Source organism: Cohnella silvisoli, assembly GCF_021190915.1.
GTDB lineage: Bacteria > Bacillota > Bacilli > Paenibacillales > Paenibacillaceae > Cohnella > Cohnella silvisoli.
In genome coordinates, this window is sequence record NZ_JAIOAP010000002.1 from 288358 (window position 1) to 401851 (window position 113494).

The following is a 113494-nucleotide window of genomic DNA, read 5'->3' on the forward strand; positions in this document are numbered from 1 at the left end:
CATCCTCAAGCAGTTTCGAACCCTCGATCATCGTAATCATGCTCCAGCCGGTTCGTTCATTGTCGACCGATGCGCCGAAATACTTTTTGCCGTCCCATAATACTTGCTGCTTGGATAAAGACGCCGTGAGCTTTTGATTGCGAATCTTATACACGACTTCTTGCTCCCGAATCGGTTCATCCGTCTGGGGCATATGATACAACAATTCGCCTCGGTCGCCCCATACGAATAATTGCGATTGCTCAGTCGGGTTTAAAAATTGCAATCCTTTAAAGAAGGCATCCTTATCTATTTCCAACATAATAAATCCGAGATCGTCGTAATTGCCTCCGGTTTTTTTGAGCAGCTTGCCGACAACCATCCGCTGAGAATTAACGATTTCATTGTCATTGCCGAAAGGATCCTTGTTAATCCACAAGGTCGTATTGTTGACCGACAGTTCCTTATAATAATTGTTCGCTTTCTCGGGACTCATGATGTTTCGGGAGCCAAATGTAATCGAGTCGGTTCCACGGTAAAAATGTTTTTTATCGCTGCCGTTTTTTGCATAAATTAAATACGAAGTGATAAACGGTTTCGATTGCGTATAAACGTTCATCATTTTGGAAATTTTATCAACGTTCCGAAGATAAGCGTAATCGTCCATTTCTTTGTCGGCCAAAATGGCTTGCAGCTCTTGGTTGCCCAAAATAACGTTCATTAGATCATTGACGTCCTTAATGACTTGATCCATATAGAGATTCGCCATATTCAATGAAGATAAGGCATGGTCTTTAGCGTTTGAGCCGAATTTATCTGCCGTGATATTGTAAAATATTGTGCTTAATATGATCATCGGAATGACGACAAGCGTGGTCGTTAACCAAAAAAACTTGCCGCGGATCGTGCTGATACTAATATATTCCCTAAACTTGCGGATCACAAAAAGCACCTCCGGAACGTGTTAGCAGCTCTTCTTGTGATCTAGCATATCACGAACTTGAACGAACTAGGGTCATCCATATGATGGTAGAGAAATGCCCCAGAAGATGGATAGACCATCCGCTGGGGAATGAATGCGAGCTGGTTAAACGTGGTGCTCATGCAGCCAAACGAGCATTTCGCCCGGCTCCCGGTTTGCCCATGCATAATACGGGATTGCCTTTACACGAACATGTTTACGGGCATAAGGAAAGGTTGCGTATAAACTATCCTCGTCGTAAGAGGCTTCATCGGTGCGCCATGCACCGCCATTCAGAACAACAACGCCTTCGAGGAGCACCTCCTCGTAACTCTGCGTAAATTCGGTAGAGTCCGAAACGCGAATGTCGCGCAAGTTGTCGCCGTTATCCGCTTCTTCCAGGCAAAATACGATCGGGCCGCGCTGCAATGCCAGCTTGCCTACATTTTCGCGCACCTTTGGATTGGAACGCACCTTCTCCACCGCCATCGGCAATACGAGCTCAATCCGGTCGCCGCTCCCCCATACGCGTTTTACTTTGGCATACCCTTTGTGCGTGTTTGAGGCTAATTCGACAGCTTCGCCGTTGACCTTCAGTGTTGCGCCCTTGCACCATCCCGGCAAACGAAGGGCGATCGTAAATTCGGCCGGTTGCTCCGCATAGACCGTAAAAGCGATATTTCCATCCCATGGATAGTTGGATTGCTGAGTCAATTCAACCTGTTGTCCGCCGATTGATTGATGTGCTTTGCCGCCGATGTACAAATGGACGAACCATTCCTGTTCACGTTCGTTATACGAATAAATGTATTGTCCGAGAGACGCGATCAAGCGGGCGATGTTCGGCGGGCAGCAAGCACAGCCGAACCAGGCTTGCCGAGTTCTGGCCACCGACCGCAAATCTTCGCGAATATCGCAAGCGGATGGCCATACTTCCAGCGGGTTAACGTAAAAATAGCTTTTTCCGTCCAGCGATATGCCGCTCAATATTCCGTTGTACAGCACGCGCTCCATCACATCCGCGTATTCCCGATCCGCTTCGATTTGCAGCATACGGCTTGCCCAGAACATGAGACTGATCGATGCGCACGTTTCCGTATATGCCCGGTCGTTCGGCAAATCGTAATCAATGGTGAACGATTCCCAATATTCGTTGGAACCGACGCCGCCGGTAATGTACATTCTTTTACGGGTCACATTTTTCCAAAGCTCTTTGCATACGTCCAGCAGCTCGCGGTCGTTGTATTCCGCGGCGAGATCGGTCGCCCCGCTGAATAAATACAACGCACGGACGGAATGGCCTTCGGCCGTCTTCTGCTCTCGCACCGGCAAGTGCGCTTGAAAATAGTCCGCTTTCCTTCTGGCTACCCGATGCTCCGTCCGTCCGGATTCCTCGATATCGAAAAAGTGCGGCTCTTGGCCGCGTTCCTCGACAAAATAACGGCTCAGCTCCAAGTAGTTGTTATTGCCGGTTACATGGTACAGCCTGACGAGCGCAAGCTCGATTTCCGGATGCCCGTCATAACCGCGGATTTGCCCAGGCTTCGTTCCGAACACATCCACCATATGGTCGGCGTAACGGCTCATGATGTCGATGATTTTCCGTTTACCCGTAGCTTCATAATAAGCGACTGCTGCTTCGATCAGGTGCCCTGCGCAATACAGCTCATGATCATCACGCAGATTTGTCCACTTTTTCCCCGGTTTCGCTACCGTAAAATACGTATTCAAATAGCCGTCATCCTGCTGTGCCCGCTCCAGCAAATCGATCACGCCGTCGGCAATCGACTCGAGCTTCTCGTCGCGTTTGACGGACAAGGCATATCCGACGGCTTCCAGCCATTTGGCCAGATCACTGTCCTGGAACACCTGCCCGTAATAATCGGCCTTCAGCTCGCCGGACGCGATACGGAAATTTTCTACGGTGTGGCTCGGCTCGGCGCCGGGAATCGCGTCGTTCATTGCTTCCCATTGGTAAGGAATGACCGTTTCACGGACGAGCTTTTGCCGTTTGGCCCAAAAAGAATCGTCGATCGTTACATTTTTTATAGGTATTTCATTCATTACTTTCGTCATCTTAGGGTCCTCCTTTAGTAAAATCGCTTGGATTGTCTATTATGATAGCATCGCCTTATCTGCTTTGTCGGTAGTCCAATAACAACATTAGGTGGACAAAACTGACTTTACCGATTACTGTTGACTCGAATGATGATTATAGAGGATAAGGAGGGACATACAACATGCAATTGTTGAAAACAAACATTACCGTGCCGCTTGAATTCGTCTCGGCGGGGCAATTCATGACTGATGTGCCGTGGACGCATTCGCAACGGACGATCGACAGCTTTGAACTGATCATTGGCGTGAAAGGAACGTTGTACATGCAGCAGGAAGAAGAGAAATTCGAAGTTCGTCCCGGCGATGTTCTTCTGCTGCTCCCGAACCGCATTCATCAAGGATTTGCCGCAAGCGGCAAAGACAGCTCGTTTTATTGGCTCCACTTTTTATGCCCGGACGTTTTCCAACTTACCGACGATCAAGGAGTCCGCGAAGAAGTGCATATGCTGCAAACCAATCCGGAATCGCACCGGATCAACACGGCCATCTATATCCCTTTATTCTCAACGCCATCGGGCATCGAAAGGTTGAATATTCTATTTCATCAGTTGCTTCACATCGCGTCTTCGGATTATTCGACCCGTTTAGCAGCCGGATATATGGCAACGTCGCTACTTCTCGAGTTATCGGAACAGACGATATCAGGCCTCCGTACGACCATAGAGCAGACGCCTTCGGACAATAACTTGGCGAACATTCTGGAATGGGTGCGCATCCATGCCATAGAACCGATCGGCGTATCGGCGCTTGCAGACAGGTTTAATTACAACAAAGATTATTTGTCGAGGTTTTTCAAACGGAAAACGGGGATGAATTTACAGGAGTACATCCACGCCTTAAAGCTGTCCATTGCGAAGGATTTACTTGCGCATACTCGCCAAAGCGTTAAAGAAATCGCCTATGCGGTAGGCATCGGAGATGAGAAGTATTTTATGCGTCTTTTCAAGAAATACGAAAAAATAACGCCCACGGAATTCCGCAAGGCGTATTATATGACACATATGAACAAACAGTAGGGAGTGCTTACGCAGACTAAGCCTATCACTAGCTAACTTGCTTATCCGGTCTTAACCTCTTCGAAAATCTCAAAAATAGAAAACCGGCGCGAACGGCAACATCAATGGCAATCGATAACCAGACGCCGGCAATTCCCATGCCTAAAGCAACGGACAGAACGTATACGCCGACAACCCGAATCAACCACATGCCTACGGCAGTACTGTACATCGGACTTTTCGTATCTCCCGCACCTTGCAAAGCCCCGGCCAGAACTAATCCGATAGCCAGAAAAGGCATGGCGAATGCATCAATTCGCAATGCGGTCGTCACCATCTCGATGACCTCATTCCGATCGGTAAACCAAGCAGCTGCGAATGGTGAAAATACAAATAACAAAATCCCTACGAACGACATAAAAGCAACTGCAATTCCCGTTGTCAGCATTCCAAAGCGGTATGCGTCTTCCCGTCGATTCGCCCCTAAATATTGCCCGACTAAAGCCGTTGCGGCGATAGCCAATCCATAACCCGGCATGTAGGAAAATATCTCAATGTTGCCAGCAATCGTATGAGCGGCATAAACATCGGTGCCAAGTCGAACGATCAAGCCAAAGTATAACACTTGACCAAATCGCATGATTAATCTTTCTATTGCGGCTGGGATCGAAAGCTGCAACAAAGGGAGCGAAACCCCGACCGCTCCTCTCTTTCGGAATGAAAACGAGAGCTTCGACCTTCGAATGCAAACGTAAAGAGCAATCGTTCCGATCGCTCTCGCAATGACGGTAGCCCATGCTGCTCCGGCGATGCCAAAGCCAGGAGAAACAGACAATCCGAAAATAAGTATATAGTCCAATGCAATGTGAATGACATTAATCCACATGCCTACTTTCATCGGCGTTTTCGTATCTCCCGCCGCCCGAAGTATGCTGCCGAAGACCATCATTAAGGAAATGAATATGGAAGGAACCGCAACAATGCGAAAATAAACGACCCCATCGGCCAACACCTTTGGTTCTGCTCCCATCAGCCGCAACAACGGCTCGGCAAAGAAAAAGGTAACGACTCCGAATAAAATTCCTAATGTACCCGAAATCCAGGTCGATAGTTTGGCAATAGCCTTCGCCTTATCCAAATCGCCGGCTCCGACGCTTATAGCAATCAAGGCCGATGTTCCGGTGCCCATAGCCATAAAAATAGCAAGATAAATCGCTATAATCGCATTTGTGACGCCGACGGCGGTAACCTCCGCAAGACCGAGCTTAGAAACAAACAAAGTATCCACGAAACCGACAACTGTCTGCAAAATATTTTCGATCATGGCCGGTACGGCTAATGCAAGAATGATTTTTATTTTTTGTTTATCGGTGGTTTTCCCTTCAGTCAGTAAAGACAGGATGTCCACTTCCTCAACGAATATAATTGTCCAGAGCTTTATTAAGATCCGCGATAACCTGATCCTGATTTCCGTGGTGTACGGCGTCTACGACGCAACTTTCCAGGTGGTCTTTAAGAAGCAGCTTGGCTGCGTTATCCAGCGCTTTTTGCACGGCGGCGATTTGTAATAATACTTCGGAACAATCTCGTCCTTTGGCTGTCATTTCTTTCACCGATCGTAGATGTCCTTCAATTCGGGCCAATCGATTAACAATTTGTTTTCTATGCTTGTGATTATGATCATGAGAATGCTGATCGCTCATCGTTCTCCACCTCGTTTTTGTACTTTTCGAATATCATACAACCCCCCAGGGGGGTTATTTTTGATTTTCTTAATCATATCCCCCCGGAGGGGTTATGTAAAGGCAATAATCATGAAACGACAAAAATAGCCACACTTCCCTAACCTATCGGTCGTGGAAATGCGGCTAATCGTTAAGATTCCCTTGTAGATCACGCCGCCTGCTTAAGCAATATTTCGCGTAATTGCTTGCCCGACAACGTTTCTTCACTCACCAATATATCCAAAAGTCCACGGAAGGTTTCCAATTTGCTGCCCAGCAGTTCACGCGTCTTACCGGTCAGCTCATTCAGAATTTTCTCGTTTTCCCGCGACCATTGCTCTTGGGTCAACGCTTGCGGATGAATGATTCCAAGATCGGACATCCCGGATTCGATTAAGGTTCTCACAATACTCGTCGCTTGTTCAAAATCCCCGCGTGAGCCAGTGCTTCGCCCACCATAGTTTAACTCCTCCGCAACGGCACCGCCAAGCGCGATCATAATTTGCTCCTCAAGCACCGTCTGAGTGTACAAATAACGATCTTGCTGCGGATGATGGCGGACGTACCCAAGCGCCTGACCGCGCGGTGTCAAAGATACTTGCGCCACGCTCCCGGGACGCACATGCTCTGCGACGATGGCGTGACCGAGCTCATGGATGGCCACTCTCTCGCGTTCTTCGCGAGTCGTTTCTCGATCCATTCGCTCTCCCATCATCACCTTATCGATAGCCTGCGTCAGATGAGCGGTTTGCACTTTCTCCGATTGTTCGCGCATCGCATAGATCGCCGCTTCGTTCATGACGCTTTCCAATTGCGCACCGGAAAATCCGAAGGTTTCCTCCGCTACCTTGCCAAGAGATACCCCTTCATCGATCGGTTTATTTCGCGCATGCAGCCTAAGGATATGCTCTCTTCCCGATTTATCCGGAAGATCGACCTGAATTTGCCTGTCGAACCGACCCGGACGAAGCAACGCAGGGTCAAGCAACTCTTTACGGTTGGTCGCGGCGATCAGGAGCACCCGAACGCTCTCGTCCCCTTGCACGCCGTCCATTTCCGTCAACAGCTGGTTGAGCGTTTGATCATATTCCCTATGCTGTCCGCCGTCTCTCTTGCCGCCAATCCCGTCGATTTCATCGATGAACACGATCGCGCTATCCCGTTTAAGCTTTACTGCCTGCTGGCGAGCTTCCTTGAACAGGTCGCGGATTCTGCCAGCACCGACACCGACATACATTTCTACGAACTCGCTGCCTGAAGCCGCGATGAAAGCGGAATGCGTATGATGGGCCGCCGCTTTGGCAAGCAAAGTTTTACCGGTCCCCGGAGGGCCTGTAAGTAGGATGCCCTTAAGCGGACGAATTCCCAGCTTCAAAATTTTATCGCGGTGCACGAGAAAATCCAATGCTTCCGTTAATTCGCGTTTCGGTTGATCCTGTCCGCCGATATCCTCGAAGGTTAAATACGCTGGCTTCCTTGCAGCCGCCTTTTTTCCGGCCGTGCCCATCGCAAGTCCCCCTCTTTGACGTGCGAATAGGAACAGCGCGCCGAACATCAATAACCCCATAACCATGAATGCCGGCGGAAAACCGACGTACAACAAAAATATAAACAATACGATGGCCGCGCCAATCGCTATTTCTTTACCGAATGAACTTATTTTACGCATTAGGCCACGCCCCTAACGTTGCAGGCTGGCGAGGAAGAACGACATATTTAGCCGCATCGCCATCCCGCATTGAAATATATACGTTGTTCTCGTCCATATCCGTTGTTACCGTAACGCCGGGAAATTGCTCCGACAGTTTGCCCATCGCATCTCTGATCCCGGAATATTTACGGTTTTCCATCGCTTCGGCCACATCGAACAAAGCATAGCTCCACGCTTTCTCCAACCGCGCGCTATCTTTCGCGGTAGCCGCCAATTCCAGCTGATTGCCGCCGATCTGGCCCGAGCCATCGCGTTTAATCAAGCGATATATTTCTCCCAGATTTGCATCAGGCGCAAGCTTAACGCTTATTTTAACGTGTCCGGATGACGTCTCAACCTTCGCGGATTCAACGCCCGCTATGGAGTTTGCCACTCGGTCTAAAGGTTGTTCAACGCCGTAATGGCGATATGCGAACCATCCGCCGAACAAAATCGCGGCTGACAATGCCGCCGTTATCATTATCGGAAGTAATTTCAATTTCATGCCGCAATGCCCCCTTATATATGAATAATTTGTGTGTGTAGGAATGAACCATTCAACTCGGTACATCTATCAGTATATCAGGAATTGATAGACGATTCGTTAGATGATCGTTGGTAAAATAACAAAAAAACGCCTAAGCGGCGTTTTTTATGGTTATGTTATTTACTGGACAACACAAAGGTTCTTAGTTTCGTTCCATCTTGGAAAGAGTAGAAATCGATCGATTGATGCAGGTGATCCTTCTCGTTCCAATAGCGGATTTCCCATACGGGCTGATTTTCAAACCATCCGGGGATCGTTCTGATCGGTGCCGCCCCCCCATGCTCCAGAGCGAATTTCGCGGTTATTTGTTTCTCGGACATATTTTCGCTTACTTTTCGTTTGACGAGCTCTGTTTTGCGTTCCCAGATCATCCAGGCTTGGCCTTCGGAATCCGTGCCGGTTACAACCCACACCGTCTCATCCCATGTATGGATGACCGCATCGGTAACCTTCGCTAAACCGCCGCTGTCGAGAGCGATTCGCGTTGCCTTAGTCTCTCCATTGCGATAGTCGGAATCCGCCGAACGGACATATAAGACAAAGGAAACGATGACGAATACGATAAATCCGATCAAGACAACAAGCCATCTGACGAGCGAAAGGGACGGTAGCTTCCGTTTTCCTTCACTGCGGCTCAGATTCATCCGCGCAACCTCCGGAAACTGCGTTCCGCTTCCGCTAAAATCTTCTCTTCGTCAAGCGTGAGCAGTTGGCCGTTCCTCAGCAATTGCTTGCCATCCACCCAAACGTGAACGACGTCGGAGCCTCTTGCGGCATAGGCCAAATGCGAAATATAGTCCGTCCGCGGGACAAAATGAGGCTTATGGATCGATAGAGCGATGAAATCCGCTTTCATCCCGGCTTTTAATTGACCCGTTATTCCGTCCAGGCCGATTGAACGGGCTCCATAGACAGTGCCCATCCGCAGCGCCTCGGCTGCCGGTATGACCGTCGGATCGCCGGAAACGCCTTTATGAATCAAAGCTGCCATCGCTATTTCCTGGAACAAGTCCAAATTGTTGTTGCTTGCCGCGCTATCCGTACCTAAGGACACCGTAACTCCGGCTTTGAGCAAGTCAGGAACTCTAGCCACGCCGCTCGCAAGCTTCAGGTTGCTTACCGGGTTATGCGATACGGCGACTTTCCGTTCACCGAGCAGGGCAACTTCCTCGTCCGTTAAATGAACGGCATGCGCCAATAATGTAGGACGGCTGAACATCCCCAGACGATCGAGATGCTCAACGGGACGACACCCATAATCCCTAACGTTCTGCTCCACTTCCGCTAACGTTTCGGACATATGGGTATGCATAGGCAAGTCAAGCTCATGAGCGGCTTCCACGAATTTAACGATAAAATCCGGCGGGCAAGTATAAGGAGCATGAGGAGAAATCATGACGCTAATGCGACCGTCTGCACCCCCATGCCAATCTTTGGCGAATTGGATCGCATCGGCTAGCTTGGCCTTCTGCACGTCCTCCGGACATAATCCGATAACCCCTCTCGTCAAGCTCGCGCGCAATCCGGACTTTTCCACGACTTCGGCAACCCGGTCCATATGATCGTACATATCTACGAACGTCGTCGTACCGCTCTTGATCATCTCCGCTGCAGCCAAGGAAGAACCCCAATACACATCGTCGCCGGTGAATTTAGCTTCCGTAGGCCACATATGGTTTTGCAGCCAATCTTGCAAAGCCAGATCATCCGCCAGTCCACGGAGCAGCGACATAGCCGCGTGGCCGTGCGTATTCGTAAGCCCAGGCATGAACAGCAGGCCGGTGCCATCCATAGTTTCAGTAGCGAGAGCAACTTCTTGTTCCGGTGCGTTCCCTTCGCCTAAAGCTGCAATAAGGCTGCCTTCGATCGCCATCCAGCCTTGATATTGAGCAAGCCGTTCATCCATCGTAACGAAAGTTCCGTTCTTAATAAGCAAGCGCGTCATAGGTCCCCGTCTCCATCCTTCGATCCTTTAATGTTGTCCATGTAATAGGCCAAGCTGAGAAGCTCAGCGGTGAAATCCGCATGGTGAATGCGCACCCCGGGCGTAGCCTTAAGCACGACAGGCGCGAAATTCAATATCCCGCGAATACCCGCAGCTACGAATTGATCGGCAACGTTCTGGGCTTCCGGAGCCGGTACCGTAATAATACCGACCGTTATGCCTAATTCCCGTACCGATGCCGATAATTCCTGCATAGGGCGTACCGTCAGGTGATTGATAAGCGTCCCCTTCTTGCTCTGGTCCGCATCGAATACCGCGACGATTTTCATATTATCTTTAATGTACATGTTGTAATTGCATAAAGCGCGGCCCAAATTTCCCGTTCCTACCAGGGCTACATTCATCATCTTATCCAGCTTCAGAATTTGCCGAATTTTCTCAATGAGATAGTCTACGTTATAGCCGACGCCTTTCCGTCCGAACTCGCCGAAATAAGCTAAGTCTTTACGAATTTGCGCCGGATTCAGGTCCAGCTTCTCGCCGAGGTCCTGGGAGGATACCGTCAATATGTTGCTCAAGCTTAATTCGTTAAGAAAACGCAGGTAGATCGGCAGCCTTCTGACGACCGCTTCGGATATTTTCAGTGGCTTCATAACGTCTCTCCCTCTTCGCCGGCGATGACCGGGTTTAACCAGGAGCTCACGCGGGCAGCCATGGCCGCCGTCGGCAAATGCTCCATCTTCGGACCGGGCAACGAATATAAGAAATATTTGCCATAGTTCGTGTCGATGACTCTTGTGTCATAGAGGATGACGATTCCTTTATCCGTCGCCGTCCGTACGAGTCGGCCGAATCCTTGCTTAAACTTAATAACCGCTTGAGGAAGCGAAAGCTTCATGAACGGACTTTTGTTCTCGGCTTGAAGCTTCTCCGACTTGGCTTCCGCGACGGGATGATTCGGCGGTTGGAAGGGCAGGCGGACGATAGCCAGACAGGTAAGCACGTCTCCGGGCAAATCGATCCCTTCCCAGAAACTGCTTGTCCCGAGCAATACGGAAGCTGGCTGCTTAATGAACTGCTGGGTTAAGCGACTGCGGCTGCCGCCGTCGATTCCTTGCCCTAACACTTGAATATCGGACGACTGCAATCGCTCTTTAAGCGGTTCGTAGACGGTTTTGAGCATGCGATGGGAGGTGAACAGGACGAGCATTCGACCGCCGACCGTTTGCGCAACTTCCTGCAGCGAATGAATGAGCGCATTCAGGAAACCAGCCTCGCCATCCTTGCCCTTGATCGCGGGAAAATCCCTAGGGATGAGCACTAAAGCTTGCTCGCGATACCGGAAGGGCGATGGCAGCAGCGCCGTTTTCAACCGTCCATCCTTCTCTGCAGAGTCTAAACCAAGCTGATCGGTCACGTAACGGAAAGATTTATCGATCGTTAGAGTCGCCGAAGTCATGATTACGCTCGCTTTTCGATCAAACACGCCTTCCTTAAGCAAGCCGCTCACATCAGCGGGAACGCCGTAAACATAAACGGATCTCCCGCGGTACTGCGAGTGTCCTTCGACCCAATAGACAAATTCCGGTTTGCCAAGGGTAACGAACGATTGCGTATCCGCGCGAACGGAAGCCAAATCTTTCAGAACTCCGCTAAGATCCGTTAGCATTCCTTGCATGCTCAATTCATCGGCTTCTTCTCGGATGTCGACCGTCAACTTCTCCAAGGGCCGTATGAAATCGGATAAAAGTTGGATCACGTTGTTTCCGTCAACGGATAAGCTATCCCATTGCGTTGGCAGCTCGGAGGGTTTAATCCGCAAAGTAAAATTCCCCGTCTCATCGGTCGAAGCTTGCGAGGCAAGCAAATTAAACAGGGCTTCCATCCATCGTTCCCAGGCATCGCGAATTTCGTGGATTTTGGGAAGAAGCACTTCCAGCTTTTCGGCCCAAACCGCAGATTCCCCTGTACCCATCGAAGAAACCGAGCTAATGAGCTGCGGCAACAGTCCCGTCCTCGCATCTTTCCATACGCGCAGGAGAGGTATCGTTAATGAGGAATGTCCCGTCTTTTGTCCGAGATGCTGACTAGCCACTTCTTCAAGATGATGCGCTTCATCCACGATCAGACGATCGTAAGCCGGTAATAACCGATGGTCCGCGCGCATGTCTGTAAACACCAAAGCATGATTCGTAATGACAAGATCGGCCTTACCTGCTTCTTGTCTAGCACGGTGATAGAAACATCTGCGGAACCAAGGGCATGCCCGATTTAAGCAGGAAGCCGCATCGCTAGAAACCGCATCCCACTCTTCCTTATTACGACCCCCGATATTCAGTTCTTCCGATTCTCCCCGTTCGGTTTCCCCAAGCCATACCGTCATTCCTCCGCGGGTCACCGCGTCTTCGCGGCTTATCGCGTGCTCGGGCATTTGCTGCCTATTCTCGAACTTCCTCAAGCACAAGTAGTTGCTGCGGCCCTTGAACACCGCCGCGCGAAAAGGCATCGGAAGAACTTTGTGCAGCAAAGGCAAATCCCTCTCCCGCAGCTGTTCCTGAAGCTGTATCGTGTGGGTGGTAACGACGATTTTTTTGTCTTCTTTTAGCCCATAATATAAAGAAGGCAGCAAATAACCAAGCGATTTTCCCGTTCCTGTTCCCGCTTCCACCAGAAGATGGGAATCTTCTTGGAGCGCACCGAATACTTCCTGGAACATGATGTCCTGGCCTTCCCTAGATTCGTACGTAGGGAAAAGCTGCTTCAGGTTATCCTGCACCGTTTCCATATATTGTTCGAACGATACGTCCTTTAATATTTCCGATGCTTCCGATGCCTCGCCGTTCCGGATCGAAGCGGTTTCGTCCCCCCAATCGCCGACGTTCATGGCGAATTGACGGAAGTGATGAATTCCCTCTTCCATCATCGGGGGTTGCGTTTCCCGCCAAGCTGCGATATCGGCGATGAGCCATCCTAAGTCGTGACGGTCCGGATCGAACATGACGTTTAAGCGTTGCAGCGTGAATAGGGGCAGCGTGCGCAGCTTGTTCAGGCATAACAAGAACAGGTCGGCGGTCGCCAACGCGTCGCTATCCGCTTGATGGGGCCGGTCATGCTCGATTCCGAGCGTTTGCGTGAGCGAAGACAGCGAATAGGACGGCTGCGTAGGAAAAAGCAAACGCGTAAGTTCCACCGTATCCAGCATTCTTCCCGTAAACGGCAAATAACCGCTCCTGTCGAGGGCGGTTTGCAAGAAATGCGCATCGAAATCCACGTTGTGCCCGACCAATATAACGTCTTGGAGCAAGGGGACGATGTCGCTTAACATTTCGTCAAGCTCCGGAGCGGATCTGACATCCTCATCCGTAATCCCGGTCAATCGGGTAATTTCAGAAGGTACCGTTGCGTTCGGACGGACAAAACTGGCATACGAGGAACAAACGGTACCCGCCTCATCGATTAGCGCGAGTCCCGTTTGTATGATTTCATCTCTATCGGACGACATGCCCGTTGTTTCGAAATCGAGCACGGCAAATTTCATTGCGGACTTCCTTTCCTTCCGGCAAGCAGAACTATAGATAACGGCGATTGTTATTAAACGTGAACCATGGTTTGCAATTCCGCGCTTCCGAATTGAAGCTGCAGCTGTCCATTACCCTGTCGGATGGATTCTAAGTTGGCCTTGGCATCGCCGAAAGCAGGATCCGACTCTAATGCCTTATGGAAATAACTTTGTGCCTGCTCAAGATGCGCATAGACTGCCGAGATGCAGCCAAGTGCATTATAAGCGATAGCCTGCATTCGAGCTTCATCCGTTATTGCGGTAATGAATTGAAAATGCCGTTGGGCTTCATTCCATTGTTTCATATGCATGCGTGACATGGCAAGAAACATTCTTGCGCCAATAAAATCCGGATATACGGCGATCGCTTCCTCGAATTGCTCCGAAGAATGCTTGAACATTTGAAGCTTGAAATATCCTTGCCCTTTGACATAACAATCCAGTTGCTTCTGTTGTTCGGTTACTTGCGCCGTTTGTTGCTGGAGTTCCCGGAACAAACCCATTTTGTCTTCAAACTGAAGCCATGATTCAATAATATCATCACTTACCGTTTTGAGCATATCCCATTGTTGCTGCAGAACTTTTTTTTCTTCGCTGGCTGCTTGCGGATAACGCAATATAAGATCGTCGAGCACGTCGTTCATTGTCGCGAACCATTGCCGAATCATGTTCGTCCCCCCTTGTCGCAAGTAAAACTGTACTGCTCATTCTGCGTTCCAAGGAGGTGTTTCATACGCGTTACAAAACGGTCGAATGAGGCTCTTCCGCCAACAATTTGACAACCCGATTATGTTCGTCCATGATCGCCACCCTTGGATGATGGTTGCGCGCTTCTTCATCGGTCATAAATCCATAATTAATAATGATGACTTGATCCCCCGGCTGCACGAGCCTTGCGGCCGCACCGTTCAAGCAAATGACACCCGAGCCCCTTGGCCCGGGGATTGCGTACGTCTCGAAACGAGCGCCATTGTTATTGTTCACGATTTGAACTTTTTCATCAGGCAATATGTCGACCAGTTCCAGCAAATCTTGGTCAATCGTTACGCTGCCTACATAGTTCAAGTTTGCTTCCGTTACCGTCGCGCGATGTATTTTGGATTTCATCATTTGGCGAAACATAGTCCATCACCAACCTTCAAAGGATTAAGGATCGTATTATCGATAAGCCGCGTTTTACCGAATTTTACCGCTAATGCGATTAATAAAGTACAATCCGTTTCTATAAGAGGCTTTTGTCCATCAGGCGTACTTAAATCTGGATACGATAAAATATCTACGTAATCGATAACCGCCAGCGGTTCTTTGCGAATTTCTTCCTTCAAGCGGTTAATTAGTTGAGCAGCGTTCAGACCTTCATGAAGCCATTCCGGTACTTTCGGGAGCGACTTTGATAAAATAAGGGCTTGATCTCGCTCCGCCGGCTTTAAGTATACATTGCGCGAGCTGAGTGCCAATCCGTCCGCCTCGCGCTGGATCGGGCAAGGAACGATTTCAACCGGTATGTTAAGGTCTTGCGTCATTCGCGTAATTACGGCGATCTGTTGGGCATCCTTCATGCCGAAGTAGGCGCGATCCGGCTGTACGATGTTGAACAGCTTCGTCACAACCGTTGCGACGCCGTCGAAATGTCCGGGGCGGCTCGATCCGCATAATCGATCCGTGATTTCCGCAACCGTTACCCCTGTTAAGGTTTTCTGGGGATACATTTCGTTAACATCCGGAATAAATACGATTTGCGTGCCGGAAGCCGCGGCAACCCGAATATCCCTCTCTTCGTCCCTTGGATATTTATCCAAATCTTCGTTAGGCCCGAATTGCAAAGGGTTGACGAAGATGCTAAGGACGGTCAACCCGTTATCGGATGCGGACTTGCGCAGCAAGCTTGCATGGCCTTCATGTAAATACCCCATCGTCGGGACGAAACCGACCGTTGAATGCTCCGGATTCCGTCGTCTATAGGCTGCGATCTCTTGCCGCAATTCGGCAATCGTGCGAATAATTTTCGGCGTCATTTCCCTTCGCCTCCGTACAGCTTGGATGAAAGGCTTTGAACGGAAGATTGATCTAATGGAAAAGAATGCTTCTCCTCCGGAAAAGCTTTTGTTTTCACTTCGTCCACGTACTCCGTAATGGCGCTGCGAATCGTATCGCCGATATTCGCGTAGCTTTTCACCATTTTTTTGTCCCGAATGCCGGATCCGTAACGAAGCAAATCATGATAAACAAGAACTTGCCCATCGCATCCGCGTCCTGCTCCAATACCGATCGTCGGTATTCCAATCGAATGCGTCACAGCCGCCGCCAGCTCCTCCGTAACGAGCTCCAGCACCACGCCGAATGCTCCGGCTTGCTCCAATGCTTTCGCGTCTTGCAGAAGCTTCTCGGCCTCCTCGTTGCTTTTCCCTTGTACCCTGTATCCGCCGATCTGATGAACGGATTGCGGTGTAAGGCCGATATGTCCAAGTACGGGAATACCTGCTGACGTCAACAAACGAATCTCATCAGTCAACTCTGCGCCGCCTTCGAGCTTCACGGCATGAGCGCCGCCTTCCTGCATGATTCTGGCCGCGTTGCGCAGGGTCGCTTCCGGTCCTAACCGATAAGTCGCGAAAGGCATATCCGTCACGACCATCGTTCCCGGGGCTCCTCGTACGACCGCGCGGGTATGATAGACCATATCGTCCAACGTGACCGGAACCGTCGTATCGTAACCGAGCACTACGTTACCTAGAGAATCGCCGACAAGGATAATGTCCACGCCCGCTTCTTCCGACAGCATCGCCGAAGGATAGTCATAAGCTGTCAGCATAGCGATCGGTTTATTCTGGCTCTTCATTGCTTTAAGACGCGGAAGGGTCAAAGCTTGTTTCATGGGATATCCTCCTAATGATTACAGGATATAACAACAAAAAAACCCATTTTGCCCATGAGCAAAAAAGGTCGCCATTCAACATAGAACGTCCTTCACGTCCTTCTGTCTCGGTCCTTTCGGCTCAGAGCAGAATCCGCCGCGAATCATTGACGGTATTGGATAATTGTTGCTTCATTCATTCAATCTACTTAATCCATCTTGCTTCACAAGTGCGGTTCACTGCGACAGCGATACCACCTTGTGCGGCAATTATAACAGATTTCGTGTTCGACGTCTATGAACCGACTTCTCCCGAATAAACCGTGCGGTAACTTCCGTCGGCAAGCTCCACCTTCAGGCCGCCCATGTCATCCAAGCCGCGCGGCACTCCATGAACGGGACCTTGCGGTGTATTTAACGTCGTCTGATTATTCAATGTGACAGCATGCGCTTCCCACAAAGATCGGATAGGCGCAAACCCCTGCTCTAGGTACAACCCGTACAACCGCTCGAATTCCTCGAGAATGATCGCGATAAGATCGCTTCGGTTAACGGCTTCTCCTGAAGCCATTTTCAACGATACGGCTTTGGGCAGCAGCTCTTCGGGGTAATCCTCGGCATCCAAATTAACCGATATTCCCATTCCGACGACGACATAACGCAATCTTTCGTCTTCCGCTGCCGACTCCAGTAAAATGCCGCTGATTTTTTTGCCGTTCACGAGCAAATCATTCGGCCATTTAATCCCGATTGTTACCGGAACGACGCGGGAAATCGCGCGGCTCAAGGCGACCGCCGCAAGCAATGTCAATTGCGGCGTTAGCGGCAAAGGTACGGGCGGACGAAGCAGAAGGCTCATCCATACGCCCTTACCTGCCGGCGATACCCACGAGCGGCCCATTCGTCCGCGTCCGCTCGTCTGTTGTTCGGCGATGACGAGAGTGCCTTCGGAAGCGCCCTCTTCGGCAAGGCGGCGCAACTCGTCTTGCGTGGAAGCTACCACATCAAGCAATCGCAGATTGCGTCCGAAATTCCGCGTATTTATTTTGGGAAGCAGTTCATGCACAGATAACCGCGAAGGTTTACCCGTCAAGCGGTAACCAAGGCGCGGAACAGCCTCGATCGTATAGCCGTTTGACTCCAGCTTGCGTACCTGCTTCCAGACGGCAGTGCGGCTTACGTTAAGCTTGCGGCTGATTTCTTCGCCCGATACGTACTCCCCGGCCTCTGCTTCCAATAGACTCAGCAATGAATCCTTGCTCATCGTTATTCCCCTTTCGATAAGGACCAGAGCTACGATTCCCTATTTCCAATTGTTGATTTCGCAGTTGCTAGAAGCGATCCCTTATCGTTGGGAAGACATCCTAACGCTACCTCTTCCAGCAATCGCTCAAGCAGCTCCGCAATCCAGGGTCCCGGAGATTTGTCAAGCAAACGACTGAGCTCGTCCCCGCGTACGTCAAGCTCCGATATAGAAGCAGCCGGCATCTCTTCAAGCCAGCTGCTTTCTTCTAACCGCGTCGCTTTGCAAGATTCGTTCAGCTCCAGCCAATCTTCAGCTATCGTCCGCCCGTAAGCCAGCACGAGCCGAATCCATTGTTCTTTATACTCTAACGAATGCTCTTCGAATGCAGTCAACTGTTCGCTCATGCCTACGACACCAGCTATTCGCGTCGTACGTCTACCGCTTATGCGGAATATACCGCATATTTCCATGCTGTCCTTTTCGCTAAGTCCCATACCGGCAAATAAAGCGGCCCAGCGCAAATCGGGATCTGCAATCAAGGGAAGATACAGCAAATCGTTCTCTAACGAACCTATACCGGAAAAAGTAATATCCCATTCCCAAGGAAGCTCATTAAAGCGATATTGCTCGGCGACGGTCTGAAAACCAGCGGGCAACGGTTCTTTTAAGTTCGTAAGCAATCCGCTCTTAAGCAGATAGTGACAGGCTTGCTCCGGTCCGCTGCCCGCCATCATCTTGTCCCACTCGACGCTGACGCGTTCGATAGCGACTTGCCGGAGCTTGGAGCGATGCTTGATGATAGCTTGTTTTACTTCCGGCAGCAGCGTGAAATCGAATTCCGCGGCAAACCGAATCGCCCGAAGCATTCTCAAGGCGTCTTCACTGAAACGTTCGAACGCCTCTCCAACGCAGCGGACGACTCCTGCTTGCATGTCCTCCCTGCCCCCGAACGGATCGACGACTTCGCCGTCAAGACCGACAGCCATCGCGTTCATCGTAAAGTCCCGCCTTGCTAAATCTTCCCGCACGTCAAGCACGAACGCGACCTCATCCGGCCGCCGCGAGTCCGAATAACCAAACTCTTGCCGGAACGTTGTCACCTCGAACGATCGACCGTTTTCCAATACCGTCACCGTTCCATGCTTCACTCCGGTCGGCACAGTCCTTGCGAACAAATCCACAACTTCATCGGGTTTAGCCGATGTGGCGATATCAATATCGTTAAGTCTCCGCCCCATGAACTTGTCCCTCACGCATCCCCCGACCAAATAAGCCTGATGTCCGCTTAGCACAAGTTTGCGTATGACTTCCAACCCTTCCGCCCACAGAATCTCGTCCTGCTCATCCATAAGACGCCAATCCCCTCCAGTCGTACTCCCGTCGTGAGCCTATACGTTACAAGCCGGAACGGGAATCTTGAGCGGCATCCCCAACACGCGATAGTAAATTTCCTCATATTGCGCCGTAATTAGCTCGTTGCAGAACACATGATGAGCACGCTGCAAGCAAGCTTCGCGGAAATCGGCGTATAATTTAACATTCGTTAATAATTTCAAGGCATTTTCCGCCATATCGTCCGTATCCCCTATTGGTGACAGGTACCCGGTCGTTCCATGCTGAACGAGTTCCGGGATACCGCCGGCGACTGAGCCGATCGTCGGCACTCCGCACGCCATCGCCTCCAAAGCGACCAATCCGAAACTTTCTTTCTCCGATGGAAGCAGCATTAAATCCGCTATAGATATAACTTGAGCCACGTCGTCTTGTTTCCCCAGAAAGTGGACGCGGTGCGATAAACCCATGGCATTGATTTTCGTCTGTATTTTCGGCAAATCCGGCCCTTCTCCCACAAGCACGAGTTTGGTCGGGATTTTGGCGTTGACCTTGGCGAAAATGTCGATTACGTCGACCGTCCGTTTCACTGGCCTGAAGTTGGAAATATGCATTAATACTTTCTCGTGCGGTTCGGCATAATCCCGGCGAAGGTCGGTGCATTCACGAGGATAATAAATCCGCTTGTCCACGAAATTATAAGTTAAATCAATGGGCTCTTGAATGTCTAAGAGCTCACGCGTTTCCTTGATTAGATCGCGGCTAACCGCGGTGACGGCATCGCTCTTGCGAATGCCGAGCCGAATAATGTCCTTAAGCGTCTCATCCTGCGCAAGCACGGTAATATCCGTCCCATGCAGCGTCGTGACGACCTTCAAGTCATCCCCGGCCATCTGTTTGGCCAAAATCGCACAAATCGCATGAGGTACCGCATAATGGACGTGCAGCAGGTCCAGTTTCTGCAGCCTTGCGACTTGGTTCATTTTGCTGGCTAAAGATAAATCGTACGGAGGATATCGAAACACGTAATAATCCGAAACCTCTACTTCGTGGTAGAAAATGTTGCGGTGAAACTTGCCTAGGCGAAACGGCATGCTATGAGTAATAAAATGAATTTCGTGCCCCTTCTCCGCCAGCAGCTTGCCAAGTTCAGTCGCAACGACGCCGGAGCCTCCAAGCGATGGGTAACAAGTAATCCCGATTCTGAGCGGTCGATTCATGTCGACTCCTCCATTCCACGATACGAACCGATATTGCGTGCCTAGCACCGCATATCGATTGTCATTATCTATTGTATTCCCTCAATATTCGTCAATAGAATCGATTTAGCGCAATCGGTCCTTTGGAAATAAATCCTTCGGCGAATTCGATTTTTTTGGCTTGTCCGAGCAAGCGGTCTCTAGCTATGATCAGATCCAGATAAGCCCCCGTCAGCGGCGTTTCCACCCAATCGGCTTGATTGCCGTCCGGCAGAAACTGCGACTTGTACGCTTTCAGGGCTGTCATCTTAATATCGTGGACGTCGCTTACATCGATTAGGAGTTGCGGCGGGTGCGCGTCATTGATGAAATAAAAATACAACTGCTCTACCGTCCAAGCGGGCAATTCGGGCATATACCTTCTCAACTTCGCGTTAAACACCGCTTCTTCCGCCATTTTGCTGCAAGCAATATGATCGGGATGACGATCTACGACATAGGGTGCGAATACCAGCCGAGGACGATAACGGCGAATGGCGTCCACCATAAGATCGGTTTGCTGGGCAATCGCGGCGAGCCGGCGATCGGGCAAACCCAAATTTTCGCGCACGGTCAAGCCAAGCGCCGCGCTTGCTGCTGCCGCTTCCTTCTGACGGATTTCTACGTTACCGTTCGAAGACATTTCGGCGTAAGTCAAATCGATAATGCCGACCGATAATCCGTCTCTAATATGTTTAGCGATCGTCCCGCCCATGCCAATCTCCGCGTCATCCGGATGTGCGGCAAATACGAGCATGTCCAGCTGTTTATACGAATTAAGACTCATTCTTCTAACCCCGGCTTATATTTATGTACGAGTTCGCGCCATGCGAAATCGCCGCGCTCCAACGCTTTAATGAGCAGTTCCCCCGTTGCGACGTTCGTCGCGAGCGGAATGCCTTGAACGTCGCACAGCCGGAGCAACGCGATAATGTCCGGTTCATGCGGCTGCGCCATTAAGGGATCCCGGAAAAATAAAATGAGATCCATCGTATTTTCCGCGACTCTCGCACCGATTTGCTGATCGCCGCCGAGCGGCCCGGACATAAATCGATGCACGGACAAAGATGTATTTTCCATGATGCGGGTGCCCGTCGTTCCCGTAGCGTAAAGGCGATGATGCTTCAATACATGCTCATAAGCGATAGCGAAATTAACCATCTCTTCTTTTTTTCGGTCATGAGCGATAAGTGCGATGTCTATCATAGACGTGAATCTCCTCTTCGGCTATTCTAGAAAGTGTTCGAATCCGTAAACCATGCCGGTAACGGACATAATTCTTTTGATTGCCGTGTTGACGCCCGGCATATATCCTGCGCGATCATAGGAATCGTGACGGATTTTGAGGGTTTGTCCGAACGCGCCGAATACGACTTCCTGCTGCGCGAACACACCCGGCAAACGAACGCTATGTATGCGGAATCCGTTATAATAGCCGCCTCTTGCGCCCTCGAGAATTTCTTCTTCTTTCGGATTGCCTTGGCGCAGCTCTTGCCGGGCTTCCGATATCCATTCCGCCGTCTTGATCGACGTTCCGGACGGGGCATCTAATTTTTGGTCGCCATGGTATTCAATGATTTCCACATGGGGAAAATACTTGGCAGCCATAGCGGAAAATTTCATCATTAGAATCGCTCCGATGGAGAAGTTAGGCGCGATCAGTCCGCCGATCCCCTTGTCCCGGCACTGCTTGTCCAATTCGGCAATTTGCTCCGGCGTAAAGCCGGTAGTTCCGACAATGGGACGTACGCCGAAGGAAATGGCCGTTTCCGTATTAGGCATTGCGGATTGGGGAGTCGTAAAATCGACTAGCACGTCAGGACGACTCGATGATAACGCTTCGGCCAAATCGGAGAAAACGATGACGCCGGTATCGGGTTTCCCGACAAGCGTCCCGGCATCAACAGGGCCAGCTGAGGTAGCGATGGCAGCCGCAAGCTGCAATTCGGGATCTTCCAACACCATTTTGACAACTTCACGACCCATGCGACCGCTTGCCCCAGCTACGGCTACGGTAATTTTGTCTGACATGCTATCACCTGTTCCTTCTAGAATTGAAATGCGAATACTGTTGTTTAAGAACGCGGCGCCTTTCCGCCCGCACCTCGTGAAGCAAACGCTTGGCTTCATCGAGCCCAGGTTCAAGCTGCAGCGCATCCCGCAAATTGTCCAGCGCCATCCTGTAATCCTTCTTCATTCGGAACAGGATGCCGAGCAGCAATCGGGCTTCCGCCGACAGCGGGTCGAATTGGGCGGCTTCCTTCAGAAGCGCCATACTTTTCTCCATATCCGGAGAAGGCAGAGAAAGCAAATTTCTTGCTTCTACAATTTTTTGTCTGGCCGTTATCATCCGCAGATTCAATTGATACGTCGAATCTTCCGGATTCAGCTCAACGGCTTTCAAGGCATATGCCATGGCCAGCGTAAGCTTGCCGCTTCGCGCGCAAGTGATCGAGCCTTTGTAGTGGTAAGCCGCATTCTCGGGTTCGATCGCAATCGCCTGACCAAACCAGAAGATAGCCGATTCGAAATCACCCTGTAAGATGGCTTCATACGCCTGCCGGAGGCACGTTTCCCCGTCCATGCCGACCATCCTCCCTTCAAAGCGGGGATAGTACAGCATATGACATTCAACCGTTATCGGTGTGCTTCTTCGTCCATCGGTCCGCATCGCGGGTATTGAATTTGTCCATCACTTTCCTGTGGACTTCGGTCATATCAATACCCAAAGAATTCGCGAAGCAAGTGACGATAAATAAAATATCGCCTAGTTCCATTTCAATGGAACTATCCGCTTCATCCCTTTTTTTCGGCTTCTCGCCGAACTGGTGGTTAACTTCCCGGGCCAATTCCCCTACTTCCTCCGTCATTCGAGCAAGCATGGCCAGCGGGGAGAAATAACCTTCTTTAAACTGCGAAATGTAAGCATCGACATCTCGTTGTATGTCAGCTAGCGTGCGCTCTGTCAGCGTTAAATCGACGATACGGGATTCTCCCATCGGCCGCATCCTTTCCTGAAGGTGTCTATCTTATGTTAGCGTAAGACGTATACGAAAACAAATGCATTTTTGGAGGAACAAACCTATGAAACCTACCTTGTCTTGGAGTTCCGTCAGATCGTGGAGCTTACTTATCATCGGAACGGCGTTGTACGCATTCGGCCTGCAATACTTCATCATCCCTAATCTACTTATGGAAGGCGGAGTGACGGGAGTTGCCGTTCTTTTTAACTACGCATTGGATCTCCCTGTTTCCCTTACGTCGCTTATTATCAACTTGCCTTTATTTTTCTTAGGATGGCGCCAATTGGGCAAACATGCGATGATCTACACATTCGCCGGGACTCTGCTGCTTTCTTTATTTTTATGGATCGCGGAAGTGCTTGTTGATCGGGGATGGCTAACGCCGTTTACGTCCGAGCACGATTTTATTCTCGTCGTTCTGTATGCCGGAGTTACGCTTGGAACGGGTTTAGGCCTTGTCTTTCGAGCCGGGGGGACAACGGGCGGCGTGGACATCATAGCGCGAATTCTGCACCGGTTGCGGGGCTGGAGCATGGGTCAGATTATACTGACGATGGACGTGATGATCCTTGGCATCTCGCTCTTGTTTATTCCGAAGGAGAAGGTTCTGTACACTTTGGTTAGCGTGTTCATAGCCTCCAAAGTCATCGACTTTATCCAAGAAGGCGCTTATGCGGCCAAAGCGTTTACGATTGTATGCCAAAGTCCGGAGAAGCTCGCCAAAGACATTACGAGAGAGCTCGATCGAGGCGTGACGCTTATGCCTGCCATTGGAGCCTATTCAGGGGAAAATAAAACCGTCGTCTATTGCGTCGTCAGCCGGTTCGAAATTCGCAAATTAAAAAGCCTCGTCCGTCTTCACGACCGGAGGGCTTTTATCGTTATAAACGACGTGCACGATGTGTTAGGAGAAGGCTTTCGCGAGGAATAACGGTTCACCCCTATTTTTTCCACCGGTTGAGCAATCTTTGCGCCGCATCCTCAGGCTCTTCTTGTTTCGATGGCTTGTGCACTCCATCATATCCGTCAATTCGATATCGCTTCCAGCCTACCCATGTGAGAATCGTAACGATAAAGGAACCCATCATCGCCGACCAAACCCAAGGGGGGGAAGACACAGGAGGAACGATGGCGGAAGTTGCTTCTTTATTAGCGGGGAACAACCCGTCCATTGCCTCCTGCAAAGGCGGTATGAACCCTTTCAGCAATTCCAAGTTCGGAGGGTCCGCGTTAAAAATGCGGTTCACATAACGAACGACCGAGTCGCTTCGTTCGACTTTCCACGGCTCCGACTTCAGCAGCGCGGCCGTCCGAATCAATTGGTAATGCTCCGATAATTGCTGCAAAGCTTGCCGTGCGGATTGCGGCACTGGAGCGGCGACGGAAGATTCCTGCTGCATGGATTTGCCGATCCTAGCGATATCCTCGTTTAATACGTTCCTATATTGGTGCCAGATCGGCTTATCGGGATGGGCTAAAGCATCCGCAGCCAGCCTTAAAGCCGCGGCCCCCGATTTCCATTTCCGCTCATCGGGAGATGACGCAGCAACGGCTCGTTTCAGCTCCGTTAAAGTATGCGACAGCGCATGAATGCCGTCAGCCGTCGCGATATCCTTCATCGGCAAAGAACGGAAATTACGCTCCGTCTCCACTAAGATGCGCCTTAACTCTTCTATCTTCCCCTGGTTAACCGCCGCATATAGCGTCTCCGTCGACGACAAGAACCGTTCAGCGGCTGCATGAGAAGAGGAGACGTCCGTTGATGGAGCATCGTTGTTCATCGTTACCTGGCGGCTTGTACCATAGGGGCTCCCCCAAGCCGCCGCCGGTACGGCTATGAGCAGACCCATAAAAGCTAGAATGCCCGCCAGCGTTAACCGCAGACGATATCGCCGCCTAACCTGCTTAATAAACAAAAACACGGACATCCCCTCCTACCCTATGGATATGAGGGGATGTCCGTGTTTAGAACGACTTGTCCGGCTCTGCTCTGCCGAATGCAAATTTAGCAAGCGCAGTCGCTAATACGCTAAATGCAGTTAGCAGGAAAGTAAATAGTCCAACGTAAAACAAATCATCGTACAATTGCGTCGGCAAATAGGGAAAAATGTCATAGCGATAATCGACCGTGTCATTCAGGAAAGTCCATGCCGCAGCAGCAAGCAGCGCCATGCCGCCAAACGTGAAAAACCGGGCGTAGAGAAGCGCGGTAACCGCCATTGCCGAGTGGCCGATGATAAGCATCCAATGTTCCCATTCCAAGATGTCTCCCTGAGCCTGTCCCGCGAATATAATAGCCGTCGCCCAAACTCCGTATTTCACCGACGTAACGACGCCAAGCGCCTCCACCACGCCGCGAATCGCGTTTACCCATCCATGCCGCGACCGACGAGGCACAGCCCACAGCCATATGACCGCAATCGCGAAAAACAACGATGCCGTCGGGCTATCCGGTACGAACGGGATTTGCCAATGCGGATTCGTACTCCAGACGCTCTCTAGCTGATCCTTGTACCAATAGTATCCGTAGATCGTCCCGGGAACGTAAACAATCAACAGCATCAGCAAAGTCGTTGGATGAAGCAATACGCTTCGGGAAAGAAGCCATTTCAACCCGCTCAACCTAACTCCTCCCTTTCATTCAAAAAACCTGACCAGTTACGGTCAGGTTTGGTGCAGGAAGGAAAGTTATTTCGCTTCCGCTTTTTGCGTGGAAAGCCAAGTTGCGATTTGATCGATTTTCTCGGCGCTTAAAGTGTCCTTAAACGGAGGCATGCCATCGCCTTTCCCGTTTGTAATCGTCGCGACTAGTTCATCTTTGTTCAAGATGTCGCCAACGCCGCGAAGGGTCGGTCCGTTAGCGCCTTCAAGCTCCGCGCCGTGACAAGCGATACATTGCGCTTGTTTCATCGTTTCAAAAGCCGGATCATCCGCATTAACCATCGCGGCGATTTTCTCTCTGCCCGGGATCGGACGCGGCAAGCCTTTCTTAACGGCTTCCTCCGCTTTGATCTTGCGCTCGATATGTTCCGGCGTGACACCATTCACTTCCAGCTCGTATTGATAGTGATCCCACGAAACCCAAGTCAGATACGTAACGGCAACCAACGATACGATCATCAGGGAAGAGGCGATCGGACGGCGATAGAAGCGACGCTCCTTGCCCGTATCCAGGAATGGAGCGAGCAGAAGCGAGATGAACGGAAGACCCGAAAGACCAAGTACCCCAAGCACCAAGTAATCACCGGATGTATAAGGATATTTCAGCATCTGATACAAGAATAAGAAATACCAGTCCGGCATCGGAATGAACGAGCTGTTAAGCGGATTGGCTGGGTAACCGAGCGGAGCCGGTTCCGCGATAACCAGAACCAGGAACCCGACCAGAACGACAACGCCAACCATCCATTCCTTAAGCAGGAAGTTCGGGATGAACGCTTCCGATTTACCGGGATATGCGGAATAATCGGGCGGTGCTACATTCGAGTAGTCACGTTTGCGAACGCGCGAATCCCCAATAAATACGACTTTTTCGTTTGGATCTTGTTTATGTGCCAACGTTAGCCACTCCCCTCTCTTACAGCGGCCCGGAAATGCCCTGTTTTCGAATCATAAAGAAGTGTCCGGCAAGCAATGCAAGCAGCACACCGGGCAGGAAGAAAACGTGGATAGCGAAAAATCTGGTCAGCGTCTGCGCGCCGACGATCGTTCCGCCGTTCGCCAATTCCTTGATGTACTCTCCCAAGAAAGGTACGGCACCCGCGATTTCGAGGCCGACTTTCGTAGCGTAGTAAGCTTTATCATCCCAAGGAAGCAGGTAACCCGTAAACCCTAGGCCCAACATGACGAAGAAAATCAACATTCCGACTACCCAGTTCATCTCGCGGGGCGCTTTGTAAGAGCCCGTGAAGAAAACGCGAAGAGTATGTAGGAACATCATTACGATAACAAGACTCGCGCCCCAGTGATGCATCCCCCGCACAATCGCTCCGAAAGCGACCTGATGCTGGAGATAGTCAACGCTGTAATAAGCATTGATAATATCCGGGACGTAATACATCGTCAGGAACATCCCCGAGAGGATCTGTATGACGGTAATAAAGAACGTCAATCCGCCGAAGCAATAAACAAAAGCGGAGAAGTGATGCGCCGGGTTAACGTGCTCAGGAACCTCATGATCGGCGATATCTCTCCACATCGGCGTAATATCGAGACGTTCGTCGATCCAGTTGTACATATTTTTGAACATGGGTCGGGACGCCCTCCTTCTATACGCGACTATTCGGTTCTAGCGGTCCAAGATAAACCCAGCCGTTCTCTATCTTGACTTCGAACTCGTCTAGCGGCTTCGGCGCAACCTTCAGGTTTTTGCCGTCTTTGTTATAACGCGCTCCGTGACAAGGACAATGGTACAGGTTTGGCGCTTCCTCTCCGCTCCACCCTATCGTGCAACCCAGATGCTTGCACACAGGCGACAATGCGAAGATTTTACCGTCATCGCCTTTCGTTATCCATGCCGATAACTTCGGATCGCTTTCGTACCAACCGTCGATTTGATGGATCTTGAAATCCACCTGCTGAGGCTCCTTCGTCACTTTGCTCTCTTCGATCGCTTTGACGAAGTTACCTTTTTGTTTCTTTTGCAATATGGGATCGACGGCAAAGCGGATCATCGGTAAAATGGCCCCGCCGGCCATGAAGGCTCCTGCTCCGCCAAGCGTGTAAGACAGAAATTGACGTCTTGACATCTCTTTGCGCTTAACCGGTTTATGCGTTGTTTCTTGCTGCGTATTGTGGTCCATTCATTCTACCCCCTTTGCCACACCAATCTCGCGTCCATTACGGACTTCACATATTCTTCACAAGGACATAACTATAATAGCCCACGCGCTATGGAGCGTCAAGAATCGGGGCCGGAGTTTCCCGCCCCGGCGGGAATCGCACAACTAAAATGTTCTCAAATTGTCACATTTCCCCGTGAGGCTCGTCTGCCTATTGTTTACCCTTCATCCCCAACCTTATGCGTGGTTCCCGTTTGTTACCGCACACATACATTTTCGTTACTCCGCTGTTGTCCGCCACAAGCTCGCTACTGCCTTGCCAATGAGCTGGGAATCCGGCTGATCTTCTTCCGTGGCAGGCTGGATAATTAAATCCGCGTCAAGCTTCCCGGACCCTTCCAAAAGGTGTCCGCTTATTACAATGACGTAACGGAATCCGTTTTTCTTCCATTGGCCGATCAAATGATTAAGCTGTTCCGCATCACCATCGCCTCCGATATCATAATGGATTGCCGGCATCGTGACCGTTCGACCGCGGAAATCCTGCTCTATGGGGGCTAACCATTGTCCCGTGCGGGCAACCTTATCCGTCGCCTCCCACGGGGATTCTTTACCCGTTAATCCCGACAGGGGAATCAAGCATGTATCCAGATAGGGCTGCAGCTCCGGCCAACTATCCCCGTCGATCTCACTGAATTTCATATGTATTGTCCACTCCTTTTCTTCCTAATCGTACTCCAAAAGCGCGGACAATAAAAGCGCCTTTTCCGTTGATCAGCCGGAAAAGGCGCCCTCGTTCTATCTTAATTAAACCGTTCGATTAGTTGAGCGATAACGTCATCGGCTTTCTCGTAAGAGACCTGGCATGTTCCGGCCGCTTCGTGCCCGCCGCCGCCGAACTCCCTCATTAAGTAGCCAACAGGAACTTCGCACGTGCGATTAACGATGCTATGACCGCAAGCGATGGCGCAATTTTGTTTCTGGAAACCGTCCACGATCCATAGTGATACGTTCTGCTCGGGGTGGAGCGCATAAATAAGAAACCGGTTGCCAGGGTAAATTTGCTCCACGTTGCGCAGGTCCGTAACAATGACATTGCCTTCGATGCGCGTGTGGGCGGCCAACATTTCACGGAAAGGCACATCCAGCTCGAAATAGCGATCGACCCGCTCTTTCACGTCTTCGTCAAGCATAATTTGATCAATATTTTTATGTAAACATAATTCCACAAGCTTCTCCATGAGTTGGTAGTTGCTAATTCGGAAATCTCGGAAACGTCCTAAGCCCGTTCTGGAATCCATGACGAAGGATAATAAGTCCCAGCCTTCGGGATTTAAGATGTCGCTGTCGGAAAACTTCGCGGCATCGGCTTTGTCGACGCCTTCCATAATGTTATCGAAAAAAGGGCCGAACTTCTCTTTTCCGCCGTAATATTCATAGACAACCCTTGCAGCGCTATCGGCTATGCGCACTTCGCCTTTATAATCGAACTTCTCTTCTTGCGCACGCTTGACCTCGCTGGCATGATGGTCAAACCATAACCCGCAGCCTGCGACGAAGGGAACGTTCGTCAAAATATCATTGTTCGTTATCGCTACCGTTCCATCCTGCATGTCTTTCGGATGCACAAACTTGATTTCTTCAATCATCTCCAGCTTTTTCAACAGCACTGCCGTAACCAATCCGTCGAAATCCGAACGCGTCACGAGTCTCATCTCTAACACTCCCCTATGATATGGTGCAAATTCCCTAAATAATAGGTATATCATACCAGATATTTATTAGATTCGACACGTTTTTTCATTATCACAGAGTAAATCGTGCAGGTAAAAGACCCAACCGCTAAAGTTGGGTCTCGCTATACGAACCGTATAGATAGCTTAAACCGATCTAACGTTGAATAGCTTTTAATTCATCGGTTAAGCGCCGAAACGATTCTACGTCTCCTTGCGCAAGCGCATTATCGATCGCATTGTAGATTTTCTCCGTCCGGTAATTGCGCAGCGCTTCGTCCAGGACCATTTCTGCCGCCAATCCCAGCATCGTCTCGTAGGCGACTTTCATGTTGTCCATTCGTTGCACCTCCGAAATCCGGCGTTAGGGTTCCTATTACGGATTCCCGTATTGCTTACCTTTGCTCACGTAGCTGTCAGCCGTATTTTTCATTCGCAGCAAATCTTGCTCGGTTAATATCCGAACAACCTTTGCCGGCGACCCCAAACATAAAGTATTGGGCGGAATGACCTGATTTTCAGTTACGAGCGCACCGGCTCCCACTAAAGCATATTCACCGATGTCTGCCCCGTTCAAGACGATAGCCCCCATGCCGATCAATGTACCTTTGCCTATAGTGCAGCCGTGTATAATTGCCGCATGTCCGACAGAAACGCCATCGCCTACGATAAGCGGCTGATTCGTATTCACATGGCCGACAACTCCGTCTTGAATATTACAATGTTTTCCGATGACAATCGGTGCAAGATCTCCGCGCAGAACGGCATTAAACCAAACCGAGCTCTTGTCGCCGATCGTGACATCCCCGACGATCTTCGCTCCTTCCGCCACATAAACGTCAGCAGCGAGCCGCGGGAGCTTTCCTTCAAAAGGCAATAGCATTGTTAATCTCCTTTGTCCCGCTTTGGGCGGGAGCCCGTTTTCAGGAGATTGTAGCAACCTGGGCTAAAAACTGTCAAATCGGCGGTTTGCCAAGCATCAACGTATCCTCGAAAGCAAGCGAATTTCCCGAAATGAGCATGACCCCTTGCGGAGTTATCCGGATGACGCTGACTCCGTCGGTCATTTCACCCCAGCGGACGATACCCAGGTGCATAAGCATGACTAGCACTCGCCGCTCTAAGATGTCTCTCTGGGTGTCGTAATAATAGGAACGGACGAGCGGCTGAAGAATTTGATATAAGGAGTCTACCGTCACCCAATCAGAGGACAGGCGCATCACCCATTGGGTGAGAGTCGTCAGGTTAGGAATCGGCCCTTTGTACAGTCGGAGCCAGAATCTGTACAGTTTTGTAGGGTCGGGATTCTCCAGACCGTCCGCTAGCCTCCTGCCTTCTACCGTTAGCGTAAGCCTCTCCGGTTCTTCTACGATATAGCCTTGGTGACAAGCGAAATCGTATAGCAGCGAAAAGCGATCCGGATAGTCGCGGAAATGCCGCCCGTAACCAAACCTCCAGCCTCCTCGGTTCGGAATGGTCTCGTTAACGGAGAATAGCTCTAACGCTTGTGCGATTTGCCGCTTGTACATTACGCCATCGGCGGTTACCGCAATTTCGTTGTCGCGCACATATCGTAGAAAGTGGACAATATCGTCCATGATCAAACTTCTTTCGTCCCGATAAGCCGGCGGTTCTTCCGTGAAGACGAGCGATGAACGATATCGCTTCTCCAGCACTTCGCGCAACCGGGTTTTCACATCTTCAGGGACTTGATACAAATAACGCGTTTGTTGCGAGAAACCGTTGAATAGCCATCCGAATTTCTTGAGCCTTGAAATCGCAAGGCGTGCCGATTCGTCAGGCCCTGGCGGCGGTGGAGGCGCCGTATTTTTCCCCTTGCGAGAACGGCTTCCGGCGGTTTTAAGCGCGGGGATTTCCGCTTTGGAAATAGCCGTTTGCTCGACTTTGATCGGCTCTCCGCCAAGCGCTCTCGCCTTTAACTCTTCCAGGCTGTAAGCCGACCTGTTCTCGAACATGAGAGAATTCAAGAAACGCAAGTCGTTTCCCGTCATCTCTCCTACTCTCGATTCCATGACTTCCCGTCTTTGCACGGTCGTTAAAATCGTTTGGATCAAATCGTTCTTGGAATTGCTGCTGCATGTGCAATCGTAAGTTTCCGCGATTCTTGTCAGCTCCGCGATATCCGCGTAACAAAGCATGTCGGCCAAGTTCATCGGCATTCCCCGCTTTTTATGGAGGATTTACTTTCCAGTATCGGCGCGGAAAACCCGTCTTAAACGTTATATATACGCAAAAAATCCGGTCGAATACCCGGATTTTCAATGAGAGGACTCTATAGTCGCATCATTCAGATGGTTCGTGCAATTGTGAAGCAGCGGCTTCCAGCCTTCTTGCCGCTCTTCGAGTATGGTAAGAGACATATTCAGCAGATGCGAATCATCTAAATCCGCGCATAACGATTGAAGCATTCTCGCCAGAAAACTGCCGTGCGTGACGACTAGCCACGATTCACCGGAATGTTTCTCGGAAAGCTCGTTTACGAATTCATGACCGCGTGCCTTGATGATTTCATCGCTTTCCTGATCGGGTACCAAGCGCCGCCATCCTGCGCCCCATCTAGAAAGACGCTCCGGCTCCGTCGTTCCTTCCGCTTCCCCGAATGAGCGCTCCCGAAGACGAGTGTCCTTAATAAGCGGTATGCCTAGACGTTCGGCCAGTATTTTGCCGGTTTGCAGCGCTCTCTGTAAATCGCTGCTGTAAACCCCGTGCCAAGTTTCCCCTTCGCGCGCCAATCGCTCGGCGAGCAAATGGGCTTGCTTAATCCCTCCAAGACTAAGGGGAATATCCGTTACGCCTTGTATTTTGCCCAATTGATTCCATTCCGTGATGCCATGACGCACCCAGCCGATTCGAGTTGCTAACGTCATGTACGAACACGGGAAAACCAATTCAAGATAAGCAATGTCATGATCATACCAAGCATCGAGAGGGCAACCCAATATTCTGGCATGGCTGGCGTTACATTTAACATGATCGGATCGCTTAAGCTGGCTACCGGAACTTCGAGATGAACGCTGTCGCCCACCTGCTGGCTGGTCGCGAATACGTTTGCCGTATCCATTACTCCCGTTCCGTCACCGTTTACTCCGCGTACGTGTCCGAATGCGGTGTACAGAAATCCGCAAACGAAGAGAGCGAGCAAAGCGGCCAATATGCCGGCAACTTTTCTCCGGAACGCAAAGGAGAAAGAATAGGTGCGGCGAACCGTCGGCATATACCAGCTTTGTTCGGCATAAATTCGGCTCATTACGTTCTGATTAACCCACTCGGATGCAATGGGCTCTTCTTGCTGTTCATCGTTCATGGGCAGCTCTTGAATCAAGAGCGCGCTTTCTTCCCACATGCTGAACTCTTCCGCGCATTCGCTGCATTCCTGCACATGCAAATCGACAGCGATTCGTTCGGCGGAATCCTCCGGCAGATCTTGGTAAATTCCAAACCATTCTCCGGCTTCTTCGCATTTCATCGCAGCTTCATCTCCTCGTACTCCTTCATCATGGCCGGTTCGGCAAAGTACGATTCCAATTGCGTCTTCACACTGGCCCTAGCCCGGAATAACAACGATTTGACAGAACTGACCGTCTGACCCAAAATGTTGGCGATTTCCTGATAATCCAATCCATCATATTCCCTTAGAATCAACGCGGATCGCTGCTTCTCGGGCAAGCTATTGATGGCCTCTCTTACCATGGAAACCTTCTCGTTGCGCAGCAACCGCTGCTCAGGCGCCTCTTCTGGAGGTGCGGCTGGTATGTATGTGGAATCGTCAAGTGATAGATGCGCCGTCTTCTGCTTGCGCAATTCACTGAGAACCGTATTGCGTGCAATCGTATATAACCAAGTTGAAAAAGACGCATCTACTTCCCTGAAGGATTGCAGGCTTCGATACGCTTTGTAAAAAGTTTCCGAGCAAAGATCTTCCGCTAATAATTCTAGCTTTGCGCTTTTGAGCATGTGGTATACAAAAGATAAAATCTTCTTCTGATATCGCCCCATAAGCGATGAATACAACTCTACGTTACCGTCTTTAATTTCCCGTATTAATTGGGAATCGGTCATCATTTCCGCGACCCTCCCCCATGTCAGGGTTAACGTTCGCAGCCGGTGATTCTACATATTGTACCGGCCAAAAACGAAAAAGTTGCGCTCTATGGCGCATAGATTTTTTGTGAACCAGTATTTTACAAATTCTATATGCTATTGTAACACAGGAATAGGCACTCTGAGCTTAAAAATTTCTCAAATTTTCGAGGTAAATGTGTCCTATTATACGATTAATGTCTGATTTAATTTGGACAAAAAAAATCCACCCCGGAGGGTGGCTGCACACAGTGCTAGGATTGGATAGGAGTGGAGAGAAACCATACTGTACTTTTATTATATGTATACGGTTACATTTTGTCAATAAGCGTTTACATTTTATTTTGAAGCGTTTACAAGCGGCATTAACAGCAAAAAAGAGATTTTGCGGCTCAACCGCGAAATCCCTCTCCGCTCACATATGAACATCGTATTGCAATGATTTCAATAAGTCCGTTGCTTTGTCCAGATCGTCGGACTGTTGAAAAGACAACCGAAGAACCCCCGGCACATCTTCCCGGCTTTCGATAATTTGCAGGTTGCTCAGGTTGATCTTGGCTTGGCCGAGCTCGGTGGCGATCTTGCCGATAATGCCGGGGTGATCCGGAACATCCACGTAACATTCGTATATGGAGGTGATCATCCCTTTGCGCCGTTCGGGAAGCTGACTGCGGAATTGTCCGGCGCGGCGGAACTGCTCCGCCACCCCTTCCCCATCCCCTTCCTCCAACAAAACGGCGAACCGCTCCATCTCGCTTTGCCAGTCGCGAATCAGCTTCAACATCACTTCCCGGTTGTTGAGCAGAATATCCCGCCAGATCAACGGATCGCTGGAAGCAATACGGGTAATATCCCGGAACCCGCCTGCCGCTAACCTCCGATAAAGTTCATTGGAATCGTTGTAGCCGGCGATTTGATTCACGAGAGCTACCGCGATCATATGCGGCAAATGGCTGATTGCCCCAACGATATCATCGTGCTGGACCGCGTCCGTCTTCACGATGTGGGCGCGAGTCCATTTCAGCAACCGCTCCAGCTTGTCCACGGACTCGGGAGGCGTGTCTTCCGTAGGCGTTAAGACGTAAAATGCATTTTCAAGCAAATGAAGACTAGCGGCTTCCACACCTGAGCGCTCAGACCCTGCCATCGGATGTCCTCCGATGAATACAGCGCCACGAGCGGAAAGTTTGGCTGCATGTTTCACGACGGAGGCTTTGGTGCTCCCTACATCGGTTACGATACAACCTCGCTTTAACGGAAGCTTGGCAAGCTCGTCCACGTAGTCCTCTAAGCGGCCGACAGGAACGCACAGAAATAAGAAATCCGCATCCTTCGCCGCTTCCTCTACCGAGGTTGTTGCCGAGTCCACGACGCCGCGGGCTACGTACTTCTCCGTCGACGACGGGTTAACCGAGTGACCGACGACATGTACGCCCGGTTTCCCTTTGAAACAAAGCGCCAATGAGCCTCCGATTAGACCGACTCCGAAAATGGCGATTTTGATGCGAGAATCATTCGTTAAAGCCGTAAAATCGCTAAACTCCCCGCTCATGCCTTCACACCTTTACCGCGATTTCTTGCAGCACGGCAGTCAGTGCGGCGATAACTTTCTCGTTCTGTTCTTGGCTTCCGACGGTAATGCGGATATGAGTCGGGTACAGCTTGTGGCCCGCTCTTACGATTATCCCCTTGCGCAGCAAGGCGTCAAACACTTCCTGCCCCGATCTCTTCACGTCGACCATAATGAAATTGCCGTACGCCGGGAAAGCATCAAGGCCAAGCTCGGCAAAGGAGTTGTTAAAGTAAGCCAAGCCGATTTTATTCGCTTCGCGGCATTTCGCGATGAATTCTTCGTCATTAAGCGCGGCTAGTGCCGCTGCTTGTGCGAAACGCGACGTATTAAACGGTTCTCTAACCTGATTGATGCTGCGAATGACGTCGGGACGGCCGATCCCGTAGCCGATCCGCAGGGAGGCGAGTCCGTATATTTTCGAAAAAGTTCTCAGCAGTACAACATTCGGATACTTTTGCAGCAGCTTAATCCCATCCGGAAAGGACGTGTCATCGATATATTCGCAGTACGCTTCATCCAACACGACGAGAACATGGCCCGGCACCTTGGATAGGAACCATTCCACTTCGTCCGCGTTATTGATCGTTCCCGTCGGGTTGTTCGGATTGCACACCCAAACGACTTTGGTTTTGTCCGTAACGCGCTCCAGCATGGAAAACAGATCATGGGTACCTTCTTTGAGAGGCACCTCTAAAATAACCGCATTCTCGATCTGGGCGTTATGCTTGTATTGCGGGAATGTTTGGTCTGCCATTATCGTTTCATCCCCCGGAACGAGGAACGCGCGCGCGATCATGAGGATGATTTCGTCCGATCCCGCACCGAAAATAATCTGATCCGGATTGACCCCATGATAGGAAGACAAGGCAGAAGTTAATTCGACTGCTGCGCCATCGGGATAAATGCTAATATTCTCCACTTCGCGAGCGATCGCTTCCATCGCTTTCGGGGAGCTGCCGAACGGATTTTCGTTGGAAGCCAGCTTAATGACTTCCGTTAAACCAAGCTCTCGTTTCACGTCATCTACGGGTTTGCCGGGTTGGTATACGGGCAAGTGAACAATATTCGCTTTCGGTTGCATGAGTTTCCCTCCTGAGATACGACGAACGGAGCGTTATGAGCTCCGCCAACGGCGGAACGTATGGCGCTCCGTATGGAAATGTGTATTCTATTTTGACACAACAACGCGGCACTGTACAGATAGGTTTAATAATTTCGGTTTGCTTTGCTTGCTTATGAGACGGATGTCCTTGGCTTCAAACCCGCAATGAAATCCTGGATGGCTTGAAGGCCTTGCTTGCGTTCCGCCTCGTCCGAGGAAGTGAGAAGCGGCAACGCATCTTCAACTTGGCGCACGATGGCGCTTCCGACGATGACGCCGTCCGCTTGGCCCGCGAACCGCTCCGCGTGCTCGCGGGAAGAAATTCCGAAGCCGACGCAGATCGGAACGGACGCCGCTTTGCGTACCGTGCTGAGGAAGCTGTCGATCCCATCGTGAAAGGTAGAGCGGACGCCGGTTACGCCAAGCGAGGAGACACAATAAACGAAGCCTTTAGCTTGGGCTGCGATCCGTTCTACGCGCGCTTGGGATGTCGGCGCTACGAGCGGGATCAGATGAATGCCGCTCGACTCTGCTAGGGCGCGTGTTTCCGCATCTTCCTCAAGCGGCAAATCGGGAATGATAACCCCGCTGAAGCCATGCTCCTTTAAGAGGTCGAAGAAACGCTCCAACCCTAGCTGCAAAGCTGGATTAAAGTAAGTAAATAAGATAAAAGGCATCTTAACGCCCAAAACTTTAGCCTTGGATGCGACGGCCATGCAATCTCTCAAGTCAATCCGGTTCTTGAGCGCGCGCTCGGAAGCACGCTGAATAACGGGACCGTCGGCTAGCGGATCGGAATAAGGAACGCCGAGCTCGATCATATGAGCTCCGGCCGCCTCGGCCGCCTGTACGAGCGCAACCGACGTCTCAAGGTCGGGGTCGCCCATCGTCATGAACGGAATAAGCGCCGTTTCTCCTTTCGCTTTCAATTCAGCGAATACGGTATCGATCGCATTAGAACCTGTCGTGATACTCATGATTGCTGTCCCTCCTCTACCGCTAGATAAGACATAATAGACTCCACGTCTTTATCTCCGCGTCCGGAAAGGTTAACGACGATAATTTCGTCTTTGCTCATCGTCGGCGCTATTTTTAGCACTTGAGCGATCGCGTGAGCGGATTCAAGCGCCGGGATGATACCTTCCATGCGAGATAAAATACCCAGCGCGTCCAGTGCTTCCTTGTCCGTGATCGGAACGTATTCCGCGCGTTTGATGTCTTTCAAATACGAGTGTTCAGGTCCGATGCCCGGATAATCAAGCCCCGCGGAGATGGAATGCGCCGGCAGCACCTGTCCGCCTTCATCTTGGAGGACGTAACTCATCGAGCCTTGGAATACGCCCGGGCGGCCTTTGGTCATCGTGGCGGCATGCTCCTCCGTGTCCACACCTCGTCCTGCGGCTTCCACGCCGACAAGACGAACGTCTTTATCCTCGATGAACGGGTGGAAAATACCGATCGCATTACTGCCGCCGCCGACTGCAGCCACGACAACGTCCGGCAAGCGACCTTCGGCTTCGAGAATTTGCTCCCTCGACTCCACGCCGATAATACGTTGGAAATCACGCACCATCATCGGATAGGGGTGCGGACCGGTCACCGATCCGAGAATGTAGTAAGTATCGTCTACATGACTAACCCAGTAACGCAGCGTTTCGTTGCACGCGTCTTTCAGCGTGCGGGTTCCCGACATGACGGGGATAACTTCGGATCCGAGCAGCTTCATGCGAAACACGTTCAGTTGTTGGCGCTTCGTGTCTTCTTCGCCCATGAACACCTTGCACTCAAGCCCCATCAATGCCGCCACGGTTGCGGATGCTACGCCGTGCTGACCGGCTCCGGTTTCGGCGATTACTTTTTTCTTGCCCATTCGTTTGGCGAGAACCGCTTGTCCGATCGTATTGTTGATTTTGTGCGCGCCGGTGTGGTTAAGATCCTCGCGCTTCAGATAGATTTTAGCGCCGCCCAAATGCTCTGACAGCCTTTCCGCGTAATAAAGCGGGGTCGGACGCCCGGAATATTGCTTGAGCAGATAACGAACTTCCTCCAGGAAGTCGGGATCGTCCTTATATTTCAGGTACGCTTCCTCCAGCTCGATTAACGCGTTCATTAACGTCTCCGGCACGTATTTTCCGCCGAAAGGACCAAAGCGTCCGTGTTGATCAGGCACTTGACTCATGAGCTTCTCACCCTTTCTACGAATGCGGTGATTTTATAGTTATCCTTTACCCCGTCTGTTTCCACACCGCTGGAAATATCGACGCCGTCTGGATGGTAGGATGTGATTAACTCATCTGCATTATCGGGATTTAAACCGCCGGCGATGAACAATTGCAAGCCATTGCTGCGGGCAGCTTGTTGGTAGGATGGGATTACATCCCAGCGATAAGTTTTGCCCGTCCCGCCGCCCGCCGTATCGAGCAAAATAGCGCTGACCGCGCCCCGGTATGCTGCAAGCCGGTTTGCGCCGCCGGTTTGCGGATCCTCGAGCGACTCCGTACCTTCGGTGAAAGGCAATGCGCGCCACACCTCAACCTTAAATCGCTCTTGAACCTCACGGCAAAATTCCGGGGACTCTTCTCCGTGAAGCTGGACGATATCCAGCGGAACAACGGACAATACATCAGCCAATTGCTCGATCGTAGGATTAACGAACACGCCGACCGTTAACGGAGGTTTTCCATCAGCCATCGGAATCGTCCGGGAAACCGCATGCAGTTTTCCTGCCTGCTCCGCAGTCAATTGCCTGCGGCTCTTGGCGAACATGAATCCGATGTATTCAACCGGAAGTCCGCTCATCCCCTGCAAAGTCGCCTCTTCTTTGATTCCGCAAATTTTCACTTTGGCCGAACGATGGCTCGTCATCTTGCGGCTCCTTCTTTCGTAACGGGACCCAGCAGCTCGTTGACCGCTTCCTGAATGTTGGCCTGGCGCATGAAGTGCTCGCCTACGAGAACGGCTTGCGCGCCCGCTCCGCGAACAAACGCAACATCGTCAACGGACGATATGGCGCTTTCGCTGACCGCCACTATCCCTTTCGGCATTAGTCCGATTAGCTGCTCGGTTACATTCAAGTCCGTAAAGAACGTTTTCAAATCCCGGTTGTTAACACCGATAAGCGTCGCCTTCCCGATATCCAATACGGTCTCCAGCTCCGGACGGTTGTGGACTTCGACAAGCACGTCCATACCCAGGTCACGGGCAAGCGTATAAAACGAAGACAACTCGCTTTTGGTCAAGATCGCGGCGATGAGAAGAATTGCATCCGCGCCGATAATCCGGGCTTCGTAAATTTGCCGCTCGTCAATGGTGAAGTCTTTGCGCAAGAGCGGAACCTTCACTTGCTCGCGAATTTGCTTTAAGTACTCGTTGCTGCCTTGAAAATAATCGGTATCCGTCAGCACGGAAATGCAATCCGTTCCGGCTAGCTCATAGTCTTGCGCCAATGAAACCGGATGAAAATCCTGACGGATCAAACCTTTCGACGGGCTTGCTTTCTTTACTTCGGCTATGAGTCCAACCGGACGATTGCGCCCGATCAACGCCTGCTCGAATCCGCGGCATGGCGGGAGCTCCGATATTGTTCTTTCGACTTCGCTTATCGATAACGTTCGTTTAAGCGCCTCTACCTCTTCACGTTTGGTAGCGACGATGCGATCAAGAAACATGGCTCACTTCTCCCGTCGTAGCAATCCATTGCTGCAATTTGTTCGCGGCTTGCCCGGAATCGATCGTTTCCCCCGCTATTCTTACTCCCTCAGGCAAAGTATCTGCGCGTCCAGCCACATAGATACACGCTCCGGCATTCGCGAGGACAACGTCACGATAAGCGCTTTGCTCGCCGCCAAGTATTCTGCGGATGATCTGCGCATTTTCCTGAGCGTCCCCGCCTTGAACGGCACCTAGCGGAACCGTAGACAATCCGAGCAACTCAGGTGTGATATCGTAGGTGATGACTTCTCCGTCACGCAGCTCCGATACTTGCGTCGGCGCGGAGATGCTGATTTCGTCCAAGCCGTCGTGGCTGCCCACAACCATCGCTTTCTTTAATCCTAATCTGGACAACACTTCCGCAACCGTAGCGGTGCGCGTCCGATCATATAAACCAATCAGCTGGCGATCCGCATTGGCCGGGTTGGCTAGCGGGCCGAGCATATTAAATATTGTACGGACTCCTAGTTCGCGTCTCGGCGCGGCGGCATACTTCAACGCGGGATGGTACAGCTGTGCGAACATAAAACATATTCCGGTTCTCTCGAGGCAAATTGCGGCTTGCTCGGCCGTTAGATTAATATTGACGCCGAGAGCTTCAAGAACGTCGGCGCTGCCTGCTTTGCCGGACATCGCTCGGTTACCATGCTTGGCTACGCGAGCGCCTGCGGCGGCGGCTATAACTGCGGATATCGTCGAAATGTTGAATTTATGAATGCCGGAGCCGCCCGTTCCGCACGTGTCGAGCAAATCTTTGTTTTCCGTCGCAACGTGATTGGAGAAAGCTCTCATCGCTTCCGCAAAACCGGTAATTTCGTCGACCGTTTCGCCTTTCATACGGAGCGCGATCACGGTTCCGCCGATTTGCGCGGGCGTCGCTTCTCCCCGCATGATCGTCGTCATCGCTCCGAAAGCTTCGTCGCGCGTTAAATGATCGCCGTTCATTAGTTTAGCCAGAGCTTGAGGTAGACTTGTCGTGAGAGTTTCGCTCATATCGCCTGATTCCCCTTTCTCTTAATCATAATCCCAATTCGTACGGCGATCGCCCGCAACAACTACAGGAAATTCATTGCCGCTGCGCTTGCCTGAGCCGGAAAGAGGGAAGGCCGCTTCCGCAGATCGGATCGCTTTAAGCATTCCTTTAGCTTTATTGACCGTTTCCTCATATTCGTTTTCCGGAACGGAGTCCCATACGATTCCCGCTCCCGCTTGCACATAGGCTTTACCGTGCTTGAAAATAATCGTCCGTATCGTAATGCAAGTGTTCAGGTTCCCCGAAAATCCGAGATAGCCGATAGCTCCCGCATACGCGCCTCTAGCTTCATTTTCCAATTCGGCTATGATTTCCATCGCCCGAAGCTTCGGAGCACCCGACACCGTGCCTGCCGGAAGGCAAGACAGGAACGCATCATAGAAATCTTTGTCCGGCCGCAGCTGACCGGTGACGTTCGATACGATGTGCATGACGTGGGAATAGCGTTCGACTTCCATGTAGCTGTCGCACTTGACCGTTCCGAAAGTAGATACTCTGCCTAGATCGTTACGACCGAGATCCACGAGCATCACATGCTCCGCGCGTTCTTTCTCGTCCGCCAGCAGTTCTTTTTCAAGAGCGATGTCCTCTTCGGGAGTTTTGCCGCGCGGCCTCGTCCCCGCTATCGGCCTTGTTTCCACTTTGCCGTTGTCCACTTTCACGAGCAGCTCCGGGGATGTGCCGACGACAACCTCATCATCCATCTTCAGCACATACATGTACGGCGACGGATTCATCGTTCTAAGCACGCGGTACACATGGAGCGGATCGACTTCGGTTTCGATATGGAAACGTTGCGAGAGCACCACTTGGAAAATATCGCCCGCCCGAATGTATTCTTTCGCTTGATTGACGTTGTCAAGAAACTGTTGTTTCGTCAGATTGGAGGCAATCTCTCCAAGCTCCGGATCCATTGGCGGAGTGCCTTTGGACGGTTGTATAGGAAGCGGCTGCTGAATTCTGCGAATCGTCTCGTCGATGGCGTTACAGGTGTCTGCATAGGCTCTTTCGATTTCTAGGTCAGTAGCTCTCTCGGCGATATGGACGTTACCGATGACTAGCACTTGCTGTTTGAAGTGGTCGAATACGATGACGCGATCGCAGAACATAAATTGCATATCGTCCATGTTCAGATCATCCGTCTTGTGCGGCGGCAGTTTTTTCTCGTAATATTGCAGCAGATCGTACCCGAAAAATCCGATAGCGCCGCCCGTAAACGGAGGTAGCTCAGGCAGAGCCGGACTCCGATAGGAGCGAAGCTTCTCCCGTAGAAGCTGCAAAGGTTCCGTCGTATGGTGCGATTCCGTCTTCCCGTTCTGCTCTAGAGTAAGGTGGTTCTTCTTTAGCTTCAATACGAGGAACGGATCCGTGCCGATAAAAGAATATCGAGCCCACTTAACGCCGCCCTCCACGCTCTCTAGGAGAAAGGCGTACTTGTCCTTGCTTAAATGCTGAAACACCCGAATTGGCGTTTCCGTATCGGCCAGCAGACGGCGGACGACCGGAATGACGTTATATTGCCCTGCCATTGCTTTAATTCCCTGCAGCTCCTGCTGATCCATGATTGATCTCTCCTTTGTTCACGATCGATAGATAGCACACAAGTTGCGCCTATTCGATCAAATCTGGTTCGCCTCGCTGAGATAAGAACCGGCTTTTTCCCATTAAAAAAGCACCCCTGCTCCGCAGAGATGCGCATAATCGATAAGTTGATCGCACTTCATCGGCGCACATAGCCATGCTGCGCAAATGAAACGGCTTCTCCGCTCATCTCTTCTCATCTCTACTCGGCTCGCATCCTGCGTAAGTTGTCGTCCCTGTGGCCGACCGTTCCGCATTGCGTAATATGTATCTTAATATAGCATTCTGCTGCGATGGACGTCAACTAATAATGAACTAGATCGGTTAAAGCAGGCACTGACTCATATCCCTCCGCATTACACCTTGTCATCTAACACCACTATTCCCACTCGCAGTGACTCTTCCCTGATCTAAAGCGGATAATCCGCTCTAATCCTATCCGCGGTACCTCTTCGGCAGATTTAAAGCGGATAATCCGCTCTAATCTTACCCGCGGAGCCTCTTCCGTCGATTTAAAGCGGATAATCAGCTCTATTCCTACCCACGGAGCCTCTTTAGCCGATTTAAAGCGGATAATCCGCTCTATTCAACTGATGCTTCTTCCGGAGATTTATTACGGGTGTTTTTATTATCTACCATAAGTGTTTGCTTGCATCCTCCTCTAAAACATACTCATGGTTCCGCATCAGCCCATCATGCAGCGGCTTTAGCAGTCTTTTGTCCACCATCTCACGAAGAACGCCTCGACAAGTTTCCGGCCCCTTCTGCAAGCACTCGCGGACATCACTCATCCGTATTGGCCGGTCCAGCCACAATGCATACCTGATAACTTCGCGCTCATAGAGTGAAACTTCCCGATATGAAACCCCCATGTTACCTGAGAACCTTCCGAGTAATTCAAACACGGTTCGTCGGCACATATCCGGTTTTTTGTCCATATCGTCCCAAGAGAATGGAACATATTTAATCCCAAGTGCAACCATTGAGCGTATCTTCTGACGTTCAAAGTCAAATCGAGGACGGGTAATATTCTCCGCATGGGCAACAAATCCCTCACCTTCGAATCCAAATCTCAACGGCTCATAGTAAGCATCAATATAAGCTTTGACGCCGGTAAGAGTAATTATTTCTTTTTCAAGAACTATACCCTTAAGAGTTTTAAGCGTCGGAGTTAATATCTCCTCACATAATTTCCTCTCTCCTTCACCTTGCTTAAGCAACATTTCTAAACGCATACCGGTAGCTTGTCTCTTCTGCTCCTCCAATAACTTGGTGTATTCCGATTTATACATGGACTAACCTCCCACAAACTAATTATCTTGAAAAACAAAAAAACGCCGCCCTCTCCGAAGAGAGAAACGGCGTGTGCTTCACGCGCTGAAAAGATACTGCAACATGATTATAGAATAAATTCCAAAAATTTTCAATGATTAGTCTCGGTGTCTCGGTGTCTCGGTGTCTCGGTGTCTCGGTGTCTCCGTGACCTTACTTCCCCAGCAAATCCGGCCGAAGCGCCTGAGCGCGGTTCAGGTATACGTGACGGATGTCCTTCTGTGGGATGTCCGTGTTGACCAGCACCATGAGGCGGATACATTTCTCCAAGCTGCCCTTGACGGGTACTTCTAGGGAACACATCAGCGGCACAAGCTCCCACCCTGCCATCTGACGGATCGCGCGAGCCGGGAAGGTGGCGTCCAAGTCCTGAGTAACCGTAACGAACACGCTGGCAATATCTTCTGGATTAAAATGATTAACCTCAATGATGCCATCTAACAGCTCAATGGTTGCATCCAATATCGGGCTCTCTTCATTTAGTTCGACCGTAATGGCACCGCGGATTCCCCTAATGCTCATGGTTGCTAATTCCCCTCTCTTAATCCGTCCACAATTTCTCTTACCCACGAGGACGGCACATCGTTACGAATTTCCACGCTGCCGATAGCGGTCGGAACGACGAATACCATTTGCCCCTCGGAAAATTTTTTATCGTGCAGCATGGCGCTCATGATTGCATCGGTCTCGCAGCTAGCTGGAATCCGAACTGGAAGTCCGAATTTGCGGAAAATCCGCTCTGTCTCTGCCGCGATATGAGCGGAATACCCGAACCTCGCTGCTAATCTAGCCGAGCCAACCATCCCGATCGCAATCGCTTCTCCGTGCAGTAATTCTCCGTAGCCCGCGACTGCTTCGAGCGCATGGCCAATCGTGTGACCCAGATTGAGGATCGCGCGCAAATCGTTCTCCCGTTCATCGCGGGATACGACGATCGATTTCACTTTGCAGCCTTCATACAACGCATAGCCAAGCGCTTCCGGCTCCAAAGCCAGCAGCCCCTCCGCATTAGCATCGCACCATGCGACGAACTCTTCGTTCCAGATGAGGCCGTGTTTAATGACTTCCGAAAGCCCAGCTCGAACTTCACGAAGCGGAAGACTTGCCAGCGTATCCAAATCATACAGAACGAATTCAGGCTGATGAAAAGCTCCGATAATATTTTTCGCCAAGCGATGGTTAACCGCCACTTTGCCTCCGACGCTGCTATCATGCGCCAGGATTGTGGTCGGAATCTGTACGAACCGAACTCCCCGCATATAGGAAGCAGCGACGAACCCGGCAAGATCGCCGACAACTCCGCCGCCGAGCGCAATAATCGTTGATTTGCGGTCCAATCCCGCTTCCAAAGCCGCACCGACCAACTCATCCAGCATCTCTAAAGACTTGGAGGTTTCGCCTGAAGGTACAACAACCGTCGTCACCGCGTATCCTGCTGTAGCAAGAGCCTCTTCCACTTTAGCCGCATACAAATCAACGACCGAAGAATCCGTTACTAGCAAGATCGGCGACTTAACCGGAAATCCTCTTTCCGAGAAAATCTCTCCAGTCCGAGCAATTAAACCGGAGCCAATATAGATGGGATAGGAACGTTCCCCCAGATCAACCGTCAGTTCCCTCGTCCCGCCCGCCATCAGTACGCCTCTACCTGGCTTAAGTAGCTATCTAAGTTCGCTTGAATTTCCTCTACGGAATCTCCGCCGAATTTCTCCAAGAACGCTTTAGCCACTTCCCAAGCCACTACGTGCTCCATAACGACGCTAGCCGCCGGTACAGCGCAAGCATCGGAACGCTCAACCTGAGCCGTAAAAGGCTCCTTCGTGTCGATATCTACGCTTGCAAGCGGTTTGTACAGCGTTGGAATCGGCTTCATGACCCCGCGAACGACAATCGGCTCGCCAGTCGTCATTCCGCCTTCGAATCCGCCTGCGCGGTTGGATGCACGGTGGAAACCTTTATCAGCGGTATGCAAAATTTCATCATGTACTTTAGAACCGGGAATGCGAGCCGCTTCGAACCCGATTCCAACTTCCACGCCCTTGAAAGCGTTGATGGAAACGACCGCTTGGGCGATACGTCCATCCAGCTTGCGATCCCATTGGACATGGCTTCCAAGTCCGACAGGCAATCCGGTGACGATGCATTCAACAACTCCGCCAATCGTATCGCCTTCCGCTTTCATGCGATCGATTAGCTCTATCATTTTTTGCTCCGCATCTTTGTCGGCGACTCTGACGGGAGATTCTTCGGTTACCGCGATCAACTCGTCGATTGGAAGATTAGGCGTTGCAGCCACAACTTCGCCGATCGATACAACATGTCCCGCAACTTTGACTCCGAAATGGCCTAATAATTGACGGGCTACAGCTCCAACTGCAACGCGTGCAGCAGTTTCTCGCGCGCTGGACCGCTCAAGCACGTTGCGCAAATCTTTTAAGTTATACTTCAAGCCGCCGTTAAGGTCCGCATGTCCCGGACGCGGGCGGAATACCCGGCGTTTCGCTTCGTCATTTCCCTCAATCGGTTCAACGTTCATGACTGAGGACCAATGCTTCCAGTCTTTATTCTCGACCACAAGCGCCACCGGCGCACCGGTCGTACGGCCGTGACGAACACCGCCGACGATTTGCGCCGTATCCGTCTCGATTTGCATGCGGCGGCCGCGGCCATGACCTTTCTGGCGACGTTGCAATTGAAAATTCAAAGCTTCGAAATCAAGCTCCAGGTTGCTTGGTAAACCTTCGATAATAGCCGTAAGCTGCGGTCCATGCGTTTCCCCCGCGGTTAAATAACGTAAACTCAAGCTCGGTTCCTCCCTTTTGCCACTAAAACCGTGAACATCTTTGACCATTATAGTACAGCGTTAAAGCGTTTGACAAGAAAACAGCCCGTCAAGTGCGGACGGACTGTTTCTTATTCGCTTTAGGTCGAGGAACTCTTGAGTCCCTCATATATTCGAGCAAATCCGTGTTGTCCAACCCTAGAATTTGCGCGCATTCCTGCACGGATATTAACCCCCGCTTGTAGGCGGCTATAACTTTGCGCTTGTCCATGCATGGCTCCTTCCGCCTGGCCTGATTAGACTTATTATCGGTTGGGAGCCTATTTAACATACGTTTAAATCGTTCTTCGGTAAAAAAATGTATCCGCCGTTTCCAATCCGTATTGCGCCGGGGAAAATATTTGCTCCGTGCTGCCGACGAACAGAAGACCCCCGGGCTTGAGCGCACGGGCGAATTTGCCGTACAGCACATGCTTTGCTTCCTCGGTGAAATAGATCATGACATTACGGCAAACGATTAGATCGTATTTATCTCCGAAATTATCCAGGAGCAAATTCTGCTTCTGATATTTGACAGCCTTCTTCAAACGCTCGGATATTTTGAAAGCACCCTCCGCGCTGGTGAAATACTTGGATTTATACTCTGCCGGCACATCGCGCAAAGAACGCTCCAAGTAAACGCCTTCCTTCGCTTTCGCGAGAACGCCTTCGTCGATATCCGTTGCAATCAAAGCGGTCCGGTCCAATACGTCCAGCGAATCCAATATCATTCCAAGCGTGTAGGGTTCTTCCCCCGTAGAGCATGCAGCGCTCCAAATGTTAAGCCGGGGCGATTCTTTGATCATTTGAGGCAGAAATTTATCCTTCAGCACTTGCCAGCGGTTCGGGTTGCGCCAAAACTCCGAGACGTTGATCGTCATACGATCTAAAAATTCGTTACGTAACCTAGCTTCGCTTGTTATGGCATTGAAATACTCGGCAAATGTGGCATAGCCGTATTTCGAGCGCAACGTGGTCAAACGACGCCGCATTTGATTTTCCTTGTACTGCGACAAGTCAATGGACGTCGCGCGTTTAATATTAACGATAAACCGAGCAAAATCTTCATCCTCGGAACCATTCAAGTTGGCATTGATCATATCCACACCTGTATCGCCTTGTCATAAGAGACCAGTTCCTCTTCGGAAAAGAAGATGCCGATCTCGCGCTCGGCGTTGTCGTGGGAATCCGAGCCGTGAATCAAATTGTAGTTCGTATGTATGGCAAAGTCGCTTCGGATCGTTCCAGGTGCCGCCTCTAGAGCATTGGTTTTGCCGATTAGGGCACGGGACAATCCAACCGCTTGATCGCCTTCCCAAACCATTGCGAACACGGGGCCTGCGGTAATGAAATTCAAAAGCATCTCGTAGAAATCTTTGCCTTTGTGTTCGGCATAATGGCGCTCTGCCCGCTCCATGGAAACGTTCATTAGCTTAGCTCCGATTAGCTTAAGCCCTTTGCGCTCAAATCGGCTGACGATTTCTCCGATCAAACCGCGTTGCACGCCGTCAGGTTTAATCATTAAGTACGTTCTTTCCATAATACCGCTCCTTCCAAGTAAAACCGATAGTACCCATCATTTTACCATAAAAATGGTGTTTTAATAACTTCGTTTCGCTATAAATCGAGCAATATCGGCTAAATTCCGTTTAGCGGGGATATTGGGTAACCGATCCAGAGCTTTCAAAGCCTTCGCTATGTATCTGTCCGCCAACTCCTCGGCGATCTTAATGCCTCGACTGGAGCGCACAAGCTTCACCGCAGCCGCAGAATTAACGGGTCCCTCGTTATCGCGTATGAGACCGATCTCCTTAAGAAGTTGTTCGCGCAGGCCTTCTTCCTGAAGAGCATAAAGTACAGGCAAAGTAATGTTCCCTTGCCTCAGATCGTTGCCCGGCGGCTTGCCGATCGCTTTCTCCGTTCCGCATAAGTCTAGCAGATCATCGCCAATCTGAAACGCCATCCCCACGTTATAACCGAACCTGTAGAGTGCATGGGTTATTCTAGCAGGCGCATCCGTCGCCATCGCTCCAAGCTGACAACTGATCGCGATGAGTAAAGCCGTCTTCCGCCTGATCCTTCGCAAGTAATTGCGCACGCTCTGTTCAACGTTAAAGAAATCGCGAATCTGCTCCATTTCACCGATACACATTTGAACGATTGAACCGGACAAAATTTGATGAATACGAGGTTTGTCCAGCTCCGTTATGACCGTCAATGCTTTAGCGTAAATATAATCGCCTGTAAACATGGCAATCCGGTTGTCCCACTTCGACTTCACGGTTAACTGTCCGCGCCTTGTGTCGGCATCGTCGATCACGTCGTCATGCACCAAAGTTGCCATATGAATTAATTCGAGAGGAACGGCCACTCGTTTAAGCGTATCCATCGAATAGGTTCCGAACTTGCCGGATAAAAGCACAAATACAGGCCTGATCCGCTTGCCTCCCGCCTTCAGCAAATGCAAGGACGTTTCGCTGAGAATCGGCAAGTCTGAGGTTACGGTTTGGGCCATTTGGTCTTCGATAGCTTGTAGATCCGATTTCATTGCGGCATAAAGCTGCATTAATTTCATAAATTCACCTGCGGTTGGGTAGGTTATCGGGAAACGCGTAAGCTTGGCAATTCCGAGAGTTGCACCTCGTCGGACATTAGACCTAACTCGCGAGCGTACTGAAAGTATAGCTGTAATCCGGCCTTTTGCTCCGCACCGAAATCATGACACAAATGTTGAAAATAATTATGCCAATAAGGAGATGTGCCGCCAATTTGGTGCAAGGCTTTGGAAACGATGGGCTCGAGGTCGTCCGTAGATTTTCTCTTGCTCTCCAGCAATCCATTGTAAATACTTTGGAGCGCTTCGGGATAGCGATGAGCGGTTTCCCTATGGACTGCCCATAACGCGTAAGTCATCCATTGGCCCGTCCATAAGTTCCATACTTCTCCCAAATCCAAAACACGATACCCATGCTTCAACCAAGAAGCGCGAATCGCATGATCTCCGATAAGCAAAGCCGCATCCGCATTTTCAAGCATACTTTCCAGAGAAGGCTCGGCATCCTCATACGTCGGTTTGCCTCCGTAGAACTTCTCCATAATGATTTTCAGTAAATTCACGGACGTTGCCGACGTTGTCGTTAGAGCGATTTTGCCATGGATGACTTTCTCCAAAGGAGATTTCAAAAACAATAATATCGATTGAACGCGGCCAAAAGAGCTGACCGATAAGTTGGGAAGCAAATAATAAGATGCCGAAGATATGCCATAAGCATATGAAGAAATCGCAGCTATATCAATCTCGCCTGCTCTAAGCTTACGATTGAGAGTCGCGGGCATATCCGAATGAAGCTCCGTTTGAAAGGGAAGTTCCGCAGGATCGAAATGATGAAATACGGGCCATGCATTCGTGTATGAAATACGACCGAGTTTGATCGGCCGCGGGAGGCCATTACCCATTGGATTGTCCCCATCTTTTATATAGATTGTGTTCGATACCCATGCTGTCCATGACTTTGCCGACTAAGAAGGAAACGATATCCTCGATCGACTGGGGTCCATTATAAAAAGCGGGCATCGCCGGAATCATCCGAACGCCCAAGCGAGCCAGCTTTAGCATATTTTCCAGATGGATCGCATGAAGCGGCGTCTCTCTAGGAACCAGCAGCAAAGGCCGCCCTTCCTTAAGCATGACATCCGCCGCGCGAGTCAGTAAATTCGTTGATGCCCCATTGGCAATAGCCGATAGCGAACCCATGGAGCAGGGAATAATAACCATGCCGGCGCATCGGAAGGAGCCGCTGGCGATGCTTGCCCCGATATCGTTAAGAGGATGATAAGTCATCCGATTCTCCGATAACGCGGAATCAAATGCCGTGTTTAGACATTCAACACGACGAGCGGCATCCCAACCTAATTCTTCTTTAAGCACCCGCCAGCCTGCGTCCGTGATAACTAGATGCAGATGAAAGCCGGCAGCGAGCAGTTGCCGGCATAATGTGATTCCGTATATGGCGCCGCTCGCCCCCGTGATACCGACAACCCATCTAGCAGGTTCCGCCGACTTCGGCGCCTGTTCCGTTACCCTCGCCACGTCTTCATCACCACCAGGTCAATGAACGTGAAAATGAATATGACTGCGCTTAACACGCCGTTCATCGTGAAAAAAGCCGCATTCAGCTTGCTTAGATCATTGGGTTTAACCAATCGATGCTCGTACAGCAACAAGGCAGCGGCAACGATCATTCCGGCAAAATACCACCAGCTGAGATCCGTCATGATGAGCAATAACGCAAAGCCCGCAGCCGTTAATGCGTGAAACATCCGAGCAATTCCGAGTGCACGCGCGATCCCGAACTTTGCAGGAATGGAATGAAGACCTTCCTTACGGTCGAAATCGACGTCCTGGCAAGCATAAATAACGTCAAAGCCTGCTGTCCATAAAGCTACTGTAACGTAAAGAATGACGGATGTCCACGTCACGCTCCCCGTTACCGCAACCCATCCCCCTAGAGGGGCTAAACCAAGCGTCATGCCAAGAATAATATGACATGCCCAAGTAAATCGTTTGGTATAAGAATAGAAAACAAGGAAAAATACTGCCAGAGGCAGCAACTTCACGGATAAGCTGTTTAACTGAGAGGCTGCCCAGAATAACAAGATTAAAGAAACGACAATAAAGATGAGTACGTCTTTGGATTTCAGCAGTCCTGCAGGAATCGCTCTCATGGCCGTTCTTGGGTTGCGGGCATCGATCGCTTTATCGATAACCCGATTTAACCCCATCGCGGCTGTGCGCGCCCCAACCATTGCGAGCAGAATCCATCCGCATTCGCTCCAGTCCGGCAGCCGTTTCTCCACCGTCACCGCGCCTAGAATGGCGCCGACGAAAGCAAACGGAAGAGCGAACAGCGTATGTTCGAACTTGATCATTTCTAGAAAAACGCGAAGCTTGGAAATCATAGGACGTCATTCCCCTTCGTTCCGATGTGCAGAGCCGCTACGCCGCCCGTAAGCGGATAGGCTTTCACGTTGCGCATTCCGACGTCGCGGAACAGCTCGGCAAGCGCCTGCAAGTCAGGAAACGATTCCAATGATTCCGGCAGCCAGCGATATTGTTCAAATCTCTTGACGAACCATTTGCCCATCAAGGGCAGCAGCTTCTCGAAATAGAAATAATAAATGCCTTTGAAGGGCTGCCAATCCGGCTTCGATAGTTCCAGGCAAACGATTTTCCCGCCCGGTTTAACGACCCTTTTCATTTCCTTAAGCGTCTTGATGATATCCGGTACGTTACGAAGCCCGAACCCAATCGTGACGAAGTCAAAAGAGTTATCGGGAAACGGAAGCTCCATCGCATTGCCATGGACGATCGTAATCTGATCGCCGAGGCCGAGCTTATCGATCTTGGCTTGACCGATGTCCAGCATATTGCGGCTGAAATCAAGGCCGACCGTGCGACCGTTGCCGCTTGCCTTGGCGAGCGCGATCGTCCAATCGCACGTTCCGCAGCAGAGATCGAGCGAGGACTGGCCAGGCTTGACTTCCATCTTGCGCATCGTGAAACGTCGCCAAGCTTTGTGGCGCCTGAAGCTGAGAATGTCATTCATCATGTCGTATTTAGGCGCGATGCTTTCGAACACCGCATGAACGTGCGTTTGTTTAGAATCCGTGTCCATCATGATAGCTTATCCCAGCTCCTTCAAAGCAGTTACCCGTTGCGGACCCGTTGCTTGAAGAAACGGTTCGATCAATGGCTGTAATTCGCGCAATAACTTGTCCGATTGAAGCCGTTGGAGCAGCGTTTGGAGTTGTCCCGTGGATTGGCGAAGCAAAGCTCCAAGCTTATCCGCAACCTCGTATTTGTGCAGTAGCGATTTAATGAGGCTCAGGTCTTCTCCCCGATTTCCTAGAGCCTGACGGTCTTCTTCCGTACCTTCCTGAAGGACGTGCCACACGCCCCAGCTGCCCTCTAGCGCCGAGAGCTTCTCGACTCTCCGCAGTTCCTGGAGCAGCATCTCGCAACGGCTAAACCGTTCAACAAGCTCAGGCCAAAGACGTTCGTACAGTCCGCTCATAAAACCGGTAAACGAAAGGAACAAGCCTGATTTAAGCGCCACGCCGTAATGAAGATACTCCTCCGCGTTCAGCTTCATTTGCTTCATCTTGGCATAGAAATTCATTTTAATCCGGTTAATATCGCACACCGCTTCGCTGATATGGCGAATGGACTCAATTTGTCCGGCCTGCGATAATAAGTGATAAAATCGGCTGCTGAAGTAGTCTCCCGCGAGCACTTTCAATTGCTGCGCCCGCATGCCCAACATTCCGCCCTTCGCGGTATTTGGTTCGTTATCGACCATATCGTGCGTGTCGAGTCCCATCTGTACGAGGGATGTAACGAGCGACAGCAGTTCCTTCTGCGATGCCGCGGCAGGCTGGTGGCTTAATACGGCGTATAACAAAGAAATCCTGCCATCCGGAAATTCTGGCAACTCCGTATGCAGGCTAATCATTTCATGATTCATATACTTATTGGCCATCTGGTTAATACGCATTCTAGTCATTTCTTCGCCTCCGAACATGCTGCCAGGCACCTTTAACTTTCTCGGGTTTCATTTCGTTTATTATAGCATATCCGAGGTGGGCTAGCATAAGCCGCGGACTTTGTTCATCAATTCGCAAAATTTGCGAGCCATCTACGACCCGAAGGGGATACAGATAGCCTAATTTTGGAATTCGAGTTGACATCCACCATTAAATCCGATAGCCGCAATTCGGTCAATTCCTTGTCCGTCCATTCGTTCTTGCGGGTTTCCGCCGCCATCAACAACGTGCGTTGTTCTCCCTTATCCTTAAATACCCGAATAAGCAACTGCCTGACATTATGCATTTCCGCATACGAGAAAATAATGAGCTGCCCCATATCCTCCCACACTTCATCCGGCACCGTGCCCAGCAAGTCGATTGTCAGAATCGCATGATCCCATCCGACCTTCGTCAACTGGTCTTGCAGAGGAAGCTTAGAGAGCGCATCCACCAAATTATCATCCGTCAGCCATTTTACTTTAGCAGGCTGAAATACGGCAACCGCTTGACGGCGTTGCTGCAGCCCATGCTCCATAGCAGGCAATTGACTGAGCAAGAGTAAGACCATTATTCCGACTGCCAGCAATACGCTCCAATGTCTCCACTGGACAATGGGCATGGCGATTCCCCCTTCCTGAGAGACCCCTCCTTACCCATTGTACAAATAAAAAGGGCAGGCTATGCCTGCACTTCTTAAGGTAAATTCTGCTTACGCATCCGTTTCCAAGTTTCCGTGTTTCGTCAGCACGGTCGCTTTGCCCCTGATTTTCATCGCGGACGTATGATCGGTGAACTGGACGATTAATACTTCGCCCTTATCGAGCTTCTCCGTATGGTGAAACTTCGTATCCTGCCCCCGAGTCAATCCGATGACTTGCACGCCGTTGTCCTTGGCTTTGATTACGATATATTCTTGTTGTCCCGCATCTACCATAGTCATAGAACCTCCTTCTTTGAATTCCATGATGAAGGAAAAGGTAGAGTGCTGTCAAACAAAAACTGCTTCCCCGCTTAAAGAATGCGAGAAAGCAGTCTACTGTTATGTAATGGTCGGAACGGAGAGATTCGAACTCTCGACCTCACCCACCCCAAGGGTGCGCGCTACCGGGCTGCGCCACGTCCCGAATAATTTACGAGAGTGATTATAGCACAGCCTAATCTAGCGTTGCAACCCACTTTGCAAGATTGACCATGCAAAGCCCATTACTTATTTAATGCCTTCTTTAAGCGCTTTACCCGGCTTGAATGCGGGGATTTTCCCGGCCGGAATTTCGATTTCCACACCGGTTTGCGGGTTACGTCCTTTACGGGCGGAACGTTCGCGCACCTCAAAGTTACCAAACCCAACGAGTTGTACTTTGTCTCCGCCTTGCAAAGCTTCGGAGATAACGTCGAAGACGGCGTCAACCGCTTGCGTTGCGTCTTTCTTGGACAAGTCGGCCAGTTCGGCCACTTTGGCGATCAATTCGGTTTTGTTCATAGCATTCACCTCCCACTACGATACGATGGCATGTTATCTGTTTATCCGTTTCAACAGAAATTATACACCCCGACAGCGGGAAGTTTCAAGCGGGGCGCGAATTTCAACGTTTCGGGTCATGTTTTTCTGCGATTCAGGTGGATGAACGTGACCGCAAGCGCAAGAACCAATACGGAGCCTTTGATGATATCGGTTCTATAATAATCCACATTCATCATCGTCAATCCATTGACGAGAACCCCCATGAGCACAGCCCCGAAAAAGGTCCCGATAATATTAGGGCGGCCGGCCGCGAATACCGAATAGCCTACGAATACGGCCGCTACGGATTCCATGAGCATTGGCGCTCCAGCATCGATTTGACCCGATCCGATACGCGACGCGAACAGAATTCCGCCGATCGATGCGAATATTCCCGAAGCAACGTAAGCCAATGTCCGAACTCGTTTTACTTTTAATCCGGATAGCCTTGCAGCCTCTTCGTTGCCGCCGGTCATAATCATTTGCCGCCCCCATCTCGTATATTTAAAGAAAACGTGGGCGGCAATAACGGCGAGCAACATGAGAATGACCGGGAACGGAACGCCTAACAGCTTGCCTTGCCCTATCCACAAGAAGCCCTTGTCCATGACGCCTGGCGCGGTCGTTCCATCCGGCAAAGGCATATTGTTGTAAATCGAATACCCTTTGGTGTAGGTTTTGTGAATCCCGTTAACGATGTACATTACCGCCAAAGTCGCCAACAAGTCCGGTATTCGTATTTTCACGATCAATAAGGCATTTAATAGACCAACCACCGCTCCTACGGCAATAGGCACGATCAGAACAACGACTAACGGCATTTCGTACCAAACCATCAAGGTTGCCGTTAATACCGTGGATAACGATACGGTCGCGCCGACGGAAAGATCGAATCCATCTACCATTAAAGATATCGAGACTCCTATGGCAACGAAAGTCACAATGGAAATGGAACGAAGAATGTCGGTTAAGTTGCTATAGGTGAAAAAATACTCGTTTCTCATCGAAAAAAACAAAATAACTAACCCTATGAAGATTAAAGCTCCATATTTGAACGTAAACGGCAGCAAATGGTTTTTCAAGCTAATACCTCCCGGCCCGCGCTCGCGTAATACAATAAATCTTCTTGCGTGGCTTCTCCGCGCGCGAACGATTTTACGATAACGCCGTCGCACATAATTAGGATGCGGTCTGCCAATCCAAGCGCTTCCGCAAATTCGCAGGTTAAATATAGAATCCCTTTGCCCTGCTGCGCAAGCTTGCCAATGATTTGGAATATATCTCTTTTGGCGCCTACGTCTACGCCTTTAGTAGGCTCGTCGAATAGATACACTTCCGTATCCGTGCCAAGCCATTTGCCGATCGCCACTTTCTGTTGATTCCCCCCGCTTAAATAGGCGGTTAGCTGGGAGACGGTCGGCGTTTTGATTCCGAGGCCTACGATTTGCGTATTGGCAAAATGGCGCTCCGCCGTACCTGAGAGAAACCCAAGCCTGCTGATCGACTTTAATATCGGCAAGCTTAGGTTGTGCAGGACGGACTCTCTTACGAGTATTCCTTCCTTGCGCCGCTCTTCCGGAATAAGCGCGATGCCTGCTTGCACCGCATCCGAGGGGCTGTCCAACCGCACTGGCTGCCCTTTAATAGATATCGTTCCCCGATCGGCGGGATCGGCACCGAATAATACGCGGGACAGCTCTGTTTTCCCTGCACCGACCAAACCGACGACCGCAACGATCTCGCCGCGCCTGACCTCAAGATCGACTCCACGAACTCGGCGACCGGACTCTAGGCCTTTTACGGTCAGAACAGGCTCTCCTATTGCGGCAGGAAGCTTCGGGAACTCTTCTTCGAAGCTCCGTCCAAGCATAGCTTGTACTACGCCTGTCGCATCCATGTCCTCCGTACGTTCCGTCAGTACCCGTCCGCCGTCGCGCATAACCGTAATCCGATCGCAAATACGAAACACTTCAGGCAACCGGTGAGAGATGAAAATAACCCCGATCCCCGCTTCCTTCAAGCCCTTCATAATACCGAACAGCTTGTCCGTTTCCTCAAGGCTAAGCGGAGCGGTCGGCTCGTCGAGAATGACGAACTTGGCTTCTTCAGCAAGCAATCTGGCGATAAGCACTAATTGCTTCTCCGACAAGGTTAAATCTCTTATTAAAGCACGCGGAGAAACGGTTAATCCAATTCGGCTGAGCACCGCTTCGGCTTCTTCGTGCAGCTTCCCCCATGTGAGCCAAGCTTTTGTTTTCGAGGTTGCCAGCCTATCGAGAAAAATATTCTCGGTCACGCTTAGGTGGGGAACAAGACTCGTATCGACTTCCTGATAGACGCAATGGATACCCGCGTCTTTCGAGTCGGCCGGTGAACGGAATGAGTAAGAAGTGCCCGCCATTTCAATGATGCCTTCGTCCGCTTCGTAAGCCCCCGATAATATTTTCATTAACGTGCTCTTGCCGGCTCCGTTCGCTCCAAGCAATGCGTGGATTTCTCCGCTGCGTACGTTGAAATCGACGTTATTTAATGCCGGAACCCCCGCGAACGATTTCGAGATATTCCTCATATTCAGTTCCGTCACCGTTGTTAGCCGCGTCATTGTTAACCCGTCCCCTTTCCCAACCGCTAGCCGATGAAATCGGGTTTTGACAGCAGGAAACGGCGCGGTTAATATCCGCGCCGCGCCATGCCATGCCTGCCTTACCCTGCTTCTATCTGATTATTTCGCGCCAACCGAGGCTTCCAGCTCTTTCAAGTAATCCGTGTTGCCGAGATCGCTGCTGCCCCAGCCTTTAACATACTGGGAAAGCTCGGCGGTCGTAATCACTTTATCTTTCGGAAGAGCATCGCGGTGAACGAATACCGGTTCTAGTTGTACAACCGGGTCCGTCGTATCGCCGTGGAACTTCTGATATAAGTATCTCACTTGTACGGTGCCAATGGAAGTAGGATCAACCGCAGCCGATGCTACCCATGGGCTGGTCGGATCTTGAATGAGTTTCAGATCCTCGTCGCTCAAGTCGATGCCGTATACTTTGATCTCATCGCGTCCGGCTTGTTTGATCGCGTTAGCCGCGCCTTTGGCGAATTCATCCCATGATGCCCAGACTGCCGTGATGTCGCCTTTTTTCGGATGCTGCTTCAATACGGCTTCCAATTTATTTTGCGTATCGAGCTGCGGGTTGCTTGCATCACCGAAAGCTGCGATTTCTTTAATGTCCGGATATTTCTCGATGAAAGCTTTGTACGAAATTTGACGGCTCTCCATCGGAGGGAAACCGGCAACCCATACTTTAACGATGTTGCCTTTGCCGCCAGCCTCTTCGGCAAGCTTCTCCAGCGTGAATTCAGCAAGCTGCTGATCGTTCTGGGCAAGGTTCGTAATGCCTTCGAAAGCATTCAGCCCGGAGTCAAACGCCACGATCGGAATACCTGCCGCTTTGGCGTTATTTAGTCCATTGGTCAGAGCTGACGCGTCGCCGTGGTCAACCAGAATCCCATCGAACTTCTGATTGATCGCAGAATCGAGATTGGCAGCCAGCTTAGCCAGGTCGTTATCGGAAGACAATACGGTAACTTCTCCGCCGAATTTTGCAACTTGCTTTTTAACCCCATCCACGTACTGTGCGGAAAATGTACCTGTGTTAAAACGCATAACGAGTGCGATTTTTTTGCCTTTTAAGGAATCTACCGCCGAAGCGCTTTCCGATGGTTCCGAAGATGCGGAAGCTGTTGCGGATGTCGTCTCCGATGGCGATTCGGAAGCCGGTGCGGAGCTCTCGGCGTTATTCTTTTCTTTGTTGCCGCAAGCCGCAAGCACCAATACCAGTACCAACGTCAGTGCGAGCCATGTTCCTTTGAAACTTCTTTTTGTCATCTCTCTCTGCCTCCCAATTATTGCACGCTTAATTTGATATCGTTACTATAAGCATTTATTCCGAGTATGTCAATCGGTTTTTAATGAATTTATAGGATTTATAGAATTTACTTTGAACCGGCACCCATCAGGGTCTGGGCCATCCATCATTTTAGGGCATTTCCTGTCGAATGACAATATCCATGTCGTTTTGTTTCTTTTTTCGACATTGCGGTAATGGGGAGTTAATCGATAAAATCGAGTAATTCGTTCGTAATAGGGGCAACGGCGGGGAGTTAATCGATAAAATCGAGTAATTCGTACGAAACAGGGGCAACGGCGGGGAGTTAGTCGATAAAATCGAGTAATTCGTGTGAAATAGGGGCAACGGGGGGGAGTTAATCGATAAAATCGAGTAATTCGTGCGTAATAGGGGCAACGGCGGGGAGTTAGTCGATAAAATCGAGTAATTCGTGCGAGGCGAAGTCCACGGCGCAGCAGTGTTTACTCGTCGAAAAGTGGCTCCATTTGACGGTATTCTACGCAAAAAACACAAAGCGCTTGGAGGCTGTATCATCCACCTGAGCGCTTTGTGTTTTTATAAAACATTACAAGATAATCGCGATCAACCCGCCTGAGCCTTCGTTAATGATGCGTCCAAGCGTTTCCTGCAGTTTGTAACGGGCATTGTCGGGCATCATCGCTATTTTACCTTGGATACCTTCTCTGACGATCGAATGCAACGAGCGGCCGAAGATGTCGGACTCCCAAATTTTGATCGGATCCTTCTCGAAATCCTGCATCAGATAACGGACGAGCTCTTCGCTTTGCTTCTCCGTTCCGATGATAGGCGCGAATTCGGATTCGACGTCCACGCGAATCATATGGATAGACGGTGCCGTCGCTTTCAGCCTGACGCCGAAGCGCGACCCTTGCCGAATGAGCTCGGGCTCGTCGAGCACCATCTCGGCAAGCGAAGGAGCAGCGATTCCGTAACCGGTTGTCTTAACCATCTCAAGCGCCTCAGCGAAGCGATCGTATTCACGCTTCGCGTGCGAGAATTCCTGCATGAGTTGAAGGAGATGGTCCTTGCCGCGAATCTCGGTTCCGACCACTTCCATGAGGATTTTATCGTACAGTTCGTCTGGTGCGTACAGATCGATTTCCGCCACGCCCTGCCCCATGTTCATGCCGCTCAGTCCGGCACGCGCGACAAAGTCGTATTCCATGAACTGTGCAACGACACGCTCTACGTCCCTTAAACGGCGAATATCCTTGACCGTTTCGCGTACCGAATTCTCATAACTCGTGCGCAGCCAATGCCCTTCGCTGAGCACCATGACCCAACTCGGCAGATTGACGTTCACTTCGTGTACCGGGAACTCGTACAACACTTCCCGCAGCACGCCCATGACCTCTTCTTCCCCCATCGACGCGGCGCTAACCGCCATGACGGGGATATCGTATTTAGCGGCCAATTCATTGCGGAGATTCTGAGCTTCTTCGCTCTTTGGCCGCGTGGAATTTACGATTAATACGAACGGCTTGCCGACTTCCTTCAGTTCATTAATGACGCGCTCCTCCGCATCGATGTAAGCGCTGCGTGGAATTTCCGCGATCGTACCGTCCGTCGTAACGACGACGCCGAGAGTAGAGTGCTCTTGAATGACCTTACGCGTTCCAATCTCTGCCGCTTCCTGGAATGGAATCGGCTCTTCGAACCAAGGCGTTGTAATCATACGCGGTCCGCCTTCGTCCTCGAAGCCTTTCGCTCCCTCTACGGTGTACCCGACGCAATCCACGAGGCGGACGTTTACTTCCAAGCCTTCCGCCACTTTAAGCTGTACCGCGTTGTTCGGTACGAATTTCGGTTCGGTCGTCATGATCGTACGCCCTGCAGCGCTTTGCGGCAGCTCGTCGATCGCGCGAACCCGATCCGCTTCATGCGCAATATTAGGTAAAACGACGGTTTCCATAAACCGTTTGATAAAGGTCGATTTGCCCGTACGGACGGCACCAACGACCCCGAGGTAGATATCACCGCCGGTGCGTTCGGCGATATCTTTGAAAATGTCCACTTTTTCCACTGAGATTCCCTCCCATCGTAATCGCGAAACTTTCGTGATCCGCCAGTTGGGCGGAACTCGTACATTAACTTGGACTGGTAACATTGTATGTGCGAACGCCCCGATTATGACGCTGCCCGTACAAAATGTTTGCCATGCCGACTTACGCCCGCCGGCGCTCCTATTGTTTCCCCCATGATCATATGAAAAAAGAGAGACACGTATGTCTCCTCTCTTCAACTTTTTTATTTAACAAAGAAACCGAAATTAATTGATGAAAAAAATAGAAATATAGGTTATTGTGGGACTAAAGATACCTAATTTTTCCTACATGAAAGGATGAACCCCTTGAAGAAACGTTCTAAATCCATTTCCGCGATGCTAGCCCTAAGTTTGTTTCTAGCGTGTGCAGTACCGGTACAAGCAGCTTCAGTCACAGGCCAAGTGTACTCCGAGATCGAAATCTCCAATATTGCCGTGAAAGTAACCCCGGGCGATAAACAATTGACCGTAGCTTTCCCGAAAAAGTTTTCCGAGGACGTTGAAGCCGATTCCTTCGAAATCACGATTCAAAAAGCAAACGAGAATACACTGTCTGCTCCCGTTAAATTATCTGCAAGTGCGATAACGACTGCGACCGCATCTTACACCTTTAAGAATTTAACGAATAAAACGTCCTATTCGATTCAAGTAACTGCTTTTGCAGACGGCGATACGGTTGCTGAAGGCAGCGGTTCCGGTATTCCGGTAGGCAAACCGCCAGCACTGAATGGAGTAACGGCAAAGGCTGGGGATGGTTCGGTAACGATATCCTTTAATAAAATTAACGGAGCAGCACCTACCACATACCAGATTCATTACTGGATCAAAAAGGATGCAGCCGGAAATCCTATTTTCGAAAAACCGATCATTATCAAAGCTGCAACTGTCAAAAACGCAACTTTCACTTACGTTTTAAGCAAACTTAAAAACGGCACAACCTACCATTTTAACGTTTTCGCCGAGAAAAATAATGAAGTTGTCGCCATCACTTCCGATGTAACTGCTACGCCGAAAGCTCCGATTAAGAAGAAATAATCAAATAACGACAACGATCACGAAAAAGGCTGCTACCCCTCATTCAAGGGTGTTAGCAGCCTTTTTCCTATAGTTTATTTAGCTTTAACTGCCTGCGGTTCTCCATTCACCCAATGATAGACGGGCGAACGAACAGGAACGAAGTAGGAGGCTTCGATGAGGACGCGACGCAAGTCTGCGGTCTGCAGCGGCTTGGCATCTGCTTTCTTAACGGCAGTAGCCATATCGATTCCGTAGTCCACGAGAACTTGTCCACTATCGTTAACGAGTAAATTAAGCGACTGATGAGAATACATGCTGCGGATATCTGGAGCGCTCATGACCAGTTTATCGAAATCAACCTCACGGAAACCCGGATATATCTCATTCCCGGCCGGATTTTGATTGGAATGGTTACGGCGATACTCATCTACCTTCTTCTGCACATCGCCAACAGCCTGGAACACCGTTATGTCGAGCAGTTTCACTACCGGCTTGGTTTCTTCGTCAATAATAAGAAATTGATAAGAGCCCCCGTTCTCGAAAGCGGCCGAAGGAACTTGAGCGATGAAGCTCATTCGTTTTAACTTGCCGAAATCGACTTTATATTTCTCATAAAGAGGTACGGTCTCTTCGGAGTTCTGAATCGGAAGGAGTCCGGTTTGTTCCTTGTAGCGGTCAACCGCATCCTGTACCGTCAACACCGCTTCCCTTGCCGACACCTGACTTCCCGGCGACTGATCCTCTGGGTAAAGGCAGCCTGTCATTGACATGATTATTAGGGTTAGCAAACTTAAAGTCATAATCCTCATAAGTTTGCGTTTCTTCGAATTCATGATTCGTCCTCCTGAGGGTTTCATTTAAACCAGTCGTCGTCTTCTTGCTGTTGTTCAGCCAGCTTCTTGCGGATTGCCGCTTTAAGAGGATCCTCGGGAATGGACACGGTGACATTTCCCTTTACTCGCGCTTGGCAGGAAAGACGTACCCCTTCCTCTAGCAATGTCCCCAGCTTATGACGTTCAGCTTCCGTCGGCGGTTGCAGGAACGCCGCCTGTTCGGCAGTCACGTTCACTTTGCACATCAGACAGCCAGCCACTCCTCCGCACCGCGTACGGATATTTACCTTGGCACGCCACGAAGCATCGAGTAGCGTCGTTCCCGGTCTGACGGAAACCGAGCGATTATCCGGTTGAAAAGTGACCAAATGCTGGCTAGTCATAGCGGTTCCTCCTGCATTTTATTCGAATCTTCGGAACCCGCACGTGTCATTCTGAGCGCCTCAGCCGCCACATCCGAAGACAAATGGTTTCTCTGCAGCAGGATTTGCAATAAGGGTAAATGCTTTACCGGGTCCCGTAAAATAAGCTCGCCAACTACCGAAGCCCGGTCCATCCGTTCGCGAAGCAAATTAAATATAAGCTCGTGGCCTAGCGGAACTAATGGCACTTTGTACCCTTCTACCTGGATCATGTCGCTGTTTGGGAAAAGAAATTCGCTCACTTCCGTTGTGTATAAGGATTGCAGAGCCGATACGCGGAAATCTCCGACTAGTTCGACTACCGAGCCTGCCAGATGATAATGGGACAAAATCGAATGGTAACGTTCCGTTTCATTATTTTCCGGGCCATCCATCGCATATTGACTCAATTTGTCATGGATAATAGAAACGGATTCCTTGTCTACGTAGATGTCTAAGTCTCGTGGAGCTCGTTCTAAGCGTGCTCCTCTTAGCGCTAACGCCGTACTGCCTCCGAGAACCCAGCGCGCTTCGCAGCTTTCCAGCGTTTCCGCCAGAAGCGCAAGCGCAGAAACCGGAATATCGCTTTGCATTCGGATCACTTCCATTCCTTAATCAGAAATAAGTCCGATTAATCGCTTTAATATTCCCTGCTTTAACGACAATGGCTTGGCAGCCAAGCCGATAACCCGCATCAAGTTCTTCCTCGCCAAGCCGATCCCATTCGGCATCGCTTGATTCCGCAAGCAAGTCCGCTCCTTCGACAATGAAACACCTGCACTTGGCGCAAGTTCCTCGCGAGCAATTAAACTGCCAATCTACGGAAGCTTCCTGAGCGAGTTGCAACAAGCTTTGTCCGATTTGGGGCTCAACGGTTTTCGTGAGGGTTCGTCCGGTTAAAGTGATCAAGTTCATACCCTCCGTACTAGTTTATGTAATAGCCAGCAGCCCGCATACGAATCCATAAATGAGAAGAACAATGGCAACAATCGTAAGAATAAGGCGAATCCCGCCCTTGGTCTTTGTTCGTGCAAATGTGATAATAAGCGCGGCTATCACCATTAAGCCTATGCCTATGAAGGACACCCACATTTTGCTCATCGGGTCCAGCTTGGCGGCAGCAAAGGTTTGTAACATCGTGTACATCTATGTCTTCCTCCGTCTCGTAAACGCCTCAAATGCACAATATTATACCATTACGAGGGAAGGAAGACAAAGATCAACAACGGTTATATAATGTTAACACTACGATTATTTCGTCGAAAGGACCAATTATGACAACAATGAATACTCAATGGATGAGAGCGGCGGAACAAGGGGATTTGGAAACGATGCGCGATGTTTTGCTGGGAGGCGTCGATCTGAATATGCAAGATGCAAACGGAAGAACCGCTATGATGGCAGCAGCGTACAACAATCAAATTGCAGCGTTTGAATGGCTAGTCAACGAAGGAGCGGATGTAAATATCCGAGACAATAGATTGGACAACCCTTTTCTCTATGCGGGGGCGGAAGGTTTGATTGAAATACTGAAGCTGTCTATTAAAGCCGGCGCCGACACACGCATGACTAATCGCTTCGGCGGCACGGCGCTAATCCCCGCTGCGGACCGAGGTCACGTTGAAATCGCCAAACTATTGCTGACAACGACCGACGTTAATGTTAACCACGTTAACAATCTAGGTTGGACAGCTTTAATAGAAGCCGTAATTCTTGGAGACGGCGGCCCTAAACACCAGCAAATCGTCAAGCTCTTGCTTGAGCATGGCGCGGATCCGAATATTACTGATAATGATGGAGTAACTCCTCTTTCGCATGCGGCTTTGCGTGGATATGGGGAAATGATTGCTATGCTGTCGTAACGGCATTGATTTCTGAGAAAGTTCAGGTCGAACAAAGAAGGATATTGCCGAATGATGTAGAATACCTATTTTGGAAAGTTCTTACTAAACCGAAATGGGTGATCCTTTGGACAATCAGGCAGAGTTGGAACCATCCGCTAGCCCCGTGCAAATGCAATCGCAACAACAGCCTATTGAGCCTGTAATCGATCAACAACAGCAAATCGAGCCCGTTTCGCTCGGCAAAATCATTATCGGCGCATTAGTGTCGGCAGCAGCCGGTGCTATCGTCTGGGCTCTGATCGCTTATTACGGCGATTACGAGCTAGGCATCCTCGCCTCGGGTATCGGAGCGCTCGTTGGGATAACCGTTGCCTACTTGGCCAAGAAAAACGTCGAACAGCAGCACCAAACCATCGCCGTAATTTTTGGTTTATTAGGCGTCATTGCCGGCAAATACTTATCCTTCTACTTAATCGTCAAAAAAGCAGAAAACGAGTTAGGCCAGGATTTGTTCGGATACGTCAAGTTCACCGACACGTTCCAAGCTATCGATATTTTATGGATTGTTCTCGCTGCTGCAGCCGCGTGGTCTATTCCTAAGAAATACGCCGAACGCCAATAGAAATGAAAAAAAGCAGTCCCTTTTGCAGATCATTCCGCGAAAGGGACTGCTTTTTTTCATTTCTTAATCATCATCTTAACGAGAGACTCCAGACTGTTCAGGTTCATCCCGCTTTTCTTAACGGCATTAACGATCTCCTTCACCGTGTCCTCGGATACCGGTACGTTTGCCATCGTCGACACCTGCTTGATCAGCTGCCTAATTTGCGTTTCGCTTTGCAGCGTGCTCGGCGTTACGCCGCTCGCGATCTTCTTAATGGAACTCTCGGAAATGTTTTTTCCGGCTTTTTTGTTGACGGCACCGAGCAGATCTTTAGGAAATTTATTATCCATGCTTCCCCTCCTCCGGGTGTTTGCACTGTATCCTATGAGGAGGGGGATTAAAAAGTTCGGGTTACAAGCCCGGTTTAGGGTTTAGCCATTTATCCCGCGATGCGGAAGCGATTTCCTCGATCTCATGCGTCCGAACGCGGCCCATAAGCGCTCCTACTGCCTGTTCCGGAGAAAGCCCTTCGAACAGCACCTCGTACAATTGGTCGGTTATCGGCATCTCGACGCCATGTTTACTCGCTAACACATGAGCGGCTTTCGTCGTTCGTACGCCCTCGACGACCATTCCCATGCGCTCAAGGACCTCTTCTAGCGGAAGCCCTTGCGCGAGCATAGAACCTGCCCGCCAGTTGCGGCTGTGTTTGCTCGTGCACGTTACGATCAAATCCCCAACGCCGGCGAGCCCGGCAAATGTCAGCGGATTAGCCCCCATCGCCGCACCCAAACGGGCAATTTCCGCCAGTCCTCGCGTGATGAGCGCCGCTTTGGCATTATCGCCGAATCCTAGGCCATCGGACAATCCGGCACCGAGGGCAATGATATTTTTGATCGCACCCGCCGTCTCCACCCCTATGACATCCGGATTCGTATAGACGCGAAAATACGCATCGTTCATGAACAAATCCTGCGCGGCTTCCGCGCAAGCCATATCTTTGGAAGCGACGACAATCGTTGTCGGGTGGCGATTAATGACTTCTTCGGCATGGCTCGGGCCTGACAAAACGACGATACCGTCCTCCGGACGGCCGAGTTCCTCCGCAAGTACGGTGGACATACGCTTAAGTGTTTCAATTTCGAAGCCTTTAGTCGCATGAATAACCAATGTATTTTTATGTAAGTATGGTGCTGCTTGACGAGCGACATCCCTCATGGCAGAGGACGGCGCGACGAACAACACGGCTTCGGCATCCGAAACGGCATCGGCTATATCCGTTGTGGCTGTAATCCCTTCGGGCAATATTGCCCCGGGTAGAAACTTCTCGTTGCGACGCTCGCGATTGATTTGCTCCGCTTGTACGGGATTTCGTGTCCATAACTTCACCGAATTACCGTTGTCCGCCAATACGCGAGCCAAAGCTGTTCCCCAACTGCCTGCGACAAGAACGGCTACCTTCTTATGCGCCATGCGGTTCACCCTTTTTGCTGCCGCCAAGTTTATTCTCGGTCCCGTTCATGAGCTTCACGATATTGTTGCGGTGCCTTGCGATCGCCAATATCGCTACCGCTAATGCCCCCCAAATATAGGCTGCTTCAAGATCGAAAACATAGAATAGAATCGGCAAGCAAACAGCGAATATCATCGAGCCTAACGAAACGTATCGGGTAAATACGATAACAAGAATAGCGAGAATACCCGCGATTAACGTAGGGACAAAAGCCCAAACGACTAAAGCTCCTACCGTCGTAGCAATTCCTTTACCGCCTTTGAACCGGAAATAAACCGGCCAATTGTGGCCCGCGATGGCTGCCAATCCGCACAGAACCGGAATCCAATCCTTGCCATCTCCTAGCCATAATCCAACGAGCACGGCAACCGAGCCTTTGGCGATATCAAGCAGGAAAACCGCAATCGCGGGCCCTTTGCCCAAAACCCTTAAAGTGTTCGTAGCTCCGGCATTGCCGCTTCCGTGCTCTCGGATGTCGATTTTGCGCAACCAACGGGCAAACAAAATACTGAACGATATCGATCCTAATAAATAACTGACTGCTATCGCGATGATAGAGTTAAGCACCACGGTCTCCCCTATTCCTGATCCGACTTCTTACGCGTAAATAAACGTAGAGGAGTCCCTTCAAATTCGAACGCCGCACGAATTTTGTTCTCCAAGTAACGCTCATAAGAGAAATGCATCAATTCAGGATCGTTAACGAAAATAAGAATCGTAGGCGGTTTAACCGCGACTTGAGTAACGTAATTAATGCGCAGCCTGCGGCCTTTATCCGTCGGCGGAGGTGTGATTGCGACCGCATCGGAAATAATGTCGTTCAGCACATTCGTAGGTACCCGCAGAGCGTGCTGCTCGGCAACGCGATTGACGATCGGGAACAGCTTAGGCAAACGGGACTTCGTGAGCGCTGACAAAAATACGACGGGCGCATACGACATGAACAGGAAGTGATCGCGGATCGTATTCGTAAAATGCTGCATCGTTTTGTCGTGTTTCTCGACGACGTCCCATTTGTTCACGACGAAGATCGCGGCTTTTCCGTTCTCATGCGCATAACCCGCAATATGTTTATCCTGCTCGATAATGCCTTCTTCGCCGTTGATGACGACTAGCACGACGTCTGCGCGCTCGATGGCCTGCATCGCTCTCATGACGCTGTACTTCTCGGTCGTTTCATACACTTTGCCGCGTTTGCGCATTCCCGCCGTGTCAATGAGGACGTACTTCTGACCGTCCTTCTCGAAAGGCGTATCGATGGCATCGCGGGTCGTGCCGGCAACGCTGCTGACGATTACACGTTCCTCGCCTAGAATAGCGTTTACCAACGATGATTTGCCAACATTCGGACGTCCGATCAGAGCGACTTTAATGACATCGTCGTTATACTCTTGATCTTCCTTCTCGGGCAGCTTCTTCACCGCGGCATCGAGCAAATCGCCGATTCCCATGCCGTGCGCGCCGGAAAGAGCCACGGGATCCCCAAATCCTAGCGAATAGAACTCATAGATGTCGTCCATGCGTTGCAGATTGTCCACTTTGTTAACCGCAAGGACGATTGGCTTCTGCGAACGGAACAGCATTTGCGCGACTTCCTCGTCCGCATTCGTGACTCCGGCTTTGGCATCAACCATGAATATAATGACATCGGCCTCTTCGATGGCCAGCTCCGCTTGCATTCTTACCGAACGAAGCAAGCTGTCTTCTCCCTCGACTTCAATGCCTCCGGTATCTATTACGCTGAAAGAAATTCCAATCCATTCGCCAGTGCCGTAGATACGGTCGCGGGTAATTCCCGGCTTATCTTCGACAATAGCAAGCCGGTCGCCGATAATCCGGTTAAATATCGTGGATTTACCCACATTGGGTCTTCCGACGATGGCGATTACGGGTCGTGCCATATTTTCCACTCCTCAATTAAAAAAAACACTCGCATCTTTCATCATAACAAAAATCGCTCGGCTTGGCTAACGGTTATTGTGCCGATCAACGACGATGAATAAATCCTCATGCACTTCATGCGCCGCGCAATCCAATACTTTTTCGAGTAAATGGGCCACTTTCTGCAAGTCGTCGCGGTCTCTCGCATAGAAGATCGGAGATCCGCCGCCTACACTCCCATGATCCGTCGTAATAATGCCTACGATTTTAGCCAATCGGTTTCCCCTCCGTGCTTTTGCGGTTCGCTTCCGTCGGCTTCCTCACGGCTGCTTCCAGAAGAGGTACATTGCACACCGCCTGATACGATTTGTCCCTATCCTTTTCTCGAGGCAATACGAGCAGTCCCAGTTTCCCCGTTCGTAATCCAAGCTTAGCGATGGGTAATAACGCGGGGTCTCCATCGTCTCGGTACACGCCCAATCGGGTGGACACATCGTGCAATATCGCCTGCCGCTGTCCCATATTGGCAATCGTAACCCTTGCATCATCGTTCTTGGGCGTGAGAATAAAACCGATTCCTTGCTGCTTAATAATTTCTCTGTTTTCTTCGAGCCCCACATTCATCATATAAACGTCTCCGACATACAAATTCGGTCCCTCCAGCTTAATTTCAACCCTCTCAACGTCGGCGATATGGGTTATACTTTTCCCTCGCATGAATCGGTGAACGACGAAAAGCGATACAATGCCTACTAACAATCCGCTCCACCAGCCCACAATAATGACGAACAAGCTAGTTAAGAAAGCCGTTAAGATCGCCAAGTAATTGCGCCCTTCGAATACGACTGCTATTCCTTCAATATAAGCTGCCCCTCTAGGCACCAACTCCAAATGGTCAATCGCCGTTAGCGTGCTGCGCTCCATATTGCGAACTTCACGAAATTGCTGGGCCGCCAGCGCGAGAAAAGTAATCGCCGTATAATCCTTGTTATACAGCGCTGGAACGGCAACCGACCCCAAAGCTCCCGCAATTAGACCTAGCGCCAAATGAATAAGTTTGCCATGGGGATAGGCCGGGTATTGCCTATAGTCACTGCGGAGCATGAACAATCTGGCACCCATCCCGAATGTCGTCCCCATAACGACACCCGTCAAATCCTTATGGGCATGAAGCCAATCCAACATCATGAACTGTGCCGCCCCCTTTTCCAGCCCATTTTGAATGCCCATCTCCTTGCCTGTATGGCTGCCGACTTAACGGATATCGACCATAATCTTGAAACCAGCACCGAGATCCACCAGACCTCTAACCATTCGGACGCTTTAACGATAGGGAAAGTATCCGACGTAGACTGTACGAAGACTGTAATACCTTCACTTAAATAAAGAGCAGTCGATATGGCCAGCAGTTGCTCGGTGGAATTGCGAAGAAGCAACGCCGATAAACAACCGACCAAGATTGCCGTACCCCACGGCGCGATAAAATGGGAAAACCCTGAAGGATAATACGCAAGTCGGCATAGAAGAAGGTAAATGGAACCTAATAATACTCCCGCCGAGATCGACGTCCATCTCCGGTTCGGATTGGTTCGCCAAGCCATAGTTATGAGCGCGAATAAGGTCCATAACCATGCCCCGTTAACTTGCAGTGAAGGAGTGATTGCCACGTTCGCAAGCAGAGCCAATGGCCATATGGCCAAGAAACTCCCTACCATCCAATGAGGGAAACCTTCCCCAGCTTCTTCACGCCAACCACTCCACCAAAGAATGGTTGCCATGAGCCATAGAAACACTGCGCTAAACACCGGCGACATCCTCCCACCTCCTAAGCGTTAGTATGCGCCGGAAGGAATGGAAACCATGCCCTGAGCGTAGATAAATAAAAATCAATCGTTTAACGCGCTAAGAAAATTGAAGGCTTTGCCTCCAATAATTTTACTTTTGGCGGATATCCGTAATAATACAATCGAACCTATGAACTCCCTGTACCTCTGGGGGTCGACCGCTCCGACATTCCTGTTCATGCCTGCAGCTGTTCGCGAAAACGTACCTTTATCCCCTCGCATCAGAAGGAAAAAAGGCCCCCACAGCTCCCCCTACCTCCTTTCCGCGAAAACGTACCACTATCCCATCCGATAAGGGGGAAAACCCTTGTTCATGTTTTTGAAAATAAACCCGGAACGCTGAAATTTTACCCGATATCTCTTGAAAATAGAACGTATGTTTGGTATGATGGAGATAAGAACAAATGTTCTATTTGAGGAGGGCGTGTATGTTTCAGGATCATCTGACCTTCGAGGCATTTTGCCAGCAGTTCAACTCCGAGCAGGCTTGCGCCGAGGCGCTGTTCGAAGCCAGATGGCCGGACGGCTTCCGTTGCCCGACTTGTCGTCATCCTCACTTTTATCTCATCCAAACGCGCAGACTGCCTCTCTACGAATGCCGCTCCTGTCGCCATCAGACGTCTGTCATCGCCGGCACCATCATGGAAGGCAGCTCCACTTTGTTGACCCGCTGGTTCCAAGCGATGTTTCTCATCTCCCGGCCTTCCGGCATCAGCGCCTCCCGCCTGTCCCAAGTGATTCAGGTCACCTATAAGACCGCGTGGCTTATCGCAAGAAAAATCCGCCATGCCCTGCAACAAGCCGATGAAGGCGAACCGCTCACGGGTGTTGTGCGAGTTGACCCTATCTCTTACGGTTATACGTATTATAGCGAGGCCCAGCAGCCGCTGTTGATCGGCGGATCCCTCAATGAGCGAGACGAGCCTCAGCAGGTCAAAATCAAACAACCGGATCCCAGCCATGTGAATAACGCGTTGAGGTGGATTGAAAAACCTGGCGTCCAAGCGTTCGTAGACAATCATATAGATGGACAGGCTGTGACCGTTTTGGGGCGCGGCAAACTTCACCCCGCTTTGAACCCCATCAAGTGGAAGGTGACCGCGTGGCTGAACTTTACGTTTCAGGGCATCGGAGCCAAACATTTGCAGGCTTATTTAGACGAGTTTTGTTTCCGGTTGAACTTAAAACTCCGCCATGCCCCGGTCTTCAACCAGCTGTTCCATTGGTGCGCAGCGACGCCAACCTTGACTTACAAAGAACTGACCCGCAGCAAACCGGTTCTCACCGTTCCCTGGGTGGTCTGGGGAAGCAAGGCGAAGTGGAAAGGAAAATATCTCACCCTATGGAATACTTGATGCTTAGGATACCTGCTTTTTAAGTTGCCGATAATCCGTTCCATTCCAATTCATTAAACGGCAAATTTGTGCGTGGTATCCGGGAATCCGTGGATTGCAACTTCATCTCAAATCATGGCGTCGAGTATCCACTTATTGGCAACTCACTTCTGTTATGGCATTCGAATATCCGCTGATTTGCAACTTATTTCTGAGGAAAGGGGATAATGGTACCATTTCTCCGAAATGGCGCGGAAATTAGGCACCAGTATTTACCTGAAATTCCCATATAAATATATATCTGTAAATTTTCTGATCGTTACAAGTAAAACGTATACCATCGTCATTGGGACGACGGTATACGTTTGTATCGAGCTGTCAGATGAGTATAAGAAACCCAAAGCTTATGCTTTCTAGTTCAAAAAAACCGCCCCCAAGTCGTTAGACTTAGAAGGCGGCTCCTATCAATAATTTGAACTTATTTGAATTTGCTAAGCTTGTCGCCGAATTTCTCGCCGAGGTTAAAACTCATGCTTTCCGCTGGCGGCAAATTCGTTTCTTCCTTCGACGCACGCGGTCCGCGAGGCTCACGGTATTCGCGCTCCGGACGAGCAGGCGCTTCTTCCGTTTCCTTGATGGAAAGGGACACGCGCTTCTCGGCAGGGTTGAAGTCAAGCACTTTGGCTTGAACTTCTTGACCTTCCTTCAGCACTTCGAAAGGCGTCGCAATGTGACGATGCGCGATTTGCGAAATGTGAACGAGACCTTCGACGCCTGGAGCGATCTCAACGAAAGCTCCGAAGCTGACTAGACGTTTAACAACGCCGGTAACGATATCGCCGATGTTGAATTGTCCGTTGGCCGAATCCCAAGGACCCGGTTGCGCCGCTTTGATGCTGAGCGAGATTTTGCCAAGGGAAGGATCGATTTTCAGAACCTTCACCTTCACGCTTTGACCTTCGGCAACGACGTCCGCTGGATGGGCAACATGCTGCCAAGCCATTTCGGATACGTGTACAAGACCATCGATGCCGCCGATATCCACGAACGCGCCGAACGGCGTCAAACGTTGAATCGTGCCTTCCAGCACTTGGCCAGGCTGCAAGGTGCTCATGATTTGTTGTTTTTGGTTTTCGTATTCGGCATCAAGCACGTCTTTGGCGGAAAGAATGACCTTGTTGTTCTCACGGTCGATTTCTTTCACTTTTACCTTCAAAGTACGGCCTTTGTACGAACTGAAATCTTCAACGAAATGACGTTCGACCATAGAAGCCGGAATAAATCCGCGAACGCCCACGTCAGCTACCAGACCGCCCTTAACGACGTCGGTGATAGCCACTTCGAACGCTTCGCCGCTTTCGAACTTCGCTTGAAGCTCATCCCATGCGCGAGGGCTGTCAATCTGGCGCTTGGACAGCACGAGCGATTCCTTAGCATCGTTGATGCTGACGATCTTCGCTTCGACTTCCTGGCCGATTTGTACGGCATCCGCAGCGCTCTCCAAGTTAACAGAAGAAAGCTCGCGCAGAGGAATGACTCCGTCGTATTTATATCCAAGGCTAACGTACGCTTGGTTATCCTCGATTTTGACTACCGTACCTTTCACGGTGTCCCCTTTCTTCAAGGTCACGAGATTTTCTAGTGCATCCTGGCTAACCGTTTCAGCTGCCGGCTCATTAACGGGTTCAACCGCCGCTTCAGCTGTTGCTTCAGCAGCTTGTTCAGTTCCCGTTTCGTTAACCGGTTCGGCGGCCGCCGTTTCCTGAACGTTGATTTCTTCAGACATGAAAATTACCTCCTCAGTTCTACCCCAACTTTATTTAAACCCGCTTCAAGCGGCGCTTAAATCTCTTTTACCCAAAATCATGAGAACCAAGACACAAAATCATTACCTTTTTGAGAAGGCAATATATGTATGTGTCCAGCGATCGGATGATCGCCCAAATAATGCCTATAGTATTAGAGTATCTCAGTGGAAACATGCATCCCCTATTCAGGATGCGGGTTTACCCGTCTTGAGCATTTCCCGAATACGCGACATGATGAGCTCCGTCGCCTCTTCCATGCTTTCGGTCGTTCCTAGCTCAGCATATGGAGTTAGATCTATAGGTGCTCCATAGACGGCTAACATCTTACGAAACGGACGATAATTACCGACAAGCGCGACTGGGACGACTAACGCCTTAGAACGAATGGCCATCGTCACTGCCCCTCGTTTGCCCATCCCAACCGTTTCATTGCGGGTACCTTCCGGAAAAATCCCCATCACATGACCTTCTTGCAACAACGAGATGGCCGTTCGAATCGCTTCCTTGCTCACTCCGCCCCGTTTAACCGGAAATGCGCCGACTGCTTTAATCAGTGATCCAAAGAGAGGTATACGGAACAATTCGGCTTTCGCCATATAATGAACTTTGCGGGGTACCCATACCCCCAAAGTGATGGGATCTTGTAAACTTTTATGATTGCTGCATAAAATGAGCGGACCTTCCAGCGGAATATTGGATATTCCTCTAGCTTCCAAACGATAAAGACCCCAAAATAAAATCCGGAGAATAAGCCTACAAAAACGGTATAACATAATTTACTTCTCCTCCGCCAAAATGGTTCTTGCAGCGGCAAGTCCCCATTGTACGATTTCTTCAACCACTTCGTCCACCGTTCGACCCGTGGAGTCGATCAGACGAGCGTCGGAAGCTTGGAGGAGGGGCGCGATTTCCCGCTCTTGGTCTAATCTGTCGCGTTCGGAGATTTCTTTCTCAAGCTGACCCAGCGTGATCCCTGCTTCCGGACCGAGTTCACGAAATCTACGGCTGGCTCTTTCCCTTGGCGAAGCGGTAAGGAACACCTTGAGCTCGGCATTCGGCAACACATGGGTACCGATATCCCGGCCATCCATGACAACGCCTTTCTCGAGCGCCATGCGACGCTGAAGATCGGCCATTCTTGCGCGAACGGTTTCCAATCGGGCAACGTATGAAACGCTGCGATTGATTTCCAGCGACCTTAACCGCAAGCTGACGTCTTCTCCGTTAACGAGAACGCGCTGCGAGTCAACGCCTGGTAACAGGACGATGTCCAATTCATTAGCCAAGCGGCCTACGCGGTCGTTGTCTTCTATCGGCAATCCGGATTCCAGAGCTTTAAGCGTAACCGCTCTGTACATAGCACCCGTATCCACATAAATATATTGCAGAGCCTTGGCAACCATTCGGGCGACCGTACTTTTACCCGCGCCTGCCGGCCCGTCGATAGCGATATTAATTCGATGCAATGGGGGAACATTCATGAGAGAACAACTGGCCTCCTACATGCCAACACCAAGATGAGACTAGAAAAAATAAGGCAGGCATAGCCTGCTAGGTTGAGAAAATTATACCACACGGCACCCGGGGATGCAAAAAAAGCGACATCGGCAACTAGCGCGCAACGTAATGAAAAGGAACTCCTTCGGAGTCGTCCGTCGTCGTTAATAAATGTCTTGCTAACGGAAATTGCAACGCTAGCTGGAACAAACAGAGCAATATCGCGAGCACCATAATTCCCCTCGCCAATACCCTCTCTATCCGATCCGACCACGCGGCATACTCAGACTTTTTTCTACTTTCTTCGTCCCGATCCATCGTTTACCTCCCTTCGAGCACCCGGACATCGGATGCCGCAGAGAGTTACTCCTTGCGTTTGTCCAATTGGCGCTCAAAGCAATATCGTATGATTTTTTGTTGGTCGGAATCGGCAATTTCCTGGAACCGCATCATAATAAGATGCTTATCCGGTTCGACGGGAAGCACTCTAACGACTTCGCCTTCAAACCTTGCATGGGCGACAGAGCCGCCCTTATAGCTTAATAATAGCCAACAGGAGAGCACCGCATTCGGAACGATCGGCCATTTGCGCTCGCAGGTGAAAGAAATGCCGCCACCGCCGACATCTTCGGTGATTGCCACGAACCTGAGCTTGTCTCCGATTTTCACCGCTAATTCCAAATTGGCTTCCACCCTTAGGAAGCTTCGGCGTTGATCCTTCGTAATTTCCTCGAGCTCCGGTTTCCGGATCGATACGAGAGGTACCGAATCCTTGCGGAATCCCGTGACCGAACTCGCAAACAGATGCTTTACCCCTTCTTGGGTAAAGAAGAACAGCTGAAATTTCTCTCCGAGCTCCGAGCGGTACAATTTACGGCTTTTCTCATCGAGCGGAATTTCGATGTATATGTTTTTGTCATCTAAATCGGCTACGCGAGAGCGCAGCGTTAGAGGTGGGGTATCTGCCTCTTTATTAACGATTTCCGGGATAATCTGTATGTATAGCGTTTGATTGATTTTCGGCAGCACCCATAACCCTCCACATTAGGCATGATCGGCAAACTTTCCCTTTCGTTACGCCTCATTATAACATGGGTGAAGAAGTTTGGGGAATGAGATAAGCGCTTCGCATGCGGCCGAAGCGCTTATCTGTTTATTTATAGATCGGTTTTGCCGAATCCGGGATTTCCTCGATGCTTTCTTCCTCGCCCGTTTCCGCGCTCATAAAGATCCGATAGCGATGGTCGTTGATTTTGCCGATGAATTCGTGACACAGGACAGGCTGCCGCATGTCATTCTCGATGACGGCCAGCGAATAATCCTCTACTCTAAATTCGGGGTTAAGCCCGGTTTGCGCCTGTGCCTTGCTCAGCTTCGGCTTCCCTGGAGCGAGCAGCTTCATCGCGAAAACATGGTCCTTCGCTTGCAACCCGACGATCTCGCCGTTGTCCAGCGCCACGCGAACCGTTACTTTATCCGGATATATCCTCACGTTGTCGATCGTATGGGCAAAAGTGAATACCGCTACGTGATCATACTCGTCATAGGTGATCGGACTCATATCTTTGTAATCATGCCGAACAAGAAATTCCGATGCCTTGTTGCGTGCCGTATCGAAATTCAACTTGCGGCTTTTCACGTCCCGCGGGTTCATGAACCAGAGCAGATAACCGCCCTTCCGGGTATAATCCATTTGGATATTCACGCCGTTTGACGCTTTCAAGGAAACTGCATAAGCCGGAAGGTCCGTTTTGGCGCCGGCTTCGGATACCTTCACGTCAGTCGCATTCACATGGTGACCTAGAAAATCCATCGCCTTCTTCTTGACTTCGTCCGCCGTCACATCTTTTCCGGTTAATTGCGCCGATGATAACTTCCGGTCCGTTGACATTGCGGATGGTCCCCATTCATTCTCGGGATACGCACCCATTTGCTTGTCGACCGTTTTGAAGCCGTCGATAATCGAATTGTCGTTCGGACCGTTCTCGCTTGCGATCGCGACCTCCACGTCCATCCAGCGCAGATGATTGGCAATAACCTTATCCTGTACCTTGCCCAACTCTTGATTAACGGAAGTAGCTGTTTTGTACAAGGATTTCATCGTCTTGAGCTCTTCCGGCGTCAACGGTTTCTTAGTCAGGTCTCGAACGGATGTCCGGTAAGCAAAGCTTGAAATCCGGCTCAGGAATTGCTCTGCTTTGTTGAAGGGCAGCATAGCCAACGGCAATTGGTTAATCTCGTTCTGCGCCTGGCTGGTCAATCTCCATACGTTAACCAAGCCTTTGCGTTGCATGCCTTGCGATGCGGAAGACACCGCTAATGTCTGGCCAAGCTCGTCGTGCAGCCGCCCCATGTGATGGCTTAAATCATGGAACGCGCGTTGGTATTGGTTCTCCGCCTTGATAAGTACGGAGTTTTTCTCCTGATGCTCCTGGTACCCCCAAACGATGGCGCCAATAAACAGAATAGTGACAATCGGAAACATAATGGAACTTAATCGAGCATACATGAAAAGCCGACCCCTTTCATTCCCATACGGTATGGCGTTAGTGTGGGATGAAGGTTCCAACTTTATGCGCGCAAGTTAACCCTTTCTAAAAACAACAAAGAGGAAGGCTCCCCCCCCCCTTGTTCAGAAGAGCGCTTCCTCCTCGATTTCGAAATCGTCCGCGTTGCTGCATATGCATTGCTTGAAACCGGTAGCTACGCGGTCTCGTTCCTTGCGTCCGCGCAGTACAAACTTCTCATTGCACCGGTTACACCGTATCGTTACTTTAAGCCGATGCGATAACAGGCAAGTCCCCTCCCTTACCGATATTCCTACACCAGTATGGACGGAACGATCAGGATTTAACCTCTTCTTCGCGTTTTAACAGGCGGAAAGGGGATACCGCGTTCGCGCGATTTACTTTACGCATGCCTCTGAACCAGAGCACGAACATAAAGGGGACTACCAGCCAGAACCAGTTGGGCGATACGGTTAGCAGCATGAAATCGTATAACCCGTGCCAAGCAAGCGGCAACAATAAGGCAAGCCATAGATGAAACTTAACTTTCTTGCCGACGGAAAACTTCGCGCGGCCTAAAGAGTAACCCATGAATACGCCGAACAAGGCATGGCCCGACACGGGAAGGAGCGCCCGCATCATAAGCGAGCCGAAGGTTGCGGGCTGCAGAAAAGCGTAAAGAACATTCTCCAAAGTGGCAAACCCCAAAGACACCGCGACAGCGTAGACGATACCGTCATAAGGCTCATCGAATTCCGTGTGGTTGTATATGATGTGATAGAGGACGAACCATTTGAAAAATTCCTCGACCCCCGCCGAAATAACGAAAGAAAAAGTGAGCGGCGAATCCCCCCACAGCAACGTTAATCCCCGTTGAACGATCATTATGGGTATGACGATCAATACTCCGGTCAGGAACATCTTGAGTACCATCGGAAGCGGCTCGGCGTCGTAGCGATCTTTCCAGTAAAAATAAGCCAACAATGATATTCCAGGCACGATCGCGGCAGCCAATACCGATAACAGCATCTTCCGTTCCCTCCCCTCACTACTACCCATTATAACAGCAAAACAGTGCCCATAAAAAAAGAACATTTTGCGAAAAATGTTCTTTTTCGCAAAATGTTCTTTGGGTGAAGGAGCAAATCCGTTAATCCGCGAAATTCTCGGCCAATACTTTAACCGCATTCGAGGCTATGATCAGCTTTCCATACTCCTCCAACACGGCAGGCGTAACGGATGTGGCATCGCCATATTCGGCCAAAACCGCGATTAGAGCATGATAACCGGAGCTTTCCAACCCTGCAGGGTCAAAGCAAAGAATCCATTGATTCTGATAACGGTACATTCTTCCGTCTTCAGTCAAATGTCCAGCCAACGTCTTGGCAGCGCCGATAGCGTCTTCAATATCCCTGAATCGATATATGATGGCTTCGCTTTGTTCAAGCGTAACTTCCAATTCGTAAACTTCTTCTTCGTCTTCGGTAGCCGATTCCGCATCCCTCTCGAGCTTCCCTCTCGTGACGATGACAACCATTCCTTGCGCAGGCATGGCGAAGACTTCGACGGCTAACGGCCCGGAGGCATCGAATCCGAGCTCGTTGTAAGCTTGATCCATCATTTCGCTGAATAGCTCATGTACCTTGGGAATTTCTCGCCACATGTCTTCTTTCTGGATCCCGCGCTCAGTCAAATCATCGAACGTGAGGAAAATCCGAATTTTGTCTTGGCTAAGCCGCTCCATCCTCATGACAGGATCCTCCTTCTGTGGGTGATAACAGCTTATGATTAAGCATATAATGCGTGAATGAAACTTTCTTGAGAACATGTTATCACTTCTCCAATTGAAATGCACTAGGGAAAACCCTCGAAAAACAAAAAAACGGCACCGTTTCTCCCCTTGACAGGGAGGACGATGCCCTCTTTATTCAACAAATATGACTTAAATTCGATGTTGACCGTTTTGTTCCAAAATAGAATTGACTTCATGCGAAACATCCTCATCCTGAGCGATCAATTTCTCTACATCGCCCAACCCGACTTCATTCATGGAGGACGATTTACTCGTTTTACGTCCGATATCCGCCGATCGTCTGAAGCTGCTGGCGAACTTCATATTCAACGCCTTCTCGATGGCATCGTCTTTCATCATGTTCATTCGATGCTTTAGATTTTGTCCGACTCCAGCCGTAACCGCGGACATCATCTGATTGCGCTGAATCATCAATACGACGGCAGCGCCCGCCAATCCGCCTATCACGAAAGTCCCGATTTTCATTTGTCCACCTCCTTATTAGCTTTATTGTGACCGAGTATGCCAAGGACATGCCCCATCAAAATAAGGAAGCGCGTCTTATGTCGAATCGTTGGGGAAATATGATACAATCCAAGTGAGCAAACGCAACACAAGTTAACGGAGGGAATCCCACCATGAATCGACGGCTAATCGTTATTTGTTCCATTCTATTGTTAGCGGCCCTTGTAGGATGCAGCAAAAGCTCTCCAACAAGCAACTCAGCCACTCCAACCTCCTCGCAGGCTGAGACGACACCGGCATCGCAGGCAGCAACACCTTCCGCTACATCATCTTCCAGTCCTACTGCACCTGAAGAGACCGAGCCCAGCGCCCCGTCCGAACCTTCGGAAGCGGCGAAAACTTACCGGATGAACAAAATTTATTCTATCGTACCCATCGATAAAGAGAAGTCCGAAAGTAAGGTGGTGCTCCTTACTTTCGACGACGGTCCGAAGGATCCCGCGACATTGGACCCACTCCTAGATGCGCTGGATAAACATCATGCGAAAGCGATCTTCTTCGTTAACGGATACCGTGTGAAAGCACATCCGGAACTGCTTAAGAAAATTGACGAACGCAACCAAGTTATCGGCAACCACTCTTGGGATCACATTGAATTAAAGAAGGAAAAGGCGCCCAAAATTAAAGAACAGATCGAAAAAGTCCAAGCTATCGTCAAGGAAGTGACGGGCAAGACACCTGTATTTTTCCGTCCGCCTTTTGCGTCAGCCAATGACGACGTTCACCGAATCGCCAAGGACAACGGCTTGCTGTTCATGACTTGGTCTAACGGATCCTTGGATTGGGATATGAAGAAGGTACCGGAGGAAAAAAGACCGCAAGCTGTCATCGATAACGTACTGGAGCAACTGCACCCTGGCAGCAACATTTTGATGCACGAGCTTCCTTGGACTGCCGCTACGCTAGATAACCTGCTTACACAGTTGGAGAAGAAGGGTTATTCTTTCGTAGATCCTAATTCGATCGATACCGAGCTGTAATTTAGTCGCAACGATTAAGAAGGCTGCTTCCCATCCGCGAGGACATGGAAGCAGCCTTCTTGTTAGTTTACCGCGCTATGATGCTCCCGTCCCCACCAGACCAGCCCTACGACGAGCCCGGAGAAAATAACGACAAGAGTTAAATAAAACCAACGCGACAGCTGACTGCGCTTCACCGGATGCACGATCGAACGCGGCGGCAAACCGATTTCCGGCAATCCGGAGCTCGCTGCAGTCTGAGCTATGGCCGCTTCCAGCTGCTCCAAGGTAAGGGGCTCCTCGTCTGTTTCCGCAACGCCGGAAGCAAACTTCTTAGCCGCAACGTACCTGCTCCATACCGATGAAGATCCGCTGTCCTCTTTCATTTCTCTTCCCTCCGCAAGCGAATGATGCAGCCCATCACTAAATCCACCAAGAAATGCGCTAATATCGGAGCCCATAAGGTTCCCGTATGAATCATGATCCAGCCGAGTCCATAGCTAATCGAGAAAACAAGGCCTGTCGGTATCCAATGACGCAAGTAACGAACATGAATGGCAGCGAAGATAATACTCGTCCAATAAGGCCCGATAGCGTATTGAATGGCCCCGCGGAACAATATTTCTTCGCATAGGCTGACGACCAAGGAAATAACTGCGATATGCCAAATGGCTCTTGTGCTAAAAATTCTGTCGTTCACGCCGCCGTCATCCGACGCTTCTTCGGGAACGAACCGGGAAATCCCCAGATCGAAGAGCAATACGACAATCGCTAATCCCGCGCCCCATAGCGCAAAATCGTTGCTCTGAGGCAACTTTAGCAAACTAAACGGGTTTCTGCCCTGAAATAAAACCCACGCGATACCGATAATAAGTGTAAGCGCCTGCGTCACGTACAAATTGGCGAGCAGCATCTTATCATTCAATTGGTCCACGTTTACTTTACGAATTTTGATGTTACGAATGTCGAATTTTCTCATGTTCCCTCGGATTATGCGAATTTTTGTATGTTCAAGCGCTAGGTTTTTTTCTATACTAGGACTACCAACTAACTACTAATGACCGTTTAAAGGAGCAACCGATGGAAAAGCGTCTGAACCGATCCGATCTCATGTTTTCCCTAGCATTCCTACTCATGCTTGTCATCGCGGTAGGAGCTTTTTTTTACGGAGTCAAAGTGGGCTCATCGCGAGTCGAAGCCCAGTACGCAGCGGAACAAGTGCCGGAGTCATCCGCTTCCGCCCCGCCCAGCGCCTATCAACAGCAAGATCTGGTATCGTTCTATCATACCGTATTTTTGTCTTACCGTGAATTTCAAAACGACTGGTTCGCAGCCCAAGATAAATGGCTTTCCGATCCGACAGCCGATCGCTCCGCTTCCATGAAGGAGTTATCAAAGTCTGCCCAAAAGAAGTATGACGCGATCAAAGGCGTTTACGTGCCTCCGATTTCACCGCAGCTTAAGAACGCGCAAACGAGTTACCTAAAGAGCTTAAAGCTTTTCAAAGAAAGTTTCTCTTCCCTCGCCGATAAAGCTAACGAAGGTACCGCCGAGATCGTTATGAACAGGTTGTACGGCGATTCGTTCTTCAAGGAAGGACGCGTTCAGTCGCTTGTCGCACAAAGGGAATATTACAGTTCCATGCTGAAATGGGCGGAATCTGTTAATTCCGATGTACCTGGAGATTACGTAAGTCCGGAAATTCTGCCAATCGCGAAATGGAAAACACTGCCGCTTATCGTTAAAATAAAAGTGGCGTCCGACTACATGTCCAATCAAATGATTATGTCCTCGTTTTTACCTCATGATCTGACTGCCCGGGTTGATCAATTTATTAGTTCCGGCCAGGCGGACAAGAGGAAAGTGAAAAGCTTCAACGCTATCGCCGAACTGCTAACGAGTACGGAAGCCGTTCGAAATGGCGACTTTATCGAGATGAAATCGCGTTTTTACGAGAACGCGCAGCTGCCTCAACTGCCTTTCTTCTTCCCTGATAAATAAAGCCTACATAGTCATACGTAACTATCCGCCATATTGTCGCACTTTCGCCATTGCAATTATAAGTCCCATTGCTATAAAATAGGAAAGGCAATTGGAACCGAACGAACTCGTGCGCGAAGCGATACAAGCAAAGCAGTGACCTTGCGGAGTCACCCTCTACGCACCGTTCGTCCGCTTGATGCGGAGAGCGGCGGTTGAGGGTGTTTTCTATATATCGAAGGAGGGTTCCTCATGTTTAAGGTATTGGTATCGGATCCGATTAGTGATTTGGGCATTTCGCTTCTGGCCGAAGCATCCGACATCGCTATCGACAAGAAAACGGGTTTGAGCGAAGACGAGCTCGTCGCCATCATCGGCGAATACGATGCATTGCTCGTACGCAGCCAAACTCGCGTAACGGAAAGAATCATGAACGCAGGCAAGCAGCTTAAAGTAATCGGCCGCGCTGGCGTCGGCGTCGACAACATCGACTTAGATGCGGCAACGAAACGCGGTATCATCGTAATTAATGCACCAGACGGAAATACGATTACGACTTGCGAGCACACTTTTGCCATGATGATGGCGGTTGCCCGTCATATTCCGCAAGCGTATTTGAAAACGGTCGGCGGCGTATGGGATCGCAAATCGTTCGTCGGCGTCGAGCTTCGCAACAAAGTGCTCGGAGTACTCGGCATGGGCCGAATCGGAAGCGAAGTTGCCGCTCGGGCTAAAGCATTCGGAATGGAAGTGTTCGGTTACGATCCGTTCCTGACGGAAGAACGCGCGGAGAAAATGGGTGTCCGTAAAGCATCCGTAGAAGATATTATCCGTGAAGCCGATTTTATTACCGTGCATACCCCGCTAACGCCAGAAACCCGCCACATGATCGGTAAAGATCAATTCGCGGTCATTAAGAAAGGCGTTCGGATTGTCAACTGCGCACGCGGCGGCATTATCGATGAGTTAGCGCTTGTCGCAGCAATCGACGCCGGCCAAGTCGCCGGAGCCGCGTTCGACGTATTCGAGGAGGAGCCTCCCGCTCCCGATCATCCGTTCCTGTCGCATCCGAAGATCATCGTCACCCCTCACTTGGGCGCATCCACGATAGAGGCGCAGGAGAACGTCGCTATCGACGTTTCCGAGCAATTGCTTCATATCTTGCGCGGCGAGCCGTTCAAGAATGCGGTTAACATGCCTCCTGTCGCTGCTGAAGTGCTCTCCAAGCTTGAGCCGTACTTCTCGCTCGGCAAGAAGCTAGGAAGCTTCGCAGCGCAAATCGCGGAAGGTCCCGTGAAGGAAATTGCCGTCACTTATGCCGGAGACTTAGCCGAAGTGGATACGCAGCCGTTAACTCGTCATATCGTAGAGGGCGTGCTGGCACACCATCTCGGTTCGGACCAAGTCAACGTCGTTAACGCGATGCACCTTGCCAAAAATCGCGACGTGAATATCGTCGTTACGAAATCCCATGCTTCCAAAGGATTCACGAACCAAATTAGCGTAACGCTGCGTACGGACAAGGAAGAGCGTCTCGTAGCCGGTACTTTGCTGAACGGGTTCGGTCCGCGGATCACCCAAGTGGATAAGTTCCCTGTCGATGTCGAGCCTCACGGCCATATTCTGCTTATCTCGCATCACGACAAACCGGGGATCATCGGCCGCGTCGGTACGCTTCTCGGCACCAACGACATCAACATCGCAACGATGCAGGTCGGCCGGAAAATCGTCGGCGGCGCTGCGATCATGATGCTCGGTGTAGACAAAGGCGTAACCAAGCAAGTGTTGGGCGAGCTCACCGCTCTGTCGGATCTGAACAACGCTAAGGAAGTTCATTTGTATTAAGTTATGCGAATGGCAAAAAAGGTGGTGCGGGGCTTATCCCTGCACCACCTTTTTTCGTTTTGGTCCCTTGAGTAGATTATCTTGTTTCTAGTTTTATTTTGATACAAGATCCCAATTAGCTTCTTTATTTTATTTTTACTGTACAAACTGTAAAAAGCGCAGGTTGTTTCGACAAAAACTGTTTTTAGAACCGTAGAGATGTAAAAACTGCAGGTGTTTGTGGGTAGTTCGAGTCATTATAGCCGATTTGGGCTGAACACCTGTAGGAAATGCAGGTTGATTGGCGAATATCTCGTTTTTAGCCAATATTAACTGTAGCAGATACAGGTTCAACTAATAAACAGGGGCTATCTCTCAGGTCATTAAAGACTTTCTGAGACAACCCTTCTTTATTTGTCCATGCACACTTTCCGTATGTATCATTCATTGATCGGTAATTGCGTATTCTTTTGCATTTTGGGGCTTTTCCAGAGCTCGGTTCTAGCCGATTTACGGCAGTATTGACGATGTAAACTTTTATTGATTTTATGGGCTTACTCTTATCTGAATCGATAAAGAAAAGAGGGGATGTATCTCCTGTAGGAGCGACAGCGTTTGCCTTTGAAATCGTGAAATCTCCTTGCTACGGGCTTACCCATTCAGATTTCACGATTTCAACAAGCAACCGGAAGGAGATACATCCCCACAAAAACCATAATCGATAGAAACAGCCCCATCATCTTGTTGTAATGCAGTTTATCAAACCCTATTCCGAACCAACAAAACGATACCAAGCTGCGTGAACGCCATAAGGATTAATACGACCGGCAGCGCGGGAGAATCTAGATTGCTGGCAAATAAAACTTGCATGAAGATGGACAGCACCCTGCCAGTGTTCAAGAAAAATTCGCGAACGACTACGGATTCGATCCGGAATAATCCCCTTAGAGGCAGTCCGTCCATGATTCGGTAATAATATGAGGTTAAAATGTTAATGATCAGCGGCGCCATCAAGGAATAGACCGATATGAACAAGATAACAGTCCATAGCCGGATATCGATAAGCAGTACGGCGGCTCCCATCACGATAAGAAGCGATGCGACGAACAGATCCCGGCGGATATTGTTCTGTTGCTTCCTGCGCGAGATGAAGAAGCCGGTAGCGATCGTAAGCAGTGCAAAGAACACCGTCAAGTAACCAACCTGATCCTCTCGTCCGACAGTTTGGAACATAAGGATGTTCGGAAGGAAAAGCATCATACCCTGAAATAAACCGAGGACGAAAAACCCGAGCAGCGACAGCAACCATAATCGATTTTTCCTCATCATCAGCCCGGAGAACTTAAGATAATATGTGCGGTGATGGGACTCTATTCTAGGGATTCTTAAGCTGAAAAATGAAGCCAATCCGAATAAACAGGACGCTGCGGCAAAAGTAAACAAGTAACCCCGTAAGCCTTCGAATAAGCTGATCAGAAACCCGGATAAGGCCGGTCCGGCCAGCCCCGCCGAATTGAATACGATCATGTTGATACCCAAAAACCTTGAACGGTTACGGCTTTCCGTGACGTCGTACATCAATACGAGGTACCCCGTCCAATACAACCCTAATGCCAGCCCGTTAAACGCGGCAAATACGGGATAATAGGCCACGACTTGCTCTTGCGCGAAAATAACGACAAGAAAAAAGACCGTGATCAACGCGATGCCGAGGCGATACGTGACCATCCGATCCTTCTTCTTGGCAATCCATCCCCCGATCGCGAACGCAAACGGTGTCATGCCGTACACAATAATATTGAATATTCCGTTAATAACCAAATCCTCTGTCAATCGCCACAAATATAAATTCAAGAATAGCCCGGACATGGAAGCGCCAAACTGAAAACAACCGTGAATGAATAAAGCGACACGGGCTTCCCGCGACAGCTGTTGATCAGATGCGATCTTCGTACGATTCAGTGAAAACCACCGCAACCGGAATATCATGCTGTTCCCTCTCTTCAGCGGCGAGAAGCTTTAGCCGTTTTCTTGCGACCCGCGGCAACGGGAAGCTTGATCGTGAAGGTCGTCCCTTTTCCCGGAGCGCTAACGGCTTTAATCGTGCCCCCGTGAGCTTCAATGAGGTTCTTCACGATGGCAAGGCCAAGTCCCGTTCCGCTGGTCGACTCCCGTTTACGGGCTTTGTCCGCTTTATAGAAGCGCTCGAAAATGTAGGGCAAGTCTTCGCGCGGTATACCCTGCCCTTCGTCCGCCACTTTGATCTCCAGCCAATCCCCTTTGGCTCCTTCGACTCTAACGGCTTCTAGAGCTATGGAAGCACCCGGAGAAGTGTGGCGAAGCGCGTTATCCATCAGGTTGGTTAACACCTGCTCAAGACGATCGCCGTCTGCCGCTTCCAGCAGCAAAGTCGGATCATCCTTGGATTTCGTAAGTATGATGCTGCGTTCTTTGGCCAGAGCCGCGAATTTACGATACACCCGCGACATCAGGCTGTTAATATCAAGCGGTTGGAAATTCATTTCCAAGTGGCCTGCTTCCATGCGCGCCAAATCAAGCAAATCCTTGACGAGCCGTCCCATCCTGAGCGATTCGTCATGGATGACTTGCACAAGCTCCCTGCGTTCTTCCGGAGAAGCCGCTATATCATCCATTAACGCTTCGCTATAGCCTTGAACCATTGACAAAGGCGTACGAATTTCATGCGACACGTTGGCGACGAAATCCTTGCGCATCTTATCGACGCGGAACTCCTCCGTCACATCCCGCAAAACGGCGACGGCGCCTCGTACGGAATCCGTAGAAGCAAGCGGTGTCATAACTACGGACCAAACGCCGCTTTTGACATGGATCTTGACCGTAAGCTCTTTGCCGCTTGTAATGACGTTGCGGAAAGTTTCCCGTAATGGCCCTGGTACGCGAGCATCTTGTTCCGTAGCTTCATCCTCGGACCAGTCCACGGAGCTCCAATCCTCCAGCAAATGCTGCCCCTGGGGATTCGTCAGAATGACTTCTCCCTCGGCATCGAAGGAAATGACGGAATCCGTCATGCTTCGTAGAACGCTGCTCAGATGATCCCTTTCGTGCTGAAGATCCCGAATGAGCGTATGCAGCTCGGAAGCCATTTGGTTAAACGTATTCGCTAATTCGCCGATCTCATCCGAGGATCGTATGGCTACTCGCGTCGAATAATCGCCCTGAGCGACTCGGTTCGCGGCATCCTTCATTTCCCGTAAAGGTTGAGTAATCTTGGTGAGCAGGAAAAAAGCGAAGAAAGTCGTCAGCAAAAAACCGATTAATCCGGTATAAATAAACAAATGCTTGATTTTGACCGGATCGGCGAACGTCTGTTCATCGATATATTTCAACAAGAACAGTCCCAATGTTAAAATGACAACGGCGACCAAGCCTATGATCGTCAGCCACATCTTGCCGACGACCGATCTCCATATCGCCATAACCTACTTCGCCGCCTCTAGCTTGTAGCCGACGCCCCACACCGTCGTAATCATCGATGCCGCCTCGGCGGAAACGCGGTTAAGCTTCTCGCGAAGCCGTTTCACATGGGTATCCACCGTACGCAGGTCCCCAAAAAAGTCGTAGTTCCATACGTCCTTAAGCAGCTCCTCGCGGGAAAATACCTTATCGGGCGTACTGGCCAAATAATGCAGCAACTCATATTCCTTGGGCGTTAAATTAACCTCTTGACCGCTTGCGGTTACGCGGTGCGCATCATGCTCTATAATCAAATATGGAAACACGATATTGTTGCTCGTATTTAATTCCTTGGACAAGAAAGCGGTCGCTGAAGAACGGCGCAAAATCGCTTTAATCCGGAAAATAACTTCCCGCGGACTAAACGGCTTCACAACGTAATCGTCCGCCCCGACTTCAAAACCTTGGACGCGGTTTACTTCCTCGCCTTTAGCCGTCAGCATGAGCACGGGAGTCGCTTTCTGCTGGCGCAGGCGGGCGCATACTTCGATCCCGTCGATGCCGGGCAGCATTAAATCGAGTACGATCAGATCGAAATCTTCCTCTTGGGCTTTGCGTAGCGCAGACTCTCCGTCTTCCGCCTCTTCGATGACATAACCTTCTTTTTCCAAATACATTCTTAGCAAGCGGCGAATTCTTTCTTCGTCGTCCACGACCAAAATCCGATTCCCTGTGTTCATGCGCAAGCGCTCCTCTCGGCTATTGACCCTTTATGCTCTTGCTCTCCCGTCATACCCCTGCGTAGGAGTGCAGTCCGGCAATGACAAGATTAACACCGACCAATGTAAACATGACGACGAGGAAGCCGATAACCGCCAGCCACGCCGAACGCGTACCTTGCCACCCGCGGGACAACCGAAGATGCAAATACACGCTGTAAAATAAAAACGTAACGAGCGCCCAAACTTCCTTCGGATCCCAGCCCCAGAAACGGGACCAGGCGATCTGTGCCCATATCATCGCAAAGATGAGCGCGCCTAGCGTAAAGATCGGAAATCCGATCGCGATCGCTCGGTAACTGATTTCCTCCAAGTCCTCCGGATCGATATCCGTTAGATGGGGATGAATGACAGCGGCGAGCGGTTTACGGGCGATTAATCGAAGCAGACCATATAGAATAAATCCAGAGATAACCGACCAAATAATCGTATTCAGCTTGCGACCCGCATTTACCCCGTTCAACCAGGAAGGGGATTCGAACAAAGGCTTATCTATTCCAAGAAACGGTTGGAACGAAATCGTATCGCTGTTATAAGGAGCCACGATCGGCGGCAAGCTGTATTTCACTTCTTTAACTTCGGAATTTTCTATCCCGTTATCATCGATCGTAACCTTCTCCTGGCGGAATGAAGACTCGTAACCCGCACCGCGGAACGTAAACACGGCAGCCAAAAATCCGATAAGCACGATGATGACGACAAGCGAAAATTCCGTCCAGAATTGCGCGCGTTTGCCGGCTTTGTCCGTGCGGGTAAAGTCGACGACGCGGATGAGTTGCATGAGGGCGGCGGCAAATCCAACGGCGAAGAAAGCTTCGCCCGTAGCTGCGGTCGTCACGTGAATTTTCAGCCAGTAGTTGTTGAGTGCGGGTATGAGCGGCTGAACCTCGGAAGGGAATACCGAAGCGTAAGCAATTAAAATAATGACGAGCGGAAGCGCGAAAGCTCCCAGCAGCATGTTACGATAGATGAGATGAACGACGATAAACGCGAACATGATCGCCATGCCGAGAAACGTCATGAACTCGTACATGTTGCTCGTCGGAATATGTCCGCCTCCGTACCAGCGGGTAAAGAAGAACGTCAGGTGAGCGAGCCAGCCGAGCACCGCTCCCGCGAAACCTATTTTGCCCCAACGGGCGGTATGCGCTTCAGGCTCGCGATTGCTCCAGCGTTTGCCCGCCACCGCGATGGCGTAGCTTATAAACGATGCGCAGTATAAATAAAAAGCGACGATAAAAGCGTTACTGCTGAAATCCAGCCACCAGTTCAACTTAAATTCCTCCTGTTATCAAGCGATTTGGGCGGTACCTCGATACCCGTCCGACCCAAAGCCCAAGCGACGTCAGCCCTTAGTCCAAAGCTGTTCTTGTTCGTATGCGCGCCGAGCGACAGCTTATCCTCATCGATCCGAAGCCAAATCCGCCTATGCTGCCAATAGAAACCCATAATAAGGCCGATCATAGAAATAGCGGCTCCCACCCAAATGTACGGCATTGCCTTGTCCACCCGGATATTCAGATAAGTCGTGTACTCGGAATACTTGATATTATTCATTTTACCATCGACGATCGGATTTTCCACCTTAATGGTGAATCGCCCCGTATTGTCTCCTCTTTGCTTAAAGCTCTCGTTGAGGATTTTCTCGTAATACTTGCTCTTCTCGCTCGGCATCGGAAAATAAATATATACATCTCCCTTTGCTTGGATGTCCGGTCCCTTGATCCTGAAGACGAAAGCCGGATTGTTCGGCTCGCGCGTCTTCGTCATCGGCCGGCTCTGATCGTCCAGGCTGAAATCCGGATAGTAGTCGTTTAGCGTCAACGTGTACGGACCGACCTCATAGGATTCCGCCGGATCGTCCATCAACAGGTCAAATGAGCCTAAAGCCTTGCCTGTTGTTGCATCCATCAAAGAAGGGTGAACGGAAATAAAGCGTACCCGCTCTTGAAAGCTGTTCTGATACAAGCTCATTCCCTTGTACGATAACGCGCTATTCACATGGATGTCATGCTTCTCGACCTCGGTAAGCACAGGTTTCCTAATGGGATCATCGCAAAAGTCCGTACATTCGTAAAGCCGCGCTTTGGTTTCATACAGCTTAACTACCTTCGTGCCCTTCTGGTTGCTGGCAAGCTCATCGTCCTTGTAATATTCCACGGTGAATTTGTCGTTCTTCACGTAATAATTCGTATCGGGTATTTGTCTCGTTTCCCCTTCGTACAGGGACAAATACTGATCCATATGCCACGCCGGTATGCCTCGCCCCAGTACCGCAAGCAGAAAAATAATAAGTCCGATATGATTGATGTACGGACCCCAGCGGCTAAACCTGTTTTTCTCCGCCAACAGTCCCCCGTCTTCCTGCCATACGCGATACCGTTTACGCTTCATTTGCTTCGCGAACTCGGTAAGCCAAACATCTTTATCCCCCTGCAAAGCCCCGTTGTAAACAACCTGCTGACGAGTAATGAACTGCAGATGTTTGCGAATTTGCTGCTTGGTGAGCGCCCGATAGAGCGGGAGAACCCGGTCCAAGCTGCACACGACTAGCGAAGTACCGATCATGACAAGCAGTCCGACGAACCACCAAGACTCGTAAGTTCTGGACAAGCCGAGCGCATGGTAGATTACGCCGAGAGTCCCGTACTTTTCTTTATAGAAATCCCGAAACTCGGAATACCCGCTCATGTTGATCAACGTGCTTTCCTGTTGGAAAATCGTACCGAGCGACGCGCCCACAAGAGTGATCGCGATTAAGTAAACCGCAATTTTAACTGATGAGAAAAAGTTCCAAATTCTGTCGATGACCTGAGGATTCGCTTTCTGAGATCTGCGGGCGACCCCGTCATACCTCATCTCCAGCGTGCCTTCATCCGTCAACAAATTCTCGACCAGCGGCTTGCCGCACGATTCGCATAATACGGTGCCTACAGGATTCTGGTGTCCGCATTCGCACTTGGTGTTCTGAAACAACTGCTAGGCCTCCTTGACGTCACGACTTCGTCTTCATTAGCCGTTCCACGCGCGTTTGTATCTCTTCCTCGCTAAGTAAACCGCCGATGACGACCTCTTGAATCGTTCCGTCCGCGGTAATAAAAAATGTCGTCGGATATTGCTTAAGTCCGTATCGCTTCTCCGTCTTCTTATCCTTGTCCAGCAAGATCGGAAAGTTTACGCCGACCTGGCGAATGAAGCTTTCCACGGTCAGCCGGTCTTCGCTTAAATTGATGCCGACCAATTCCAGCCCTTGCCCCTTCCACTTCTCATACTGCTTCTGGAGAGCGGGCATTTCATTGCGGCAAGGCGGGCAGAAGGTGCCCCAGAAATTCAGGATGAGCGGTTTGCCCTCGTAATCCTTCCATTCGTGAACCTCGTTATCCAATCCGGCAAGACGGAAGCCCGGAGGCTTGTCTCCCTTGGCAAGCACCGTGCTTTTCGTAAACAAGGCATTGCCGATCGCGTAACCTCCAACAAGGAGTACAACGGTCAGTATCACATATTGAATCCATTTTCGGCGATTTCCCATATCAATTCCACACCACCCAACAATCCGATATTCTCATTATAACGAAAACACCGGGGTCAAGGGCAAGGGCCCGACCTCCGGTTTTGAACATTGTGTGACGCAATATGCGGCTATTGTTCGACGGCTGCAGCGACCTCTTGCAGCTTGCCGAGCTCTTCTGCCGTAAGCCTGCGATGTTTGCCCCTCTGAAGATTATTAAGGAACAACCCTCCGAATGAAATCCGTTTCAGACGGGTGACCGGATGATGAATGGCATCGAACATCCGGCGGACTTGACGATTGCGACCCTCGTGAATGGTGATGGCGATCGTCGCGAATTTACCCTCCGGATCGATATCGTGATATTCGACTTCGGCCGGCGCTGTCATGCCGTCCTCAAGCTTAATGCCCTTCTGCAATTTCTCCAGCGCATTGCCGTGAGGAACCCTTTCCACGGTGGCATGATAAGTTTTCGGTACGTGATGGCTCGGGTGCGTAAGCTTGTGAGCCAAATCGCCGTCATTGGTCAGGAGGAGCAATCCTTCGGAGTCATAATCCAGACGCCCGACCGGATACAGCCGTTCCTTGATTTCCTTCAAGTAGTCGGTTACGACGCTGCGGCCTTGGGGATCGGATACGCTCGTAATAACTCCCTTGGGCTTATTAAACATAATATAAATCTTCGTTTCCTTCTTGATCGGCTTGCCGGATACCGTAATGACATCTACGGTTGGATCCGCTTTAATGCCGAGTTCGGTCACGACTTCGCCATTTACCGTAACTTTGCCCGCTGTTATAAGTTCTTCGCATTTCCGCCTCGATGCGACTCCGGCGTTAGCAAGAACCTTCTGCAATCTTTCTTCCACGGTCTTTCACCTCATCCCCCATCATACCAAGCCGAACATCAACCAGCAAGCGGCAACGGCGGCGAAGAACCCGATGAAGTCGGAGAGGAGGCCTACTTTGAGCGCGTATCGCGAATTCCGGATGCCGATTGCGCCGAAATAAACGGTTAACACATAGAGAGTCGTATCGGTGCTGCCCTGTATCGTCGAGGCGATCCGGGCTACGAAAGAATCCGGCCCGTGCTCCTTGATGAGATCGGTCACGAAAGCCAGCGAGCCGGCTCCGGTAATGGGGCGCAATAAAGCTAGCGGCAGTACTTCACCGGGTATGCCTATGCCTTCAAGGAAAGGACGAATGAGCCCTATCATCGCATCCATGGCACCCGAAGCTCTAAACATGCTAATGGCCGTCATCATGCCGACCAAGTGCGGAATGATGCCAACGGCGGTTTGGAAACCATCCTTGGCACCATCGATGAAGGATTCGTATACAGGTACTTTACGGAAAGAAGCATATAGAGGAATAAAGGCAATAAGCACAGGTATCGTCCAAGTAGATAGGATCTGGATCCATGAGATCAAAGGAATCAGCCTCCTCCTGTCGGAGCGGAAGGATTGTAAAGCGTAGTGCTGTGCGAAGCTGCTCCATCTTTATGAATTAAAGTCGAGGTCGGGGGAAATCGGTTTCTCTTGCGGTACCATCTGTCGATGATTACCGCCGCCCCGGTTGATATCAGGGTAGCCAGCAAGGTCGGGGCAACGATGTCCGCCGGATGCAGCGAGCCGAAATTCATCCGAATCGCGATCATCGTCGTCGGCACGAGCGTGATGCTTGCCGTATTCAAGGCAAGCAGCGTGCACATCGCCGGCGTCGCTATAGTCGGATTCGAATTTAACTTTTGAAGCTCTTGCATCGCTTTAATGCCCATAGGAGTGGCGGCATTGCCTAACCCAAGTAGGTTGGCGCTCATATTAGACAAAATATAGCCCATCGCGGGATGCTCGGCGGGAACGTCAGGAAACAGCCTTTTCACGACCGGGGCTAACAGCCTGGATATTTTGCGCACTAAGCCCGCGTCCTCCGCAATGCGCATAAGTCCCATCCAGAACACGAGAATGCTTACTAACCCCAAGCATACGGTTACGCCCGTTTGAGCGCCTCCAAAGGCCGCTTCGGCTACCTTTTCCATTTTACCGTTTGCCGCTCCGAACAAGACGCTGACTACGATCATGCCCATCCATATCCAATTCACCATCCCTACAGCCCTCCCTGCAGAAATAGTGCCTTTAAGGCGGTGCCGATAGATGCGACAAAGGATCGATGCGATGAAACCCTTGTGCTTGACGGCTCATCAGTCTGCTTATTATCGATGAACGGCACGGTACCGATTAGCTGATTGTTCAAGACGAATTTGAGCTGCCCGCGGTAACCTAATTTATATTCCACCGTCCCTGCCCGCAGGGGAGCCAAACGCACTTCAAGGTGCTCCCGTTCCCCTTCGATCAATGGATACGCGAAATCGCTAGCTACTTGATAAGGAAAGCCGGCTATCGGATCTCCGGTTTTCGTGACGGTCGTCAGGGGGAAGTTGGCGAAGCCGAAATCCAGCAATTTTCGATGATCTAGCCAGTCGTCCCCGTCGTTAAGGGTTACCGCTACCAGTTGCTGTCCGTTGCGGGTTGCGGAACTGACCAGACAGCGAAGCGCTTGTTTGGTATAGCCTGTTTTCACGCCGTCCGCGCCGTCGTACATCGTAAGCATTTTGTTTTTGTTCACCCATTTGTAATCCCAGTTATCATTCGGGTTTGGCGCCGATTTCACGCGAGTTTTGACTATAGCTTTGAATTCCGGGTTATGTAAGGCATATGCGGTCAGCTTGGCCAAATCGTTGGCAGTTGAATAATGCCCCTCCTGATCCAAGCCGTGAGGATTCATAAAATGGCTGTGAGTAAGTCCGATTTCATCCGCTTTCTTATTCATTAGGTAGGCGAACCCTTCAACGGAACCTCCTACGTGTTCCGCGATAGCCATCGCCGCATCATTGCCGGAACGCAGCATAAGTCCGTAAAGCACGTTTCGCAGCGTAATTTGTTGTCCGGCTTTCAAATAAAGCGACGAACCCTCTTTGCCCGCAGCTCTAACGCTCACCTTTACCTTGCTATCCAAATCGCCGTGTTCAATCGCGACGATCGCGGTCATGATTTTCGTTAGGCTGGCGATTTTCATCGGTTCGTTCCCGCGTTGGCTAAAGAGAATACGCCCTGATATGACATCCACGAGCGCAGCCGAGCGCGCATGATTTCCAGGCGGCTTCGGATATTTCAAATCCCCGGTTGCTGGAGCTTTCGAGGCAAATGCATCCCCATGAATGCTTAATAAGAGAAAAGGGATTACGATTAATCCTACCCACAGCAAGCGAGAGTATCGATTATTGATCATGGTAAACATGCGTTTCCTCCTCAATCCGCCATAGCTTGAGAAGCTGCCCAAGCTCTTTTTAACAATTTTATGTATGCATGTCCAAAAGTATGTGGGTGCCTTCAATGAGCAGCAAAAATGGTTGTACAGGTATTAAGCACCTGCACAACCATTTTCACGGTTTCCCTACATAATATTGTTATTCGTTGAAGTGGGCACAACTGGAACATTAGCGGCAGGCGTGAACGTTTCCGTCGTATTCCTCGGATCCGTTCCATTCTGGAACATGCTTCTCATTTTGTCTACCCATTGCGGGGCGGCATCGATCAAGCGTTCCAGAATGTGGGTCTGATTGTCGAGCGGCACGACCTTTACTCCTTGCGTACCGACGACCAGGAAAGCGATCGGCGTAATCGATACACCGCCGCCGCTGCCTCCTCCGAACGGAAGCGAGACGGAGGCATTGTGGGCGTCTTGTCCATTCGATTTATGGCTTATGCCGCCGGATTCCTCCATCCCGGCAAACTCGCTGCCGCCGGCAGCGAAGCCGAAACCCACTTTCGAAATCGGCAGAATGACGCTGCCGTCAGGGGTTTGCACGGGCTCGCCGACAATCGTGTTGACATCCACCATATCCTTGATATTTTCCATGGCGGTTTGCATAAGGCCGTTAATAGGGTGTTGAGTCATCTTAAACTCCTCCTTTCGTGTACCTAATTTGCCCCTTATACCCGTTCGTTTATGCGTTCCAGTTCCTACTGGCCGGAAGTCCCGATTCATCCAATCTCAGGCTTGTTTAGGACTGGAAAGCATATTGCGCCATGCTCCCATGGCAAGTGCAATGTGAATGGTTTTGGTTCCAAGTTTAATAAAGGATCCCATGGCGGTTCCTAAACGAATCCTGAAATCCGCTTCCCACACGACCGTAAATTCGGTTGCCGAATAATTTGGGGCGATTTCACTTTGCGGAGATGTTTTTAACGTTATGTACTGTCCAGCCACCCCAGAAGCGCAGCCCGAAACAGCCCATAGCAACCCGGTTACGACGGCAGTAGAAGCCGCGTCACCGGTGCCTACCCGGAAATCCAGACGCCAACGGGTGCACTCCACTTTCTTCAAAGTGCGTCTCGCCCATCGCTTGAATTGACGGGTAGACTTCAGAACCGTCCGGTAAGCTCTGATATAACGAAGAATCGTCCTTTTGCCGATCCACCGGCTATTCTGCTTATGATTAACATCCCCCGCAATGCCGCCTGTTCTTTTCTCATGGTAGACCACGCTCCACCCGCGTATAAGGATGGAAGGCAATATAACCTGATAATGAAACAATCCGTTTAAAGCTTGAATCACGACGACGAGTTGATCCAATTGCCCGCTACGCGAGTACCGGACACGAATACGGATATGGGAAAACAACATGATTACAATCAACGCAACGACGATTGCCAATGCTATCCAAAGCCAAAAGGCCATCCCACCCCCGCCTTTCCTAGGGGTAGTATGACCTTCTGGAAATTCTTCATTCCATTAACAGCATTTCATTCCGTATCCAAATCCGTATCCAGTTCCTTATCCATATCTTCCATGGAAAGTTGGCGGCCTTCGATGCGATCAAATAACATTTTCGTCCGCTCTTCCAGCTCGTCGTCTCCATCCGTAATCGAAGGCTCGGGCAGGCTTGCGATACTCGCGAGACCGAAATAATCAAGAAATGATTTCGTCGTTCCGTACAGGATAGGCCGGCCGAGCGCATCAGCTCTTCCCTTCTCCTCGATTAAATCTTTATTAACTAAGGAATGCAGGGCCCGATCCGCCTTCACCCCGCGAATTTCTTCGATTTCCACGCGCGTAATCGGTTGACGGTACGCAATGATCGACAACGTCTCAAGCGCGGATTGCGACAGCGCGGAACGGGTAGGAGAATACGCCAGTTTCTCGAAATAAGGAGCATGCTCGATAACGGTAGTCAACCGATAGCTGCCGGCAACTTCCGCGATCCGAATTCCACGGTTTTTCTTGACGAGTTCTTTCTGAAGGTCCTTGAGGACGTCCTTCACGACTTCTAGGTCCGTCTCGACGACTTCGGCAGCCGTCTTGGCGCTTATTCCTTCGTCGCCGGAAACGAACAGCAATCCCTCAAGTACTGATTTCAATGTCGAGTAATCCATGGTTATCCTCTCTCCCCGTCCACGACAACACAATTTCATCGAATAAAGCGCTTTGGTGGCAGGAAACCCACTTCCGCTTCATCAATTCAAGGATGGCCAGAAAAGTAACCACGATTTCCTGACGATCATCCTCATCCCCAAGCAATTGGGAAAATAATATTTTTCCTTCATGGGATCGGCTCTTCAACGTTTCGATGATATCGCGTATGCGATCTTTAACGGAAATTTCGTCCTTGCGAATGGAAGAAACCCGATGGCGTCCGGCTAGTCGTCTCATCGCTTTCTGGAAGGCGTTCACGAGATCGTCTACGTGCAAACCTTCAACGGGGTTCGTCTGAACCACTTTCTCGAAAGGCGACAAATCCGTCGGTTCGCGCGTGTACACTTGACTGCGATCCCATTCCTTCTCCCGAAGCTGTCCTGCGACCGATTTGAATTTGCGATATTCAAGCAGTTTGCGGATCAATTCTTCGCGCGGATCCAAATAATCATCATCGTCAACGGTTAACCAAGGCTCTTCCGTCACCGGAGGTTTCGGAAGCAGCCCTCGGCTCTTCATGGAAAGCAACGTAGCGGCCATGACGAGAAACTCGCTGGTAATGTCAAGTTCCAGCTCCTGCATAGCCCCCAGGTAAGTCATATATTGATCCGTAATGTCATTGATCGAAATATCCTGAATATCGATCTCCGCTTTATCGATAAGATGAAGCAGCAAATCGAGAGGCCCTTCGAACGTTTCCAGCTTGTACAGCATCGCCACGCGGGTTTCTCCTCCTGCCTAGAGCTTAACCTAATATCGTGCGGGTCAAATTCGCCATCTCAATAGCCGTAGCGGCAGCTTCCCAGCCTTTGTTGCCGGCTTTCGTGCCCGCGCGTTCAACGGCTTGTTCAATGTTATCCGTAGTCAACACGCCGAAAATGGTCGGAACTCCCGTCTTCAACGAAATCGCGGCTACGCCTTTAGCCACCTCGCTGCATACGTAATCGAAATGCGGGGTTGAGCCGCGTATAACCGCGCCGAGCGTAATAACCGCATCGTATTTACCGCTTTCCGCCATCTTCTGGGCAATGAACGGAATTTCGAATGCGCCGGGAACCCAGGCGATCTCGATCTCGTTTTCTTCTACGCCATGGCGTTTAAGGGCGTCCAAAGCTCCGCCTAGCAGCTTGGAAGTAATAAACTCGTTAAATCTGCCTACGACAACCCCGTATTTTAACCCTTTGGATACTAAATGACCTTCATATACGATTGACATTTCATTCATCCTCTCATTATCTCATATCGTTTAGATTTCGTATTCCTTTTCGCCCTTAAAGGACAATAAATGGCCTAGTTTCGCTTTCTTCGTGTGCAAATATCCGGTATTGTCTTCGTTCTCGATCATCTGAATGGGAACGCGTTCAACGACGTTTAATCCGTAGCCCTCTAATCCTTTGATCTTGCGCGGATTGTTAGTGAGCAGGCGAATGTCCCTTATCCCGATATCTTTTAAAATTTGAGCGCCTATGCCATAATCCCGTAAATCGGGAGCAAACCCCAGTTTGATATTCGCGTCAACGGTATCTAATCCCTGCTCCTGCAGGTTATAAGCGCGTAATTTGTTGATCAAGCCAATGCCTCGGCCTTCCTGCCGCATGTAGAGCAATACCCCGCTACCGGCCTCATCGATCTGTTTAAGCGCAGCTTCCAATTGAGGTCCGCAATCGCAGCGATGGGAGTGGAACACATCTCCGGTCAAGCACTCCGAATGAACCCGGACAAGCACAGGCTGCGAGCCGTCTATCTTGCCTTTGACAAAAGCCACATGCTCTTTATTGTCAACCTCATTCGTATAGGCGATCGCTTGAAACGTGCCAAAATCGGTAGGCATTCTCACTTCGACTTCCCTCTTGACCAGTTGTTCCTTTTCGTTGCGGTAATGAATCAAATCCTTGATCGTAATCAGCTTCAAGGAATGCTGTTCCGCGAATATTTCCAGATCGGGCAATCTTGCCATCGTGCCGTCTTCTTTGATGATTTCGCAGATAACAGCCGCTGGAAAGGAGCCGCACATTCTAGCCAAGTCAACAGCCGCTTCGGTATGACCGGCGCGTCTGAGCACTCCGCCCTTCTTGGCGATCAGCGGAAAAATGTGACCCGGTCTGCGGAAGTCGCCGGGTTTCGCTGCGGGGTCGATCAGACTTTTGACGGTCATAGAACGTTCCGGCGCAGAAATTCCCGTCGTCGTCGAAATGTGGTCGACGGAAACGGTAAACGCCGTACCATGATAATCCGTATTGTGACTGACCATCGGCGGAAGGTCAAGAGCTTCCGCTCTTTCCTGCGTAATAGGAGCGCATAGAAGTCCCCGCGCTTCTTTAATCATAAAATTAATGACTTCAGGCGTCGCTTTATCCGCTAAAGCGATCAAATCTCCTTCATTCTCGCGATCCTCGTCATCGACGACAATGATGACCTTGCCTCTCATTAAATCGTAAATCGCATCTTCAATAGGATCAAACCGATTTTGTACCATATCCTCGCCCCTCTCACATAAATCCATTATCGCGCAAAACCGATTCCGTTAATCGTCCTTGCTTGCTAACGGGCTGGCCTTCGCGCATGCTCAATAAATGATCCACGTATTTGCCGAGAATATCGCATTCGATATTTATCGTTTCCCCGGCATCCTTATACTGAAGCACCGTCTCCCGCAGCGTGTGCGGAATGATGGAGACGGTGAATTTCCCGCCCTCCCCGTCGATCGAAACGACGGTAAGACTAATCCCGTCTAAGGTTACGGAGCCTTGCTCTACAACATGCCTGAGCAGTCGCGGATTGTTCGGCTCAATCGTATATACGACGGCGTTCGCTTCCGAGGTTTTCCCCCTAATCGTTCCCGTTCCATCCACATGCCCTTGAACGAGATGACCTCCGAATCTCCCTCCGGCCATCATCGCCCGCTCCAAGTTCAAAGGACTTCCCGGCTGGATCGAATTAAGATTCGTTAGGCGGTACGTTTCCGGCATGATATCAACGGAAAACGTGTTCCGATCGAAAGCCACGACGGTAAGGCAAACGCCGTTCACGGAAATACTATCGCCCATCTTGACGTCCGTAAGCACTTTCGCGGCGGAGATGCTAAGAATCATCGCTTCTCCCTGCCGTTGAACCGATCGGAGTACACCCATTTCTTCAATGAGTCCAGTAAACATCTTCTAATTCTCCTCCTTATAGGCAGTCGCACCGGTATAATCAGCAGCGTCTTTGCCCGGAGGATAACCTGTCATACACCAATCTTCGCCGAAAGCCTGCATGGATACGCGGTTTAATCTCAGCGCAGAAGACATTTCCTCCGGTCCCGTAAAAGCGAAAGCAGAAGGCGCGCCGACCCCGCCTACGATAATGGGGGCATAGAACAACATGAGCTTATCGACCAATCCCGCTTCAAGCATTGCGCCGTTAAGAACGCCGCCGCCTTCGAGGAGAATTGAGCTTATGGAACGCTCGCCAATCAAGGTCATAGCTGCAGCGAGATCTACGCGAGCTCCGGAACCGCACAACAGCACTTCGGCTCCAAGCCCCCGCAATCGATCGATCTTGGTTGCATCGGCTTGTTCCGTCGTCAATACAAGCTTGGGTGCCGCATCATTCAGAACGCGCGCCGTTTCGGGCACTCTCAGCTTGGAATCTACGATGATTCTCGCAGGGTGCAATCCCGGAACGCTCAATCGCGTTGTCAGCTCAGGATCGTCCGCAAGTACCGTATCGACGCCTACCATTATCGCATTATGGCGATGGCGCAGCGTATGCACGGCTTCCCTCGATTCGGCGCCCGTTATCCATCGGCTGTGTCCGGTTCGAGTTGCGATACGTCCGTCCAGCGACAGCGCGGTTTTCAACGTTACGAAAGGTTTTCCCGTTATAATGAATTTATTGAAAACTTCATTCAACGCGGTCGCTTCCGCTTCCAGAACTCCAACGTCTACTTGAATCCCCGTCTCCCGCAGTCTTTGAATTCCCCGGCCCGCGACTAACGGATTCGGGTCGACGGCTCCCACGACCACTCGCGAAACGCCTTCCGCGATAAGCCTTTCACAGCATGGCGGCGTAACCCCGAAATGGCTGCATGGCTCTAAAGTCACGTAAGCCGTAGCTCCGCGGGCTTCTTCCCCAGCCATATTCAAGGCAAGCACTTCCGCGTGGCCTTCGCCCCGCTTCAGGTGAGCGCCCATCCCGACTATTCTGCCGCTCTGAACGACGACACAGCCGACAACGGGGTTCACGCCGGTTTGACCGGATGCTCCACCCGCAAGTTTCAATGCCAATTGCATATAAAATTCGTCGTTAAGCAACTCCATGAGCACCATCCTCTCCCGCAGACAGACAAACAAACAAAAACAAACAGAAAACCCCCGAGGAAAACGCCCCGGGGGTAGTAGATGCACAGCGAAATAGACCTACATTTCATGTCCAGAAAGCATGCTGAAACAGCCCGTCGCAGTCGCAGGATTGTGAAAAAAAGAACAAACAATTTCGATGTTCATCATAGTCTCTGCGGCTAACGATGCTTTTATGGACACGGCATGGCCGCGCTGCGCTTCCTTCTCCCATCCAGACTTTAACTGTCGGTCCCGGAATTTCACCAGGTCCACCGCACCATGCCCGCCGGTTATTCCGGAAGCAGCGATGACGGGTCACGGACTGACGGCCGCAAGCCCCATCGTATGCGAACATACTTAGGTTTCTGCTGCCGATCACCGCCGGTGGGGAATTACGCCCCGCCCCGAAGGTAAGCAACTTATTGAGTGACAGTTTACCATCCTCCCAGTCAATTTGCAAGTTAAACGCTTGGAATTGATTACGTCACGCTGCAACTGCAAAATATAAACCCGCATCCCATTCGCCCAAGGCGACTGAAATGCGGGTTTGATTACAATTTCTTGTTCTCCGTCTTAGCTAACTCGGATCGATTCCATTTTGTCTTGCCCTTTAAGCGCATCGACATGGTCCATGCCGGAAGTTACTTTACCGAAAACGGTATGAACGCCATCCAGATGCGGTTGCGGTTTAAAGCAAATGTAAAACTGGCTTCCGCCGGTATTCGGGCCACGGTGGGCCATTGCCAAGCTCCCGCGTTCGTGTTTATTCACATTATGCTCGCAATTGATGGAATACCCCGGACCGCCGGTACCGTTACCGTTAGGGCAACCGCCTTGCGCGACGAAACCCGGAATAACGCGATGGAATGGAATTCCGTCGTAAAATCCTTCGTTCGCCAGTTTCTCGAAGTTGGCAACCGTGTTCGGAGCATCCGCCTCGAACAACTCCAATACGATCTCGTTTCCATCAGCTAATTTCACTACTGCTTGCTTAGACAATGTATGTGCCTCCTAAAAATGAACGATTATTTCGATACCGCTTGCTTCTGCAAACGCTGCGGGATGATGTCGTTGCCGACGATGTTCTGATACGTTTCCCGAGCGACGACGAGATCCGCTTTGCCGTCTTTCACGAAAACAACTGCCGGACGACGAATTCGGTTGTAGTTGCTCGCCATTGCATAGTTATAAGCGCCTGTGCAGAATACCGCTAACAGGTCTCCGGACTGTACGGCCGGCAGCTTCAAATCCCAAATGAGCATATCTCCGCTCTCGCAACATTTGCCAGCAACGGATACGATTTCATCAATCCGATCGTTCGCGCGATTCGCCAATACTGCCTCGTACTTGGACTCGTACAAAGCCGGACGCGGATTATCCGTCATACCGCCATCGACGGCGATATATTTACGCACGCCAGGGATGTCCTTGCTTGTCCCTACAGTGTACAGCGTCGTACCTGCATCGCCGATAATGCTGCGGCCCGGTTCGATCCATACTTCAGGCAACGCAAAGTTAGCGTTCTCGCACGTCGTACGGACGGCATCGGCAATCGCCTGTACGTATACGCCTACCGGAAGCGGCTCATCCCCTTCAACGTAGCGGATCCCGAAGCCGCCGCCCAGATTAAGGACAGTAAACGTGTGGTTCAGTTTGTCGCGGATTTCGACCGCGAAAGCGGCTACCTTCTCAACAGCCATGCGGAAGCCTTCGACTTCGAAAATCTGCGAGCCGATGTGGGAGTGTACCCCAAGTACTTTCAAGCTTGGCAATCCAATCGCGGTTTCAATAGCTTTGAACGCAGTCCCGTTACCAAGGTCGAAGCCGAATTTGGAGTCCTGTTGTCCCGTCGAGATGTAATCGTGCGTATGTGCTTCCACTCCGGGAGTAATGCGGAGCAATACGTTTACGCGTTTGCCTTTGTCGGCGGCCAGAGCGTTCAACAGCTGAAGTTCATTGAAGTTGTCCACTACGAAACAGCCGATTCCCGCTTCGAGCGCCATGATGATCTCTTCGGGCGTCTTGTTGTTGCCATGGAAGTGAATTCTCTCCGCAGGGAATCCTGCTTGAAGAGCTGTATACAATTCCCCGTCCGATACGACGTCAAGGCTCATGCCTTCTTCTTCCGCTACTCGGCACATGGCCATTACGCAGAATGCTTTAGACGCGTAAGCGACCTGATGACGAAGGCCCGTCGAACGAAAAGCGTCCATGAATTCCCGCGCACGTTGGCGCACAAGAGCTTCATCCACAATGTATAGAGGCGTTCCAAACTCCTGCGCCAAGTCCGTAACGTCGCAGCCTCCGATTTCAAGATGACCTTTGCCGTTGATTTTGCTTGTACCATGCAAGAACATATCTAATTCCCCTTTGGCGAAATTACCGGATAAAAATCCAATTTGACCTTCATCCAGCGTTTGCACTATTTATCCTGAGTATAGCGGAAAATAACGTTCGGGGAAATGGAGGATTTGCCACAACATTTGCATTCGTTCGCTTTAGACCGGCTGCTTGCGGTTTTTCTTCGTCCTGTATAAGGACAAACGTTTCTTGTTGGACGAAAGCGGTCTGCGGAAAATAATGTTTCGAATCGCCGTAGCGTTAAACGGTATGAACGGCCACAAGTAAGGGGTGTTAAAAGATCTTTCCAATGCCAGATAGAGGAGCACGATCGTAGAAACGACGACGAATCCGATTTCCTGGAAAAAGAAAACGGTCAGGAGCAGCCCCAGCCTAATCATCCGATTGGCCAAACCTAATTCATAACTAGGCGTAGCGAACATCCCGATCGCCGATACTGCCATGTATAGGATGACCTCGTTGATGAACAAGCCCGTTTTCACCGCTATGTCGCCGATCAATATCGCGGACAGCAAAGTCATGGCGGTGACGAGCGGAGCGGGAGTATGTACGGCTGCGAGCCTGAGCAAATCGACTCCGACTTCCGCGATAATAAACTGAAGAATTAACGGGAGCTGTCCCGCTTTTTCCGCGCCTACGAACCAAAGCCATTCGGGACGCAATGCCTGTCTTTCGTTAAACAAAAACCAAAGCGGCATCAGAAATAACGAAACCATTATTCCCATGTACCTTACCCAACGCATATACGTTCCCATGAATGGATTTTGCCGATTTTCCTCTGCATGCTGAACGAGATCAAAGTAAGTCGTCGGCAATAGAATCGCGCTGGGAGATGTATCGACGATGACCGTAACGCTCCCGTCAAGCAGCTGCGCCGCAACGACATCCGGCCTTTCGGTATATCGGACGAGCGGAAAAGGGCTCCAGCCGCCGTTGACCGTCATCTCTTCGAGTTGCTTATCCGCAAGTGGAATTCCGTCGATATCGATGGCTTTGATTTTATCGCGTATCGCTTCCACAAGCTCGTTGTTCGCGATGTCGTCGATGTAACCGATACACACGTCCGTTTGCGTTCTCCGACCTACTTTTAGGATCTCGAACCGCAAATTCGGGTCCCGCAATCTTCTGCGAATGAGCCCTACGTTAACGAGCAGCGTTTCCGTAAATCCATCCTGGCTTCCTCTTACGACTTTCTCTAGCGAAGGCTGCTCGGGGTTGCGGGAAGGGTATGACTTGGCATCGATAATCAGAGCGGCGGATTGGCCATCGACGTAGAACGCCGTGTTTCCCATCAGAACTTCATCAATCATCTGGGGAAAAGACGTCGTTTTCTTGATCTGTATCGCCGGAACGTAACATTCTAGGAACGTCTGTATGGCATCATGATCCATGATGCTATCCGGATCAAGATAGGTGAGACGTTTAATGATTTCGGTTAACGAAGTATCTTTGGCGAACACGCTGAGAAACAGGAGCGCAACATGATGATTACCGAAATTCATCTCGCGCACCTGAACTTCGAAGCTCTTATCCAGACCGATTGTTTTCTTCAGCAGCTCTTTCCAATGCTCTATATTGTCCGGTATCCATCGTTGAGGTTTACGCGCCTGTTCAGAGGCGGAAGGACTTTCGGGAGCTGGTTGTTTTTCCTTCTCCTCGCCGTTTGGAAAGATGTCCGGGAGTCCCGCATGTTCCAAATCCATACTGCCGTGTTCGGTCGTTTCCATCTTCTTCACTCTCCTTAAGGGTGCACCCACAACCAATCAGCCAGCGAACCCGTCACTTTCCCTAAAACCATAGCCATCAGCAACGAGAATAAATAAGGCTTCAGCTTAAGCCTCTTGGATAAAATGGGAATCACGTTAAGTACTTCAGTCAAAGCGGCGGCAAACATCCCTACGAACAATCCTTGGAAAACAGCGGGAAACAGCAGCAAGATTGTCGGAAGCCTAATCGACCAATCGAATAAATCCGCGCAGCTCCAATATAATGCCCCCGCCAGTATGCCGGACTCGAAAATCGCGGAGCGTCGGTATGCTCTCGTTAACTGCACGAGCCGCGGGATGAGGTCGAGCACGATTAACAGTGCGACAAAAGCGCTCCCGACCGCAAAGCCGCCAGCCAAGCCGATCAAGCCGAGCATTATCCCCTGCAGCCACTCAACCACTGTCTCCTCCCACCTGATCCTCGTGTTTTTTACGATACTCTTCGGTAATGACGTAATGGTTCACATTCTCTTGGTACATGAACATTTCCACCTCGAGGGGATTCGGCTCGTCGTTCAGCCGTTTGCTGAATATCCGGTTGAAAAATAACAGCATTCCCATTCCGATGCCAATCGAATAAGGAATTTGAAACAGCCAGGGGTGAGGTCCGGAACGTCCCGTTATTAATTCGGTAATTCTTCGCTGCACCGCCGGCATGTTTACATCCGCATGAAAATTCATCATGGCCATCCCGGAGCCGAAAAAAAGCAGCAGCCACGCCAGCACAAGAAGAAGTTTCCGCGGCTTGAGCTTTTTTGCAGGCGATATTTCGAGCAGGACATGCGGTTCGCCGAAAGTTTCGATGATCATGCCCGGCTCGGCTTCGCGAATGGCTTTGACGACTTGCAGCATATCGATAAGCAGCAGGTTGCCGTCTTTGTCCGTGATCCGATGCAGCGGAAGCTTCTTTAGCCGCTCCTCCGAAATATCGTCCGAAATCAACCGGGCGACGTCTCCCAAAGTAACGACGGATCTGGGAACAACGACGGCTCTTCGACGCATTCGAACATAGACGACATTGTTATCCGTTTCCCGAAACTGCTTCATCCGCCTTCACCTCCCCCGCTTGCATTTCGCTTAGTATGGGGAAGAGTCGTCCAGTATAGTCGGAAAACGGAAAAAAGCCGACATCATCGCTGCTGTCGGGCCATATATCCCGGACTGACCGGGTTAAAAGCAAAAAGCACCCCTCTCCCGGAAGAGAAGAATGCTCTTAATTTTAATTCATTGCGCGATTTGATCCTTAATGTTTTGAAGGATTTTTTTCTCCAGCCGGCTGACTTGCACTTGGGAAATACCTAGCCGGCCGGCGACCTCGGACTGGGTCTGGTCGCGGTAGTAGCGAAGATAGACAATTAGCCGCTCGCGATCGCTTAAGCCTTGAATCGCTTCCGTCAATGCAAGCTTATCGAACCATCGTTCCTGTGACTCATCGGCAATTTGGTCCATAAGCGTAATTGGATCGCCGTCGTTCTCGAACACCGTTTCGTGAATCGAAGCCGGCGGTTTATTCGCTTCTTGGGCAAACACGATCTCTTCCGGCGTAACGCCGATTTCTTCGGCTACTTCGCTGATCGTCGGCGCACGTCCATGTCTTTTCGACAACTCATCTTTAACTTTGCGCACCCGGTTCGCCATTTCCTTGAGCGAACGGCTTACCTTCAATGTGCCGTCATCCCGCAGAAATCTTTGAATTTCTCCAATGATCATCGGAACCGCGTACGTGGAAAATTTGACGTCATAAGAGAGGTCGAATTTATCGACCGACTTAAGCAAACCGATGCAACCGATTTGAAACAGGTCGTCGCTGTCATATCCCCGGTTCGAGAACCGTTGCACGACCGACCATACCAATCGAATATTGCTATTCACGAGAGTATCGCGCGCGATCATATCTCCGGATTGACTCAGCGCAATTAGGCGCTTCACTTCGCTGTCATCCAAATAGGCCGGCGGAGACGATCGTTTCCATTCTGAGTCCATGCCTCCAACCCCTGCCGCACGGTTTTTAATTGAATAAAGCTTTTTTCGATTCGATCCGTTTTTTCATTTTGAGAGAAGTTCCGCCCGTTGGACTGCTGACCACGTCGAATTCATCCATGAAATTTTCCATAATGGTGAAGCCCATGCCCGAACGTTCCAGCTCTGGACGGGACGTAAATAGCGGCTGGCGCGCCAGTTCCAAATCTTCGATGCCGCGTCCTTGATCGCTAATGGAAATCAACACGGTATCGCCATCGATTTCGGCTTCAACGTTAACTACGCCATCAGTAGCCCCGTTGTAGCCGTGAATAATCGCATTGGTAACCGCTTCTGAAACAACGGTTTTAATCTCATCCAATTGCTCCATCGTCGGGTCTAACTGTGTGACGAAAGCGGCAACCGTAATTCTAGCAAACGCTTCGTTCTCGGAACGGCTGGCAAACGACAGTTTCATATGATTGTGTCCGCTCATGATACGACCTCCAGACTGGCTAGTGCCGATCGCTCGGTCTCGTAGAAGGATAAAATCTTGAAGAGCCCCGACAATTCGAACAATCTTTTAACGCTGGCTTGCGTGTCGCATACGACCATTTTGCCGCCACGGCTTTTCACAAGCTTGTACCGTCCTAGAATAACGCCAAGCCCCGAGCTGTCCATGAAAATCAATTCTTTCAGGCTTAGTACGACGTGGTCGCATCTCCCTCGCAGAATGGCATCTTCCATCTTAAACCGGACGATGTCCGCGGTATGATGATCCAGCTCTCCTCTCAGACGGACGACCAATACGTTGCGGTGCTGCTCCAGCTCGACCTGTAAGCTCATACCTAATTTCCCCTTCCCCTTAAGTGCGTGCACTGCTTGCTGCGCTGGATTGACCGATAAGAGACTCTCTGCGCTCACAGTAGTTGTATCGTCACCAATTCTACGGATGGCGCTCCCATTCCTGCCCTCCGACAAAACTAGAAGTAACGTTGTCTGGATCGACATAATACGGCAAAGAGGCGGCGACGAAAACCTCGTCAAACCGCCTTAATCCTCCCTTTAATCGGAAAGGAACAGTTGCCCGGTTGCTCTTCGAAGCAAAGTCCACCAGCCTGCGCGACTGACCGCGAGCGGCGATTCCACCGGAAATTCCGTTAAGATATCGGCTCCGCGATAGACGACAAGCTTACCAATAGGCTGGCCGATTTCTACTGGGGCTTTGACCGCAGGATCCAATACAAGCTCGTGGCGAATGCCCTTGCCTGCATCGCCCTTCTTAAGCAGTACGCTGTAAGAATGTTTCGCCGTGAGTGGAATTTTATCGATCTTTCCTTTTTCCACGGAGAGGGTGCCGATTGAATCGCCTTTCTTGTAAATCGGAATATTCGTATATTGCGCGAAAGCATAGTCGAACAGATGTGAAACCTCTGCATTACGGGTTTTCGTATTCGGTTCGCCCATGACGACGGCAATTAACCGCATATTGTTCCTGCGAGCCGTAGCCGACAAGCAGAACTTCGCTTCGCTCGTAAAACCCGTTTTCAAACCGTCAGCGCCATTATAGAAACGGACAAGCTTATTCGTATTAACGAGCCAGAACGGTTTGGGACTGCTCTTACGCAGGTAGTCCTGATAAAGCCCCGTATACTTAGTAATCCCTTCGTATTTAAGCAATTCCCGCGACATAATGGCAATATCGCGTGCCGATGAGACGTGCCCTTCCGCTGGCAAACCGTTGCAATTGGCGAATTTCGTGTTTTTCATGCCGAGCTGCTCGGCCTTCTCGTTCATCATAGCCACGAATTGCTGCTCGCTGCCGCCGAGCTTCTCAGCAAGCGCGACAGACGCATCATTGCCGGAAGCAAGCGCGACGCCCTTGAGCATTTCCTCAACGGTCATTTCCTCGCCCGGCTCCAAAAAAATCTGCGAACCGCCCATCGAGGCGGCATATTCACTCGTCTGGACTTTGTCGGTCAGCTTAAGCCGACCTTCATCGATCGCTTCCATTACAAGCAGCATCGTCATAATTTTCGTAATGCTCGCAGGCGGTAAAGCAGCATTGCTATTCTTCTCATAAATGACAGTTCCGCTATCCGCATCCATCAGAATCGCGGATTTTGCGCTAGCGGCCATGTCGGTAACCGATTTGCTTGGCGTCGGTTCTTTCGCCCAAGCAACCGTCGGAACCATTAAAACTGCCGAGATCACCCAAGCAAGCATTAGAGCAAACGATCGTAAACCTGTTCTACGCTTATCCTTAAAGCCCAACAGTGATTCCCCCTCCTGCGGCCGAATATCGGCCAAGGTTTATTCTTCCCATTAGTTTGTCCTTCCGGGATGAAAAATATTCCAAGCGGTCAAGGATGGATAGGCAAAAAAAAGAAGCATGCAGCGTGTGCAGCTCCGTTTATATTTTCAAAACGCGGGTTTTGAGAACATGAATGTCGTGGTCATGCTGTGCAATCTTGTCTAGAACGTAGGAGTGGGATTCATGATACTTGATCTGTTCCGTCTCGATTCGTTCCAGCCTTTCATTCATTGTACTCATGTCTTGCTTCATTGCGTTCATGTCTTGCTTCATGTCCTGCTGCTCGCCAAGAACTTTACCAACCATGCCAATCAATTGTCCCATCATATCCTCTAACCTTGATAAGCGCTCTTCAGACATATGTACCTCCTTGAATGGTATGTATCGATAATAGCAAACAAATGTTCGTATGTAAACTTAAATCTTCAATCAACTTTATTGTATTACATTTGAACCTTCTTCAATAGAGTTTTTTTCTAATTGGGCGGTTTTCCCCATCGCCTAGGTACATCGGTCTACTTTTCAAAAATTGTATAGTTCTATTGATTATCATAAGTGGGATGATTCCGAGTATTTCGACAAGAGGAGCGTGTAAATGCGGATTAAAGCAAAAAGAAAAAAAACGGTGGCAAGCCGTATCACGGGCATTGCGTTATGGCTCATGCTGTTCACCGGAATAGCGCTAATCGTATACCCGCGAATTGATTCCCAGATTCAACAACATAAGCAAGACGTCCTCCTCGCACAATGGGATCAAGAAATCCGATCACAGTCGCCGCCATCAAAAACACCAAATGAGCCGCCGGAAAACACCATCCGCCCCGCTTCCATAAAGCTTCCCCAATGGAACCAAGTAGATGGCTTTCAACTGCTAGGTTCACTGAGCATTGAGGCGATCGATCTGAAGGAGCCCATCGTTCGAGGCGCAGATGCGGAATCTCTAAAACATGGTGCAGGCTCGGTAGTGGAGAATCGAATGCCCGGACAAGCAGGCAACTTCGTCCTTGCCGGGCACCGGAGTTGGACTTTCGGCCGGCATTTCAACCGACTGGCTGAACTGAAGCCCGGCGACGCCATCGACATCGATACCTCAGCAGGTCCTTACCGCTACACCGTGACCGAAATCACGCTCGTCACTCCCGATGACCTGACCGTATTGAACAACAATGGCGCCGAAGCGGATTTAACCCTCATCACCTGTCACCCTAAGCGCAACCCGACCCACCGTTTAATTGTAAAAGCCAAGCTCCAACAACAATCGAACTAGATAGGAGAAATGCTGCAATGAAAATTTTGAAATCATTATTTGTAATCCTGTTAGCTGTAACCCTCATGTGGAATAATTCGTGGCTTCCTAAGCCTACCGCAAACGCGGATCCTGCTGATCCCTTGACTGTCGTGCTAGGAACTAGCGTGACTACCGTCGCTACCGGAGCGACATTCACTTATACTATTAACTACTCGTACCCAACACTTATTGGCAGTCCGATTCCTGCAGAAATCAAACTGCCATTGCCTCAATATGTTGAATTAGCAGGCGGTTTGCCAACTAGCAGCGTTGCGGCATTAAGCCTTGACAATTCCGACCCTGCTCATCCTTTCGTTTCGATCGTATTTAACGGAACCGGCGTAGCTCCCGGCGCTTCGGGTCAGTTCAACATCAACGTCCGATTCAAAAACTATGAAACGCCAGACGGAACAATCGCAACCGCCGTGTGCGAACATACGGTCAACGGCGATCCACTAACGGTTTATACTTCCTTACCGGTTAACGTGACCGCCCAAGCTTCCTCCGATTGGGAAGTCATTAAACAGAAGATCCGCCCTATTCCCCAACCGATTAAGGGCGACGAAGTCGAATATGAGATCACGATTAGGGATAAGGCTACATCCTCAAATGGTCGACTTGATATTTCCGGTGTCGTTGTGACGGATACGCTTCCTCCTGGCGCAACACTCGTATCCGCGGATACACCTCCAAACAGCGTCAGAGATATTACAGATCCGACGAAAGTTGTCTGGACATTCCTTAATCCTGGCGATCCAGGTTATGTTCCCGTAAGAGGAAGCGTCAAGATGAAAATCAAGCTGCTATTCCCGCCTAGCTTTGTCGGTCCGGATGCCACCAACACGGCTGACCTGCTTTACACACCTGTAGGACAGGCTCAGAAAACCGCAACTCATTCGGTGACCGTTACTTTTGCATCCGGACCGCAAGATAATGGCTCCGGCTTAAATAAAAACCATATTCAGTCGAATAGTGAAGTTTCTCCTGGTCAGACGGTCACTTTCAATATTGGGGGCTTTGACAACAACGCCAACCAAGCCTTGGCAGCGGGAGCCACCATCCGAGATATGACCCCTGTTCAGACGAACCAAGGAG

125 protein-coding genes, 1 tRNA gene and 1 riboswitch (2 of these 127 running past the window's edge) are annotated in these 113494 nt (G+C 50.4%); of the genes, 11 read left to right on the forward strand and 115 right to left on the reverse strand.

The window, feature by feature from the left end:
- Positions 1 to 922, reverse strand: partial view of a cache domain-containing sensor histidine kinase gene (locus K7P76_RS33395; RefSeq protein WP_232183899.1) — the 5' portion only. The gene continues 914 nt to the left of window position 1, outside the view; the window shows 922 of its 1836 coding nt (coding positions 1–922); the start codon lies at positions 920 to 922; the stop codon falls past the left edge of the window.
- 144 nt (positions 923 to 1066) lie between these two features.
- Positions 1067 to 3016: a glycoside hydrolase family 127 protein gene (locus tag K7P76_RS04865; protein ID WP_232183914.1), complete on the reverse strand. Its 1950-nt coding sequence runs from the start codon at positions 3014 to 3016 to the stop codon at positions 1067 to 1069.
- A 164-nt stretch (positions 3017 to 3180) separates the two neighbouring features.
- On the opposite strand from K7P76_RS04865, the gene K7P76_RS04870 reads away from it, so the two are divergent.
- Positions 3181 to 4074, forward strand: a complete 894-nt coding sequence (locus K7P76_RS04870) for a helix-turn-helix domain-containing protein (RefSeq protein ID WP_232183916.1) — start codon at positions 3181 to 3183, stop codon at positions 4072 to 4074.
- 28 nt (positions 4075 to 4102) lie between these two features.
- On the opposite strand, the gene K7P76_RS04875 is transcribed toward K7P76_RS04870, so the two are convergent.
- The 20 genes from K7P76_RS04875 to K7P76_RS04970 all read right to left on the reverse strand — a co-directional run bounded on the left by K7P76_RS04875 (position 4103) and on the right by K7P76_RS04970 (position 23187).
- Positions 4103 to 5461, reverse strand: coding sequence for an MATE family efflux transporter (locus K7P76_RS04875; RefSeq protein WP_232183918.1), 1359 nt, complete (start codon positions 5459 to 5461; stop codon positions 4103 to 4105).
- 4 nt (positions 5462 to 5465) lie between these two features.
- Positions 5466 to 5756 (reverse strand): metal-sensing transcriptional repressor, encoded by a 291-nt coding sequence (locus tag K7P76_RS04880; protein WP_232183927.1) that lies wholly within the window; start codon positions 5754 to 5756, stop codon positions 5466 to 5468.
- A 190-nt stretch (positions 5757 to 5946) separates the two neighbouring features.
- Positions 5947 to 7437 carry an AAA family ATPase gene (locus tag K7P76_RS04885; RefSeq protein WP_373692339.1) on the reverse strand — a complete coding sequence of 497 codons (1491 nt, stop codon included), beginning with the start codon at positions 7435 to 7437 and terminating at the stop codon, positions 5947 to 5949.
- Between the two features lies 1 nt (position 7438).
- A complete protein-coding gene (locus tag K7P76_RS04890; protein WP_232183931.1) occupies positions 7439 to 7972 on the reverse strand; it encodes a hypothetical protein in 534 nt (177 codons plus the stop codon).
- 158 nt (positions 7973 to 8130) lie between these two features.
- On the reverse strand, positions 8131 to 8658 hold the full coding sequence (locus K7P76_RS04895; protein ID WP_232183933.1) for a cell wall elongation regulator TseB-like domain-containing protein: 528 nt from the start codon (positions 8656 to 8658) through the stop codon (positions 8131 to 8133).
- Positions 8655 to 9959 carry an amidohydrolase gene (locus K7P76_RS04900; RefSeq protein ID WP_232183935.1) on the reverse strand — a complete coding sequence of 435 codons (1305 nt, stop codon included), beginning with the start codon at positions 9957 to 9959 and terminating at the stop codon, positions 8655 to 8657. The genes K7P76_RS04895 and K7P76_RS04900 overlap by 4 nt, the downstream gene beginning before the upstream one ends.
- Positions 9956 to 10612, reverse strand: coding sequence for a redox-sensing transcriptional repressor Rex (locus K7P76_RS04905; RefSeq protein WP_232183943.1), 657 nt, complete (start codon positions 10610 to 10612; stop codon positions 9956 to 9958). Before K7P76_RS04905 ends, K7P76_RS04900 begins: the two co-directional genes overlap by 4 nt.
- Positions 10609 to 13497 (reverse strand): ATP-dependent DNA helicase DinG, encoded by a 2889-nt coding sequence (gene dinG / locus K7P76_RS04910; RefSeq protein WP_232183952.1) that lies wholly within the window; start codon positions 13495 to 13497, stop codon positions 10609 to 10611. The genes K7P76_RS04905 and dinG overlap by 4 nt, the downstream gene beginning before the upstream one ends.
- Positions 13498 to 13550: 53 nt before the next feature.
- Positions 13551 to 14186, reverse strand: a complete 636-nt coding sequence (locus tag K7P76_RS04915) for a tetratricopeptide repeat protein (protein ID WP_232183954.1) — start codon at positions 14184 to 14186, stop codon at positions 13551 to 13553.
- Positions 14187 to 14256: 70 nt separating this feature from the next.
- The gene (gene panD, locus K7P76_RS04920; RefSeq protein WP_232183955.1) at positions 14257 to 14640 is read right to left on the reverse strand and encodes an aspartate 1-decarboxylase; all 384 of its coding nucleotides are present in this window, start codon (positions 14638 to 14640) and stop codon (positions 14257 to 14259) included.
- Positions 14625 to 15533 (reverse strand): pantoate--beta-alanine ligase, encoded by a 909-nt coding sequence (panC, locus tag K7P76_RS04925; protein WP_232183964.1) that lies wholly within the window; start codon positions 15531 to 15533, stop codon positions 14625 to 14627. The genes panD and panC overlap by 16 nt, the downstream gene beginning before the upstream one ends.
- A complete protein-coding gene (gene panB, locus K7P76_RS04930; RefSeq protein ID WP_232183966.1) occupies positions 15530 to 16393 on the reverse strand; it encodes a 3-methyl-2-oxobutanoate hydroxymethyltransferase in 864 nt (287 codons plus the stop codon). Before panB ends, panC begins: the two co-directional genes overlap by 4 nt.
- Before the next feature lie 274 nt (positions 16394 to 16667).
- On the reverse strand, positions 16668 to 17636 hold the full coding sequence (locus K7P76_RS04935) for a biotin--[acetyl-CoA-carboxylase] ligase (protein ID WP_232183975.1): 969 nt from the start codon (positions 17634 to 17636) through the stop codon (positions 16668 to 16670).
- A 29-nt stretch (positions 17637 to 17665) separates the two neighbouring features.
- The gene (locus K7P76_RS04940; RefSeq protein WP_232183984.1) at positions 17666 to 18967 is read right to left on the reverse strand and encodes a CCA tRNA nucleotidyltransferase; all 1302 of its coding nucleotides are present in this window, start codon (positions 18965 to 18967) and stop codon (positions 17666 to 17668) included.
- Between the two features lie 39 nt (positions 18968 to 19006).
- Entirely contained in the window at positions 19007 to 20170 is a 1164-nt protein-coding gene (bshA, locus tag K7P76_RS04945; RefSeq protein WP_232183992.1) for an N-acetyl-alpha-D-glucosaminyl L-malate synthase BshA, read from the reverse strand.
- Positions 20171 to 20261: 91 nt separating this feature from the next.
- Positions 20262 to 20975: a bacillithiol biosynthesis deacetylase BshB1 gene (gene bshB1 / locus K7P76_RS04950; RefSeq protein ID WP_232183994.1), complete on the reverse strand. Its 714-nt coding sequence runs from the start codon at positions 20973 to 20975 to the stop codon at positions 20262 to 20264.
- Positions 20972 to 21394 carry a methylglyoxal synthase gene (locus K7P76_RS04955; protein WP_232183996.1) on the reverse strand — a complete coding sequence of 141 codons (423 nt, stop codon included), beginning with the start codon at positions 21392 to 21394 and terminating at the stop codon, positions 20972 to 20974. The genes bshB1 and K7P76_RS04955 overlap by 4 nt, the downstream gene beginning before the upstream one ends.
- A 21-nt stretch (positions 21395 to 21415) precedes the next feature.
- Entirely contained in the window at positions 21416 to 22219 is an 804-nt protein-coding gene (gene dapB, locus K7P76_RS04960) for a 4-hydroxy-tetrahydrodipicolinate reductase (RefSeq protein WP_232184005.1), read from the reverse strand.
- 4 nt (positions 22220 to 22223) lie between these two features.
- Complete coding sequence (locus K7P76_RS04965; RefSeq protein WP_232184007.1) at positions 22224 to 22772, reverse strand: tetratricopeptide repeat protein; 549 nt, start codon at positions 22770 to 22772, stop codon at positions 22224 to 22226.
- 46 nt (positions 22773 to 22818) lie between these two features.
- Positions 22819 to 23187 (reverse strand): nucleotide pyrophosphohydrolase, encoded by a 369-nt coding sequence (locus tag K7P76_RS04970; protein ID WP_232184008.1) that lies wholly within the window; start codon positions 23185 to 23187, stop codon positions 22819 to 22821.
- An 85-nt stretch (positions 23188 to 23272) separates the two neighbouring features.
- On the opposite strand from K7P76_RS04970, the gene K7P76_RS04975 reads away from it, so the two are divergent.
- Positions 23273 to 24142: a YitT family protein gene (locus K7P76_RS04975; protein WP_232184011.1), complete on the forward strand. Its 870-nt coding sequence runs from the start codon at positions 23273 to 23275 to the stop codon at positions 24140 to 24142.
- A gap of 10 nt (positions 24143 to 24152) precedes the next feature.
- Here the strand turns inward: K7P76_RS04975 and K7P76_RS04980 are convergent, their stop codons facing one another.
- From K7P76_RS04980 to spoIVA, 42 genes are all read right to left on the reverse strand, one after another.
- On the reverse strand, positions 24153 to 25133 hold the full coding sequence (locus K7P76_RS04980) for a sporulation protein YpjB (RefSeq protein ID WP_232184012.1): 981 nt from the start codon (positions 25131 to 25133) through the stop codon (positions 24153 to 24155).
- A 43-nt stretch (positions 25134 to 25176) separates the two neighbouring features.
- On the reverse strand, positions 25177 to 25833 hold the full coding sequence (locus K7P76_RS04985; protein WP_232184014.1) for a DUF1405 domain-containing protein: 657 nt from the start codon (positions 25831 to 25833) through the stop codon (positions 25177 to 25179).
- Between the two features lie 66 nt (positions 25834 to 25899).
- Complete coding sequence (locus K7P76_RS04990; protein WP_232184016.1) at positions 25900 to 26769, reverse strand: menaquinol-cytochrome c reductase cytochrome b/c subunit; 870 nt, start codon at positions 26767 to 26769, stop codon at positions 25900 to 25902.
- Positions 26770 to 26788: 19 nt separating this feature from the next.
- Positions 26789 to 27460, reverse strand: coding sequence for a menaquinol-cytochrome c reductase cytochrome b subunit (gene qcrB / locus K7P76_RS04995; RefSeq protein WP_232184018.1), 672 nt, complete (start codon positions 27458 to 27460; stop codon positions 26789 to 26791).
- Between the two features lie 19 nt (positions 27461 to 27479).
- Complete coding sequence (locus K7P76_RS05000; protein ID WP_232184020.1) at positions 27480 to 28013, reverse strand: Rieske (2Fe-2S) protein; 534 nt, start codon at positions 28011 to 28013, stop codon at positions 27480 to 27482.
- 258 nt (positions 28014 to 28271) lie between these two features.
- A complete protein-coding gene (locus tag K7P76_RS05005) occupies positions 28272 to 28694 on the reverse strand; it encodes a DUF2487 family protein (protein ID WP_232184022.1) in 423 nt (140 codons plus the stop codon).
- 101 nt (positions 28695 to 28795) lie between these two features.
- Complete coding sequence (locus K7P76_RS05010; RefSeq protein ID WP_232184024.1) at positions 28796 to 29707, reverse strand: DHH family phosphoesterase; 912 nt, start codon at positions 29705 to 29707, stop codon at positions 28796 to 28798.
- Between the two features lie 175 nt (positions 29708 to 29882).
- On the reverse strand, positions 29883 to 30065 hold the full coding sequence (locus tag K7P76_RS05015) for an IDEAL domain-containing protein (RefSeq protein ID WP_232184026.1): 183 nt from the start codon (positions 30063 to 30065) through the stop codon (positions 29883 to 29885).
- A 36-nt stretch (positions 30066 to 30101) separates the two neighbouring features.
- Complete coding sequence (locus K7P76_RS05020) at positions 30102 to 30608, reverse strand: gamma carbonic anhydrase family protein (RefSeq protein WP_232184028.1); 507 nt, start codon at positions 30606 to 30608, stop codon at positions 30102 to 30104.
- Positions 30609 to 30681: 73 nt separating this feature from the next.
- Positions 30682 to 31899 (reverse strand): hypothetical protein, encoded by a 1218-nt coding sequence (locus tag K7P76_RS05025; RefSeq protein WP_232184030.1) that lies wholly within the window; start codon positions 31897 to 31899, stop codon positions 30682 to 30684.
- A 105-nt stretch (positions 31900 to 32004) separates the two neighbouring features.
- Positions 32005 to 32613, reverse strand: coding sequence for a histidine phosphatase family protein (locus K7P76_RS05030; RefSeq protein ID WP_232184031.1), 609 nt, complete (start codon positions 32611 to 32613; stop codon positions 32005 to 32007).
- Positions 32610 to 33212, reverse strand: coding sequence for an anti-sigma factor family protein (locus K7P76_RS05035; protein ID WP_232184032.1), 603 nt, complete (start codon positions 33210 to 33212; stop codon positions 32610 to 32612). The genes K7P76_RS05030 and K7P76_RS05035 overlap by 4 nt, the downstream gene beginning before the upstream one ends.
- Positions 33209 to 33805 (reverse strand): RNA polymerase sigma factor, encoded by a 597-nt coding sequence (locus K7P76_RS05040; protein ID WP_232184461.1) that lies wholly within the window; start codon positions 33803 to 33805, stop codon positions 33209 to 33211. Before K7P76_RS05040 ends, K7P76_RS05035 begins: the two co-directional genes overlap by 4 nt.
- Before the next feature lie 436 nt (positions 33806 to 34241).
- Positions 34242 to 35378: a prephenate dehydrogenase gene (locus tag K7P76_RS05045; RefSeq protein ID WP_232184034.1), complete on the reverse strand. Its 1137-nt coding sequence runs from the start codon at positions 35376 to 35378 to the stop codon at positions 34242 to 34244.
- Between the two features lie 4 nt (positions 35379 to 35382).
- Entirely contained in the window at positions 35383 to 36480 is a 1098-nt protein-coding gene (gene hisC, locus K7P76_RS05050; protein WP_232184040.1) for a histidinol-phosphate transaminase, read from the reverse strand.
- A gap of 152 nt (positions 36481 to 36632) precedes the next feature.
- Positions 36633 to 37478 (reverse strand): tryptophan synthase subunit alpha, encoded by an 846-nt coding sequence (trpA, locus tag K7P76_RS05055; RefSeq protein ID WP_232184041.1) that lies wholly within the window; start codon positions 37476 to 37478, stop codon positions 36633 to 36635.
- A complete protein-coding gene (gene trpB / locus K7P76_RS05060) occupies positions 37475 to 38680 on the reverse strand; it encodes a tryptophan synthase subunit beta (RefSeq protein WP_232184042.1) in 1206 nt (401 codons plus the stop codon). The genes trpA and trpB overlap by 4 nt, the downstream gene beginning before the upstream one ends.
- Positions 38677 to 39366 (reverse strand): phosphoribosylanthranilate isomerase, encoded by a 690-nt coding sequence (locus K7P76_RS05065; protein ID WP_232184043.1) that lies wholly within the window; start codon positions 39364 to 39366, stop codon positions 38677 to 38679. Before K7P76_RS05065 ends, trpB begins: the two co-directional genes overlap by 4 nt.
- Positions 39363 to 40169 (reverse strand): indole-3-glycerol phosphate synthase TrpC, encoded by an 807-nt coding sequence (trpC, locus tag K7P76_RS05070; RefSeq protein WP_232184044.1) that lies wholly within the window; start codon positions 40167 to 40169, stop codon positions 39363 to 39365. The genes K7P76_RS05065 and trpC overlap by 4 nt, the downstream gene beginning before the upstream one ends.
- Complete coding sequence (gene trpD / locus K7P76_RS05075) at positions 40159 to 41205, reverse strand: anthranilate phosphoribosyltransferase (RefSeq protein WP_232184045.1); 1047 nt, start codon at positions 41203 to 41205, stop codon at positions 40159 to 40161. Before trpD ends, trpC begins: the two co-directional genes overlap by 11 nt.
- Before the next feature lie 21 nt (positions 41206 to 41226).
- Positions 41227 to 42807 carry an anthranilate synthase component I gene (trpE, locus tag K7P76_RS05080; RefSeq protein WP_232184046.1) on the reverse strand — a complete coding sequence of 527 codons (1581 nt, stop codon included), beginning with the start codon at positions 42805 to 42807 and terminating at the stop codon, positions 41227 to 41229.
- Positions 42808 to 43458: 651 nt separating this feature from the next.
- Positions 43459 to 44118 carry a hypothetical protein gene (locus K7P76_RS05085; protein ID WP_232184047.1) on the reverse strand — a complete coding sequence of 220 codons (660 nt, stop codon included), beginning with the start codon at positions 44116 to 44118 and terminating at the stop codon, positions 43459 to 43461.
- 193 nt (positions 44119 to 44311) lie between these two features.
- Entirely contained in the window at positions 44312 to 44680 is a 369-nt protein-coding gene (gene aroH / locus K7P76_RS05090) for a chorismate mutase (RefSeq protein ID WP_232184049.1), read from the reverse strand.
- A gap of 5 nt (positions 44681 to 44685) precedes the next feature.
- Positions 44686 to 45792, reverse strand: coding sequence for a 3-dehydroquinate synthase (gene aroB, locus K7P76_RS05095; protein ID WP_232184051.1), 1107 nt, complete (start codon positions 45790 to 45792; stop codon positions 44686 to 44688).
- The gene (gene aroC / locus K7P76_RS05100; RefSeq protein WP_232184052.1) at positions 45792 to 46961 is read right to left on the reverse strand and encodes a chorismate synthase; all 1170 of its coding nucleotides are present in this window, start codon (positions 46959 to 46961) and stop codon (positions 45792 to 45794) included. Before aroC ends, aroB begins: the two co-directional genes overlap by 1 nt.
- An 88-nt stretch (positions 46962 to 47049) precedes the next feature.
- Complete coding sequence (locus K7P76_RS05105; RefSeq protein ID WP_232184053.1) at positions 47050 to 47211, reverse strand: hypothetical protein; 162 nt, start codon at positions 47209 to 47211, stop codon at positions 47050 to 47052.
- A gap of 64 nt (positions 47212 to 47275) precedes the next feature.
- Positions 47276 to 48079: a CheR family methyltransferase gene (locus K7P76_RS05110; RefSeq protein WP_232184462.1), complete on the reverse strand. Its 804-nt coding sequence runs from the start codon at positions 48077 to 48079 to the stop codon at positions 47276 to 47278.
- Entirely contained in the window at positions 48076 to 48519 is a 444-nt protein-coding gene (ndk, locus tag K7P76_RS05115) for a nucleoside-diphosphate kinase (RefSeq protein ID WP_232184054.1), read from the reverse strand. Before ndk ends, K7P76_RS05110 begins: the two co-directional genes overlap by 4 nt.
- A 60-nt stretch (positions 48520 to 48579) precedes the next feature.
- A complete protein-coding gene (gene hepT / locus K7P76_RS05120) occupies positions 48580 to 49554 on the reverse strand; it encodes a heptaprenyl diphosphate synthase component II (RefSeq protein WP_232184055.1) in 975 nt (324 codons plus the stop codon).
- A 23-nt stretch (positions 49555 to 49577) separates the two neighbouring features.
- A complete protein-coding gene (locus K7P76_RS05125; protein WP_232184056.1) occupies positions 49578 to 50435 on the reverse strand; it encodes a menaquinone biosynthetic enzyme MqnA/MqnD family protein in 858 nt (285 codons plus the stop codon).
- Positions 50428 to 51069: a UbiX family flavin prenyltransferase gene (locus K7P76_RS05130; RefSeq protein WP_232184057.1), complete on the reverse strand. Its 642-nt coding sequence runs from the start codon at positions 51067 to 51069 to the stop codon at positions 50428 to 50430. The genes K7P76_RS05125 and K7P76_RS05130 overlap by 8 nt, the downstream gene beginning before the upstream one ends.
- The gene (locus tag K7P76_RS05135) at positions 51057 to 51938 is read right to left on the reverse strand and encodes a UbiA-like polyprenyltransferase (RefSeq protein ID WP_232184059.1); all 882 of its coding nucleotides are present in this window, start codon (positions 51936 to 51938) and stop codon (positions 51057 to 51059) included. The genes K7P76_RS05130 and K7P76_RS05135 overlap by 13 nt, the downstream gene beginning before the upstream one ends.
- Positions 51935 to 52654 (reverse strand): demethylmenaquinone methyltransferase, encoded by a 720-nt coding sequence (locus K7P76_RS05140; RefSeq protein ID WP_232184463.1) that lies wholly within the window; start codon positions 52652 to 52654, stop codon positions 51935 to 51937. The genes K7P76_RS05135 and K7P76_RS05140 overlap by 4 nt, the downstream gene beginning before the upstream one ends.
- A 9-nt stretch (positions 52655 to 52663) precedes the next feature.
- Positions 52664 to 53542, reverse strand: coding sequence for a heptaprenyl diphosphate synthase component 1 (locus tag K7P76_RS05145; protein ID WP_232184060.1), 879 nt, complete (start codon positions 53540 to 53542; stop codon positions 52664 to 52666).
- A 107-nt stretch (positions 53543 to 53649) separates the two neighbouring features.
- A complete protein-coding gene (locus K7P76_RS05150; protein ID WP_232184062.1) occupies positions 53650 to 54183 on the reverse strand; it encodes a hypothetical protein in 534 nt (177 codons plus the stop codon).
- A gap of 90 nt (positions 54184 to 54273) precedes the next feature.
- Positions 54274 to 54504 carry a trp RNA-binding attenuation protein MtrB gene (gene mtrB, locus K7P76_RS05155; protein ID WP_232184064.1) on the reverse strand — a complete coding sequence of 77 codons (231 nt, stop codon included), beginning with the start codon at positions 54502 to 54504 and terminating at the stop codon, positions 54274 to 54276.
- Between the two features lie 107 nt (positions 54505 to 54611).
- A tRNA-Pro gene (locus tag K7P76_RS05160) sits at positions 54612 to 54688 on the reverse strand.
- 83 nt (positions 54689 to 54771) lie between these two features.
- Entirely contained in the window at positions 54772 to 55044 is a 273-nt protein-coding gene (hbs, locus tag K7P76_RS05165) for a non-specific DNA-binding protein Hbs (RefSeq protein WP_232184066.1), read from the reverse strand.
- 116 nt (positions 55045 to 55160) lie between these two features.
- The gene (locus K7P76_RS05170; RefSeq protein ID WP_232184068.1) at positions 55161 to 56147 is read right to left on the reverse strand and encodes an ABC transporter permease; all 987 of its coding nucleotides are present in this window, start codon (positions 56145 to 56147) and stop codon (positions 55161 to 55163) included.
- Positions 56144 to 57667, reverse strand: a complete 1524-nt coding sequence (locus K7P76_RS05175; RefSeq protein WP_232184070.1) for a sugar ABC transporter ATP-binding protein — start codon at positions 57665 to 57667, stop codon at positions 56144 to 56146. The genes K7P76_RS05170 and K7P76_RS05175 overlap by 4 nt, the downstream gene beginning before the upstream one ends.
- Positions 57668 to 57787: 120 nt before the next feature.
- The gene (locus K7P76_RS05180; protein WP_232184072.1) at positions 57788 to 58945 is read right to left on the reverse strand and encodes a sugar ABC transporter substrate-binding protein; all 1158 of its coding nucleotides are present in this window, start codon (positions 58943 to 58945) and stop codon (positions 57788 to 57790) included.
- 587 nt (positions 58946 to 59532) lie between these two features.
- On the reverse strand, positions 59533 to 61011 hold the full coding sequence (gene spoIVA / locus K7P76_RS05185; protein WP_232184074.1) for a stage IV sporulation protein A: 1479 nt from the start codon (positions 61009 to 61011) through the stop codon (positions 59533 to 59535).
- 327 nt (positions 61012 to 61338) lie between these two features.
- Here spoIVA and K7P76_RS05190 point away from each other — a divergent pair, with 327 nt between their 5' ends.
- On the forward strand, positions 61339 to 62067 hold the full coding sequence (locus K7P76_RS05190; RefSeq protein ID WP_232184075.1) for a fibronectin type III domain-containing protein: 729 nt from the start codon (positions 61339 to 61341) through the stop codon (positions 62065 to 62067).
- A 74-nt stretch (positions 62068 to 62141) separates the two neighbouring features.
- On the opposite strand, the gene K7P76_RS05195 is transcribed toward K7P76_RS05190, so the two are convergent.
- From K7P76_RS05195 to K7P76_RS05215, 5 genes are read right to left on the reverse strand one after another with little or no spacing between them, the layout of a single operon-like run.
- Complete coding sequence (locus K7P76_RS05195) at positions 62142 to 62882, reverse strand: YphF family lipoprotein (RefSeq protein WP_232184076.1); 741 nt, start codon at positions 62880 to 62882, stop codon at positions 62142 to 62144.
- 20 nt (positions 62883 to 62902) lie between these two features.
- Positions 62903 to 63265 (reverse strand): 2Fe-2S iron-sulfur cluster-binding protein, encoded by a 363-nt coding sequence (locus tag K7P76_RS05200; protein WP_232184077.1) that lies wholly within the window; start codon positions 63263 to 63265, stop codon positions 62903 to 62905.
- The gene (locus K7P76_RS05205; protein ID WP_232184078.1) at positions 63262 to 63876 is read right to left on the reverse strand and encodes a nucleotidyltransferase domain-containing protein; all 615 of its coding nucleotides are present in this window, start codon (positions 63874 to 63876) and stop codon (positions 63262 to 63264) included. The genes K7P76_RS05200 and K7P76_RS05205 overlap by 4 nt, the downstream gene beginning before the upstream one ends.
- 22 nt (positions 63877 to 63898) lie before the next feature.
- Positions 63899 to 64192 (reverse strand): 2Fe-2S iron-sulfur cluster-binding protein, encoded by a 294-nt coding sequence (locus tag K7P76_RS05210; RefSeq protein WP_232184079.1) that lies wholly within the window; start codon positions 64190 to 64192, stop codon positions 63899 to 63901.
- Positions 64193 to 64213: 21 nt separating this feature from the next.
- Positions 64214 to 64393, reverse strand: coding sequence for a DUF2768 family protein (locus K7P76_RS05215; RefSeq protein ID WP_232184465.1), 180 nt, complete (start codon positions 64391 to 64393; stop codon positions 64214 to 64216).
- A 164-nt stretch (positions 64394 to 64557) separates the two neighbouring features.
- Here K7P76_RS05215 and K7P76_RS05220 point away from each other — a divergent pair, with 164 nt between their 5' ends.
- Together K7P76_RS05220 and K7P76_RS05225 are read left to right on the forward strand one after the other, a co-directional pair.
- Complete coding sequence (locus K7P76_RS05220; RefSeq protein WP_309244732.1) at positions 64558 to 65145, forward strand: ankyrin repeat domain-containing protein; 588 nt, start codon at positions 64558 to 64560, stop codon at positions 65143 to 65145.
- Between the two features lie 106 nt (positions 65146 to 65251).
- Positions 65252 to 65749 (forward strand): MFS transporter, encoded by a 498-nt coding sequence (locus K7P76_RS05225; protein WP_232184080.1) that lies wholly within the window; start codon positions 65252 to 65254, stop codon positions 65747 to 65749.
- A 56-nt stretch (positions 65750 to 65805) separates the two neighbouring features.
- On the opposite strand, the gene K7P76_RS05230 is transcribed toward K7P76_RS05225, so the two are convergent.
- The 7 genes from K7P76_RS05230 to K7P76_RS05260 all read right to left on the reverse strand — a co-directional run bounded on the left by K7P76_RS05230 (position 65806) and on the right by K7P76_RS05260 (position 70939).
- Positions 65806 to 66081 carry a stage VI sporulation protein F gene (locus K7P76_RS05230; protein WP_232184081.1) on the reverse strand — a complete coding sequence of 92 codons (276 nt, stop codon included), beginning with the start codon at positions 66079 to 66081 and terminating at the stop codon, positions 65806 to 65808.
- Between the two features lie 61 nt (positions 66082 to 66142).
- Complete coding sequence (locus tag K7P76_RS05235) at positions 66143 to 67204, reverse strand: NAD(P)H-dependent glycerol-3-phosphate dehydrogenase (RefSeq protein ID WP_232184082.1); 1062 nt, start codon at positions 67202 to 67204, stop codon at positions 66143 to 66145.
- Entirely contained in the window at positions 67194 to 67811 is a 618-nt protein-coding gene (plsY, locus tag K7P76_RS05240) for a glycerol-3-phosphate 1-O-acyltransferase PlsY (RefSeq protein ID WP_232184084.1), read from the reverse strand. Before plsY ends, K7P76_RS05235 begins: the two co-directional genes overlap by 11 nt.
- 11 nt (positions 67812 to 67822) lie before the next feature.
- Complete coding sequence (der, locus tag K7P76_RS05245) at positions 67823 to 69145, reverse strand: ribosome biogenesis GTPase Der (RefSeq protein WP_232184086.1); 1323 nt, start codon at positions 69143 to 69145, stop codon at positions 67823 to 67825.
- A 66-nt stretch (positions 69146 to 69211) separates the two neighbouring features.
- Positions 69212 to 69400, reverse strand: coding sequence for a capping complex subunit for YIEGIA (locus tag K7P76_RS05250; protein ID WP_232184087.1), 189 nt, complete (start codon positions 69398 to 69400; stop codon positions 69212 to 69214).
- Entirely contained in the window at positions 69393 to 70310 is a 918-nt protein-coding gene (locus K7P76_RS05255) for a YIEGIA family protein (protein WP_232184467.1), read from the reverse strand. Before K7P76_RS05255 ends, K7P76_RS05250 begins: the two co-directional genes overlap by 8 nt.
- Complete coding sequence (locus tag K7P76_RS05260) at positions 70310 to 70939, reverse strand: hypothetical protein (RefSeq protein WP_232184088.1); 630 nt, start codon at positions 70937 to 70939, stop codon at positions 70310 to 70312. The genes K7P76_RS05255 and K7P76_RS05260 overlap by 1 nt, the downstream gene beginning before the upstream one ends.
- A gap of 458 nt (positions 70940 to 71397) precedes the next feature.
- On the opposite strand from K7P76_RS05260, the gene K7P76_RS05265 reads away from it, so the two are divergent.
- Positions 71398 to 72324, forward strand: a complete 927-nt coding sequence (locus K7P76_RS05265; RefSeq protein WP_232184089.1) for a transposase — start codon at positions 71398 to 71400, stop codon at positions 72322 to 72324.
- Positions 72325 to 72781: 457 nt separating this feature from the next.
- On the opposite strand, the gene rpsA is transcribed toward K7P76_RS05265, so the two are convergent.
- The 9 genes from rpsA to K7P76_RS05310 form a co-directional block, all read right to left on the reverse strand.
- Positions 72782 to 74089 carry a 30S ribosomal protein S1 gene (gene rpsA, locus K7P76_RS05270; protein WP_232184090.1) on the reverse strand — a complete coding sequence of 436 codons (1308 nt, stop codon included), beginning with the start codon at positions 74087 to 74089 and terminating at the stop codon, positions 72782 to 72784.
- Between the two features lie 207 nt (positions 74090 to 74296).
- A complete protein-coding gene (locus K7P76_RS05275; RefSeq protein ID WP_232184091.1) occupies positions 74297 to 74884 on the reverse strand; it encodes a lysophospholipid acyltransferase family protein in 588 nt (195 codons plus the stop codon).
- A gap of 3 nt (positions 74885 to 74887) precedes the next feature.
- The gene (cmk, locus tag K7P76_RS05280; RefSeq protein ID WP_232184092.1) at positions 74888 to 75592 is read right to left on the reverse strand and encodes a (d)CMP kinase; all 705 of its coding nucleotides are present in this window, start codon (positions 75590 to 75592) and stop codon (positions 74888 to 74890) included.
- 130 nt (positions 75593 to 75722) lie between these two features.
- Positions 75723 to 75926: a hypothetical protein gene (locus tag K7P76_RS05285; RefSeq protein ID WP_232184093.1), complete on the reverse strand. Its 204-nt coding sequence runs from the start codon at positions 75924 to 75926 to the stop codon at positions 75723 to 75725.
- A gap of 45 nt (positions 75927 to 75971) precedes the next feature.
- The gene (locus tag K7P76_RS05290; protein ID WP_232184095.1) at positions 75972 to 76637 is read right to left on the reverse strand and encodes a flagellar brake protein; all 666 of its coding nucleotides are present in this window, start codon (positions 76635 to 76637) and stop codon (positions 75972 to 75974) included.
- Between the two features lie 124 nt (positions 76638 to 76761).
- Positions 76762 to 78117 (reverse strand): germination protein YpeB, encoded by a 1356-nt coding sequence (gene ypeB, locus K7P76_RS05295; RefSeq protein ID WP_232184096.1) that lies wholly within the window; start codon positions 78115 to 78117, stop codon positions 76762 to 76764.
- A 334-nt stretch (positions 78118 to 78451) separates the two neighbouring features.
- On the reverse strand, positions 78452 to 79144 hold the full coding sequence (gene prsW, locus K7P76_RS05300; protein ID WP_232184098.1) for a glutamic-type intramembrane protease PrsW: 693 nt from the start codon (positions 79142 to 79144) through the stop codon (positions 78452 to 78454).
- A gap of 121 nt (positions 79145 to 79265) precedes the next feature.
- Entirely contained in the window at positions 79266 to 79865 is a 600-nt protein-coding gene (locus tag K7P76_RS05305) for a genetic competence negative regulator (protein WP_232184100.1), read from the reverse strand.
- Positions 79866 to 80057: 192 nt separating this feature from the next.
- A complete protein-coding gene (locus K7P76_RS05310; protein WP_232184102.1) occupies positions 80058 to 80393 on the reverse strand; it encodes a hypothetical protein in 336 nt (111 codons plus the stop codon).
- Between the two features lie 152 nt (positions 80394 to 80545).
- Between K7P76_RS05310 and K7P76_RS05315 the strand changes: the two genes are divergently transcribed.
- On the forward strand, positions 80546 to 81412 hold the full coding sequence (locus K7P76_RS05315; protein WP_232184104.1) for a polysaccharide deacetylase family protein: 867 nt from the start codon (positions 80546 to 80548) through the stop codon (positions 81410 to 81412).
- A gap of 62 nt (positions 81413 to 81474) precedes the next feature.
- On the opposite strand, the gene K7P76_RS05320 is transcribed toward K7P76_RS05315, so the two are convergent.
- Together K7P76_RS05320 and K7P76_RS05325 are read right to left on the reverse strand one after the other, a co-directional pair.
- Entirely contained in the window at positions 81475 to 81777 is a 303-nt protein-coding gene (locus K7P76_RS05320) for a hypothetical protein (RefSeq protein WP_232184106.1), read from the reverse strand.
- Positions 81774 to 82370 carry a type II CAAX endopeptidase family protein gene (locus K7P76_RS05325; protein WP_232184107.1) on the reverse strand — a complete coding sequence of 199 codons (597 nt, stop codon included), beginning with the start codon at positions 82368 to 82370 and terminating at the stop codon, positions 81774 to 81776. The genes K7P76_RS05320 and K7P76_RS05325 overlap by 4 nt, the downstream gene beginning before the upstream one ends.
- A 101-nt stretch (positions 82371 to 82471) precedes the next feature.
- Between K7P76_RS05325 and K7P76_RS05330 the strand changes: the two genes are divergently transcribed.
- Positions 82472 to 83392, forward strand: a complete 921-nt coding sequence (locus tag K7P76_RS05330; protein WP_232184108.1) for a hypothetical protein — start codon at positions 82472 to 82474, stop codon at positions 83390 to 83392.
- A gap of 231 nt (positions 83393 to 83623) precedes the next feature.
- On the forward strand, positions 83624 to 85216 hold the full coding sequence (gene serA, locus K7P76_RS05335) for a phosphoglycerate dehydrogenase (protein WP_232184109.1): 1593 nt from the start codon (positions 83624 to 83626) through the stop codon (positions 85214 to 85216).
- A 738-nt stretch (positions 85217 to 85954) separates the two neighbouring features.
- On the opposite strand, the gene K7P76_RS05340 is transcribed toward serA, so the two are convergent.
- The 28 genes from K7P76_RS05340 to K7P76_RS05475 all read right to left on the reverse strand — a co-directional run bounded on the left by K7P76_RS05340 (position 85955) and on the right by K7P76_RS05475 (position 111471).
- Positions 85955 to 87184, reverse strand: a complete 1230-nt coding sequence (locus K7P76_RS05340; RefSeq protein ID WP_232184110.1) for an MFS transporter — start codon at positions 87182 to 87184, stop codon at positions 85955 to 85957.
- 14 nt (positions 87185 to 87198) lie between these two features.
- Positions 87199 to 88653 (reverse strand): HAMP domain-containing sensor histidine kinase, encoded by a 1455-nt coding sequence (locus K7P76_RS05345; RefSeq protein ID WP_232184111.1) that lies wholly within the window; start codon positions 88651 to 88653, stop codon positions 87199 to 87201.
- A gap of 3 nt (positions 88654 to 88656) precedes the next feature.
- Positions 88657 to 89370 carry a response regulator transcription factor gene (locus K7P76_RS05350; RefSeq protein WP_232184112.1) on the reverse strand — a complete coding sequence of 238 codons (714 nt, stop codon included), beginning with the start codon at positions 89368 to 89370 and terminating at the stop codon, positions 88657 to 88659.
- A gap of 49 nt (positions 89371 to 89419) precedes the next feature.
- Entirely contained in the window at positions 89420 to 90682 is a 1263-nt protein-coding gene (ccsA, locus tag K7P76_RS05355) for a cytochrome c biogenesis protein CcsA (RefSeq protein ID WP_232184113.1), read from the reverse strand.
- On the reverse strand, positions 90679 to 92385 hold the full coding sequence (gene resB, locus K7P76_RS05360) for a cytochrome c biogenesis protein ResB (protein WP_232184114.1): 1707 nt from the start codon (positions 92383 to 92385) through the stop codon (positions 90679 to 90681). The genes ccsA and resB overlap by 4 nt, the downstream gene beginning before the upstream one ends.
- A gap of 19 nt (positions 92386 to 92404) precedes the next feature.
- On the reverse strand, positions 92405 to 92938 hold the full coding sequence (locus K7P76_RS05365) for a redoxin domain-containing protein (RefSeq protein WP_232184115.1): 534 nt from the start codon (positions 92936 to 92938) through the stop codon (positions 92405 to 92407).
- A gap of 110 nt (positions 92939 to 93048) precedes the next feature.
- Positions 93049 to 93783, reverse strand: a complete 735-nt coding sequence (locus tag K7P76_RS05370) for a pseudouridine synthase (protein ID WP_232184116.1) — start codon at positions 93781 to 93783, stop codon at positions 93049 to 93051.
- A gap of 21 nt (positions 93784 to 93804) precedes the next feature.
- Positions 93805 to 94344, reverse strand: a complete 540-nt coding sequence (locus tag K7P76_RS05375; protein WP_255678283.1) for a spore maturation protein — start codon at positions 94342 to 94344, stop codon at positions 93805 to 93807.
- A gap of 5 nt (positions 94345 to 94349) precedes the next feature.
- Positions 94350 to 95018 (reverse strand): nucleoside recognition domain-containing protein, encoded by a 669-nt coding sequence (locus tag K7P76_RS05380; RefSeq protein WP_232184117.1) that lies wholly within the window; start codon positions 95016 to 95018, stop codon positions 94350 to 94352.
- A 2-nt stretch (positions 95019 to 95020) separates the two neighbouring features.
- On the reverse strand, positions 95021 to 96211 hold the full coding sequence (locus K7P76_RS05385; RefSeq protein ID WP_232184118.1) for a D-alanyl-D-alanine carboxypeptidase family protein: 1191 nt from the start codon (positions 96209 to 96211) through the stop codon (positions 95021 to 95023).
- 156 nt (positions 96212 to 96367) lie between these two features.
- Positions 96368 to 96871 carry a GerW family sporulation protein gene (gene ytfJ / locus K7P76_RS05390; RefSeq protein WP_232184119.1) on the reverse strand — a complete coding sequence of 168 codons (504 nt, stop codon included), beginning with the start codon at positions 96869 to 96871 and terminating at the stop codon, positions 96368 to 96370.
- A 96-nt stretch (positions 96872 to 96967) separates the two neighbouring features.
- Positions 96968 to 97654 carry a DUF2953 domain-containing protein gene (locus tag K7P76_RS05395; protein ID WP_232184121.1) on the reverse strand — a complete coding sequence of 229 codons (687 nt, stop codon included), beginning with the start codon at positions 97652 to 97654 and terminating at the stop codon, positions 96968 to 96970.
- 65 nt (positions 97655 to 97719) lie between these two features.
- Positions 97720 to 98349: an SMC-Scp complex subunit ScpB gene (gene scpB, locus K7P76_RS05400; protein WP_232184123.1), complete on the reverse strand. Its 630-nt coding sequence runs from the start codon at positions 98347 to 98349 to the stop codon at positions 97720 to 97722.
- Positions 98318 to 99109, reverse strand: coding sequence for a segregation and condensation protein A (locus K7P76_RS05405; RefSeq protein WP_232184125.1), 792 nt, complete (start codon positions 99107 to 99109; stop codon positions 98318 to 98320). The genes scpB and K7P76_RS05405 overlap by 32 nt, the downstream gene beginning before the upstream one ends.
- 25 nt (positions 99110 to 99134) lie before the next feature.
- Positions 99135 to 99605, reverse strand: a complete 471-nt coding sequence (gene ribH, locus K7P76_RS05410; protein ID WP_232184126.1) for a 6,7-dimethyl-8-ribityllumazine synthase — start codon at positions 99603 to 99605, stop codon at positions 99135 to 99137.
- 30 nt (positions 99606 to 99635) lie between these two features.
- Complete coding sequence (locus tag K7P76_RS05415) at positions 99636 to 100865, reverse strand: bifunctional 3,4-dihydroxy-2-butanone-4-phosphate synthase/GTP cyclohydrolase II (protein ID WP_232184127.1); 1230 nt, start codon at positions 100863 to 100865, stop codon at positions 99636 to 99638.
- Between the two features lie 13 nt (positions 100866 to 100878).
- Positions 100879 to 101544, reverse strand: a complete 666-nt coding sequence (gene ribE / locus K7P76_RS05420; RefSeq protein ID WP_232184128.1) for a riboflavin synthase — start codon at positions 101542 to 101544, stop codon at positions 100879 to 100881.
- 3 nt (positions 101545 to 101547) lie between these two features.
- On the reverse strand, positions 101548 to 102690 hold the full coding sequence (ribD, locus tag K7P76_RS05425; protein WP_232184129.1) for a bifunctional diaminohydroxyphosphoribosylaminopyrimidine deaminase/5-amino-6-(5-phosphoribosylamino)uracil reductase RibD: 1143 nt from the start codon (positions 102688 to 102690) through the stop codon (positions 101548 to 101550).
- Between the two features lie 237 nt (positions 102691 to 102927).
- Positions 102928 to 103127, reverse strand: a riboswitch (FMN riboswitch).
- Positions 103128 to 103284: 157 nt separating this feature from the next.
- Positions 103285 to 103710, reverse strand: coding sequence for a peptidylprolyl isomerase (locus K7P76_RS05430; protein WP_232184130.1), 426 nt, complete (start codon positions 103708 to 103710; stop codon positions 103285 to 103287).
- 26 nt (positions 103711 to 103736) lie between these two features.
- A complete protein-coding gene (gene lysA / locus K7P76_RS05435) occupies positions 103737 to 105068 on the reverse strand; it encodes a diaminopimelate decarboxylase (protein WP_232184469.1) in 1332 nt (443 codons plus the stop codon).
- 141 nt (positions 105069 to 105209) lie between these two features.
- A complete protein-coding gene (locus tag K7P76_RS05440) occupies positions 105210 to 106799 on the reverse strand; it encodes a spore germination protein (RefSeq protein WP_232184131.1) in 1590 nt (529 codons plus the stop codon).
- A gap of 14 nt (positions 106800 to 106813) precedes the next feature.
- The gene (locus K7P76_RS05445; protein ID WP_232184132.1) at positions 106814 to 107239 is read right to left on the reverse strand and encodes a stage V sporulation protein AB; all 426 of its coding nucleotides are present in this window, start codon (positions 107237 to 107239) and stop codon (positions 106814 to 106816) included.
- Positions 107232 to 107885, reverse strand: a complete 654-nt coding sequence (locus K7P76_RS05450; RefSeq protein WP_232184133.1) for a stage V sporulation protein AA — start codon at positions 107883 to 107885, stop codon at positions 107232 to 107234. Before K7P76_RS05450 ends, K7P76_RS05445 begins: the two co-directional genes overlap by 8 nt.
- Before the next feature lie 177 nt (positions 107886 to 108062).
- Positions 108063 to 108821, reverse strand: coding sequence for an RNA polymerase sporulation sigma factor SigF (sigF, locus tag K7P76_RS05455; protein ID WP_232184134.1), 759 nt, complete (start codon positions 108819 to 108821; stop codon positions 108063 to 108065).
- A gap of 25 nt (positions 108822 to 108846) precedes the next feature.
- Positions 108847 to 109293, reverse strand: a complete 447-nt coding sequence (gene spoIIAB / locus K7P76_RS05460; protein WP_232184135.1) for an anti-sigma F factor — start codon at positions 109291 to 109293, stop codon at positions 108847 to 108849.
- Positions 109290 to 109643, reverse strand: coding sequence for an anti-sigma F factor antagonist (gene spoIIAA / locus K7P76_RS05465; RefSeq protein ID WP_232184136.1), 354 nt, complete (start codon positions 109641 to 109643; stop codon positions 109290 to 109292). Before spoIIAA ends, spoIIAB begins: the two co-directional genes overlap by 4 nt.
- A gap of 219 nt (positions 109644 to 109862) precedes the next feature.
- Positions 109863 to 110993: a D-alanyl-D-alanine carboxypeptidase family protein gene (locus K7P76_RS05470; protein ID WP_232184470.1), complete on the reverse strand. Its 1131-nt coding sequence runs from the start codon at positions 110991 to 110993 to the stop codon at positions 109863 to 109865.
- A 217-nt stretch (positions 110994 to 111210) separates the two neighbouring features.
- Positions 111211 to 111471 (reverse strand): hypothetical protein, encoded by a 261-nt coding sequence (locus K7P76_RS05475; protein ID WP_232184137.1) that lies wholly within the window; start codon positions 111469 to 111471, stop codon positions 111211 to 111213.
- Between the two features lie 235 nt (positions 111472 to 111706).
- Between K7P76_RS05475 and K7P76_RS05480 the strand changes: the two genes are divergently transcribed.
- Together K7P76_RS05480 and K7P76_RS05485 are read left to right on the forward strand one after the other, a co-directional pair.
- The gene (locus K7P76_RS05480; protein WP_232184138.1) at positions 111707 to 112378 is read left to right on the forward strand and encodes a class D sortase; all 672 of its coding nucleotides are present in this window, start codon (positions 111707 to 111709) and stop codon (positions 112376 to 112378) included.
- A 17-nt stretch (positions 112379 to 112395) separates the two neighbouring features.
- Positions 112396 to 113494: the 5' end (the start) of an SdrD B-like domain-containing protein gene (locus K7P76_RS05485; protein WP_232184139.1), read on the forward strand. The gene runs 4373 nt beyond the window's last position; 1099 of the gene's 5472 nt are visible here — the first part of the coding sequence; the start codon lies at positions 112396 to 112398; the stop codon falls past the right edge of the window.

Excerpts from the sequence above, each read along its gene's own strand:
- K7P76_RS04865 (WP_232183914.1), bottom strand. The coding sequence starts at position 3,016 with ATGACGAAAGTAATGAATGAAATACCTATAAAAAATGTAACGATCGAC.
- K7P76_RS04870 (WP_232183916.1), top strand. The coding sequence starts at position 3,181 with ATGCAATTGTTGAAAACAAACATTACCGTGCCGCTTGAATTCGTCTCG.
- K7P76_RS04880 (WP_232183927.1), bottom strand. The coding sequence starts at position 5,756 with ATGAGCGATCAGCATTCTCATGATCATAATCACAAGCATAGAAAACAA.
- K7P76_RS04890 (WP_232183931.1), bottom strand. The coding sequence starts at position 7,972 with ATGAAATTGAAATTACTTCCGATAATGATAACGGCGGCATTGTCAGCC.
- K7P76_RS04895 (WP_232183933.1), bottom strand. The coding sequence starts at position 8,658 with ATGAATCTGAGCCGCAGTGAAGGAAAACGGAAGCTACCGTCCCTTTCG.
- K7P76_RS04900 (WP_232183935.1), bottom strand. The coding sequence starts at position 9,959 with ATGACGCGCTTGCTTATTAAGAACGGAACTTTCGTTACGATGGATGAA.
- K7P76_RS04905 (WP_232183943.1), bottom strand. The coding sequence starts at position 10,612 with ATGAAGCCACTGAAAATATCCGAAGCGGTCGTCAGAAGGCTGCCGATC.
- dinG (WP_232183952.1), bottom strand. The coding sequence starts at position 13,497 with ATGAAATTTGCCGTGCTCGATTTCGAAACAACGGGCATGTCGTCCGAT.
- K7P76_RS04915 (WP_232183954.1), bottom strand. The coding sequence starts at position 14,186 with ATGATTCGGCAATGGTTCGCGACAATGAACGACGTGCTCGACGATCTT.
- panD (WP_232183955.1), bottom strand. The coding sequence starts at position 14,640 with ATGTTTCGCCAAATGATGAAATCCAAAATACATCGCGCGACGGTAACG.
- panC (WP_232183964.1), bottom strand. The coding sequence starts at position 15,533 with ATGACGCCGAAAATTATTCGCACGATTGCCGAATTGCGGCAAGAGATC.
- panB (WP_232183966.1), bottom strand. The coding sequence starts at position 16,393 with ATGAAACAAGCTTTGACCCTTCCGCGTCTTAAAGCAATGAAGAGCCAG.
- K7P76_RS04935 (WP_232183975.1), bottom strand. The coding sequence starts at position 17,636 with ATGAGCAAGGATTCATTGCTGAGTCTATTGGAAGCAGAGGCCGGGGAG.
- K7P76_RS04940 (WP_232183984.1), bottom strand. The coding sequence starts at position 18,967 with ATGGATGAGCAGGACGAGATTCTGTGGGCGGAAGGGTTGGAAGTCATA.
- bshA (WP_232183992.1), bottom strand. The coding sequence starts at position 20,170 with ATGAATCGACCGCTCAGAATCGGGATTACTTGTTACCCATCGCTTGGA.
- bshB1 (WP_232183994.1), bottom strand. The coding sequence starts at position 20,975 with ATGAGTCTTAATTCGTATAAACAGCTGGACATGCTCGTATTTGCCGCA.
- K7P76_RS04955 (WP_232183996.1), bottom strand. The coding sequence starts at position 21,394 with ATGATAGACATCGCACTTATCGCTCATGACCGAAAAAAAGAAGAGATG.
- dapB (WP_232184005.1), bottom strand. The coding sequence starts at position 22,219 with ATGTCAGACAAAATTACCGTAGCCGTAGCTGGGGCAAGCGGTCGCATG.
- K7P76_RS04965 (WP_232184007.1), bottom strand. The coding sequence starts at position 22,772 with ATGGACGGGGAAACGTGCCTCCGGCAGGCGTATGAAGCCATCTTACAG.
- K7P76_RS04970 (WP_232184008.1), bottom strand. The coding sequence starts at position 23,187 with ATGGGAGAATCCCGTATCGTCGATTTAACGCTGACAGAGCGCACGCTA.
- K7P76_RS04975 (WP_232184011.1), top strand. The coding sequence starts at position 23,273 with ATGAAACCTACCTTGTCTTGGAGTTCCGTCAGATCGTGGAGCTTACTT.
- qcrB (WP_232184018.1), bottom strand. The coding sequence starts at position 27,460 with ATGTTCAAAAATATGTACAACTGGATCGACGAACGTCTCGATATTACG.
- K7P76_RS05000 (WP_232184020.1), bottom strand. The coding sequence starts at position 28,013 with ATGGACCACAATACGCAGCAAGAAACAACGCATAAACCGGTTAAGCGC.
- K7P76_RS05005 (WP_232184022.1), bottom strand. The coding sequence starts at position 28,694 with ATGAAATTCAGTGAGATCGACGGGGATAGTTGGCCGGAGCTGCAGCCC.
- K7P76_RS05010 (WP_232184024.1), bottom strand. The coding sequence starts at position 29,707 with ATGAGACTCGTGACGCGTTCGGATTTCGACGGATTGGTTACGGCAGTG.
- K7P76_RS05015 (WP_232184026.1), bottom strand. The coding sequence starts at position 30,065 with ATGGACAACATGAAAGTCGCCTACGAGACGATGCTGGGATTGGCGGCA.
- K7P76_RS05020 (WP_232184028.1), bottom strand. The coding sequence starts at position 30,608 with ATGCTATTGCCTTTTGAAGGAAAGCTCCCGCGGCTCGCTGCTGACGTT.
- K7P76_RS05025 (WP_232184030.1), bottom strand. The coding sequence starts at position 31,899 with ATGAACTTGGCCGACATGCTTTGTTACGCGGATATCGCGGAGCTGACA.
- K7P76_RS05030 (WP_232184031.1), bottom strand. The coding sequence starts at position 32,613 with ATGACGTTAGCAACTCGAATCGGCTGGGTGCGTCATGGCATCACGGAA.
- K7P76_RS05035 (WP_232184032.1), bottom strand. The coding sequence starts at position 33,212 with ATGAAATGCGAAGAAGCCGGAGAATGGTTTGGAATTTACCAAGATCTG.
- K7P76_RS05040 (WP_232184461.1), bottom strand. The coding sequence starts at position 33,805 with ATGACCGATTCCCAATTAATACGGGAAATTAAAGACGGTAACGTAGAG.
- K7P76_RS05045 (WP_232184034.1), bottom strand. The coding sequence starts at position 35,378 with ATGAGCGGGGAGTTTAGCGATTTTACGGCTTTAACGAATGATTCTCGC.
- hisC (WP_232184040.1), bottom strand. The coding sequence starts at position 36,480 with ATGCAACCGAAAGCGAATATTGTTCACTTGCCCGTATACCAACCCGGC.
- trpA (WP_232184041.1), bottom strand. The coding sequence starts at position 37,478 with ATGAGTATCACGACAGGTTCTAATGCGATCGATACCGTATTCGCTGAA.
- trpB (WP_232184042.1), bottom strand. The coding sequence starts at position 38,680 with ATGAGTCAAGTGCCTGATCAACACGGACGCTTTGGTCCTTTCGGCGGA.
- K7P76_RS05065 (WP_232184043.1), bottom strand. The coding sequence starts at position 39,366 with ATGACGAGCCATCGTTCGGCCAAAGTGAAAATTTGCGGAATCAAAGAA.
- trpC (WP_232184044.1), bottom strand. The coding sequence starts at position 40,169 with ATGTTTCTTGATCGCATCGTCGCTACCAAACGTGAAGAGGTAGAGGCG.
- trpD (WP_232184045.1), bottom strand. The coding sequence starts at position 41,205 with ATGAGCGAAACTCTCACGACAAGTCTACCTCAAGCTCTGGCTAAACTA.
- trpE (WP_232184046.1), bottom strand. The coding sequence starts at position 42,807 with ATGGATCAGCAGGAGCTGCAGGGAATTAAAGCAATGGCAGGGCAATAT.
- K7P76_RS05085 (WP_232184047.1), bottom strand. The coding sequence starts at position 44,118 with ATGTATAAATCGGAATACACCAAGTTATTGGAGGAGCAGAAGAGACAA.
- aroH (WP_232184049.1), bottom strand. The coding sequence starts at position 44,680 with ATGAGCATTAGGGGAATCCGCGGTGCCATTACGGTCGAACTAAATGAA.
- aroB (WP_232184051.1), bottom strand. The coding sequence starts at position 45,792 with ATGGCGGGCGGGACGAGGGAACTGACGGTTGATCTGGGGGAACGTTCC.
- K7P76_RS05105 (WP_232184053.1), bottom strand. The coding sequence starts at position 47,211 with ATGGACAAGCGCAAAGTTATAGCCGCCTACAAGCGGGGGTTAATATCC.
- K7P76_RS05110 (WP_232184462.1), bottom strand. The coding sequence starts at position 48,079 with ATGATCAATGCCAACTTGAATGGTTCCGAGGATGAAGATTTTGCTCGG.
- ndk (WP_232184054.1), bottom strand. The coding sequence starts at position 48,519 with ATGGAAAGAACGTACTTAATGATTAAACCTGACGGCGTGCAACGCGGT.
- hepT (WP_232184055.1), bottom strand. The coding sequence starts at position 49,554 with ATGAAATTAATGCAGCTTTATGCCGCAATGAAATCGGATCTACAAGCT.
- K7P76_RS05125 (WP_232184056.1), bottom strand. The coding sequence starts at position 50,435 with ATGGGTAATGGCCTCCCGCGGCCGATCAAACTCGGTCGTATTTCATAC.
- K7P76_RS05135 (WP_232184059.1), bottom strand. The coding sequence starts at position 51,938 with ATGATTTCCAAGCTTCGCGTTTTTCTAGAAATGATCAAGTTCGAACAT.
- K7P76_RS05140 (WP_232184463.1), bottom strand. The coding sequence starts at position 52,654 with ATGGACACGGATTCTAAACAAACGCACGTTCATGCGGTGTTCGAAAGC.
- K7P76_RS05145 (WP_232184060.1), bottom strand. The coding sequence starts at position 53,542 with ATGACTAGAATGCGTATTAACCAGATGGCCAATAAGTATATGAATCAT.
- K7P76_RS05150 (WP_232184062.1), bottom strand. The coding sequence starts at position 54,183 with ATGCCCATTGTCCAGTGGAGACATTGGAGCGTATTGCTGGCAGTCGGA.
- mtrB (WP_232184064.1), bottom strand. The coding sequence starts at position 54,504 with ATGACTATGGTAGATGCGGGACAACAAGAATATATCGTAATCAAAGCC.
- hbs (WP_232184066.1), bottom strand. The coding sequence starts at position 55,044 with ATGAACAAAACCGAATTGATCGCCAAAGTGGCCGAACTGGCCGACTTG.
- K7P76_RS05175 (WP_232184070.1), bottom strand. The coding sequence starts at position 57,667 with ATGACGCGGCTAACAACGGTGACGGAACTGAATATGAGGAATATCTCG.
- K7P76_RS05180 (WP_232184072.1), bottom strand. The coding sequence starts at position 58,945 with ATGACAAAAAGAAGTTTCAAAGGAACATGGCTCGCACTGACGTTGGTA.
- K7P76_RS05195 (WP_232184076.1), bottom strand. The coding sequence starts at position 62,882 with ATGAATTCGAAGAAACGCAAACTTATGAGGATTATGACTTTAAGTTTG.
- K7P76_RS05200 (WP_232184077.1), bottom strand. The coding sequence starts at position 63,265 with ATGACTAGCCAGCATTTGGTCACTTTTCAACCGGATAATCGCTCGGTT.
- K7P76_RS05205 (WP_232184078.1), bottom strand. The coding sequence starts at position 63,876 with ATGCAAAGCGATATTCCGGTTTCTGCGCTTGCGCTTCTGGCGGAAACG.
- K7P76_RS05220 (WP_309244732.1), top strand. The coding sequence starts at position 64,558 with ATGACAACAATGAATACTCAATGGATGAGAGCGGCGGAACAAGGGGAT.
- K7P76_RS05230 (WP_232184081.1), bottom strand. The coding sequence starts at position 66,081 with ATGGATAATAAATTTCCTAAAGATCTGCTCGGTGCCGTCAACAAAAAA.
- K7P76_RS05235 (WP_232184082.1), bottom strand. The coding sequence starts at position 67,204 with ATGGCGCATAAGAAGGTAGCCGTTCTTGTCGCAGGCAGTTGGGGAACA.
- der (WP_232184086.1), bottom strand. The coding sequence starts at position 69,145 with ATGGCACGACCCGTAATCGCCATCGTCGGAAGACCCAATGTGGGTAAA.
- K7P76_RS05255 (WP_232184467.1), bottom strand. The coding sequence starts at position 70,310 with ATGTTGGATTGGCTTCATGCCCATAAGGATTTGACGGGTGTCGTTATG.
- K7P76_RS05260 (WP_232184088.1), bottom strand. The coding sequence starts at position 70,939 with ATGTCGCCGGTGTTTAGCGCAGTGTTTCTATGGCTCATGGCAACCATT.
- K7P76_RS05265 (WP_232184089.1), top strand. The coding sequence starts at position 71,398 with ATGTTTCAGGATCATCTGACCTTCGAGGCATTTTGCCAGCAGTTCAAC.
- rpsA (WP_232184090.1), bottom strand. The coding sequence starts at position 74,089 with ATGTCTGAAGAAATCAACGTTCAGGAAACGGCGGCCGCCGAACCGGTT.
- K7P76_RS05275 (WP_232184091.1), bottom strand. The coding sequence starts at position 74,884 with ATGTTATACCGTTTTTGTAGGCTTATTCTCCGGATTTTATTTTGGGGT.
- cmk (WP_232184092.1), bottom strand. The coding sequence starts at position 75,592 with ATGAATGTTCCCCCATTGCATCGAATTAATATCGCTATCGACGGGCCG.
- K7P76_RS05285 (WP_232184093.1), bottom strand. The coding sequence starts at position 75,926 with ATGGATCGGGACGAAGAAAGTAGAAAAAAGTCTGAGTATGCCGCGTGG.
- ypeB (WP_232184096.1), bottom strand. The coding sequence starts at position 78,117 with ATGTATGCTCGATTAAGTTCCATTATGTTTCCGATTGTCACTATTCTG.
- prsW (WP_232184098.1), bottom strand. The coding sequence starts at position 79,144 with ATGCTGTTATCGGTATTGGCTGCCGCGATCGTGCCTGGAATATCATTG.
- K7P76_RS05305 (WP_232184100.1), bottom strand. The coding sequence starts at position 79,865 with ATGAGGATGGAGCGGCTTAGCCAAGACAAAATTCGGATTTTCCTCACG.
- K7P76_RS05310 (WP_232184102.1), bottom strand. The coding sequence starts at position 80,393 with ATGAAAATCGGGACTTTCGTGATAGGCGGATTGGCGGGCGCTGCCGTC.
- K7P76_RS05315 (WP_232184104.1), top strand. The coding sequence starts at position 80,546 with ATGAATCGACGGCTAATCGTTATTTGTTCCATTCTATTGTTAGCGGCC.
- K7P76_RS05320 (WP_232184106.1), bottom strand. The coding sequence starts at position 81,777 with ATGAAAGAGGACAGCGGATCTTCATCGGTATGGAGCAGGTACGTTGCG.
- K7P76_RS05325 (WP_232184107.1), bottom strand. The coding sequence starts at position 82,370 with ATGAGAAAATTCGACATTCGTAACATCAAAATTCGTAAAGTAAACGTG.
- K7P76_RS05330 (WP_232184108.1), top strand. The coding sequence starts at position 82,472 with ATGGAAAAGCGTCTGAACCGATCCGATCTCATGTTTTCCCTAGCATTC.
- serA (WP_232184109.1), top strand. The coding sequence starts at position 83,624 with ATGTTTAAGGTATTGGTATCGGATCCGATTAGTGATTTGGGCATTTCG.
- K7P76_RS05340 (WP_232184110.1), bottom strand. The coding sequence starts at position 87,184 with ATGATATTCCGGTTGCGGTGGTTTTCACTGAATCGTACGAAGATCGCA.
- K7P76_RS05345 (WP_232184111.1), bottom strand. The coding sequence starts at position 88,653 with ATGGCGATATGGAGATCGGTCGTCGGCAAGATGTGGCTGACGATCATA.
- K7P76_RS05350 (WP_232184112.1), bottom strand. The coding sequence starts at position 89,370 with ATGAACACAGGGAATCGGATTTTGGTCGTGGACGACGAAGAAAGAATT.
- K7P76_RS05365 (WP_232184115.1), bottom strand. The coding sequence starts at position 92,938 with ATGGGAAATCGCCGAAAATGGATTCAATATGTGATACTGACCGTTGTA.
- K7P76_RS05380 (WP_232184117.1), bottom strand. The coding sequence starts at position 95,018 with ATGGTGAATTGGATATGGATGGGCATGATCGTAGTCAGCGTCTTGTTC.
- K7P76_RS05385 (WP_232184118.1), bottom strand. The coding sequence starts at position 96,211 with ATGTTTACCATGATCAATAATCGATACTCTCGCTTGCTGTGGGTAGGA.
- ytfJ (WP_232184119.1), bottom strand. The coding sequence starts at position 96,871 with ATGACTCAACACCCTATTAACGGCCTTATGCAAACCGCCATGGAAAAT.
- K7P76_RS05395 (WP_232184121.1), bottom strand. The coding sequence starts at position 97,654 with ATGGCCTTTTGGCTTTGGATAGCATTGGCAATCGTCGTTGCGTTGATT.
- scpB (WP_232184123.1), bottom strand. The coding sequence starts at position 98,349 with ATGGATTACTCGACATTGAAATCAGTACTTGAGGGATTGCTGTTCGTT.
- ribH (WP_232184126.1), bottom strand. The coding sequence starts at position 99,605 with ATGTCAATCGTATATGAAGGTCATTTAGTATCCAAAGGGTTAAAATAC.
- K7P76_RS05415 (WP_232184127.1), bottom strand. The coding sequence starts at position 100,865 with ATGGTACAAAATCGGTTTGATCCTATTGAAGATGCGATTTACGATTTA.
- ribE (WP_232184128.1), bottom strand. The coding sequence starts at position 101,544 with ATGTTTACTGGACTCATTGAAGAAATGGGTGTACTCCGATCGGTTCAA.
- ribD (WP_232184129.1), bottom strand. The coding sequence starts at position 102,690 with ATGGAGTTGCTTAACGACGAATTTTATATGCAATTGGCATTGAAACTT.
- lysA (WP_232184469.1), bottom strand. The coding sequence starts at position 105,068 with ATGTTCTTGCATGGTACAAGCAAAATCAACGGCAAAGGTCATCTTGAA.
- K7P76_RS05440 (WP_232184131.1), bottom strand. The coding sequence starts at position 106,799 with ATGGAAACGACCGAACACGGCAGTATGGATTTGGAACATGCGGGACTC.
- K7P76_RS05450 (WP_232184133.1), bottom strand. The coding sequence starts at position 107,885 with ATGAAGCAGTTTCGGGAAACGGATAACAATGTCGTCTATGTTCGAATG.
- sigF (WP_232184134.1), bottom strand. The coding sequence starts at position 108,821 with ATGGACTCAGAATGGAAACGATCGTCTCCGCCGGCCTATTTGGATGAC.
- spoIIAB (WP_232184135.1), bottom strand. The coding sequence starts at position 109,293 with ATGAGCGGACACAATCATATGAAACTGTCGTTTGCCAGCCGTTCCGAG.
- spoIIAA (WP_232184136.1), bottom strand. The coding sequence starts at position 109,643 with ATGAGCTTACAGGTCGAGCTGGAGCAGCACCGCAACGTATTGGTCGTC.
- K7P76_RS05470 (WP_232184470.1), bottom strand. The coding sequence starts at position 110,993 with ATGGTTCCGACGGTTGCTTGGGCGAAAGAACCGACGCCAAGCAAATCG.
- K7P76_RS05475 (WP_232184137.1), bottom strand. The coding sequence starts at position 111,471 with ATGTCTGAAGAGCGCTTATCAAGGTTAGAGGATATGATGGGACAATTG.
- K7P76_RS05480 (WP_232184138.1), top strand. The coding sequence starts at position 111,707 with ATGCGGATTAAAGCAAAAAGAAAAAAAACGGTGGCAAGCCGTATCACG.